Consider the following 115,343-nt stretch of genomic DNA (forward strand, 5'->3'; position numbering starts at 1 on the left):
ATCAAGATGCAAAAAGTTTAGACGCTGCGGAAGCCTACAACCCTGATGGTTTGGTTCAGCGCGCCGTTCGTTTGTTGAAAGAACACGTTCCGCAAATGGGCGTGATCACTGATGTAGCCTTAGACCCTTATACTACTCACGGGCAAGACGGCATTATCGATGAAACCGGCTATGTAATGAATGATGAGACGACAGAGGTGCTGATCAAACAAGCGCTTTCTCATGCTGAAGCGGGTGCCGATGTGGTTGCACCATCAGACATGATGGACGGTCGTATTGGCAAAATCCGTGAAGCGCTAGAAGAAGCGGGTCACATTCATACTCAAATCATGGCTTACTCAGCAAAATACGCATCTTGTTATTATGGCCCGTTCCGTGATGCAGTCGGCTCTGCGAGCAATCTGAAAGGTGGTAACAAGAAGAACTACCAGATGGACCCTGCGAACAGCGATGAAGCGATTCATGAAGTGGCGATGGATGTGAATGAAGGCGCGGATATGGTGATGGTAAAACCGGGTATGCCATATCTGGATGTGGTTCGCCGTGTTAAGACGGAACTGCAAGTTCCAACCTTCGCTTACCAAGTTTCTGGCGAATACGCGATGCACAAAGCTGCGATTCTCAACGGCTGGTTGTCAGAGAAAGAGACAGTGATGGAATCTCTACTGTGCTTCAAACGCGCGGGCGCGGATGGCATTTTGACTTACTTTGCTAAAGATGTGGCACAGTGGCTGGCTGAAGAAAATGCTCAAGCGGCTCAGTTTCTAAAGTAAACCCCCTAAAATAAACCAGAAAACGAACAAGTCACTAAAGGCTGGCCATTGACCAGCCTTTTCTTTTTGAACTCAATTTAGGAAACAATAATGAAGATACGTGAAGGCAGTTTGTCTGAAGTTGTAACCGTGGTGACTGAAATTGATGAGTTCATTGTTAAAGAAAAAGAACAAAGCTTAGCTCAGCGATTAGAAGGTAAGCGCCATTTGATTCTGGTTGCGGAGCAACAAGGCCAAATATTAGGTTTCAAAATCGGTTATGAGCTCGATTCAGATACTTTCTACAGTTGGTTTGGTGGTGTTTCGCCTAAAGCTCGCAATTTGGGGTTGGCACAAAAGCTATTAGATGTGCAGGAATCTTGGGTTATTGAACAAGGATATCAACAGCTTAAAGTTAAATCACGCAATCAGTTTCCCGCTATGCTCAGACTGCTGTTAAGGAATAACTACCTGATTGAGAACTTTGAGACGTATGAACCGTTATCGGAAAGCCGTATTCACTTTGTGAAGCAGTTAAAAAATAAATGAGATTTTTTCTCATTTAGTGTTGACAGTTAAATGAGAATCATTATTATTAACTTTGTCTTAGGGAATGAGTGAATTTCATAAGGATGTGAGTGACTTGCTTTTTAAACTTGTTTAATTGCAAAGAATGAACAGCTGAATGAACGAACCTATTCTTTTTGACACGACATTGCTCACATTGCTTCCAGTGTAATTTTAAGCTTTTCGGTAGTGCTGAACGTTTTATTTCAGGCTGACCTTATATTGCTAGGCGACATCAAACGATGTCGCTTTTTTTATGCCACTTATCCACCGCACCTCTCTGGCGAGGCTACGCTCTTATATTTTTCTGTTTGGTACGGGATGTATAGTGACAAGTTTTTATTTTCAGTGATTAACCAGATTTCTCACCGTCAGAAAAATCCTCTTTTGTAAGAATTCTGTGTCAGAGTATGAAATTTCATCATTCATTTTGGATCCAGATCTCAAGGTGACTAAAAGGACACCGAGTGTCTTTTCCACAATTGATGATCGGTCGATGATCGTATTTTAAAACTTAGATCTTTTATTTTTATTTTAAAAAACAATGAATTAAATAATGTTTCGTTGCTGTTTTTTACACTTTAATAACCAGTGGATAAAATCTATGAACAGAGTTATCCACAGAACTGTTTGTGTGTTGGTGAGTAATTAGACGAAAGCGTGAACTTGAGTCTGCAAGGTAACATAGAATCCTGAACACAGTCGTGGCATCCTAGTCGCCAATTGTTTCTCATTGGACTAGCAACACTATGGCTCGCATTCCTGATAATCCGTTAATTTTGATCGACGGTTCTTCTTATTTATATCGCGCATTCCACGCTTATCCAGGCACCATGAGTAATGGGGATATTCCAACTAACGCTGTTTACGGTGTAGTGAATATGGTCCGTTCTATGATGCGCCAATTTGCTTCGGATCGTATTGCCGTTATTTTTGATGCCAAAGGCAAAACGTTCCGTGATGACATGTTTCCAGAATATAAGGCTCATCGTCCACCAATGCCGGATGATCTGCGTTGTCAGATTGAGCCGCTACACAACATTATTCGCGCAATGGGTTTGCCACTGCTTTCTATTGAAGGTGTGGAAGCGGACGATGTGATCGGTACCTTGGCTTCTCAGGCGTCACAAGCGGGCATGCCGGTACTTATCAGTACGGGTGATAAAGATATGGCCCAGTTGGTGGACGATAACGTCACTCTTATCAATACTATGACCAATGTGGTTATGGATAGAGAAGGCGTGATTGAAAAGTTTGGTATTCCGCCTGAGCTGATTATCGATTATCTCGCGTTAATGGGTGATAAGGTCGACAACATTCCGGGTGTACCGGGTGTGGGTGATAAAACCGCAACGGCGCTGCTACAGGGTATTGGTGGTCTCGATGTGCTCTATGAGAACCTAGATAAGATTGCTGACTTAGGTTTCCGTGGTTCTAAAACCATGGCGAAGAAACTCGAAGATAATCGTGACAACGCGTACATGTCTTACAAGTTGGCAACCATTAAGCTCGATGTTGAGCTAGAAAACACTCCTGAATCTCTGCACAAACAAACGCCGGATCGTGATGCTCTGATTGAGCTTTACGGAAAAATGGCATTCAAATCTTGGTTATCTGAACTGCTAGAGGGCGGTACCGGTGTTGTTGAAGCTGTTGAGAAGAGTGGCGATAGCGCATCCACAGCGTCTGCTGCGAGTGTCGCACTTCAAGCTGATACCTCTGCAGTGAAAATTGACCGCAGTCAGTATCAAACCATTCTCGATCAAGAAACGTTTAAAGCGTGGTTGGAGAAACTACAATCAGCAGAGCTGTTTGCATTTGATACTGAAACGGACAGTTTAGACTACATGGTCGCTAACTTAGTCGGCGTGTCGTTTGCTGTGGCAGAAGGCGAGGCTGCATATGTTCCGGTTGCTCATGACTATCTTGATGCACCAGAGCAGCTCAGTCGTGAATGGGTACTTGAGCAGCTAAAACCGATTTTAGAAGATGAGTCAAAACATAAAGTTGGCCAGAACCTTAAATACGATGCGAGCGTACTTGCTCGTTATGGTATTGAGATGCGCGGCATTGCGCACGACACTATGCTGGCCTCTTACGTCTACAACAGTGTGGGCGGTAAGCACGATATGGACAGCTTGGCGCTGCGCTTTATGCAGCACAGCTGCATTTCGTTTGAGCAAGTTGCGGGCAAAGGTAAAAACCAGCTGACTTTCAACCAAATCGATTTAGAGCAAGCGGCGCCATACGCAGCAGAAGATGCGGATGTGACTCTTTGTCTCCACAATCGCTTGTGGCCGTTAATTGAGCAAGATGAAAAACTGCTTTCTATCTACCGTGATATTGAAATGCCACTTGTTCCTGTGATTTCGCGTATTGAGCGTACGGGGGTGTTGATTAATGACATGCTGCTTGGTACTCAATCACAAGAAATTGCTCTGCGTCTTGATGAGCTAGAGAAGAAAGCGTTTGAAATTGCTGGGCAAGAGTTCAACTTAAGCTCGCCAAAACAGCTGCAAACCATTCTGTTCGATCAGATGAAGCTTCCGGTTGTGAAGAAAACGCCTTCAGGCACACCATCAACCAACGAGGAAGTGCTGCAAGAGTTGGCATTGGATTACCCGCTACCGGCTGTGATCTTGGAATATCGAGGTTTGGCGAAGCTGAAATCGACTTACACCGACAAGCTTCCTAAGATGATTAACCCAACAACTGGGCGCGTACATACTTCTTATCATCAAGCGGTAACGGCAACAGGTCGTTTATCTTCAACCGATCCAAACTTACAGAACATTCCAATTCGTAACGAGGAAGGTCGCCGTATTCGCCAAGCGTTTATTGCTCCGCATGGCTGGAAAATTATGGCTGTCGACTACTCGCAGATCGAACTGCGCATTATGGCGCACCTGTCAGGTGACAAAGCACTGTTGGAAGCGTTCCAGCAAGGTAAAGATATCCATGCGGCAACGGCTGCTGAGATCTTGGGCGTCAGTATTGATCAGGTTAGCAGTGAACAGCGTCGCCGAGCGAAAGCGGTTAACTTCGGCTTGATCTACGGTATGAGTGCATTTGGTCTGGCTAAACAACTGGGCATTCCACGTGGTGAAGCACAAACCTATATGGACAGATACTTCGAACGCTACCCTGGCGTGATGCAGTATATGGAAGATACACGTAGTGCGGCTTCTGAGCTGGGCTATGTTGAAACCATCTTTGGTCGTCGTCTTCACTTACCGGAAATCAAGTCTCGCAACGGTATGCGTCGCAAAGCTGCGGAACGTGCAGCGATCAACGCGCCAATGCAAGGAACCGCTGCGGACATCATCAAGAAAGCGATGTTGTTAGTTGATGAATGGATTCGCGAAGAGGGTGATGGTCGTGTGAAGCTACTCATGCAAGTACACGATGAATTGGTGTTTGAGGTTAAAGAGTCAGCTTTATTCGAAATTGAAAGTAAAGTACGAGATTTAATGGAATCTGCCGCTTCCCTTAAAGTGCCACTGGTTGCCGAAGTCGGGCATGGTGACAACTGGGATCAGGCACACTAATCACACAGAACCGCTTAAAAAACGAGATAAACATGAGCCAGCGCACAATTGCTGGCTTTATTTTTACCTATAAAAAAATAAACGCATTTCAAATGGTTATGTAGCTTAATAAAAACTTAATGAAAAAAAATTACAAAAGTGGTTTTCATTTCTGACCAATTGTTGTACATTAACTTTCGTAGGGTACAGAGGTAAGATGTTCTATCTTTCAGACCTTTTGTTTCACGTTATTGGATTAGGCTGATTCAGCCGCCCCAGTCTCCTTTTGACTGGGGCGTTTTTTCTTGTGCGCTACAAAACTTTTCCTATAGGTAAATTGCCTTTCTTTAGCCAAAAATCTTCTGAGCTTTTCTTCTTTTACTACCGATCTCTACACAGTGTTTTCGTGAATTCTAAAGTCAGTTTCGTAATTTTATATCAGCACAATTGATGACTCTTTTTAGAGTAATGATTCTATAAGTGGTTTTGTAACCATCTGATATTTAATAAAAATAAAGTGAAGCTAATATGGGAGGGATTTTTCGTGATCAAGCCATATTGTTTTTACAAGGCGTTTGGGGAATGCTAAACCGCATAACAATAACGATTAGCTTTTATTCTCTCCATTCCCCCACTTAGGTGGGGATTTTTGTATCTGCCACTTTTAAATAGCAAAAAGCCCCGCCAGTTGGTAGGGCTCTGTTTCTGAGAAGGTAAAATCTTTCTATTTATTCTTCTTTAGCTTGTTCTTCTTCAGCATCTTGCTGTTGGTCTTCAAGTACTTCTTCAACCAATTGCTCAGCAAGTGCCGGTGCAAACCAAGCATCAAGCTTAGCGCGCAGAATATCAACGCCAATACCGCTCAATGAAGAGAAGCCGTCAACACTTACGTCGCCACCAAATTCTTTCGCATCATTACGGATTTTCAGAATCTGCGCTTTACGAGCACCGCTCTTTAGCTTGTCCGCTTTAGTTAGTAGTACCTGAACAGGGATACCACACTCAACCGCCCATACAATAAGTTGTTGGTCGAGATCTTTCATCGGGTGACGAATATCCATCAAAACAACCAAACCTTTCAGGCATTGGCGTTTTTGTAAGTACTCACCTAACGATTGTTGCCACTTCTTCTTCATTTCTAGTGGAACTTGAGCAAAACCATAGCCCGGTAAGTCAACAATGTGGCAACCTTCGGTCACTTTAAACAAGTTAATTAACTGAGTTCGTCCTGGGGTTTTACTGGTTTTTGCTAGGCTCTTCTGATTGGTTAATCGATTGAGAGAACTAGATTTGCCAGCATTTGAGCGTCCTGCAAACGCAATTTCGATACCTTCGTCAACTGGAAGATGGCGAATGTCTGGTGCACTGGTAATGAAATGCGTGTTTTGATAATGAATTTTTACGCTCACTGTTAACTCCATCTCGACTTTGTGTAGTCGATTGATTACTTTTTTGTGAAATTGTGTAAAATAACCGTGCTCGGCATAAGGTCGCCAATTGTACCACAGTGGTACTGGAAGCTTGATTATTATAAATGGAATGTCATGAATAAATTAGCGCTAATATTGAGTCTTTTAGCCAGCTGCTCCGTATGGGCCCAAGGCAGCATAGAAGCTGGCAAAGCAAAATCCGAAACGTGTGTTGCCTGTCACGGTGCTGATGGCAACAGTCTAATTACAACTTACCCTAAACTTGCTGGCCAACACGCTAAGTATATTGAGAAGCAGCTAAAAGATCTCAAACTTGGTGCGACGAGTGCTGGTAAACAAGGCCGTTACGACCCTGTAATGAGTGCTATGGCGATGCCACTTAGCGAAGAAGACATGTCTGACTTGGCCGCTTACTTCTCTTCACTCCCTATCTCTTCTAACTCTACACCTGAAGATGTCGTAAGCACGGGTAAAGCACTATATACAGCGGGTGACGCATCTCGTGGTCTAACAGCATGTATCGCATGTCATGGTCCACGTGGTAATGGTACAGAACTTTCAGGGTTCCCTAAAATTTCTGGTCAGCATGCTGATTATGTTAAAGCTCAGCTGATGAAATTCCGCGATGATTCTCGTGGTAATGACATGAACGCTATGATGCGTGATGTTGCTAAGAAGTTAACTGATGCTGACATCGAAATTTTGTCTAAATATGTTGGTGGTCTGCACTAACGAAGCCTAGCCAAGTTCGAGCAATGTTGTAAACAACCCTGAAGTCCGCTTCGGGGTTGTTGCGTTTTAGGGCCAAACTTTCTTCTCTAATCATGGTTCCATAAAGGCTCATTATCAGAAATGGCTGATGACCTTGTGAGACATTTGCCATGCTGACTGCTTATCTTATTGTTAACTTATTCTTAACTGATTGATTTGTATGGTTCTTGATTGAGGTTGATAAAATTGGCTTAAAAATTAGAGCTAGATCCATTGTTTAAATGCTTTATCGGCGTAAAGTTCTCGTGTCGGCAAGATGCTGACAGAGGAACTCAGACCATGAAGGTCTCCAAGGAGCAGGTAGGGATAGCTTGCATTCCGGAAAGGGACAGACAATAAGTAGGATGCTTATTGGGATAAGGATGGTCACCTCGTCTAAAGGTAAGACAGTGTAAAGGATCGAGCAAAGGACCGCTTTGCTACAGGAAGTAACATTTGCTATAAAAAGTAGCGACATATGCTATATAAAGGTAGCAATCAGAAGGAAGGCCAAAATTCATCAGGATGATGACAAAACACACTTTTTGGCAGGGAAAGCACTAAAAACAAATGGAATATTGGTGTACCGAATCGGTACGACCCACTTTTTGTCACATACGTGACGACTTAGAAAGCGATAGTTAACTCTATCGCTTTTTTTATTTTTAACTAAATTGTTGAAAAAATGTTCGTCTACTCTCCACTCTGGCGTCAGTTTCTGGTATGTTTCGCATCCCCCGTTAAAGGATGCCGAAATGCACAACTGCCCTCTATGTCACAGTGATAAAACCGCTGCGTATTTTGAAGATAAATATCGAGAGTATCTTCAATGTCAGACATGTCAGTTGGTATTTGTAAACCCGCAGCACCGTCTAAGTGCTGAGCGTGAAAAAGCGTTTTATGACTTACATGAAAATGATCCAAACGACGCAGGCTATCGTCGCTTTTTATCTCGTGTATGTGATCCTATGCTTGAAAGACTGGCTCCAGATTCGAAAGGGTTAGATTTTGGCTGTGGTCCCGGACCAACACTCTCTTTGATGCTAGAAGAAGCGGGTCACGACGTGGCTTTGTACGATATCTTCTTTCATCCAAATGAACAGGCGCTACGGACAGAATACGATTTTATGACTGCTACAGAGGTGATTGAACATTTACATCACCCAGATACTGTGTGGCAGCAATGGTTGAATTTGGTTAAACCCGGAGGCTGGATTGGTCTAATGACCAAAATGGTAAAAGACAGAGATGCTTTTGCTAGTTGGCACTACAAGAATGACCTCACACATGTGATCTTCTTTAGTCGCGCCACATTCCAGTTTTTGGCTGAGCGAGATAAGCTCGAACTTGAATTTATAGGCAACGATGTAATTTTGCTGAGGAAACCCCAGTAATGTCTAGAGAAAAGAAAACTAAAACCGGTATTAACGGCGATCTCATTTTCGCACGTAAACACAACCGTAAGAGCGACGAAGTGGAAGGTCGTGAACGGAAGAAAGTGAAGAAACACAAAGGATTGAAAAGCGGTAATCGCCACTCTGAAGGTAAGCAACAATCTGAAAGAGCGGCAGCGCAAGCTCGTGACCCTCGTTTAGGTAGTAAGAAAAAGATTCCTTTGATTGTTGATACTAAGAAACCAACAAAACAAGAGCGTCGTATTTCGGCTGAGAAAGAGCTGGAAATGCTAGAGAATGATGCTCAGCTAAACGTATTGTTGGACCGTATCGACAATGGCGAGAAGCTGGGTGCTGGTCTGCAAAAATACGTGGATGAGAAATTAGACCGTATTGAAATGTTGATGAAGCAGTTGGGCATCTACGAAGAAGAGCTTGATGTTGAAGACGATCAAGACGAAGAAGATCAACTTTCTGCTAGTAAACAACCAGCGCCGAAAGCGACTAAACGTCAGCCAAAATCAGATGATGATTACCTGTCTGATTTCGAAAACCTCGATCTAAACGATTATAAAGGCTAAGGATTTTCAATGAACGTAACCCTATTAGCAATAGTTGGCGCTGCGATCATTGTTGGTCTGGCATCTTATGCTGGCTACCTTCTGCTGCAACTGAAAAAGCAAAAAGTGTTGCAGCAGCAACATCAGTCTCTGGCTATTGAAAAGCGCAATGCAAACATTTTCGAAAGTGTAAACGTGTTGTGCATGGCAGGTATTCAGGGACAATGTGACCTTTCTGAGATCAGTATTCGCGTTTACTGCATCATGGATTATGTGCAAGGCGAAGACCGCGTTGATTTTGAAGCTGAATACCCTGCGATTTCTGAGCTGTATCATATTGTCAAAGATATGCCTCGTGGTGAAGCTCGTCAGGGATTAGCGAAGCAAGAACGCATGAAACAAAATCTCACTCGTCAGAAGGCTGAAGGCCGCTTGAATGACGCCATCATTGAAGAACTGAACGCGTTGAAAAAACGTGTTCAGCCACTGAGTAATCAAATCGCTATTCAAATGGTGTGATAAATCGTTCATCTGCTAGTAAGTGATCGCGCTAGCAGATTCGAACATTTTGTCGCTAAATTTAATTTTGCTGCCCGCCGCTTTTCATGTCGTGTGGCAAAATACATCTATTGATACTAGGTCAAAAGACCCTAAATAACGGAAAGAGTCACTATGTCGTCGCAAGTCGTACCGAGCCAGCAGATCGTTTGGGATCAGGCTGTTTTAGACAAGTACAACTACTCTGGGCCTCGCTACACGTCTTATCCTACTGCAGTAGAGTTTCATGAAGCTTTTACTATCGCAGATTATGATAGGGCATGTGCACAATACCCAGAGCGACCGCTGTCACTTTACGTTCATATCCCATTTTGTCACAAGCTTTGCTACTACTGTGGCTGTAACAAAGTAATTACTCGTCATTCGCACAAAGCGGATGAGTATCTGGATATTCTGACTCACGAAATTCAGCAACGCGCTTCATTGCTGCAAGGGCGTCGTGTTACTCAGTTGCACTTTGGTGGCGGTACTCCGACTTTCTTGAACAATAAACAAATTACACGCCTGATGACGTTGCTGCGTAGCGAATTCTTCTTTGACGATGATGCGGAAATCAGCATTGAAGTCGATCCGCGTGAAATTGAACTGAGTGTTCTTGATCACTTGAGAAGCGAAGGTTTTAACCGTGTGAGTATCGGTGTTCAAGATTTCAATAAAGAAGTTCAAGCTCTCGTTAACCGTGAGCAAGACGAAGAGTTCATTGTGCAGCTTGTGGAACGCGCTAAGCAGTTAGGTTTCCGTTCTACCAATCTAGATTTGATTTACGGCTTGCCTAAGCAAACGTTAGAGACGTTTAGTCAAACTCTCGAAAAAGTTCTGGAGATGAAACCGGGCCGTTTATCGGTGTTTAACTATGCACACATGCCACAGCTATTTGCTGCTCAGCGTAAAATCAAAGATGCCGATTTGCCGTCAGCTGATGAAAAGATGGCAATTTTGCAGCACTCGATTTCAACCTTAACTGATGCTGGTTACCAATTCATCGGTATGGACCATTTCGCATTGCCGGATGATGAACTGGCGATTGCCCAGCGTAATGGTGTTTTGCATCGTAACTTCCAGGGTTATACCACTCAAGGTGAATGTGATTTGGTTGGTTTTGGTGTGTCTGCTATCTCAATGATTGGCGACGCGTACGCGCAGAACCAAAAAGAGCTGAAAAAGTACTACGAGCAAGTGAATGAGATGCGCCATGCCTTATGGAAAGGTGTGAGTTTAGATAGTGATGACTTGCTACGTCGTGAAGTGATTAAGCAGCTTATTTGTAACTTTAAGCTGGATAAGCGAACTATTGAGCAGCAGTTTGGCGTTCGATTCCACCAATACTTTAAGCATGATTTAGCGTTGCTTCAGACCTTCATTGATGATCAACTGGTTGTGGTGGATGACCAGTATATTGAAGTTACTCTTCGTGGTCGTTTGCTGATTCGTAATATCTGTATGTGTTTTGACAAGTATCTGCGTCAACGTGCTCGTCAGCAGCAATTCTCACGCGTGATTTAACGTATAGATAAATCGACGGACAGAGAACAAAATAAAAGCCAGCTTAGTTGCTGGCTTTTGGCTTTCTGGAACACGTTTTAGTTTGTTTCTAACAGGCTTAGCGCCTTACGAGTAACATCGTGAGCAGCATGAGTCATGTTCTGATGTTGCAAAGCATCAGCTAAATAAGCGTAATCGGAAACACTAGAGCGGAGCGATAAGGCTTTTTCAAGATGTCCCTGTGCCAGCTTCCATTCCTGTTCGCGGAAATAGAGTTGTCCGAGAGCACTGTGTGCTTCTGCGTTGCTGTCGTTTTTCTTCACTGCATCTTTCAGCATGACAATTGCAGGATAGCGGTCACTAATATTGAGTTCAGGGATCAAAGCATAAAGTTCAGGCGTTGCCTGCTTCTTCAGATTCTCTTTGATTAAGGTGAAAGCTTCATTGTCAGCTTTGCGTTTGATCAGTTGTTGAATCAAGGCATTAACTAATGCTGGTTCTGCTTTTAGTTTTCGCGCTAAACCGTTCCAGTGTGCAAGCAGGCCTTCTGTACCTTTTTGGCTAGCAATCGATTCTAGAGCGCCGCACTGAGCCGTTAATGTGAGTTTTTCTGCTTCTTGTTCTGTTAGGCGTTTCGCTTTCACTAGTTTAGGCAGAAGTTCGAGCAGAGGAGCCCACTCTTTTTGCTGCAAGTAAGCTTGCTTTAACAAGTTCAAGATGATGGTGTTATTAGGATGCTGACGCTGCAAAGTTGTCAGTGTTTGCGTTGCTTTGTCGTAATCACCATCGCTGATTTGTTGCTTCGCTCTGGTTAGCTCAACGGCTAAGGTCGCATTTTCTTGTTTTGCAGCCATCTCTAGGTAGCGGTCGCGTTTTTCACGGTCACCCATGCCATTTGCGGCTTCGGAAGCCACAAGATAGCAGAGCAGAGGCATATCGTGGTGGCTTGCCCAACGTGTTACTTTTTTCTCTGCCTGCTTCCAGTCACCTTCGAGTAACTTGATGATACCTTGGTTGGTATAACGACGAGAGCGGCGCTGTTTACGGATACTGAACCAATTCCAGGTTGTGAAGCTCATGTAGAAGAATTTCTTCACAATAAACTCAAGCGCGAACAGCGCAGCCAAAGCGCCGATAACAAAGATAACCAGAGTTGTAACGCTCATCTCAATGGTTTTATTAGCTATTGAGATGAGAACATAACCTTGCTGCCCAGCGTATTGAGTGCCTACGAACAGCCCCGCACCAAGGACAACGAAAAGAAAGATTAAACGAATCATTCTTTGTCCTCCTTAATCACCGAAGTCACTTCGCGTCGTAAGCGCTCACTAATCACATCAGACAACTGTTTTTGCGTTTCCAGTTTTACTGGGTAATCAACCTGAACCTTTTGTTCAGCCAGTTTAGCCAGTGTAGATTGGAAGGTTTGTACTGTGTTGTCATTTTGATTAAAGAATGACGTTGACCACTCTTGAGCTGTTTTTAGCGAGGTGGTGTAGATCTCTTGCTGTTCAACATAAACAGACTTAATTGCGGTTTCCAGCTTCGCCTTCACGTTTTCTTTCAGGTAGAAATGTTGCTCAGGAGAGAGTAATGGAATCACATTGCCATCACGGGTGCGGAAAGTGATGAAGTTTTCTGCGAAGTCCTTCAGTGAGGTCATCAAGTTGTCTTGCCAGTTATTGATGTCATCTGAGACGACTTGTTGTGTCTCTTGGGGTGCGTCAGGCAAGATCGCGTTTGCCAGAGGTAAGGTATCGACTTGTTGTTGCAGGCTAATCAGACGAAGAACCAGACCATCACGGTCAATCAGAGGAACGGATTTTAGTTTGGTAATGTCATTCGCCATTGCTTTACGCAGTGGAGTTAAACTTGGGTCATTCAGTGAAGCAATACGCTGATCGGCACTTTCCATCAACTGGGTTGCACTTTCTACATCGTGTTCAAGGAACAGCTTGCGTCCGGCCAGTTTCACTAAGTAGTCGGCTTCTGCTAGTAGCCAGTCATTAGGGCGACGGCCTTTGACGTCAGCCATGGCTAGCTGCAAGCTTTGGATACTTTTTTGCTGCTGTTCAAGCACGGTTTCTGCGCGATGAGTAATTTCAGTCGCTTTGGCTGCTGCTTGTTGGGTCACTTCTGCAAGCTGAGAATCAACGGCGCTGCGAGTTTGATTTAACTCGGAACGCAGTGCTGCAATTTGTGCTTCGTACTGCGTTTGTTGTTGCTGCATCTGAATTGCAAGACCACCGCCTAGCAGCGCGGCAAGAACAATGGCAACGGTTGCCAGTTTTGTTCCTTTCTTGCTTTGCTTGTCTAACTTATTCATTTGCTCAGCATTGGATTTTACGTTGTCTTTTTCTGGCTTAGGCTCTGTTGGTTTGATCTCCGGAGAAGCTTCTTGAGTTGGTGCGGTTTCCGCTTTTGATTGTGCTTCTTTTGAGTCCGTATTTGACGAAGTAGAGTCTGACGAAATTGAGTCAGACGAAGTCTCAGTTGGAGCAGCAGTAGAAAGTGTTTCTTGGTTTTTTTCCGGTTCTGATTGCGGATTATCTTTTTTACTTGTCATTGCTGAGAGTCCTGTTTGTTATGGCTGGAGAGCGGCCACTAAATCTTGGTTCGCTGCACTGCGAGTAACAACGATGTGTTCAAATCCCATTGTTCTTGCATCATTGGCGATACGTTCGCTTGGTACCAATAGCTTCAACTGATGAGCCCACGACGCTATTGCAGGGTTATCTAGTTGAGACATAAAAAAAGCCAGTTGATGACCGCTGGTAATAATTAGGGTATCAACGTTTTGCTGTTGCCATTGCTTGCAATAAGCACTGGCGTCAAAAGGCAAATCTTTACGTTGATACACTTCTTTGTAGGCCACCAAAGCGCCTCGTTCACTCAGTGTTTCATGTATCAGTTCACGTCCGCCGTTTCCGCGCAAAATAATAATTTTCTGCCCAGAGACTGATTGTAGTTCTGCCAGTTCAAGCAGGTGCTCACTATCACTGACGTGAGGGTAGTTTACTGATTGTCCGGTGACTTTGCTTAAAAGGTGTGCTGTTTTTTGACCAACGGCAAGGTATCTTGTTGATGTTGCCCAATTTGATTGCTGTTGTCTCAAATGTTGGTCACTAAAATCAACAGCGTGCTGACTGACCGCAATGATGGTATCACATTGCTTTATATCGGGAAGAAGGTGAGGCAGGTCGGTACCTGCCTCGATAGTCATTAGAGGATGGTGTAGGGCGGTGAGACCCACATTTTCGAGTTGTTGGCACAACTCTATGCCTTGCGCCTCGGGACGCGTTACCAATACCGCCATCAGTTACTTAGCCACCATCTATTATTCTGCTGTCAGAGTTTATTCGTGTTCAGCGTAAAGCTTAGTGAGGATCTCTTTGGCACCTTGATCGAGAAGTTGGTGAGCAAGTTCGATACCTAAACTTTCGGCATCTTGGCGAGCGCCTCGGATTTCACCGCGAACAATGGTTGTGCCATCCGGCTCACCGACTAAAGCGCGCAGCCAAAGTTCATCACCCTCAAGAAGAGCATAGCTGCCGATAGGTACCTGACAGCCACCTTCCAATGTCAGGTTCATTGCGCGCTCACACTTCACACGGTCAGCTGTATCAAGGTGGTTAAGCGGTGCCAGCAGTTTTAGCAGACGCTCATCATTCAGACGACATTCAATACCAACTGCACCTTGTCCAACCGCTGGAAGTGATTGTTCTGGTTCAATGAAGCTACGAATTCTCTCTTCTAACTCAAGGCGTTTTAAACCTGCGGCTGCAAGAATGATCGCATCGTATTCACCAGCATCTAATTTACCTAAGCGCGTTCCGACGTTGCCACGAAGCTCTTTGATGATTAAATCTGGGCGAGCTTCTTTTAGCTGGCATTGACGACGTAAGCTACAAGTACCAACCACCGCACCTTGTGGTAATTCATCGATAGAAGCGTAAGTGTTTGACACAAAAGCGTCGCGAGGGTCTTCTCGTTCGCAAATAGTCACTAAGCCAAGGCCTTCAGGAAACTCGACAGGCACATCTTTCATTGAATGCACCGCTAAATCTGCGCGATCTTCCAACATGGCAACTTCCAATTCTTTTACGAATAGACCTTTGCCGCCTACTTTTGCTAGTGGTGTGTCTAGAATGATGTCGCCTTTCGTTACCATGGTTACCAATTCAACTTCGAGACCCGGATGGGCAGCTTGTAGAGCATCTTTTACATAGTGAGCCTGCCATAAAGCCAGTGGGCTTTGACGAGTCGCGATTCGAATAGGTGTTGTCTGTGTCATGGTAATCCTGATAAAAATATAAGTTTGAAGGCAATTGACCTAGAAGATTTACAGGTTCCTAGTCTACCACTGGAAAAAATAAAGTTTCACTACTAGTTCTTTGTCTTGTGCTTGTGGTGTTTTATTACGAAAAAAGGAGGAGTAAGTGTGACGAGTGACACTCTATATTGACGGTTCTATTATTTACTTACGGTGGATAGTTACAACGCTTATTTGACGGGCTTTCAAGCCATCTTATTCAATAATACTTTAGTGTGACATAGTACCAAGAACGCTTTACCAGTGCTGATTAAAGTGTTAAATTGATCACGTTTTAATGGCGCTTTAGTGTGAAATGCAACCAAAGTGCGCATTTTTGTTTCAACCAAGGACCATACCTTGCAGGCTTACACACATACGTTAATCCAGAGATTAGACAAGTTAAACCGGCAACGCATTCAGCGTGCGCTGGCTCTTATGGATTTGCAAAGTCAGCGAGTATTCCACCTGATCCCCGCTTTATTTCACTACAATCATCCGCTTATTCCAGGTTATTTCAGTAACGAAGTTCCATATGGCATTCAATGTTTTGAACTTAATGATGTTCAGCAACAGTTTGTTAGTGACGCGGAATTAACGCTAAACCAACCTTTGAAAACAACAGAACACCCAGAAATTTTGGGTCTGTATACCATGGGCAGTACATCGTCTATTGGTCAAAGCACGTCTAGTGATTTGGATATTTGGGTATGTGTTAGCTCTTTGATGGGTTGTGAAGCGCGTGAACGTTTAACCAATAAGTGTTTATTGATCACGGATTGGGCTAAGAGCCAAGGTGTAGAAGCAAACTTCTTCTTGATGGATGAGCAACGATTCCGCTCTAAACAATCAGACGCGATGACGGGCGAAAACTGTGGCTCGTCACAACACATGCTGTTACTGGATGAGTTTTATCGCTCGGCAGTACGTTTAGCTGGTAAGCGTCTTTTGTGGCAAATTGTGCCGCCAGAGATGGAAGAGTGCTACGACGAATATGTCACTCAGCTGTGTTCAAAATCCTATATCGACTGCTCAGAATGGATCGACTTCGGTCAGCTTAACCATATCCCTGCAGAAGAGTACTTTGGTGCGAACTTATGGCAGCTGTATAAGAGTATCGACTCACCGTACAAATCGGTAATGAAGGCGATACTGCTAGAGGCATATTCGTGGGAGTACCCACAAACTCAGTTATTGAGTGTCGACAGCAAGCGTCGTTTCTTTGCTCATGATCCTGACCTCTATAGTATGGACTCATACTATCTGATGCTGGAAAAAGTGACGCGTTATCTGGAGCGTATCGGTGACGATACTCGCTTAGACTTGGTGCGCCGCTGTTTCTATCTCAAAACTCATGAAAAGCTGTCTCGTGAGCCGGGTGTCGGTTCTGTTGAGTGGCGTCGTGAGGCTCTTGGTGAATTGACTCAACAATGGGGATGGTCTCGCTCTGTGATTGAAGAGCTGGATAACCGCCGCCATTGGAAGGTTGAGCAAGTGAAAGTGGTTCACCACTCACTACTTGACGCATTGATGCTTAGCTATCGTAACCTGATTCAGTTTGCGCGCCGTAATGACATTACATCGGCAATTAGCCCACAAGATATTTCGATTCTGGCGCGTAAGTTATACGCGGCTTTTGAAGTTCTGCCGGGCAAAGTTACCTTGCTAAACCCACAGATTTCTCCTGACCTGCATGAGCCAGACTTAACCTTCATCGAGGTGAGTAAAGGCCGAACTAACAAAGCAGGCTGGTATCTTTATAAGCAACCAATCGAAGCGCACCGCATCATTGGTCAGCCTTACCTAGAGCACAACGAATACCTCAGTAAGCTCGTCGCTTGGTCATTCTTTAACGGCATGATCACCGAATCGACGCGTTTGCACTCTGTGGTTCGCGGCGCTCATCTGGATATTGATAAGTTCTACCAGATGGTGAGTGATTTGCGGAATACCTTCTCGCTGCGTAAACGTCGCCCAACGATGCAAGCATTGGCGAGCCCGTGTGAAATTAGCCAGTTGGCGATGTTCATCAACTTTGAAAATGACCCTACTGCGGATTTAAGCGGTAAGTCTTTGAAAGTTGACTTGAAGAACGCGGATATTTTCAGCTTTGGTGCAGAACAGAAATGTTTAGTCGGCAGTGTCGATCTGGTGTACCGAAATTCATGGCAAGAAGTGCGTACCCTACACTTTAAGGGTGAAACCGCTATGATGGATGCCCTGAAAACGGTACTCGGTAAAATGCACCAAGACGCTTTGCCACCAGAATCGGTGGATGTGTTCTGCTACAGCAAGAACTTACGTGGCGTGATGCGTAATCTGGTCTATCAGCTACTGGCTGAATGTATCGATTTACGTTTGAAACCAGTTGAGCAAGAGAAGCGTCGTCGCTTCAAAGCGTTGCGTATTGGCGACCAGATGTACGGTCTGTTCTTTGAACGTCGAGGTGTGTCGGTACAAAAACTTGAGAACTCGGTGGATTTCTACCGCAGCATTTCATCCAACAAGCTGAAAGGCTCACCGTTGTTGATGCTTGACCGTGATGAAGATTATCAACTGCCTGATGTGGTTGATGGATTTGCCAGCGAAGGTTTGGTGCAGTTCTTTTTTGAAGATACAGAGAAGGGCTTCAATATTTACGTATTAGATGAAAACAACCGCGTAGAAGTTTATCACCAATTTAACGGTGAGAAAGATGAGATGATCGCCAGCGTGAACTCATTCTACACATCAGTTCGTGATGATAATGAACTGGCTTCTCAGCTGATCAACTTCAATTTGCCTCAGTATTACCAGATTGTTCATCCAGTAGAAGGCGAAACATACGTTGTGCCTTATCGTAACGATTCATCGCTTTATTCCCGACCATCGAAAGCGGTCAACGGGTAACGGTTGTCATCGTCAGATGAACATAATCCGAATCAAAGTAAAAAAGAGCACCTAGGTGCTCTTTTTTCTCATTGCCCTTTGAAGAGGGAACATTTCACGCAAGGCGTTGGGTTTTATTCCCAGTCAATCTCTTCGCCAGCGTGTTTTTCACACTCTTGCTTAACCATGCTGATAAGCTCAACACCCGTTTTAGAGCAGATCCATTGTTCGTCTTGCCACTGGAAGTGGAAACCGCCTGATTTAGACGCCAACCAGATCTCTTTCATCGGCTCTTGGCGGTTGATTATGATTTGGCTGCGGTCGTCAAACTCTAACGTCATCACGTTACCAGTCGTTTCATAATCGATATCGGCACCCGAATCATCAATGGCTTGTTCGATGATTTGCATCTGGCTATCGACCAGTTGATGAAATTCAGTCTCGTTCATCCTATCTGTCCTATTGCTTTTCCTGATTGTGGTGCGATTATAGGGGGCATTGAATCAATAATCACGATATGCAAAATGAAAAAGTCCATTACAGCACTATTTCTTTTGTCTGCACTTGCATTAGCAGGGTGTGGGCAAACAGGGCCACTCTATATGCCAGACGACGCTCAAAACAGTGAGCAGAGCGAATAACGCTCTAATAAATAACGAATGAAAAAATAAGGGAAAGAATTTTGGATTACTTCAATTATCAGGATGATGGCCAGCTTTGGGCGGAAAACGTCGCTTTAACGCAACTTGCAGAGCAGTTTGGCACTCCTTTATACGTGTATTCTCGCGCAACATTAGAACGTCACTGGCATGCGTTTGATAAATCTGTGGCAGATCATCCGCACCTTGTTTGTTATGCGGTAAAAGCAAACTCAAACATCGGCGTATTAAATACATTAGCTCGTTTGGGTTCTGGCTTTGATATCGTTTCGGGCGGTGAGCTTGAACGTGTTATCGCTGCTGGTGGTGATCCGGCTAAAGTCGTGTTCTCGGGTGTGGGTAAAACCGAAGCTGAGATGAAACGCGCTTTGGAGCTGAAGATTAAATGCTTCAACGTAGAGTCAGAGCCAGAGCTAGAGCGCTTGAACAAAGTGGCGGGTGAGCTTGGTGTGAAAGCGCCGATTTCACTGCGTATTAACCCTGATGTGGATGCCAAAACTCACCCTTACATTTCGACAGGTTTACGCGATAACAAATTTGGTATCGCTTTTGACCGCGCACCACACGCTTACCGTCTGGCTCAAAGCTTAGAGAATCTAGCGGTATGCGGTATTGACTGTCACATCGGTTCTCAGCTTACTGCGATTGAACCTTTCATTGATGCAACGGATCGCCTGCTAGCGTTGATCGATGAATTAACCGCTTCTGGCATTAAGATTAAGCACCTTGATGTGGGTGGTGGCTTAGGTGTTATCTATCGCGATGAACTACCTCCGCAGCCTTCTGACTATGCGAAAGCACTGCTTGCTCGTTTGCAGAACCATCAAGACCTTGAGCTGATCTTTGAGCCAGGACGTGCGATTGCGGCTAACGCGGGTGTGTTGTTAACCAAAGTCGAATTCTTGAAACACACTGAGCACAAGAACTTCGCCATTATTGATGCCGCAATGAACGATTTGATTCGTCCTGCGCTTTACCAAGCTTGGCAAGACATCATTCCGTTGGTTCCTCGTGAAGGTGAGCCTACGACTTATGACTTGGTTGGTCCTGTCTGTGAAACTGGCGACTTCCTAGGTAAAGACCGTTCTTTGGTATTGGAAGCGGGTGATTTTCTGGCAGTGCGTTCTGCGGGTGCTTATGGTTTTACTATGTCATCAAACTACAACACTCGTGCCCGAGCGGCGGAAGTGATGGTTGATGGCGATAAGGTTCACCTTGTGCGTAAGCGTGAAGAATTAAGTAGCCTATGGGCTCTAGAAAATATTTTGCCGGAGTAAAGTGACCTATTATGCACTTCCACTTTTCTAAAATGCATGGTTTGGGTAATGACTTCATGGTTGTGGATTGCATTACTCAGAACACCTATTTTTCTCCAGACTTGATCCGCCGTTTGGCGGATCGTCATACTGGTGTGGGGTTTGACCAACTGTTAGTGGTTGAAGCTCCTTATGATCCGGAAACGGATTTTCACTACCGCATTTTTAATGCTGATGGCAGTGAAGTAGAACAGTGTGGGAACGGTGCCCGTTGCTTCGCTCGCTTTGTGCGCATGAAAGGTTTAACCAATAAGTACAGCATTAGCGTCAGCACCAAAAAGGGCAAGATGATCCTCAATGTTGGTGAAGGCGACGATATCACTGTAAATATGGGTGTACCTGAGTTCGAACCAAGCAAAATTCCTTTCCGCGCCAAGCAGATGGAAAAAACTTACATCATGCGCGTTGAAGACCAAACACTGTTTTGTGGTGCGGTCAGCATGGGTAACCCACATGTGGTTACCGTTGTTGATGATATTGACACAGCGGCGGTGGAAACATTGGGTCCATTACTGGAGTCTCATGAGCGTTTCCCTGAGCGAGTCAATGCCGGTTTCATGCAAGTGGTTAGCCGTGATGAAGTGAAACTTCGTGTTTATGAGCGTGGCGCAGGCGAAACTCAAGCGTGCGGAAGTGGCGCGTGTGCGGCAGTCGCTGTGGGTATTCTGCAAGGTTTGCTGGATGATGAAGTCGTTGTTCATCTACCTGGCGGCCGTTTGGAAATCGAGTGGAAAGGCCTAGGCTATCCGTTATACATGACAGGTCCTGCGACTCACGTCTATGACGGACAGGTTTCCTGCTAATCTCATTATCCCTTGTAGCTGCCTTAACGAAGCTACTGAGTAAAGGGATGCATTGTTGTTAAGGAATACATCGTTTTGTCACAACTGGAAGCAGATGCTCTGACAGCAGAAGTGGTTGCTGAGTATCTAAAAGACAACCCAGACTTTTTTAAGCACCGCCCAGAGTTGGTGGACCGCTTATCTTTACCGAGCCAGCAGTCTGGCTCGGTTTCTTTAGTTCACGTTCAAATGGCTCGTCAGCGTCAGCGAATTGAAGATTTAGAAGAAGAAATTACTTCTTTGATGTCTTTAGCAGCGAGCAATGACCGTACTTTTCATGAATTCATGGATCTGCAAGAGCAGATATTAAAATGTGAGTGCGTTGCCGATGTCTGTGCCATGATTGAAGAGAAGGCGCGCACATTGAAGCTGATTGGTTATGTGCGTTTGCTGAACAATCAAGATACCAAGTACAGCTTATCTAAAGAGCAGTGGAGCCGTTTTTCGACCAATCATTTTAATGGCAAAAGCGCTTATCTTGGCCGATTGAGAAAGGCTGACCGCCACTTACTTTTTGGCGAGCAGCTGTTTGGTGAGCAGGTCTTTAGCGGAAAACGGGTGGGTGAAGAACGATATGCGCCGGAAATGGGCTCTTACGTAATTCTGCCGTTAGTTAAACGTAATCCGCTAGGGATATTGGCGTTTGCCAGTGAAGACGGCGGTCATTTTCAACCGTCTATGGATACCCTGTTCTTGCGCCATCTCGCTTTGGTCGTTTCTCATTTAATCGAAACCTTACCTTGGCAGCAGGAGTCCCATGAGCGAATCAACACCTCTGTTGTCAACTAACTTTGCTGAGCCTCTAGAGCGCTTTTACGAGTACTTACGCAGTGAGAAAGGGCTAAGTCTTTATACCCAGCGAAACTATAAGCAGCAATTAGAGAGCATGGGTTTGTATCTCATGTCTGTAGGCGTCGACGGTTGGATAAATGTCGATGCCGGTTGGGTTCGCCAGCTTGCCAGTAAAGGTATGCGTTCGGGAATGAAAGAGAGCAGCATTGCCACTCGTCTTTCTTCACTGCGTAGCTTCTTTGATTTTCTGATATTACGTGGCGAAATGAATGCAAATCCAGCTAAAGGGGTGTCTGCGCCAAGGAAAAAACGTCCTTTGCCAAAGAACCTAGATGTCGATGAAATGGCGCAATTGCTTGAGGTGAACGACGATGACCCTCTGTCGATTCGTGATCGCGCCATTATGGAGCTGATGTATGGTTCTGGCTTGCGTTTGGCTGAGCTGGTTTCGATTAATGTCAAAGACGTTAACTTCAGCGCTGGCGAAATTCGTGTTGTTGGTAAAGGCAATAAAGAACGCGTCGCCCCTTTTTCTGGAATGGCGAAAGAGTGGTTGAATAACTGGTTGAAAATTCGTGGACAACTAGCAAACGCAGATGAAGACGGGTTGTTTGTCTCTAAGCTGGGTAGCCGAATCTCTCACAGAAGTGTGCAAAAGCGTATGGCAGAGTGGGGACAAAAACAAGCCGTGCCTAGTCATATTAGCCCTCATAAGCTGCGTCACTCGTTTGCCACGCACGTGCTTGAATCAAGCAATAATCTTAGAGCTGTGCAAGAGTTGCTGGGGCATGAAAATATCTCAACGACCCAAATCTACACTCACTTGGATTTTCAACACTTAGCTCACGTTTACGATCAAGCCCATCCAAGGGCTCATAAGCGCAAGCAAAACAAAGATAAGGAGTGAGTGATGCAAATTTATCGCAGTCTTTCACCCATTCAGGCAATGACATTTGATTTGGATGACACTCTCTATGACAACCGTCCAGTCATTCATCATGTTGAAGAGCAAGTGGCTCTTTGGTTGTTTCAGCATCACCCAGTGACAGCGAGCAAACCATTAGCATGGTGGAAAGCATTAAAAGCCAAATTAGCTAAGGATGATCCTTGGCTGCCGCATGATGTGAGCTTGTGGCGTTTTGAGCAAATTCGTCAAGGTTTGATGCTGTTGGGTTATTCGGAAACTGATGCGCGTATCGCGGCTACCGATGCGATGTTGGAAGTGCATCGGTTGCGAAACTTAGTGGATGTGCCAGATGATACACACAGAGTCCTTGCCGAACTTGCTGCCAGAATTCCGTTGGTGGCGATTACTAATGGCAACGTTGACCCAGAGAAAATCGGCTTAGCCCAGTATTTCCAACTGATACTAAGAGCCGGCCCTGACGGACATGCAAAACCGTATCCGGATATGTTTTTACGTGCGCAGGAATTTTTAGACTTGCCAGCACAATCCATCTTACATGTCGGCGATCATCCAGTAAAAGATGTGATGGGGGCTAAGAAGCACGGTTTTCAAGCGTGTTGGTATAATGATCGAGGTCTCACATTACTTGCAACACGTAAGGCTAAAATCCTTCCAGATCTCGAAATTAGTCAAATAGAGCAATTATCACAACTCATAAGGTGACATATCTATGCGCTCATGCGGTATAATTATTAACATTAATAACAAAAGATTCATAACGCATTGATATGAACCTTCCACCTTTAGTCGGGCAAACCAACGTTCATGTTCACGTCATCGCTACTAATCACTGCTGAGCAATCTTTAAAGAGTGTTATTGATGAAAATGCTGTTAGCAATGATGGCATAACACTTATTCAGTTATTTTCAAATCAGCCAGCGAGTGAAGTTGTTGAAATTGCTAACCAGCTTATGAGTGTATATCCAAACGCTCATATTATTGGTTTGAGCTCATCATATGTGATTCACCAAGGTTCGATTCATCAAAATGCCACTTTGCTTGTTTTTACTCAGTTTCAGAATGTGGCACTGAGTTCGACCGTAGTGAACTATACCGAGCAGTTGCTTGTGGACTGCAGTAAGCTTGCGCAAAGACTCAAGCTAAAGGCTGATACCAAAGCGATCATTTGTTTCACTGACCGAATGGAGTTCACTCAACGAGAGAGAATTACCCAGTTCAGCCAGTTTTCAACCGTGCCTATTTTTGGTGGTGCGTCTTGCCCAACAGAAAATGGACGTTGGGTGCTGCTCGGTAATAAGTGTTATGAAAACTCGTTGGTTGCTGTTGCACTTCACGGTGAATCTCTGCATATCACGGGTGATAGTTATACCGAATGGAACCCAATTGGACGGCCGTTTAGGGTAACTCAATCCTCAAAGCGGAACTTGCAGTGTTTAGATGGTGAACCCGTCCATACGATTTATGACCGTTATTTGGGAGATTCTAAATCTGTTCCAGCCGAGTTGCTGCAACATTTTCCACTGATTAAAGGTGACAGTAAACAGCAAGATGTTTACGTGCCGTTAAGCCTGACTGAAGATGGCATACTACTTAATCGTGAATTGCAAATCGGCGATGAAGTCCGATTTTGCTTCGACCATCCTTCATTGACTCTTGGTCAGGTTCAGCTTGGAGCTGAACGTTTACAGAAGTTTCAGCCAGACCAAATTTTTGTCTATAACTGTTTGTCTCGCCTACAATTTATGGAAGAAAACACAGAGTTGCTTCCACTGCAACGAATAGCTAATTCTTACGGGACTTATTGTGCGGGTGAACTGATTCGTACTGGTGAACATCAGCAAGTACTGCATCACAGCATGACTTATCTGGCGTTACGGGAAGGAGAATCTGAGAGTATCGAAGACAACTCTTCAGAAGGAGCCCAAGACCACAATGTTATTGCTCCGTTATTTTGCTTAATACGTAATGCTCTGGCTGATGTCGACAGAATGAATCAGAACCTTGAGCAGAAGATTCAAATTCAGGCTTCAATGCTTACCGCTAGTTATCGTGTCGATAGGCGAACTGGTTTACCTAATCGAGAAGCGCTACGTGAACGTTTGACATTAATGGGCAAGGACGATCATTTAATCGCATTAAAATTAACCAACTTCAGCCGTATTAATGAAAAATATGGTTACCTAGTGGGTGATCAACTGCTACAAGATCTGAGCGACCATTTTCAGCAATACATGAATCAAATGTTGACGGGTCGCAGTACATTATACGCTATTGGTGTCGGTGAGTGGGCGAGTGTGTTTCGCAGTGATTATGGTAGCGAATATATCCACCAGCAATTTTCGTTGTTTGTTGAGCAGCTAGAAAATTTCAACTTTGAACCTTATGGCTTGCCCGAGGTGGATTACCTATCTGTCTCTCTCTCTGCTGGCTTTGTAAGTCGAAGAGATTTCCCTGATGCAAGCAAAGATGACTTATTACTGCGTGCTATTGAAGCGCGCCGCTTTGCGCAAAATCAGAACCGACATTTTTATTGTGCCAGTGATTTACGTTCTCGTGATCAGGTTAGGCAGGAGCAATTAAGCTGGCTTTCCTGTGTAAGTCGAGCTGTGCTTGGCAATAATGTGCAGGTTTTCGCTCAGCCGATTGTGAAAGCGAATACCCATGAACTCTCTTCTTACGAATGTCTGGTTCGTATCGAAGATGACGGTGAAATCATACTACCGGGGCGCTTCCTTCCTATTGTGGAAGGGACACATCTATACTCGCGCTTAAGTCGTCAGATGATATCTCATACTTTTGAGCTCATGCATTCTCGCAGCGAGTCATTTTCTATCAACTTGTCACCACAAGATTTTATGAGTGATAAAACGCTTCGCCATTTAGAAGACGCAATTCAGAAACTGGCTGACCCAACCCGTGTCGGGTTGGAAGTGTTAGAAACAGAGCAAATCAAAGATTACGGGCATATGATTGAAGTGTGTAATCATTTCCGTTCTCTGGGAGCTTCTATCATTGTCGATGACTTTGGATGCGGCTATTCCAATATTGATGAGATTGTGAAGTTAGAGCCTCAGATTATTAAGCTCGACGGTAGCCTAATTCGCAATATCGATAAAGACGTCAAGCAACGCAAAATTGCCCAGCAGCTTGTCAGGCTATGTCAGGTACTGGATGCAAAAACGGTTGCCGAATTCGTCCACAATGAAGAGATTTGCCGCATCAGTGAGGATATGGGCATTGATTACCTGCAAGGCTTCTATCTAGGTCAGCCAAGCCGTCTAACCTAGTTTTCTTGCCTTATAAGCAGACATTACTTACAAGCAGATATTAATAAACATGTCCGCTTTTATCCGCCTGATAAACCTTACTGAAATGGGCTAGGAAATTGTTGAGTTTTTCTGCATCACTAAGGTTTCCGCTTAATGCAAGAATCTCGCTGGCAACCTCTAGTGTGCATAGGTGTCCGTCGCTTTGATTACGCCTCAACTGATAGTTTGATAACTGACTTGGTGTAAGGTGAACTCTTGGAACATCATCCAGCCATGGGCTTTTGCGTTCCATTTTCTTCGCTTCCTGCCAGGTTCCGTCAAGAACAATAAAATGCGCATTCTTACCGTGTTGTTTGGCGGTTTCTAACGCCACATCTAAAGGAATGCTCTCTTCACTGGGGTACACCAGAAAAGAGAGATATTCACTGTTGTTGATTCTTGCAACAAGCAATGCGTTTTTTTCCACTCGGCTCCATTTGAACTCTCGGCATAAAGGCAGAGCTTCAAGCAACCATTTCCCTGTGTTGGTTTTCCGCAGATACTCATTTTCATGCATCAGAAGCGACAACGGCATGTCGCTGTCCAACATCGGGATGTTTTGGCAAACGCACTGCAAACGCAATCCGCATTTGGGGCACGCACAGTTTGAATCTTGAGACACTGAATCTAACGACATACTTTGAATTACTCGGTTGTGTCTTTGGCAGAAAACAGAACTAAGCCGCCGTTCGCAATTGGATAGACGATGTTGCCCACACGTTCTTTCTCGGCAATAAGCTGTTTATCTTGCTTGGTAAAAATTCGCTCAGATACCAAGTATTGCTGCTGATGGTGAGTCATCACCACTTGTACTTGTGTTTGATTCAGTTGTTGCCAATAGCCTTTTTCAACGATAGCGGGATCGCCATTGCTATAAGTGTATTCAGTGGTTGCTGTGTGGTCGTTGCTCAGCGTGAGGGTGACACTAAAGTCGGTGTTTTGCGTCGAGCTGGCGAAGTACTCTCCTGTCCACGATTGTGTCGGATCACTGTTGCCTAAGGTCGCACAGCCTTTGTAGCTGCGATCGGCTAATGTGAGGTTTGAAGACCAACCGTACAAACTGTCGCTCATGCCATCAGAACAGGTTTGACGTACAAGAGTAAGTTCACCTCCCTTAAACTGGTAATGACGTGTGGCTGGTAAAATCTCACTGCCTTTTAACGTGGTGATCTGTGGTTCTTCACCCATCGGTTGGAAAGTTAATTTGTCTTTACCCAGCTTAATGTTCCAGTTTGGTTCAGTACCGAACGCGGTAGTTGGAGAACTTGGTCGTTGGCAGCGCTTAGGGTTTTCTGCACTGATGATATTGATGTTCTCTACCACAAATTTCGCACTGTAGTCGCCTTTGTAGCTGGTTTTGCTCGGTGGTGTTAAATGACCAATCAGTTCACCGTACATCGCCTGATAAGGTGAATGAGAAAGCTTCATGGTTTGCTGCACTAAAGAGGCCGGCATATCGATCAGGAATTGCTGGTTGCTGCCACAAGGTGTGAACGTTCGTGTGTCACTGCCAACCACAACTTCTCCGCGCACGATGAAAGTCTGAGGCTTGATGCTGGAAGGCTGATCTAAACTGGCTTTTACGTTATCTGGCATAGACTCCGGCGCAGATGATGTTGAACAAGCTTGTAAAAGACAAGCCGTTAGAATGGCAATAGGGGCAATCAGCACCTTCATGGAGCTTTTCCTCATGGCAAAAACGAACGGATTTCATTATGGCATATCGATTGTTGAAAGCCGAACCACGGGTAAAAAAACAGGCAGCGTGTGCTGCCTGATTAAAGAGTAGGGGGACTCTTTAAAAAACGGTTTGTACTCTTTCAGGATGGCCTGTCAGTTAAAACAGGTTCTCGTGAAGGTAATGCGCGACAGCATCATCCGCATGGCTACCAATTACTTCGATTTCTGGCAGAGCTTTGATGACTTTCTCATGAGCGGTACCCATCACCAGACCTTTTCCAGCCATTGATAGCATCTCTACATCGTTCATGCCGTCGCCAAATGCGATGCAGTTATCCAGCGTCAGATTGAGAGATTCAGCCACCGCTTTAAGCGCATCACCTTTAGACACGCCAGCGCCCATCACTTCCAAGCAATAAGGAGTAGAGAAGGCTACGTTCACTTGACCTGCGAATTTTTCGTTAATCAGCTTTTCATAAACAACCAGCATTTCATGGTCATGATCTTCATTGGTGAAGAAGACTTTTGCGATACCGTCATTAGGAGCGTTATTGATATCAAACAGCTGATAATGGAAGCCAGATTCGTTGTGATAAGCGTGTAAAGCTTCATCTTCACGGCTCATTAACCAAGAATCGTTGCGGTAGATATGAGTAATAATTCGCTTATCTTCTTTGACTAAATCAATGATCGCTTGTACTAAATTCTGAGGTACGTTTTTACTGTACATCTCTGTATCGTTTTGGTCGTGAACGCGAGCACCGTTAGAGGTAATCATATAAGCTGGGATACCTGCGATTTCGCGAATACCCGCGACATCAACATGGTGACGTCCTGTTGCAAAAATAAAAGTGAAGCCTTTTGCATGCAGCTCTTTTAGCGTTTTCTTCGAGAAAGCACTGAGCTTGTGATCCGGCGCCAATAGGGTGCCATCCAGATCAGAAGCCACGATTTTGATTGGGTTTTCGTTACTTACTACGCTCATGTCGCTCTCTTAACTACGTTAGATATGATATTAATTGCCGTTCATTGGGCTTAAGTGTATGCCAAAAAAAGTCGAAAAAAGAGGGAAAACCTTTTTATCCGTCATTTCCCTATTTGTTCTCAGACAAGATTGCTGCTTACAGCCAACTTAATTAGCGGTTTTTTCTGCGTTGGTGAAATGCTTCAGTACCGCGTCCAATGCCTCATTACGGAATTCATCTTTCTCAAAAAGAATTTCGTGTTTTGCATCAAGAATCATCAACAGTTCGCTGTTCGGGTTGGTCTTGGCCAATCGGGCGATAAACTTTATCTGTGCGGCATTACTGACGATGGTATCTTTGCCACCTTGCAGCACTAATGTCGGAATGGTGATCTGTCTTGTGAGCTGTATGCACTGCTTAGTTGCCATTAAGCTTTGCCATACCCAGCGAGTGCTTGGCCCTCCCAGTTTCAGTTCAGGCTTCTGCTCATATAATTCACGGAACCAGCGATAGCGGACTTCACACTGAGTCAGAGGGTTATCCTCAAAAGGTTTTGGATAGTAGTCTGTATAACCGGGTGCATAGGTTGGCTTGCTGGCCGTTGCGGTTAACACCTGAGTCAGGGTGATGGCTATTGGACGAATCTGCCATGGAACGTTAATACCGAACATCGGAGCACTAAAAGCGACGGCATCAAAAGGATGCTGCGGATGTGTTTGTAGATATCGTGCGCTCACTGCGCCGCCCATCGAGTGAGCAAGCAAAAAACGCTGTTGATAATGGTTGAGGTTAAAGTGCTCAACCAGTTGGTTCATATCTGTAAGATAATGCTCAAATTCATCCACATATCCCATTTGCTTGTTGTCAATTAAACGAGCAGATAAGCCTTGGCCGCGATGGTCAAAAGAATAAATGTCATAGCCTTGCTGGAAGAGGTCGAAAAACAGTTCTTGGTATTTCCAGCAAGATTCAATTCTGCCATTTACAACTACAATCGCTTTGGTGTGCTCTTGGGAAGTGAGTTTGCACCAGTAAAGTGGCTTTTTATCAAATGATTGCAGAAACCCTTCTTGTCGCTGTTCCCACAATGCTTTGATTTCATTTTCGATGCGTTGGGTAAAATTTGACTCTTGCGTATAAGAGTGACAGGTTGTATTTTCTTGGCTCATAATTTACGTGCTAGAAAGCCCGTTATCGCTAAAATTGAATGTTAAGAATAAGGGAGTTAGGCGGAAATGCAATTGATCTGCCTACTTGCTTTTAGACCGATTGGTGTTATTTTTATTGTCCTTGTGGAGAGTAAAGTTTAAGCAGTTGAAATGAGTTGCTGACTGATCGCATAGAGTTGAATTGATTGAGCAGTTTACTTCTATAGTTATGAGTATTATTGCAATACTGAGCACTCAATAGCGCTTAACTTAACTGTATTCGTTGAAGGTAATATGTACACCACTTATGTAGCACGACAGCCGATATTGAATTCGAAACGACATACTCTAGGGTATGAGTTGTTGTTTCGTGACGGCGAGCAAAATAGTTTCCCTCAGCATGTGGATGCTGATCGTGCTACTTATCGTCTGATTGTTGAAAACTTCCTTTCAATTGGGACCAATCCTGCCATTGATAACTCTCGTTGCTTTATCAACTTCCCCTATAACAGCCTGATACGTAGGTTACCACTGACTCTTCCTAAGCAAAAAATAGTGATTGAAGTGCTGGAAACCTGCCGTCCAACAGATGAACTTCTGGAAGCGATTATTGAATTGCATAACGAAGGTTATTTGCTCGCACTGGATGACTTTGTCTATTCACCCGAGTGGGAACGATTTCTGCCCTATGTGCACATTATAAAGCTCGATATCATGGCGATGGGGATTGATGCTGCTTGCTCGATGGTGAAAAAGCAGCTCGCCCGAGGTAGCAGAAAACGCTATCTAGCGGAAAGAGTAGAGACGGAAGAGGAATTCCGCGCAGCCAGAGACGCGGGCTTTCGGTTATACCAAGGCTATTTTTTCAGTAAGCCGGAAATCACTAAACAACGTTATGTAAGCCCCAAACATATTGTGGCTATGCAGCTTTTCCAAGAAGTGTGTAAACCGCATGTTGACTTCGTCCGTGTGGAACAGCTGGTGGCTAAAGATGTCGCGCTTTCTTATAAGCTACTCTGTTTTGTCAACAGCATAACGGAACGCATTGAGGTACCCATTTCTTCGTTTCGTCAGGCCTTGGTTTATCTTGGGCAGGACAGATTGAAAATCTTCGTATCGCTGGCGGTTGCTTCTTATATTTCCAATCATAAGCCCAAAGAGCTGTATAACTTGTCGTTGCAGCGAGCGCAGTTCTGTCAACTCACCGCCACCCGCCGCAAGTATAACGAACACAAAGATCAAGCTTTTCTAATCGGCTTATTTTCGGTGCTGGATGCGATGTTAGATATCTCTCTTGACGTTATTGTTGAACAATTGCCACTGACCGAGTCCGTTAAAGAAGCGTTGAATAAGCGATTAGGACCATTTGGAGAGTTGCTAAATCTCGAAGAATGCTTTGAAAAAGCAGACTGGCAAGGTGTGCAGAACTACTGCGAGTTACTCGGTCTTCCATACGAAGATGTGGCACGAGACCTCAACGAAGCACAGCGCTGGAGCCAAGAGACAAGCAATTTAATATAAGCCACGTCGTTTAATGTTTCTCTCTTTTGAGTGCTTACTCTACTTCTAATTGGTTTCACGATTAGATGAATTTTTGATGACAGTAACAGCACGCGCATTGACGCGTGCTTTTTTATATCTAATATATTCACATATCCGTATATATGAGAGATGGCTATGTTACCTCATCAGTTTTTTAAACTTCTTGCAGATGAAACTCGAATGAGATGTTTACTGCTAATCGCAAGAGAACAAAGGTTGTGCGTGTGTGAATTAACGCATGCGCTTGATGAAAGCCAGCCTAAAATTTCTCGTCATCTTGCCCAACTGCGTCAGTCGGGTGTCTTGATTGACGAACGTCAAGGGCAGTGGGTGTACTACAAGGTTTCTGATCAGTTACCAGGGTGGCTGAACAAGATTATCGATGGTCTGAAGCATTCAAACTGTCTACAGCAGCAATACAGTGTCGATACGCAGCGTTTGAGAGATATGACGGACAGACCGTCTTGCTGCTAACGAATTGTTCCATACGCGCTTCTTATTAAAAGAACCGCTTGCTGCAAAAGCTTTTCAATTTCAAATATTAGGGAAACGAAGAATGACAATTAAAGTGGGTATTAACGGCTTTGGTCGTATTGGTCGATTAGCGATGCGTGCTGCGTACGATTGGCCTGAGTTGGAGTTTGTGCAAATTAACGATGTGGCTGGTGATGCCGCCACACTGGCGCATCTGTTGGAATTCGATTCTATTCAAGGTCGCTGGCACCATGAAGTTGCCGCTGAAGGCAATGAAATCGTCATCGCTGGCAAGCGTATCAAAACGACTCAGGAGCGGGATATCGCTGCGATTGACTGGTCTGGTTGTGATGTAGTGATTGAATCAACAGGTGTTCACCGTAAGACTTCATTCCTCAACAAGTATCTTGAGCAGGGTGTAAAACGTGTCGTTGTCTCGGCACCTGTGAAAGAAGACGGTATCGCGAATATTGTTGTGGGTGTCAATGACCACATTTTTGACCCAGCACAGCATCGTATTGTGACTGCGGCTTCTTGTACCACAAACTGTATTGCACCAGTGGTAAAAGTGATTCATGAGAAATTAGGTATCGAGCAATCTTCTTTCACCACCATTCACGATTTAACCAATACTCAAACCATCCTTGATGCGCCACATAAAGATCTACGTCGTGCACGCGCATGTGGCATGAGTTTGATTCCAACCACAACAGGCAGTGCAACCGCTATCGTGGAAATTTTCCCTGAACTGGCTGGCAAAATTAACGGTCATGCAGTACGTGTTCCACTAGCTAACGCTTCGCTGACGGACATCATTTTCGACGTGAAACGTGATACCACGGCGGAAGAAGTGAATGCTCTGCTAAAAGAAGCCTCTGAAGGTGAGTTAAAAGGCATTCTAGGCTTTGAAGAGAAGCCGTTAGTGTCTATCGACTATCGTGGTGACCAGCGTTCAACCATCGTTGATGCTCTATCAACGATGGTTATCGGGACGCGCATGGTGAAAATCTATGCTTGGTATGACAATGAAATGGGCTACGCAACCCGCACAGCTGAGCTCGTTCGTAAAGTAGGGGAGGCACAATAATGGTTAATTCATCAAACGTTCACCCTACTTGGGAACTCACTGTTGACTCATCAGCATTAGTATTGATGCCTTGTCCGGGCACCAAAGATCTGGGTTTAACGGAAAGTATTCAGCAGCTAAAAGAAAGCGGTGTGAAGGCGATTGTCACTGCTATTACCCGTGAAGAGATGAATGAAAAGCACGTTGAAGAGCTGGGCGCAATCGCGCAAGCCAACGGTATCTCTTGGATTCACCTGCCGATTGAAGACGACGCTGTGCCAGATGAGAGATTTGCTGAGCATTGGCCAACCGTAAGTCCACAGCTTCGTAATCTGCTCAAAAAAGGCGATAAGGTTGCGCTGCATTGTATGGGTGGTTCTGGCCGAACAGGATTATTAGCGGCGCATTTGTTGCTGGATATGAACTGGGAACTGGAAACCATTATTTCTCAAGTTCAAGCACTACGTCCGGGTGCGTTCACCAAGCCCGAGCAACGTGAATATATTGAAAACGTAGCGGCAGTGATCAGCTAATTAAGCTTTGGGATCATTATGATCCCAAAGCTCTCTTTGGATCAGTATTATGTTGAAAGTGATTTCAAATTTGGATTCATCGATCCGCCAATACATGTTAGTGACGTTCAACTACTGGAACTTTACTCTCACGGATGGCGCATTGAGGATGCTGGTGGTGTTGTATTTCCATCAGTTGGGCTATGGAACTTTAGCCATAGCTTCTTTGTTCTTGTTTTATGAGTTCTTTGGCGTTGTGACCAATCTGATTGGTGGCTGGTTAGGTGCTAGGCTCGGTCTGAACAGAACGATGAATATTGGCCTAGCGATGCAAATCATTGCGCTGGTTATGCTGGCTGTTCCTCCTGCTTGGTTGACGATTCCATGGGTAATGGCTGCTCAGGCGATGTCTGGTATCGCAAAAGACCTCAACAAAATGAGCGCGAAAAGTGCGATTAAGACTCTGGTGCCTGATGAGCAACAGGGGGCTCTGTATCGTTGGATTGCAGTATTAACCGGGTCAAAAAATGCGTTAAAAGGGCTAGGCTTTTTCCTTGGCGGCTTGTTGTTAACAGCGGTTGGCTTTAAAGGAGCTGTATTGCTGATGGCTGCGGTTTTGACACTCGTGTTGATTGGTAGTTTGTCAGGGCTTAAACAGGAGCTGGGTAAAGCGAAGAACAAACCCAAGTTCTCTGAGATTTTTTCTAAGTCTCCGGCGGTGAATATTCTTTCTGCGGCTCGAATGTTTCTTTTTGGTGCCCGTGACGTTTGGTTTGTGGTTGCTCTGCCGGTCTATTTGGGAACGGTGTTCGAGTGGGATCACCTTTGGGTGGGCGGTTTCCTAGCCTTGTGGGTGATTGGTTACGGTATTGTACAAAGCCAAGCACCAAGAATGACAGGAAAGGCGCAGGGGCGAGTCCCTGATGGGCATGCTGCGTTTCGTTGGGCGTTAGGGTTAAGTATCGTAACGGCGGCTGTGGCGTTGGGTATCAGCCAAAACTGGCATCCCCAATGGGTGATCGTGATTGGTTTAATGCTGTTTGGTGCTGTATTTGCGGTGAACTCATCCCTTCACTCTTATTTAATTGTCAGCTACGCGAAAGGTGATGGTGTCTCTCTTGATGTCGGCTTCTACTACATGGCTAATGCGATGGGACGACTGATTGGAACCATATTGTCTGGTTATCTCTTTCAGGTGAGTGGTTTAGCCGCCTGTTTATGGGTGTCATTAGCGTTCTTGGTTCTGACTACCATTATCTCTTTACGACTGCCGAGACTCGCTAATTAGTATTTCAGCATGCTTTCGGTCGACCATCTCACTGCAAAAGCCCTCAATCGAGGGCTTTTATATGTCTGTTTTTTGTTATTCAGAGTGTGATATTCAACAAGAGTGCTATTCAATAAATGTAATGTTGACTAACGTTTACCACTGACTGACGTATTATTTTAATTGTGCTTTATAGTTGTAAATGAAAAATGGTTTCGAGTGCAGATTGACTAGAGAGAATCGTTGAATGACAAAACGAGTAATATTTTTTGATTTAATGCGCTGTGTGGCTGCGGTGGCGGTAATTGCGATTCATGTCCTAGCCCCTTATCGGGAGCTGCAAAACTCAATTCCTTATAGTGAATGGCTGACGGCCGTTACGGTTAATGGCATGACTCGCTGGGCTGTGCCCGTATTTATTTTGATCTCTGGTGCCTTGATGCTGAGTGATACGCGTCCTTTTGATTTTGGCTATTACGTAAAAAGACGTCTCGGTAAGGTACTTATTCCTTTTATTGCTTGGTCTGTCTTCTATGCCTACCTTTCTGGCTGGAGTTCTGCTGGCTTCGATTCTGCGTTAGCTGTGGAAGTGCTGCAAAATAGCCCTCACCATGAGACGTATTACCATCTGGGCTTTTTCTACTATTTCATCCCGCTTTATTTCGTTATTCCTCTACTGCAATGGTTGATGAAACGAACGGATGACACGGCTTGGTATGTCTACCTTGGTATGTGGTTAATCACTACCACGTTATTTTTATTCCATATTGATGGCCCTTGGAGCTACGAGATTTGGCTCTATACAGGCTACTTACCGCTTGGATATCTGCTTTATAAGAAGCTGCCGATTAATCCATTAACGGTGGGTTTAGCGGTTGTTTTCGGTGGTGTTTCTTTCTACTTTACGGTGAGTTCGGTAGTTGAGCTCAGTCTCGCAAATGGTGAGTACAGTGTCGGTCGCTGGTTCTCATACAAAACGCTTAATGTAGTGGTGGCGGCTAGTATGGTTTTCGTGTTGTGCCGTGCTGTTGGAGAATCATTATCAGAAGGTGCGAAGAAAGTAGTAAGCGTAATCAGCCAGCATAGTTTGGGAATTTATCTGCTTCATCCAATTTTCCTTTGGCCAATGAAAGCGTTTGGTTGGTATCAGGGCCATCCTGCATGGGTAATACCATTATGGATAATCATTAGCGGCTCAGGTGCGCTGGCGGTGAGTTGGTTATTGTCACAGTCGTCAAAGACTCGTTGGTTGCTGCCTTAGTGAAGACTACTTAGCTTACTGGATAGCGATGATTCTTCGTTAACGTAGTAGTGAAAAGTGAATGAACTGAGTTCCTCTATAGGTGAGTATGCCTTTGTCACCAGGATTTAGAGCGTGAAAATAGTGCGCCCCCACTTGGAACTCTCGTTTGGGACCTAAACGTCCCTTTTGCACGTAGAGCCAAAATTCTTGGTCATCTTCTCCGATGAAAGGATTTTCTACAGCAATGAACTGCTTATCTAGAATGGTGACTTGCGCTTGTTTCTCTGGTGCGTTTTCACCTTGCATATGGCGTCGGTAGAAGCGAGAAAAAAGTAAGAGCGCCACTACAAGCAGCATGATGAGTGTTGCAAGTAAAGTAATCTGCATAGTGACTCCTAAAGCAAAATGATGGTTTCATTTTACGTATTAGTTTGATTTTTCGTGTTACGTAACGTTATAAAAGGGATATAGCGCGTTGATTGGTCTTATTTTTTCGGCGCACTTCACACTTTGTTGCTTGGCTTTGCCAATACTTAAAGTGAGATACGTATAAATAGAAAAACCCATCAGCGGAAGTCGAAGAATCAGTATATTGATGGCAATTTAAAAGGAGAACTTCGATGTCGGACATAGAACAAGTTGTTCTTCGTACTCGAAAGTTAGAAAGATTGTTGCGCGAGCAGTACCATGCACGAGGCAAAGGACTGCATCAGTTGATCAGCAGTTGTGAAGAGCGGTTACCCCATGATGTCATCGCGAAACTGCGTTTTATAGCGACAATTCGCAACAAGGTGGTGCATGAGGATCGCTATAAGCTTGAGGACCGCAGAGCGTTTTTATCTGTGTGTAAAGAGTGTGAAAAAGAACTCACACCTCGCAGCAATCGCTTTGTATGGGGAATTGTAATTTCATTAGTCATGTTCATGACTGTTACGGCTCTTGTTTTCTACTACATACACTGGGAAGAATTGAGCAAACACATTCAGTAGCAGCAAAACGTTTAAACAATTTGAAAATAAAAAAGGACGCAATAGCGTCCTTTTTTATTTTGATAACATTGGGTTAGTACATCATTGGCAGTGTCATCAAGCCAACGATAACTGCGATCATTACCAAACCTTGTTTTTGAGATGAAGAAATCATAACACTGCTCCTTTTCTGCCTATTCACCTGTGGGATTAGATTAACACTGTTTTAATGACTTGATCAACTAATTCTTTATAAATGGCTCAAAATAGTAACTTTAACTGGTTCTATCTGCCCATTTTTGGTGATGTTTATGTGTGTTTTTGGTGCGTTCATTTAATCGCCCTTGTGGCTTTATATTGTTCAATTTTACTTTAATGTCATGAAAAATAAGTATTTAAATGTGTTTTAATAGTGTTCTATTTCAATTTTTTGATTGTGGTGTAGGTTTGGCTTGCTTTGGTGTCATTAACTTTAATTTATTGTTGTTTGTCCTTAATATTTTTTCATTGTTGATATTAGTTCTCATTAATGATCTTGCCCACAAGAGATTTCGTTCATTACTGGCTGCTAATTTTGATTTTTGTCATTAGATTGTTTGTGTTTTGTTTTTTGATGGTCATTTGTTGGTAAGTTTTTGTAATTTATGCTTTTATTATTTTTGTTTTTTTTATTTTTTGCAAAAAGCAAACGTTTGGCTTTTGATTTTGTTGTTATTGGTGTTGTATGGGTGTGACTAGCCTTTGTTATTGGTTTAACTTTAGTGTTTAATGCATTTTAAGTGATATGTTGAGACGTTTTTATTAGGTAGCTGAGGAATAGTGAAGACAATGAATCATAATCAAGATCCAATTTTTGTCTTTCATTTCTGGACATCCGATCTAACCTCTCTACACTGGCGGCAGATTGTTAATGAGGTATAGGCATGTTGGGCTGGATTGCGGCTGTAATATCTGGATTTATCAGCATATCTGCGTTTGAGAGCAATAAAACGAAGCTGGCTGTGGTGTTCAATTCACTGTGTCTAGGTCTGCTATCGTTGATGCTGTTGTTGTCGATAATAGGTAATCAGCAAAATGGTTGGTCGGTAGCATCCTTATGGGTTCTTGCCGGTTTGGCCGTTTCTGTGATTGCAGATGTTTATCGAATTCAGCATAAGCAGGCTAAAGCTTGTTTTAGCGCTTTTCTCGTTGTACAGCTCTTTTATAGCAAAGCGTTTTGGATACAGCTGACCGGGCCGATGATCTGGTGGTTACCCGCTCTGCTTATCGCAGCAAGCATAGTTGCGTTTTTCCTTTTGCTACCTCAAATCGATACTCTTATTTTTCCTGTAACCATCATGGGAATGACTTTGCTACAGATGACATGGGCATCAGGCGAGGTTTGGATCAACACCCCAACACATGCTGCTTTGTTCGGTTTTATTGGTAGCTTAAGCTTTATTGTTTCGGCAATTATTCTTGCTATCCATGATTATCGACAGCCTCTACGTTATGGCAAAGCCTTAATCGGTGGGAGTTATCTACTCGCTCAAGCGCTAATCGTTGCCTCCGTTGTCATTTAAGGCTGTTTTAAATCAACGTCACGATCGAATAACAACGATAAGCTAAGACTCCTTTTGTTCCAATTCTCGATAGGGAGTCAAAGTGGAAAAACACATTCATGCTCATAAAATTTTGAATCAGTTGAAGGTGCAGCCTATGACTGAAGAGCAACTGCGTCTGTTTATTGCTGCTGAATTTGGTCCCCAAGTGCTTTTCCGTACCTGCAAACTTTCCGGTATGGATACCGATACTGTGCTTGAGTTCTTTCAAGCCAAGCAGAAAGTAATCATTAAAGATGGTGTATGGCACTTAAATCTGGCAGAGATTTGTCAGCATTAATTTGTGCCTATAGTGCTGGTCGTGTCTATTAGTTGTGCTTGATTTTTTCGTGCTTCAGGCTGCGATTGTTCTTAATCGTAAAATCTGAAGTACGTTGATATACTGCGCCATTATGCTTATTGACACTGAGACACTATGGACATCTTATCTGCCGCAACATTGTTATTTCTCATCATGGATCCATTGGGCAATTTGCCTATTTTCTTATCGATCCTGAAACACATTGATGCCAAACGCAGACGTGTTGTTCTGATTCGGGAAATGTTGTTCGCTCTCGCGATTTTGATGCTGTTCTTGTTCGCTGGTCAGTCAATTATGGACTTCCTGCACGTTCAGCCTGAAACGTTGAGTATTTCTGGCGGCATTATTCTTTTCATCATCGCGATTAAGATGATTTTCCCTAGTGCAGGCAGTATTACGGGGTTAGCTGCAGGCGAAGAACCTTTTATTGTGCCTTTAGCTATTCCTTTAATTGCAGGGCCAACCGTGATCGCGACTCTGCTGTTACTCTCTAGTCAAAACCCGACGCAGTTGTTAGAGCTGTCAGCAGCAGTGATGATTGCCTGGACGGGAACCTCCGTCATTCTGATGTTTAATGGATTTTTCCATAAAATTCTGGGAGAGCGTGGTTTGAAAGCGGTTGAGAGGTTGATGGGTTTGTTGCTGGTGATGATTTCTACGCAGATGTTCCTCGACGGTATCAAAAGCTACGTTGGCTTCCAAAATTGATCTAACTTAATAGTCAAAAAAATCAGAAAGATAATCGGTGATGAAAAGTACGGTCTATCGGCTTCTTTAGCTATTCCAGGTTTAGCTATGGGCTGTATTTTCAGTTTCAGGTTTTCTTTTCTGTTTGATGTATTGGCGTGGGCTTAAGGCGAATTTCTTCTTAAAGCATTTGGAAAAATAGTTGCTATCGCTAAAACCGGATTGCTCAGCTACTTGTTGAATAGGCATAGGATTATCATTAGTCAGTAAGGCATGTGCGTACTTTAGCTGCATCTCTCTTAAATACAGATTCGGTGAAGTGTTGAGAAACTGCTTGAACAGCCTTTCGAGTTGTCGCTGGCTAATAAATGCGGCTTGGGCAATATCGCGACTATGTATATTGCTGTCGGTAAATTTTTGTTCAATAAATATCAGCGCTCTGCCTAAAGCCATTGTGGTTTGTGGCAGTTCTTGCTTCTGTTGTTGGTACATTCGCGCTAAGGTAACCGCCAGTTGCTGCATTAAACTGGTCAACATCGTTTCAAAACCGTTCTCAGCTTGGTCATATTCTTGCCCTATGGTCTGAATCAAGTGTTCAACGATAGAAAACTGTTCGCCGTTTAAGGTGAGCTGTGAGCGGTACTTACTGGTTTGACGCGCAATCGGCTCAACTTTGAACATCGCTTGATAACCAGAGAGCCTTCTTAATGACGGTGTCTCAAAAAATGGGGCATCGGCTTCAAACATCAAGTTAATGATTCTTAGCTTATCGACATCCTGAAAAGCGTGTTCAATATCCCCGTTTATTACGAATATATCTCCGGGATTGAGTGGGTAAATGTGCGACGAAACTAAGTGGTTGCCTTTGCCACTGATCACTAAAAACAGTTCAGAGTAATCATGACGGTGTAAGCCAAAATCATGGTAGTGATGGCAATCCAGATAAGCAAACTTCAGGTGTGGGTAACGCTGATGACGTTTTAAGTGATAAGTGGTCTCCATGTCGTTATTTTCCTTTTATTGGTCGCGTTTTTGGTAGAAGTTGCCTGTTGCCTATCATAGACTTAAGCGCCAAAAAATATCAAACCCATACTTGCATATCCCGTTCGGGCAAAAATATAGAATTAACCACTCTTTTATCTAGCCAGTGATGACACCCTGTCAGCCCACTCTGGGACAGCGTTACTATCCCTTTTAAGGTCAAAATAATGCCCAAAAATGAAAAATTTCATCAACGTATGTCTATTGTTGCTTTAACGTGGCCAATATTGGTGGAAATTTTGCTAAGGACTGCACTCGGTACCAGTGATGTATTTATGCTTTCTGGTTATTCAGATAAAGCGGTTTCAGCCGTTGGGGTTATCACTCAGCTAACATTTTTCCTTATCATTGTTTCTACATTTGTCAGCAGTGGCACCGGTATTCTTATTGCTCAATACAATGGAGCGGAACGAACCCAGGATGCGACTAATGTAGGCATTGCGAGTATTGCGCTCTCCGTGGTCGTAGGTTTGTTGCTCAGCGTCGTTGCAGTTCTGGGTGCGGTGCATTTTATTTCTTTTTATGGTCTCGAACCTCAAGTCGAACTTTATGCCCAAGAATATCTCGTCATCAGTGGGGCAATGACGTTTAACGTGACGATTGGTATTGTTTTTACCACTATTCTGCGCAGTTATGGCTATTCTCGCTCACCTATGGTGGTGAACATGGTTAGTGGCTTGTTGAATGTGGTTGGTAACTATATTGCGCTTTATCAGCCGTTTGGGTTGCCTGTTTATGGGGTTGAAGGCGTGGCGATAGCGACGGTTGTGAGTCAGGTTGTTGGAACGGTAACTCTTGGCTTTATATTGAAATACAGTCCTATTTCATTGCCGATGGGTTCATTAAAGAACGTTCCTGCTGGGGTATACAAAAAAATTCTTAAAATAGGCGGAATGAATGCTGGTGAAGTGTTGTCCTATAACATGGCACAGATTGCAATTGTCTACTTTGTTGTGCAAATGGGAACTGCTTCGCTTGCTGCTTTTACCTATGCTCAAAATATCGCGCGTTTCTCGTTTGCCTTCGCTTTAGCTATAGGTCAAGCAACCCAGATTCAGACGGGTTACTACATAGGTAAAGGCTGGATAGAGAGTATTCTTAAGCGGGTGCAGATCTATTTCTTGGTGAGTTTTGTTGTCTCTATTTCTGCGGCCAGTGCTATTTATTTGCTTCGAGATTCGATATTGCCTCTGTTTACTCATCAACCGGAGATCTTGTATCTCACAGGGACATTAGTGATGGGGTCGATCATTCTTGAAGCAGGACGTGTGTTTAACCTTGTTTTTATCTCTGCTTTGAAAGGGGCGGGGGACGTTCGTTTCCCTGTACAAATAGGCATACTGTGTATGTGGGGTGTTGGCGTGTGTTTCTCTTATCTTTTAGGTATTCATTGGGGCTTTGGGGTCATTGGTGCTTGGATGGCGATAGCTTTAGATGAATGGGTGCGTGGCATCATTATGTTGGTGAGATGGCGTTCATCATCTTGGGTTAGGTTCAAACTTCTGTAACATAAAGCTGTTTTTATATACCGATGAGAGACAATTGCCCGTGAAATTTTTCATGATATTGAAAGTTTTCATGGGCGGTTTGCTTTTTAACCATTATTTGTCCAAAGTTTTCGTGACAAAATTCGCTAAATCTCATGAAATGAAAGCGATTTCATTGTTGGTAAATTAGGAAGTTCATTCTTAACTAATTGAATTCAATTTAATATCCCTATCTAAAACTCTTCACGCTTGTTTCATGTTAATTATTTCGATACACGGGTGTGAAGTCGGCAAATATTTTCAATCCTTTCATTACTTATTATTTTCCTGAATTAGAACAAACCTAAATTTAATAGGGAAATAACATGAAGAACTTTAAAGTTTTACCAATAACTTTTGCTGTGGCATCTATTTTATCCTCTGCCTCTGTGTTCGCGGCAGATACCGATATTTCAGCTTTAGAAAAGCGTATTCAAGAGCTGGAATCTAAGGTTGTTGAAATTGATTATGTAAATGATCAACAACAAGCTGTATTGACGCCAGATACAAAAGTGCCTCAAGGAATTGTCTTCTCTGGCTATGCTCGCTACGGCGCACATTATTCAGATAGCGATAACCGTTATGTCCTCGTTGGTAGCTCAGGTAAGTCTCTGGGTCGTCTTGGCAACGAAGCTAACGGCGGTGAGTTCCAGTTTGGCAAAATATTCCAAGCAGACAACGGCGCTAAGTGGGACCTAGTTTTGATGATTGATGAGTGGTCTCATCGTGACTGGATTCCTGCTGGTGGTTCTGCTGGCGGTGTAAGTTTGAAAAAAATGTACGCAGGTGTAACCAACATATTTGAAAGCCAACCTGAGTTGTATATGTGGGCAGGTCGTGATTTCCACGGTCGTCTACAACAAGGTTTGAACGATTACTTCGTATTCACTCACGATGGTCAGGGTGCGGGTTTCAACAACTTAAATCTTGGTGGCGCTAAGCTAGATATGGGCTTTGTCGGTAAAGTCGACTCTTCTGCTGGCAGCTTAAACAATGATACTGGTGTTTACGCGATTACTTCGAAACTGCACAGCATCAATGCGGGTATCGGTAATCTAGACCTATACGCAAACTACGGTTTCGCTTCAGACCAAGCCGGCGCAGACAAAACCAATGAAGATTCATGGCAAGTCGGTGCAGTATTAGGCCTTGGCAGCTCAAACAAACTGGTTACGAAGTACACTGATGGTGCGGATGATTCTGCATTTGACTTAAAAGGCGATGACTTTAACGTTCTGTATACCAGCTTAGAAGGTAACTACAAAGTATCTGATCAGTTCATTATCGATTATCTCGTTTCATACAAAAATCTATCAGGTAAAGATGTTGTAAATGATGCGGGTGATAATCTTGAGAGAAACGAATACGCTGGTATCGTTCGTCCTCAATACCAATGGGATGAAGTGCATTCAACTTGGCTAGAAGCGGGTTATGCAATGGAAGATCATGACAGTGGTAAAGAAGTGAATGGCTGGAAAGTAACACTATCTCAAAACGTTTCACTTGGTGGCCTACCTTGGAGCCGTCCAATGCTTCGCTTCTACACAACTGTGGGTGATGTTGAAACGACTGAAGCTGGTTCTTCTACTTCAACAAATGTCGATACAGTTGCAGTAGGTGCAATGTTCGAAGCATGGTGGTAATCCACTCATAGTTTACTGTCTATCTATGTTTTAGCCCCAAAGGCAGATTATTGGGGCTTGGTTTACCAACCAATTTAACTCCAAACTTTGGGCACCTATGTGCCCATTTTTTATCTTGCAAACAACAGCATGTAGTGGGTGGTTTATGCCCTTTCAATCGTTAGTTTCTCGTCTCTATCTTGGTTGTGTGTGTGTCATTGCAATTATGATCGGGTCTGCATGGCTTTCTGTCAGCAGTAACCAGAGCGTTACAGCCAAGATGGAATCCATTACGCAAGATGCTACGCCGCTGATGCTCCGTTCAGCGCAGCTTACCATCGACTTTCTTAACATTAACCGCAGCTTAACGCCGTACTTATCGGCACAATATCTGGATGAACTGCCGCCCTTTGTTGAGTCAATCCAAACCAATATCGAGACTTATAATACTCAGCTTCGTTGGTTTGTTGCTCAAACACAACAACGACCAGACTTGCATGATTACGTAGAGCCAATCACAGTGCAGGGAGAGCAGGTATTAATAGTTTTGAATGCTGTTATTGACGCACATGCCAGTTACTTAGATCAGTTAGACCAGAGCTATCTGTTGCAGTCCCAGTTCCAATCACTCGTTACTCAGCTGGGTAATGCGCTTCAACGTGCGCGCAGCAGCGCAGATTCGGCAGAGGCGCTAAAAGCCCTGGATGGACTTACTAGCCAAGTTGGTTTGTTGAACAACGAAGCTAACGAAGTGTTCAAACTGCAGGATATGACGGAGCTTCGCTCAGTAGCTCGTCGTCTGAACAATCGCAAGCGGTATCTTGAAGAGAGTGTACAACTGCTGCTCAAAGATCACTCAAAGCTCTATTCTTCGCTTGAAACACCACTATCCGTACTTAAACAACTCACTTTCCAACCAACAGGTGCAGTAAAGATGCATGTTGATGTGGTTGAACAAGCTGAGAATCTCGCAGAATTACGTTCCCAACTGGAACAAAAAATTGATGCTCAGTTGGCGAATGTCGACAACCTTTCTAGTTATGCAAACCAAATCGCCAACCAACTTTATGATGAAGCAAGACAAGCGTCGAGCGAGACTCGTTCGCTGTTTATTGCTATCTCGCTGGCCTCCATTTTGATTACCACATGTCTGGTGCTGAGTTTTACCAATATGGTGCGTAAAGCGACCGGACTTTTGCTTAATGCTTTGAATCGAATCGCGGCAAAAGATTTGACTCAGGAAGTGGAGTATTCGGCAAGTAATGAGTTTGGACAAGTGGCAGAGAAGGTCAATCTAGTCGTTCGTCACCTATCGCTGATTATTGAACGTATACGTCAATCGAGTGCCCAGCTCAACAGCACATCCCTGACGAATCAGGGCATCAGTACCGAGCTCAATAGCGCTATCTATGAGCAAACCTCGCAGACGGTATCAGTGGCTTCCGCGATGGAAGAAATTGAATGTTCAGTGACGGATATTGCCCAATCGACGGAACACTCACTTACTTTAGTGACAGAAGCCGTGGAACACTCCAATAAAGCGCAGATAGATATGACTGAGAATGTGGCTATGTTGGAGCGACTTTCTCAAGAGCTAAATCAAGTGACTGCAACGAATCAAGCTCTGGAACAAGAGAGCATCAGCATTGAATCTATCTTGGATACCATTTCTGGTATCTCAGAACAGACCAATTTGCTCGCGTTAAACGCTGCAATTGAAGCGGCTCGCGCGGGTGAATATGGGCGAGGATTTTCTGTGGTTGCTGATGAGGTCAGGATTCTTGCGGCTCAAACTACGCATAGTGCGAAGGAAATTCAAAATAAAATTGAGCGTTTGCAGCGTCAAACGGATATTGCTGGCAAACAGATTTCCAACTGCCTCTCTGGCATGACGCAAAGTATGCAGCAAGCCAAGCAGGTTAATGGTCGTTTTGTGAAGTTGCATGAACTGCTTAATCAAGTGTCTCATCGCAGTCAGCAAATCGCTTCAGCGACTATTGTTCATCAATCTGTTGCCAGTGAAGTGACGAAAAATGTCAGTCATATTCATTCGTTATCCGAGCAAAATTTGCAGCGTTCAACTCAAGTGGCAGAGCATGGTGAAAAATTAGAACGTTTGGCTGAAATTCAATTTGAATTGACGGAAAGTTTTATTTTGCAAGCGGAAGAAAGAAATAAATAAGTTGTATAAATAAGTATTAAATATTGGTGTTTTAAATGCTTTTGGTTTTTTACCAAGAATATTTTTAATTACCGATGAATTTGGGGAAATATTGGTTTCATGAAACTGTTTCATGAGCGGTCGGGAAATTGTAAGAACTCTCTACTTTTATGAAAGCTCTATTTTTTCCAAAAAATTAGTGTGACCATACTCACTCATTATTCACACTATCTGCGGAATACTAGCCTTGTAAGCGTTTTCAACAGAAGTAGTATTGAGGTATCGGTGGCAACAATTAAACACGTCTCTGAGCATGCGGGGGTATCTCAGGCGACAGTATCCAGAGTCATAAATGGTACTAGTCGTGTGAGTCACGATAAAAAGTTAAAAGTCGAAAAGGCGATTAAAGAGCTGGGCTACCGTCCTAACTCCATCGCACAGGCTTTAGCATCGAGTCGTACTGGCAGTGTGGGAATTGTTGTTCCGGAACTTGGTGGGCCTTTTTATTCGGGCATTCTTCATTGCTTGGAAGAGAACCTACGTCGCTTTGGCTACCATGCCATCGTGACCGCGGGTTCAAATACTGAACAGGGACAACGCGAGTCTGTGGAGTTTCTGCTGGGGCGCAGAGTCGATGCTTTGATTCTTCATGTTCAGCACCTGAGTGATGATTACTTAATTTCTTTGGAAGAGCAGGGCATTCCAGTGGTTTTGGTGAACCGCTTTATTCCAGAGATGTACCGAAGCTGTATTGATATTGATAACGAGCTGGGGGGAAAACTCGCTACCGAATATCTGTTACAGAAAGGCCATACCGAGATCGCTTGTATTACCGGTCCTTTAGACAAATCTGATGCTCGAGGACGTTTACAAGGCTATCGAAGAGCCTTGGAAGATGCAGGGTTGGAGTATGACGAAGCGCTGGTTTCTGAAGCAGGTTTTACTGAAGAAACCGGTGTTATCGCGATGAAAAAATTGCTGAAGAGAGATTGTCGGTTCACCGCGATTTTTGCGTCAAATGATCATATGGCGTTTGGAGCATTTGAGGTGCTACGGGAAGCCGGTTATTCGATTCCTGATGATGTTTCACTAGTGGGGTTTGATGACAATATTTTTGCTCGTTATCTCACACCTTCTTTAACCACGATTAATTTTCCGATTGAGCAGATGAGCATTGAGGCAGTACAGCTCACTTTGCAAAAGCTTAACAAGAATAAACAAGATGTGAATTTCAAACTCAACCCTGCGTTAGTAGTGCGAGATTCAGTCAAGGATATAACGAGTACCCTATAACTACATTAAGGATAAAGCATGAAATTTAAGACCTTAGCACTTTCGAGTGCGATTGCGCTGGGACTTGCTACAACGGCAACCGCAGCTGATAGCCAGATCCGTTTTGATGGTTTCCCTGATTTTGATAGCAGCTTGAAAGTTCTGCTACCTGACTTCGAGAAAGAAACGGGCATTAAAGTTGATTACCTGATGAACAACCATGGTGACCACCACACTAAGTTAACGACTAACCTTGCAACCGGTTCAGGCGCTGGTGATGTGATTGTTGTGGATGTAGAGAAAATCGGTCCGTTTGTAGCGTCTGGTGGCTTAGTTAACTTGTCTGAAAAATACGGTGCTGATAAATATGCTGATAGTTTTGCTCCTTATGCTTGGGCACAAGGTAAAGGCGCTGATGGTTCAGTTTATGGTATGCCTGTCGATCTTGGTCCAGGTGTTATGTACTACCGTACCGATATCTTTAAAAACGCGGGTATTGACGTTAATGCAGCGATCAAAGACTGGGACTCTTACATTGATGCCGGCGAAAAATTAAAAGCAAAAAACATTCAGTTGATTGCGTCAGCAGCAGACGTAGCGCAAGCCATTATCTTTACCACCGTACCTGAAGGCGAAGGTCTATATTTCGACAAAGAAGGTAACCCAGTGGTCACTTCTGAGCGCTTTGTACACGCATTTGAAGTTGCGAAAAAAATTCGTGACAAAGGCTTAGATGGCCAAATTCTAGCTTGGTCAAACGAGTGGTATGAAGGTTTCCGTAACGGTACGTTTGCAACTCAGCTATCTGGTGCTTGGCTACTTGGCCACTTAAACAACTGGATTGCTCCGGGAACTGCGGGCAAATGGGGTGTATCTCATCTACCTGATGGTATCTACGGTAGCTGGGGTGGCTCTTTCCTTTCTATCCCTACTCAATCAACCAAACAAGATGAAGCGTGGAAGTTGATTGAATACATGACAACTCGTCGTGATGTACAGCTTAAACACTTTGAAACTATTGCAGCTTTCCCTGCAAACGTAACGACTTACGATGACCCTCTGTTTGAACAAGAAATGCCTTTCTTAGGTGGTCAGAAAGCTCGTTTGTTGTTTGCTGAAGTAGCGAAAAACATCAAGCCAGTTGCACCAGCGAAAGGTGACCACGTGGCGCGTTCTATCGTTCTAGAAAATGCACTGATGGAAGTGTTGGACGAAGGCAAAGATATCAAGACTGCACTTGAAGAAGCAGAGCGCTTGATTAAACGTCGCACGCGCAATATGTAAGCCAGAGTTGTTTTAATTTTGGGAGGCGTTACTTACGCCTCCCTAGGTAAGAGGTTGTTACTATGAACCAATCTACAGGTAACTCAGTGAAAACATCAGGCGGAGAAAGCCTTTTTTCTCGCCTGAATTTGAAAGCGCTTACACCGTATTCGTTTCTGTTGCCGTTTTTAGTTATTTTTTCTGTATTTGGAATTTTTCCGTTACTTTTTTCTGTGTTTTTGTCGTTTCATTCATGGAACCCAGTGGAAGGGTTGGGAGCGATGAAATATGTGGGAGTTGAAAACTACCAAATTGCTCTGACTGACCCTTGGCTATGGCGTTCTCTACAAAATACTTTCTGGTTAGCGATCACATCAGGCGTAGCTCAGCATTTAATTGCCATTCCAGTTGCATACATTCTTGTGTCAATGGGGGATAAAATCCGTCATTGGTTAACATCAGCTTATTTTCTTCCGTATATCACTTCTACGGTTGCAGCATCACTGATCTTCTTCAACATGTATTCGCCAAATTCCGGCATCATCAACCAAACCTTGATCGCACTGGCTGACAGTTCCCTGTTTGGCTGGGCTTTTGCTTGGGTTAACGATTTCCAGCCAATTCGCTGGTTGGATGATGCAACTTTGATTAAGCCATCTATCGCCATCATGGTGTTCTGGAAGTACACAGGTTTCAACATCGTACTGTACACCACAGGCTTAATGACGATTCCGAAAGACATTCTTGAAGCAGCACGTATGGACGGTGCCAACGCACTTCGTCGCTTCTGGAACATTTCACTACCTATGATTCGCCCGTTTGTTTTCTTCGCTGTCACGATGACCATCATCGGTAACCTGCAGTTGTTTGAAGAACCGTTCGTATTGACGCGCGGAGGCGGTGGTACTGGTCAGGCTGGTCTTACTATCTCTATGTACTTGTACAAGGTGGGTTGGGAATGGCTTGAAATGGGTACGGCGTCAGCTATTTCTTGGTTGCTGTTTGCTCTGATTGCCGCTTGTACCATGGTTCAATTCTTCTTCTTCGGTAAAAAAGGTTTGGGGGAGCAATAACATGACGACTCAATCTGTTACATCAAACTCGTCGTTATGGGCTTCGATTAAGCCTAGCGACAGAGTGATTGAAAGTTTCATCAAGATCTTGATGTTTGTGCTGGCAATTGTGCTGATTGTGTCAGCCATTGTGACTGTTTTCCCATTTATTTGGTCCGCTCTGCTTTCGACACGCGACCGTTCGGAGATCTTTGGCACGGGAATCAGTTTTGCCATTGGTGACAGCCTAGCTATCAACTACGCCAAACTGCAACAAATCATGCCGTTTTGGCAGGCGATGTTTAACTCTATCTACGTTGCGTTTCTAGGCACAACCATCTCACTGCTGTTCTGTAGTATGGGCGGCTATGCGTTTGCGGTGTTTAAGTTCCGTGGCAAAAACATCCTGTTTGGCATGCTGGTTGGCTCGATGATGATTCCACCAGTGTTAAGCCTGATCCCGTATTTCATGATTGTGAAATTCCTAGGCTTGTTGGATAACCATGTGGCGGTATGGCTTCCGTTTACTACCACTCCATTTGGTATTTTCCTGATGCGTCAGCACGTGGTTGCTTCGATTCCAAAAGAGCTTCTTGAAGCGGCGAAGCTGGATGGTGCGGGCGAGTTTAGAACGTATTGGAGTGTGGTATTACCGTTGATGAAACCAGCACTTGCTACTCTGGCTATCGTTCAATTCGTCTTCTTCTGGAACATGTTTATGCAACCTCTAGTGGTACTAAACTCACCAGAAAACTACGTGATTACGCAAGCACTACGAAGTGTACAAGGTATTCCTAATACTCCTTGGGGAGCAGTAATGTTGGGCACCACTATCTCGATTCTTCCTCTGGTTGTGACTTATCTATTTGCGTCTAAACAGATGATTAGTGGCTTAACTTCCGGTGCAGTAAAAGGTTAAAAAAATGACAATAAATAAATATCAACTGCCGAAAGATTCGGCACTACTTACTCAAGATTTTGTTTTCGGTGTCGCGACGTCTTCTTATCAGATTGAAGGTGGTGTTAATGAAGGCGGTCGTACGTCTTCTATCTGGGATACTTTTTGCAAGGTGCCTGGCAAAGTAGATAAAGGTGACAACGGGGATGTTGCTTGTGACCACTACCACTTGTGGAAGCAAGATATCGAAATGATTGCAGACCTAGGTGTGGATGCGTACCGTTTATCGATTGCATGGCCAAGAATCTTGCCTCAAGACGGCGTGGTTAATCCTGAAGGTCTTAAGTTCTATGAGCAGATCATCGATGAGTGTCATGCACGCGGTTTGAAAGTTTATGTGACGCTTTACCATTGGGATCTTCCACAATATTTGGAAGACAAAGGTGGTTGGCTGAACCGTGAAACTGCGTACAAATTTGCTGAGTATGCGGACGTAGTCAGTGCGCACTTTGGTAACAAGATCGATGTTTACACCACACTTAACGAACCATTTGTTGCCGCTTTCTTAGGCTACCGTTGGGGTGAACATGCACCTGGTATTCAAGGTGATAAAGAAGGTTACCTCGCGTCTCATCACCTGATGTTAGGCCATGGTTTAGCCATGCCAGTACTAAGAAAGAATGCTCCTGAGTCTAAGCACGGCATTGTATTTAATGCTAGCCCGAGCTATCCGGAGAGCGAAAAAGATCAAGCGGCGGCTGACTATTGTGAAGCCGAGAACTTCCATTGGTTTATTGACCCTGTACTCAAGGGGCAATATCCGAGCGCGGTGGTTGAAAAACAAAAAGCCAATATGCCAATGATCTTAGCGGGCGACTTGGAAATAATGTCGGCACCAGTGGATTACATTGGTATCAACTATTACAGCCGAAGTGTTGCTCGTTTCAATGAGCATAATGAGATTGAAACAATCAAACCAGAAGGTGCTGAATATACTCACATCGGTTGGGAAATCTATCCACAAGGTCTAACTGATCTTCTAGTCAGGCTTGATCAGCGTTACGACAATGTACCGCCTTTATATGTTACGGAAAATGGTGCGGCTGGTAACGATTCAATTATTGATGGTGTCGTCAATGATGAACAACGTGTTCGTTATTTCCAAACGCACCTAGAAGCGGTTGATAACGCTATCCGTGCTGGTGTTCGTGTCGATGGCTATTTTGCTTGGAGTTTAATGGACAACTTCGAATGGGCATTTGGCTATGAACAGCGTTTCGGCATCGTCCATGTTGACTATGCAACCCAGAAAAGAACATTGAAGCAGAGCGCTATTGCGTACCGCAATATGCTTCTAGAGCGCGCCGAGGAGAACAAGTAATGGCTAAAGTTGAATTTCGTAAAATTAAAAAGTCTTTTGGAAATGTGGACGTTGTTAAGCACTTTGATTTCACAGTAAATGATGGCGAATTCGTGGTTTTCCTTGGTCCTTCTGGCTGTGGTAAATCAACTACGCTACGTATGCTTGCGGGACTTGAAGACATCTCTTCTGGCGAAATCTATGTTGACGATAAGTTGATGAACAAGATTGACGCTAAAGATCGCGATTTGGCGATGGTGTTCCAAAGCTACGCTTTGTACCCACATATGACTGTGTATGAAAACATTGCCTTTGCTCTCAAGCTTAAAGGAATGAATAAAGCTGACATCGACGTGGAAGTTCGCAAAGCAGCCAAAATGCTGGAGCTAGAAGCGCTGCTGGACCGTAAACCGAAAGAGCTTTCTGGTGGTCAGCGTCAACGTGTTGCGATGGGTCGCGCGATGGTGCGTACACCGAAAGTGTTCTTATTTGATGAACCGCTATCTAACCTTGATGCCAAGCTACGTGGTGTGATGCGTGAAGAGATCAAACAGCTGCACCGTGAGCTGAAAACAACCACTATCTATGTAACTCATGACCAGATTGAAGCGATGACATTGGCAGATCGCATCGTAATTCTAAAAGACGGTTATGTGGCACAGGTTGGTACGCCAACGGAAGTGTTTAAACGTCCTGCAAACAAGTTTGTTGCACAGTTCATCGGTAACCCGTCAATGAACATGTTAGATGCGAAATTGATTAGTGAGCAGAATGAATACTTTATTCTTTTGGGTGATGTGAAAATTCCACTCCCTGAGCGTTTTAAAGCGCATGCTTCTAAGAATCTTGCTCTGCACTTTGGCATTCGACCAACCGATATCCACTTGCGTCCAGAGCAAGTCGATCATGACCGTGTGCTGCCGATTCCAGTCACTATCAAAGACAAAGAGCTGCTTGGTGCGAGCATCCTGCTGAGAACAGAAGTGAGCGGTCAACCTTTGACTGTAGAAACACAGGCCGCAGAAGTGGAGAGCAAAGAACAGACACTTTACGTTGACCTGGATGCTATTCACTTGTTTGACGCACTGAGTGAAAAATCACTGGCTCACTAGTAACCAGTCTCAATATAAGACCCAAGAATCAATTTAATAGTTAGCTCCCACACGTATGGGAGCTAAGGATAGTGATATGAAATTCGGATATTTTGACGATAACAATAAAGAATATATCGCCACCACTCCTTGTACACCGATTAAGTGGTGTAACTATGTAGGTACACTGGAGTTTGGTGGTCTGGTTGACAGTAACGGTGGTGTTGTTTTGTGTAAAGGTGACCCTGCGCTGAACCGCATCACCAAATACATTACCCAACTGCCTAACTCAGACTTTAAAGGCTCTACTGTCTATCTGAAAGTGACTAACCGTGAAGGTAAAGTTGAAGTATTTTCACCTTTTTACACGCCAACATTAAAGCCGTTGGAAAAGTTCGAAAACCACACCGGTCTTTCGTACACAAAAATCATTTCAGAAGGCTATGGCGTTCGATGTGAAGTCACTCTGTTTGTGCCTAAAGATGCTCCTGTGTTACTTGAAGACATCAAAGTTACTAACATAAGTGATGAAGAGCTGCATGTAGATGTTGTGCCTGTGTTTGAATTCACCCATTTTGACGCGTTAAAACAACTGGTTAACGCAGACTGGGTACCTCAAACCATGACTTTGAAAGCGCATCAACAAGCATCTGGACATACGGTTCTAGAGCAGTATGCCTTTATGAAACGCGACTACGCGGTAAACCTGATGACGGCAGATCGCCCAGCGACTTCATTTGATGGTGATCGCCAGAAGTTCCTCGGTAATATGGGTTATGGCAGCTGGGCTGCGCCTGAAAAACTGTTTACTGCTGAACTGGGTAATAGTGAATGTCTGCGTGGTGACAACATTGGCGCATTAAACTTGCGTTTAGGTTGGTTAGCACCACAGCAGAACGAACGTACCGTTGTACAGCTAACGCAAATGCCGAGCCTAGCACAAGCTGAACCTATGCTTGCGAAGTATCGTGATCATCAAGAAGTGGATAAGGCGTTTGACGCTCTGGCTACTCATTGGGACAACTATCTTGCGGCAGTTCAGGTTGAAACGCCTGATCCAGCAATGAACTCAATGCTGAATATTCACAACCCACGTCAGTGTCATACAACGAAAAACTGGTCACGCTATTTGTCTTTGTATCAGCTTGGCTACGGTGCTCGTGGGATTGGTTTCAGAGACTCTTCACAAGACACTCTGGGCGTTATCACTCATATGCCTGAAGAAGCGCGCGAGTTTATCGAGCGTCTGCTTTCGGTGCAAAACGTTGATGGTTCAGCGATGCACCAGTTCTTCCCATCTACGATGGAAGCGAACGCAGGTGACTCTCGTGAAGAAGAAGATCGCCCTGATTACTATGGCGATGACCACTTGTGGATTGTTTATGCAGTAACGCAGTACGTCAAAGAAACAGGTAATGCAGAGTTTCTCGATAAGCTAATCCCGTTCTATCAAAAAGATAAGCAAGGCAAACCGCTAGAATCGGCGAGCGTGTGGGAACACTTATGTCGCGCGATTGAATTCACTCGTGGTAATACGGGTCAACATGGCTTGCCACTGCTTGGTTTTGCCGACTGGAACGATACAGTGAACTTGCCAACGGGTGCTGAGTCTCTAATGGTTGCCAGCATGTACGGTAAAGCGTTACTCGATATGCTCGATCTGTGCCGCTTGCGTGGTGAAGATGACCGTGCCGCGCAATATCAGGCACAGTATGAGCAGATGAAAGCTATCGTTAACCAATGTGGCTGGGATGGTGAGTGGTTTGTTCGTTACTTTGACGAGCAGGGACAACCTGTCGGTTCTCATACCAACGCGCAGGGCCAAATCTATACCAATGGTCAAAGCTGGCCAGTGATTGCAGGGTTTGCTGAGCAAGAACGCGCGACTCAGGCGCTTAACTCGGTATACACCAAACTCAATACGGCAAACGGCATTAAGCTTTCAACCCCTGGCTACAATGGCTTTAACCCGAACCTTGGTGGTGTTTCAACTTATCCACCGGGTGCGAAAGAAAATGGCGGTATTTTCCTCCACTCCAACCCTTGGGTGATGATTGCTGAAGCGAAAATGGGTAACGGTGATCGTGCTTACGAGTACTACCGCCAAATTAACCCAGCATCAAAGAATGATGTGATTGATATCTTTGAATCTGAACCTTACTGCTACCCGCAAAACATCCTTGGTGATGAGCATCCGCAGTTTGGTCTTGGCCGAAACGCTTGGTTATCGGGCACATCGTCTTGGACTTATGTTGCCGGAACGCAATGGATTTTGGGCGTGCGTCCTGACGTTGATGGCTTAATTGTTGATCCTTGTATTCCAGTTGATTGGAAAGAGTTTCGCGTTAAACGCCAGTTCCGTGGTGCGACCTACCATATTCACGTAACCAACCCAGACAAGGTAAGTAAAGGTGTGGCGGAGTTACGCGTGAATGGTGAAGTCCTAGCTGGGAACAAAGTGCCAGTGTTTACTGAAGGTGAACATCAAGTAGAGGTAAGACTCGGCTAGTGAATGAGGGGAGCATTGCGCTCCCCACTTTTTGAACTCGCCAATAGAACTAGACAAATATGGCTTGGCATTGCCACTCAAATTGAACGGTTTCCTCTGGAGCCAGCTCCAGTAGACCAATGTGATTATTGAATGCATCAGCAGGGCAAGTCATTGGCTCAATCGCAATACTAGGCTCCGAAGGAGGCGTGTAGAGTTGCACGAACGAGTAGCCCTTGCCTTGGTTGAACTGCAAAGAAGCGCTCTTGTCATCACGTATCAATGCAAGAGTTTGCTCTGATGAGTCACTGAACTGGTAGCAGTTATTGAGGTTAACGTCTTCTAACGAAGTTGGGGTAGAGAAGACGTTGCTAGAGAGATATTGCCCGGTAGGTAAATCGTCTTGGTGTTCGATCTCGGTATGAGCCGCCATAGTGAGTTGACAATGTTTGAGGTCACAGCCGAGAGAAAAGTAGGGGTGCCATGCATCTCCAAATGGGAAATGTTCGGTGCCTAAGTTGGTAATGGTCGTATTGCAGCTTAAGGTTCCTTGAAAATCAATCCGATAACGGACATCAAGGCTAAATGCGAAGGGATACCCATCCGCCAATTTAGTGGTTTCATAGCGAAATGTGGCTTCGGCGTATTCACTATTGGCTTCATGCGCGACCAGTTTAAAAGGTTGGTTATAGAGCAAACCGTGTACTGCATGCTCAGACCATGGAAAGTTGGCTGCCAGTGTGTAATCACGTTGTCTATAGCGGTATTGGCCTGCTTTTAGGCGATTTGGAAAGGGGAAGAGCTTTGCGCTACGCGAAAAGAAAGGATGAGATTGAATTAAATCATGACTGTCTTGGTATCCCACAATAAATGAAAATGGACTGTGGTTAACTCGATATTGATTAATGATAGCACCGAAGTCTTGAATAATATCGACTTGAATTCCAAGTTCAGAGTTTAATATGGTTGTGGAATTGAGTTCCCCAAAATTGTTTTTAATTAATTTAAACATAAATATTCTCCTTTTTTTAGATATTAAAGGATGAGTTTAAATATTCAATATTGGATTTGAAATTATGATAAATAAAATTCCATATACATCGTATTCAGGTCAAGCGGGTGCATTATGTAGTAAAGGGAATGCCGTTGAGTTTTTGCAACCTTGGTATACCCCGATCTCAACAACTCCTGCTAATACAGGGATGGCTGTGGGTGGTGTAGGGTCGACATTTACCTTAACCCCGCAAGGTAACACCCCAAACTTTAGCTTTATTCCAGGCATATTTGTTGATTGTGAGCATGAAAGCATTCACTTTAATGATTTTTATTTTTCTGTGATGGATGAACACTCTCTGGATAATTTGGATATACCAAATGTCGGTGAGTTTTTGCTGTTCTTAAAATATTATCCTGCGAATTTTTCTTTTGATATTTCTCATGCGAATAATAAAGGTTCTATTCTTTCTGGAATAAAGGATTGTTTGCGTTCAGGCTTGTTCTATCTAAATAATAAATCCAACTTTGAACGTTGGCAGATTGAATTTTCAGATAAAACCCAACAAGCGATCACCAACGATCCATCTAGCCTTGAAACTCAGTTGCTTGTTGTGATCGATTTCTTCAATGGTTTATTGGTAAACAACTCGGCACGAGCTCTGTCGCTGACGGCTAATAATGGTTCAAGCGTTGAATCTATTGACCCAAGCAACATAGAGTACCGCGCTCTTTATCCGATCGCAGAGTTTGAATATCAAGGGCTTGAGTCTGTTGCGCTAACGCGTCAGGTCATTTCACCTATTGTGAAAAACGACCAAATGCTTTGTAGCTTGCCGATGCACTGGAACCACTTCGAGATGAGTAACCGTAGTGACAAAACTCAGCTTGTCACCTTGGTTCAACCATTGCGCAATTTGATCGGCTCAACGTATAAAAAAGCACGTGAAGGTGTTCAAGATTCTTGTTGTCACTTAGTTCAAAATGCCATTAGCCAACAACATCAGCCAGTAACTATCTCTGGTGCTGGATTTGAGTTCCATGGCGTGAGTATGACATCGAACTCACCTTATGATGGCGATATCTCTGGTGAGGTTTTGTATGGCGTGCATACCCAATTTGAAGGGGTAACGGCTGAGCAAGTAACGGTGTCCGTCAAACCTCAGGTCTACTGCAGCAAAGCGGATCAACAAGTTGAGCGAGCATTAAAAACAGGCCGCACCAATGCGCATTTTGATCGTGGTATCTATAGTGGCCGAGAGCCATTAAGTGCTTTGGTCTGTGTGCAAGTGACTCTTAAACCTGGTGAGACGATTGCACTTCGATTTGCTCAAGTGATGGATCACAGCAAAATCCTATTGGATGGTTGGGAAAGTGAAAAAGCTTATGCCCGTTATTTTGAAGCTCAATCGCGAGCGCAATCTATTCTCAACCAGACTTTACCGAGACTGAGCGAGATCGAGCAAAACATTATCAGTCAACAGCGCGAGTTCCTTGATAATGCCAGCCAAACCTTTGTTGATAATGACAGTGCGCTTCGTTTCGCTACCATGGCGATGAACAGCTTGTCCTTCTTAGCGGAATCTACGGTATGGGATAAGGAAAATGTACTTCTGGTAAAAGAGTGTGTTGATTACCCATTTTTTAACTCACTAGATGTGTATTTCTACGGTTCATTTTCTCTGCTCTATCTACTTCCAGAGCTTGATGGCTGCGTAATGAAACATTTCGCAAAAGCCATCTTGAACAGCGACGAAAAGCTGAGACGCTACTGGGAATATGAAGATAAGCCTTATGCAGAACTGGTCGACGAGAAATATCAGGGCAGCAGAGCAGAACGTGGGGCAGTCATTCACGATCTGGGCAGTCCTTTTGATATTGAGCCAGATGCTTACAGCTGGCATAACGTCAAAGAGTGGAAAGACTTAGCGCCTAAATTCATTCTGATGGTGTATCGCCATTGGCAAAAAACGGGCGACCGCGAAGTGGTGGAAAGTTGCTGGTCATCCGTGAAAGAGAGTATCGATTATCTGACCAATCTTATTGAAGATGGAGACACTCTGCCGTTGACCCGCGGTACTGATGATACCTTTGATAATCTTGCTTCGCATGGTGTTTCAATTTACTGTGGTAGCTTATGGATAGCAGGGTTACGTGCCGCGAGTGAACTGGCTTTGTTAGTCGGTGAGAAAGAGTTGGCTCAGGGTTATACGCAACGTTCTAAGGATGCTCTTGAAACATTAGAGCGCGGACTTTGGGACGAGCAAAAAGGCTACTACCACTTCTTCATCACACCAGTACAGGCTAAGCATTTAACTGGAAACGGGTTCGAATCACTTGAAAAATTTGGCTTAACGCTGACGGGTAATACCGTACATGATGCTAGCTTGGTCAACGCTTATTTAGATGCTTACGAAGTAGACAGTAGTATCAGCAAGCGCGACCAACGTTTGGCAAAGAAACAACGACTGATCGAGCTAGCGCCGCAAGCATTCAGTGCTGAGTTTGCCAAGTTGGAAGCGGATTCCGACAACAGTTTTGGTGACGCACTATTGGCGGACAGCTATCTGAAACTGGTCGATTTACCGGGCTTGTTTGATTCTTCACGCATTGAACGCACTCTGGATTTTATCTATCAAACCAACTTTATTACCAACAGTCCTAAATTGGGTGTTGCGAATATGACGCTGGCAGATGGTAGACCTCACGATGCGTTTCAGGCGCAAGATGTTTGGATTGGTGTTCAGTTTAGTGTTGCCACTGCACTGCGTCTTGCGGGTAAGCAAGCCCAAGCAGAACGTTTGATGGATGCGGTTTATCAGGCACTTTACAGCATGGCAAAAATTCCTTTCGCTGCTCCGGAAGGGTTTAACTGCTCTGTTACTGTAAGCGACAACGACATTGCACAACGCTTTGACTTAACGTCAGAGGTGGCGAGTGAGTTGTTACTGCACTTACAGAAGGTTGGTCACTTGTTTGATGATGGTCGGGTGAATCCAGAGCTGACGCAGGACATTGAGGCGTTTGCGTTGAGTTTGTCCAACTTACCTTCAAACGTCGACTATCGTGAACTCCACACTTGGTTGTTGAGTACCGGTTTGAAATACACAGCCGGACGCTATTTCCGTCCTGGAATGATCTACGCCTATCTCTATAAATAGAGTCATTGGGTGGTTCAACGGTTGAATGTGTGGGATTGAGTGTAAAAGCCAATCCCACTTTATACTTCATATGCGTATAAAAATAGAACGAGGGGGTAAGTCTTATGACCAACAAGAAGAAAAAAGCTCCAACTGTTTATGATGTAGCAAAATTGGCTGGCGTATCACCCAGCACCGTTTCACGCTTTTTGAACCGGACTACCTATGTTGCGGAAGAGAAGAGTCATAAGATCGAACAAGCTATTACCACCCTTGGTTACAAGCCAAACTTCCAGATGCAGCAGGATAAAAGTCGTCGCTCTATGACGATTGGTGTCCTAGTTCAGCACCCTGACAGTCCATACACCAGTAGTATCCTCAATGATATGGAACGAGTTCTGTTGGCACAGGGCTATTCTTTAGTACTGGCGACCGGACATTGGCAGAATAAGCTGGAGATGCATGCGCTTGAATATTTAATGAAATGTGCTGTTGACGGTATGATCATCGTTAATGGTAGCCTAAGCGAACAAATGATTTTGAAAACGGCGGAATCAGTCCCTGTGGTAGCTGTGGGCTATAACATCGAGGGAGAAAATATCCGTTCACTCAATTTGGACAACGTGATGGGTGGCTATATTGCAACTTTGCACTTGTTGCAACTCGGTCATATGAACATCGCTCATATTAAAGGGCTAGAGAGTCAACCAGACTCAAGAGCACGTCTTAAAGGCTATAAAAAAGCTTTGCTTGAAGCCAATATCAAGCCTAACCCTAAGCTGATTAAGCAGGGCGATTTTAGATCTGAAACCGGCTATCAAATGACGGTGGAATTAATCGAATCAAAAGTTCACTTCTCAGCACTGTTTGCAGCCAATGACCAAACGGCTTATGGCGCGATCAAAGCGCTGACTGACCATGGTTATAAAGTACCAGAAGATGTCTCGGTGGTTGGCTTTGATGATTTACCCGTTTCACAATATTTCACACCGGCATTGACCACCTTGCGCCAGCCAATAGAAGAAATTGGTGCCTTATGTGCGAGATCTATGCTGAATTTGCTTTCCGGAGAGCGACACGAGGTCAGGTTACCTCCGATTGATCTTATCGTTCGTCAGTCTACCAAGTCGATTTATCGATGAGCTTTTCTTGAAACAGATTCATAAACTCTGAGGCAAGTGTTAGTAGTATCACGAAGGGAAAAATAGACATTTTTAGAGCGTTTTTTTTGTGCACCGACATCAAATTTTTAGATATGAAATCGCTTACATTCACCGTGTTGTAATTCATATGTCTAGGAGTAAATATGCACAAATTCAAACTCTCATTGGCAACCATACTAATGCTTTCATCCGGTTCGGTTTTAGCAAACGAACAGATAATTAACGGTAAATTTGACGGTAGTATGGATGGCTGGTGGAATGCTGGTGCAGACGTAAAAATCAATAATGGCGAAGCGTGCGTCGAAATTAGGAATCCGGGTGAAAACTCGTGGAATGTGATTTTAGGCCAAGGCGGTATTGGTTTAGCCAATAACGCAGACTATCAGGTTTCATTTGATGCGTACGCGACTGTCGACACTCAAATGAAAGCGCTGATCCAGCATGAAGGGCCTCCTTACACGCATTACTTTATTGATGAAACAAAGGTCTCGACTCAGAAGAAGAGCTATAAGTTTAACTTCAATCATGATGTTGAAAGTGATGCGAAGACAGAATTCCAGTTCCAAATGGGGGCACAGAAAGTTGGCACCATATGCGTCAGCAACGTATCGATTCTTGGCGAACGATATATTGAAGAGATAAAGACCAGTTCTGTTCGCGCTAACCAAGTCGGTTACCTGCCTCAAGCCGACAAGTTTGTCTTTGTCACCAATGAATCTAATGAGCCATTAAAGTGGGTGTTAACAAACAGCAACAATATCAACATTGATATGGGCAGAACCAAAGTCTTTGGTTTGAATAAAGCTTCCGGTGAATTCATTCACCAAATTGACCTATCGAACTACAAATCAGAGTTGAGTGGTTTGAAAGTTAAAGTCGACGAAGACGAGAGCTTCCCATTTAGCATCAACAAAGATACCTATAGCCAGTTGAAGTATGATGCGTTGTCATATTTCTACCAAAACCGCAGTGGTATTGATATCGATAAAGCCTTGGTACAGCGTGACGATTTAGCGCGCCCGGGCGGTCATATGAGCGATGTGGTTACCTGTTTTGATAAGACGGACAGCTGGGGCAATAAATGGCCTGGTTGTGATTTTACAGTCGATGTCACTGGCGGTTGGTATGACGCAGGTGACCATGGTAAGTACACAGTGAACAGTGGTATCTCAACCTGGACTCTATTGAACCTGTTTGAAAGAGGTAAATGGTTAGATAGCGCACCTATTCCTTTTGCTGAAGGGAAGGTGAAAATTCCTGAAGCTGGAAATGGCGTGAATCCTTTATTGTCTGAAGCTCGTTGGAATATCGAGTTTATGTTGGCGATGCAGATCCAAAGTGACAAGCCTGTTGCGGTTCCTGTCGGTGACCAGTCTGAAGACAAAACACTCAAACTGACTAAGATTGACGCAAAAGGTATGGCTTTCCATAAAGTAGCTGATGAAGCTTGGACTGGTATGCCATTACCACCTCATATGGACACCCAGAAGCGATATGTGGGTCACCCAACGACGGCTGCAACGTTGAACTTGTCAGCGATTGGTGCTCAATGTGCGCGAATTTGGAAAGAGATTGATCCTAAGTTTTCGAAAAGCTGCTTGAATGCGGCGCAAGAGGCTTGGGAAGCGGCGAGCAAGAATCCTAATATTCTTGCCTATGATAACTTCACAGGATCAGGTCCTTATGATGATAAAGAGCTTTCAGACGAGTTCTACTGGGCTGCTAGTGAACTTTATATCACCACAGGTAACAGCAAGTACCTTAAAGCACTGAAAGCTTCTCCTCATTATCTAGAGACACCAAAAGGCAACATTGAAGCTGATGGTGAAATGTTCTGGGGGTACACCGCGCCTTTAGCAACGATAAGTTTGGCGGTTGTTCCTAATGGACTAGGTGAAGAGCAGATTAAAGTAGCAAGAAACAACCTAATCGCAACCTCTGATAACTTTGTAGGGCAGATTGAAAACGAGGGTTACCACATTCCTTACACGGTAGAAGAGTACCCATGGGGATCGAACTCAAGCTTTGTAAACCGAGCTATCTTCTTAATTTATGCGAATGATTTCACTGGCGATATTAAGTATGTGAAAGCGGCTGCAAATGCGATGGATTACTTACTTGGCGCTAACCCAATGAACCTCTCTTACATCACTGGTTACGGCACCAATGCGGCTAAGAGCCCACATCACCGTTTTTGGGCACATGCTGCGGATGAAAACTCACCAGCTCCAGCGCCTGGTGCGCTAGTGGGTGGACCAAACTCAGTGAGTTTCAGCGATCCTGTTGCTGCGCCATTGAAAGGGTTATGTGTGGGTCAAACCTGCTATAGAGACAGTATCAATGCGTGGTCGTTTAATGAGATCACGATTAACTGGAATGCGCCTTTAGTTTGGGTTGCTTCTGCTTTGGATGAAGGAAAGCTAAATTAATTCGTTTGTCTTATGAGTCTGTTGGTCATCTCAAAATTGCCTTCAACGTTCAAATTGAGGTGGCCAATATTTTTACTTTCAATCAAGTAAAGAGTCGTAAAACAGATTGAAACAATGAATTATGCTTTGTTTTGAACTAATAAAAAGCCCTTATAAATAAGGGCTTTGTGCATTCTGGAATTTGGAACTAGTGTTATTCGATATTCTGGATCTGTTCACGCATTTGTTCGATAAGCACTTTAAGTTCTACACCTGAAGCGGTGATGTCAGTGCTGATTGACTTGGATGCTAATGTGTTTGATTCACGGTTGAATTCTTGCATCATGAAGTCCAGCTTACGGCCACAAGCGCCGCCTTTTTTCATTACATTGCGTGCTTCTTTGACGTGAGAATCTAGGCGGTCCAGCTCTTCAGCAACATCGGATTTTTGTGCTAGAAGAATCAGCTCTTGTTCTACTCGCGTTGGATCTAACTCAACTTTTGCTTCTTCAAACTTGTTGAACAGACGCTCACGTTGCCATTGCAGAATTTCAGGCATACGTGCGCGAACTTTCACTACTTCTTCGCTGATCGCAACCAAACGCTGCTCAATCAACTCTTTCATGTTTTCGCCTTCACGACCGCGAGCATCAATAAACTCTTTAACTGCTTCATCGAACGCTTCTAGAAGTGTTTGGTTGATGGCATCCATATCTTGCTCAGGCGTTTCCATCACCCCCGGCCATTGCATCACTTGGAATGGGTTGATACGAGTCAGTTCACCAGTCATGTGCATAACCTGAGCTGCAGCTTTAATCACTTGGTTTGCTAGTGCTTCATTGATTTTAAGTTCACTTTGCGCAGCAGGGTTTGCTTCAAAGCGTAGGTTACACTCGACTTTACCGCGCGCTAAACGCTGACGAAAGCGCTCACGAAGCACAGGCTCTAGGCTACGAAATTGTTCAGGTAAGCGGAAGTAAGTTTCTAGGTAACGCTGGTTTACCGAACGAATTTCCCATACTGCGCTACCCCAATCGCCTTTGACTTCTTTGCGTGCATACGCCGTCATACTGTAAATCATCAGTGAATCCTTGATTAATCTTCTGCAATTTAATTAGCGCTAATAGTAGCATACAAACACATGGGATAGGTGAGCGCTAATCTCGTTGTTGAAGATTCACTCCTAGGAACTGAATCGGAATTCCTATATAATCCTCGCCCAATAAATTTCGGTTACCGGCTGAGTTTTTACGGACTTAGTTTTACTAACACAGCTTTGTTTCCACAACACAGGTAAATACCTTATGCGTCCAGACAATCGTGCTGCAGATCAAGTTCGTCCAATTAAAATCACTCGTCAGTACACGGCATATGCAGAAGGCTCTGTGTTAGTTGAATTCGGCAACACCAAAGTGCTTTGTAATGCCAGCGTTGAAGAAGGTGTGCCACGTTGGTTGAAAGGTCAAGGTAAAGGCTGGGTGACGGCGGAATATGGCATGCTACCTCGTGCAACACACTCGCGTACTCGTCGTGAAGCGGCAAGTGGCAAACAGGGTGGCCGCACCATGGAAATTCAACGTCTTATTGCGCGTAGCTTACGTGCAGTTGTGGATTTAGAAGCTATGCCAGAAGTGATGATCACAGTCGACTGTGATGTTATTCAAGCTGATGGTGGTACACGTACCGCTTCTATTACTGGCGCTAGCGTTGCATTGGCGGATGCGTTTGCAAAGCTGGTTGCTGATGGCCGCTTGAAAAAGAACCCAATGAAAGGCCACGTAGCCGCAGTGTCTGTAGGCATTCTTGGCGAAGAGGTGCTTTGTGACCTTGAGTATGTTGAGGACTCAGCAGCCGACACAGACATGAACGTTGTCATGACAGAAGAAGGCAAGATGATCGAGATTCAAGGTACTGCTGAAGGCGAACCGTTTAGCCACGAGCAACTGCTGGATTTACTTGCTGTTGCCAAGAAAGGCATTGCCGATATCGTCCAGGTTCAGAAATTGGCTCTGGCAGAATGATGTTTTTATAGCTCCCAATTGGGGGCTATTTTTTTAAGTAACGTTTTTTAGTAACTACGGAAGAGAAGAGAAAAATGAAAGCATACCAGCGTGAATTTATAGAGTTTGCACTAGAGAAACAGGTGCTAAAATTTGGTGAGTTTACTTTGAAATCAGGCCGTAAGAGCCCTTATTTTTTTAATGCTGGTCTGTTTAACACTGGTCGTGATTTAGCTCGCCTAGGTCGTTTCTACGCCGCTGCGCTTGTGGACTCAGGTATTGATTACGATGTGTTGTTTGGCCCTGCTTATAAAGGCATTCCAATCGCAACAACAACCGCTGTAGCTCTGGCTGATCACCATGATGTGGACACGCCTTACTGTTTCAACCGTAAAGAAGCGAAAGACCACGGTGAAGGCGGTAACTTAGTCGGTAGCGCACTGGAAGGTCGTATTATGCTGGTGGACGACGTTATCACCGCTGGTACTGCGATTCGTGAATCAATGGAAATCATTAAAGCGAACGGTGCTGATTTAGCGGGTGTATTGGTTGCGATTGACCGACAAGAGAAAGGTAAAGGTGAGCTTTCTGCTATTCAAGAAGTTGAGCGCGATTTTGGCTGTGCTGTGGTTTCAATCGTCAGCCTGACTGATCTTGTGACTTACCTTGAAGAGAAAGGCACGAACAACGAACATCTTGATGCAGTAAAAGCGTACCGTGCTGAGTATGGTATTAACGCTTAATTGATAAAGCGTTATGGATATGAAAAAGCCCCTAACGGGGCTTTTTTAGTTTTGAGTCGGTGGTAACGGTTTTTCTTGGTCACCATCATGTGAGTTGTCATAAATCTCAATGCCATCACGGCGAGTTTTGAGAAGTGACAACTGCCACATATATTGCTCTGGATGAGGACGAACTAAGTCTTCAATCGCTTGGTTCATTGCGCGCGCATCTGCTTCTTCATCACCGGTTGGGAAGTTTTCTAACGCAGGTAAAATATGCACTTCGTATTTTTGAGTTTTGTCATTGTACGCTGGTAAGACCGGAACGACTTTCGCTTTAGATAAGCGAGCCATTTTACCAAATCCTTTTAAGGTCGCTTTTTCTGTACCAAAGAATGGAACGAAGACGGAGTTAGTTGCGCCAAAATCTTCATCCGGTAACCAGTAACCTAAATAGCCATCTTTGATAGAGCGAACAAAAGGTTTAACCCCTGCGTCACGAGCGAAGATACGGCCACCATACTGCATACGCTGAACGTGCATTAGCCAGTCGCCGATTGGGTTACGCTGAGGCTTCATGATAGTTGTTACTTTGTAGCCTTTCGCAGCCAGCATTACCGCTGGGTAATCTACGGCCCAAGCATGCGGTGCAAGGATAATCACCTTTTCACCAGCATCAAGAAGTGGCAATAGGTTTTCTTCGCCAATCATCACACCGCGGTTTTGGTTATGTTTGGTTGAGCGAGCCAAAAACTCAGAATAACCCAACATGTACTGGGCCGCTTTGACAAACGTTTCTTCTAAGATTTCTTGACGTTCTTGCTCGGATTTCTCAGGGAAGCAGTAAGCTAGGTTAACGCGAGCACGACGAACCACTCGACCATTTTTCTTAATCGCCAATAGAGAAAGCTTACGCGCTAATCCATCACGTAATGAAACAGGCATAAAAGCGAATAGTGCAGCGAAAGCGATACCTATCCATGTTCCCCAATGTTTCGGGTGAAGAAAAGACCACTGAAAAGTCGGGTTATGTAAGTATTTATTGATGCTGTTATCGTTGTCGCTCACAAGCAGAACCTTTTATTTACTGGTATCGGGCATTGGTTTGTGTTTCATCTGGCAGTGATTTAAACCGCTTATGAAGCCACATCCACTGTTCTGGGGCGCGAAGTATAATCTCTTCAACAAATTTATTCATGTAGGCTGCCGCAGCTTTTTCATCGTGTTGAGGGTAATTGCCCTCAATGGATTGATCCGCAATAAGCTCGTATTTACCTTGTGAGTTTCTAAAACCTGACACTGGTACAATCGCACATTTGCTGCTGTAAGCCAGAATGCTGGTACCCGTTGTCGTACATGCTTCTTCTACGGCAAAGAATGGAACGAACACTGATTTGTTATGACCATAGTCTTGGTCTGGCAAATAGAACAAACGCTCTCCGTGGCGCAGTACACGAATCATTAGCTTGAGATCGGTACGATAAACGAGTCGGTTGCCATTGCGTGTTCGGCCACGGTACTGAATAAATTCATACGCAGGATTACTGTGTGGACGATAGACACCGTAGCCACTAAGGCCAATAACCGCAAAGGCGCGAGCTGTGATTTCTAAATTCAAAGCGTGCACGCCACATATTAAAACACCTTTACCGTTTTCGGCATGTTTGCGTACAACCGCAACGTCTTTCTCTTCCAAAATACGCTTAAAACGCCAAGTTGGCCAAAACCAAGTAATACCGGTTTCCATCAGAGCCATGCCCGTGTTTTTAAAGTTTTCGAGTACCATTTTATCGATATGTTCTTCTGACATATCGGGAAAAGCGAGCTCTAAGTTTCTTTTAGCAATAAAGACCCGTTTTTTACCAAAGCGCATGCCAAAGGCCCCGATTGCATGGCCAAGCTTTAGCAACATGCGGTAGGGCAATAGGTTGACGATTAGGGCGAGTAAACCAAAACCGAACCACACCCCCCAATATTTGGGATGCAACAGGGATAGGGAGAACTCAGGTTTGCCGGGTCTTGTTTTGCTCATTATCTTTACTTAATTTGTGCGCTGAGTAATGCCCAGTATTCTTCAAAGTTTTCGGTTGGTTGGTATTTAAAGTCTGAACGAACAAAGCGGTTCAAACTTCCTTCAACTTGGCCGAGTAACTGGGCGGCTAGTGTTTTTTCATCAACTGGGAATGATTTTCCTTCACGAATTTTACGCTCTCGTAGTATTTGGCGCAAAGAAGTTTCAATTCGTTCAAACAGTTGGTTAATTCTGTCACGCAGACGTTCATTCTCAAACATTAGAGCATGTCCTGAGAGAATTCTTGTCAAGCCAGGGTTACGTTCTGAGAACGCTAAAATAAGTTGCATCACTAATCGAATGCGATTGAGAGTGTCTTTCTCTTCATCAACAATGCGGTTAATACGTGACATTAACGATTCTTCAATAAACTCGATGAGGCCTTCGAACATACGCGCCTTGCTTGGGAAGTGGCGATACAAGGCAGCCTCAGAAACGCCAACTTGGGCGGCGAGTTTTGCAGTCGTGATGCGTGATGCACCTTCGTTTGACTCTAGCATTTCAGCAAGAGCTTGGAGAATTTCTTCGCGGCGATTAGTTTTTTTATTGCCGGCCATAACCCGTATCTTCCTTCTGGTTATCACTGCTAATCACGAGGCAATGGTTGCGTGGAATAGACGCCATTACTTCGTAAGTTCGAGACTATTTAAAGAGGAAGTAGGTGGCATTACCACCTACGATTTGCGTTTAATTGTCCGTTTTATTGATGAAGCTGTTTATCAGTAACATTAAAGCTCTTGCCAGTTCAGCTTTGTTTGCCAACGGCAGTGCTTGCTCACCTTGCGGCCAATATACGGTTAATGCGTTGTCATCACTATTAAAACCTTGTCCTTCGACAGAGACATCATTAGCACAGATCATATCGAGGTTTTTACTGGTTAACTTACCGCGTGCGTATTGTTCGACGTTTTGCGTTTCAGCAGCAAATCCGACGGTGAAAGGACGGTTTTCTGTTAAAGCTGCGACGGAAGCGACGATGTCAGGGTTTTTAACCATAGTGATGGTAAGGGTGTCGTTATCACCTGTTTTCTTAATTTTTTGTTCAGCGACTTGTTCTGGGCGGTAATCTGCCACAGCCGCACAAGCAATAAATACATCATGTTCTGTCGCGGCTTGCATGACAGCATCATGCATATCCAGCGCGCTCTCAACATTAATACGTTTTACTTGTTCTGGCGTAGCCAAACTTACAGGGCCAGAGACTAAAGTCACGTGCGCGCCCATTCTTGCTGCTGCGTCAGCAATTGCAAACCCCATTTTGCCAGAACTGTGATTGGTCACGTAACGAACAGGGTCAAGTGCTTCACGAGTTGGACCTGCGGTGATCAGTATGCGTTTCCCATCTAACGGTTTTTCACTAGATAGGGATTTTTGACCAAAGAATGCTTCACAGTGATGAACCAAATCCATCGGCTCTAACATGCGGCCTTTACCCACATCACCACATGCTTGTTGACCAGAAGCCGGACCCCAAATCATTGCGCCACGACGAGCAAGGGTCACTAGGTTTTCCTGAGTTGCCGGATTGCCGTACATCTGCTGATTCATTGCTGGAGAAACTGCAACTGGTGCGTCAGTCGCTAGCACTAAAGTAGTGAGCAAATCGTTACCCATACCTGCTGCCATTCGTGCAATAAGATCAGCGGTTGCTGGTGCAAGCAGCACTAAGTCTGCCCATTTGGCCAGCTCAATGTGGCTCATTGATGCTTCTGCACTCGGGTCAAGCAAGCTGTAAGAAACGGGATTGCCGGAGACGGCTTGCATGGTAAGTGGTGTAATGAACTCACGCGCAGCATCAGTCATTACTATTTGAACTTGTGCGCCACGCTCAATCAAACGTCGCGTTAATTCTGCGCATTTGTAGGCGGCGATGCCCCCACTGATGCCAAGCAGAATTTTTTTTCCTGCCAAAGTTTGCATTCTGGATTCCTCAAAAAATCTGCGAGTTATGTTAGCACAACTCCCAGAATATGTATGAGCTGTGTCAACTTAACAATCCACACAGGCGGAATATATGAGATTTTGCTTACACATCGGTGAGATTTTCTTTAAGAAAAGACGCCTCCGGAAGATAATGTTTTATGTATCAATAAAACCAATATAAAAAATTAGACGCTGGAGCACTTATGTTTCGTTCGATGAGAAGTCGTACCAAGTTGTTATTGCTAACTGTTGTTCCGTTAGTTGTGATAACCAGTGTTAGCTCTATGGTGTATTACTGGATAGGGATGAACAGTTTGCAACAAGAGCTGACTCAATATCGTGAGCAGTTAGTTAACAACCGTAAGCAAGAGCTAAAAGCCTACCTGATGATGGGTGTGACGGCGGTTAAGTCTCTTTACGAAGAAGACAGCAGCGCTGAAAACAAAGCGTTGGCAAAGGAAATCTTAAAATCGATGCGCTTTGAAAGTGATGGTTACTTTTTTGCGTACGATTCAAAAGGTGTGAATACCCTTCACGCAATGAACGCATCCCTGGAAGGTAAAAACCTTTACGGATTAAAGGATGAGAATGGCGTCCCTGTTATTGCTGGTTTAATTGATGCGGCTAAAACGGGTGATGGGTTCTTATACTTCTCTTGGCAAAAACCTTCTATTAAGGCTCAAGCACCAAAGTTAGGTTATGCAGAATATTTACCGAAGTGGGATTGGGTATTAGGTACAGGTATTTACATCGATGATATCGATACTCAGCTTGCCGAATATCAAACGCAGCGTTTGGCTGTTTTGCATGATCAAACCTATTCAGCTGTCGGTTTGTCTTTCCTAGGCTTGTTAATTACCAGCTTGATTGTGAGCTTGCTTGTGGCTCGTGGTGTAGCACCGTTGCAGCATATTGTCGGCTCTCTAAAAGATGTGGCTGCGGGTGGCGGTGATTTAACAGCTCGTTTGAAAGTGGAAAGTCACGACGAAGTGGGTGAAGTTGCAAAAGCATTTAATGATTTCATGGACAAGCTTCATCCGATGATCGCCGATATTCGACGTTCTGCCGATGATGTAAGCAGTGCAGCTATGGAACTGGATAAGCAAACTTCTAAATCCAGCCAGCAGATGAATGAGCACTGTTTAGAAACCGATAAAGTAGTTACTGCGGTAACTGAGATGAGTGCGACCTCTCGTGAGGTGGCGAACAACACCAACGCAACGGCACAAGCTATTGAATCTGCCAATCAGCAAATTATCGAAGCTCAAAAAGAAGTGAACCTCGCGATTGAAGGCATTGGCGCTTTGGTCAATGAAGTTGACCTGACTTCTGATGCTATCCAAGAGTTAAGCCAACAAACCAGTAAGATTACTCAGGTTCTTAAAGTGATAGGTGATATCGCCGACCAAACTAACTTGTTAGCGCTGAATGCTGCGATAGAAGCGGCGCGAGCGGGTGAGCAAGGGCGTGGCTTTGCGGTGGTTGCTGATGAAGTGCGTTCTCTTGCGAGCAGAACACAAAACAGTACAAAAGAAATTGGCGACATGATTGAAGCGTTACATCAAGGTGTTAATAAAGCAGTCACGAGCATGAATGTTAGCCAAGAGCGTGGAGAGAAGACTGCGTTAGAGTCGGTTCAAATAAAAGAAACGCTCTCGGGTATCTCTAATGCCGTTTCTGTGATTCAAGACATGAGTACCCAAACGGCTTCTGCTGCTGAGCAGCAAAGCGCTGTGTCTGAAGAAATTAACCAGAATCTGGTTACCATTCAGCACATTGTGAATGACCTGAGTGAAAACCTGAAATACTCGGAATCGATCAGCCACCGCTTAACACATTCTGGAGACAAAGTAGGAAGCTTGGTTGGACACTTTAAGGTTTAACCAACACTCTCGCTTCAAGCAATATTGAACTCAGTCTAAAAATCCCCAAAGTCAGTTGCGGTTTTGGGGATTTTTCAGTTCTGTATGCCAAACATACAGGAGTTGATATGAAGCGAAAATTTCTTCCTAGTGAATCCATGCCTCGTGAAAAATTGTTATCGCGTGGCCCTCAATCCCTCTCCGATGCCGAACTGCTCGCTATATTACTTCGTACAGGTACCCAAGGGATGAATGTGCTGGAGCTGGCTGATTTCCTGTTAAGGGAGTTTGGTTCGTTACGATCTCTGTTTTCCTCATCCAAAGATCACTTTTGTCAGCATAAAGGGTTAGGTAAAGCCAAATATGTGCAGATGCAGGCATCATTAGAAATTACCCAGCGGTATTTGGCTGAAACCTTAAAGCGCGGAGAAGCTTTAACCAGCCCACAGCAGACACAGTTGTATCTTTCAAGTGTGTTGCGTGACAGGCAGCGTGAGGCTTTCTATATTCTTTTTCTCGATAATCAGCATCGGGTTATTCAAGATGAAATCTTATTTGAAGGCACTATCGATGCAGCCAGTGTCTACCCAAGAGAAGTGGTAAAACGCGCGCTTCACCACAATGCAGCGGCGCTCATCTTGGCACACAATCACCCTTCAGGCGTGGCTGAACCCAGCCAGTCAGATAGAAGGATCACCAGTCGTATCACTGACGCTTTAGCTTTAGTGGATATACGAGTCTTGGATCACTTTGTTGTTGGAGACGGAGAAATCGTTTCTTTTGCTGAGCGAGGGTGGATGTAAACATTGATCGCTTCATTCTCAATTTTTATGAGCCAACCCAAGCAGCAAATTAGAACTACACCTTGCCTAGTTTTGTATTTTCTAAGGAAAGAACGCGTCTAAAATGCAATGTTTAAACCTATCATTATGTTAAAAAACAACGCTTAAAAGAGATTTGTTGATGATTTCGCCTGAATGCGTAAAAAATGCTTAGCTTTCTGTCGTTTTCTGGTATGATTCGCACACATTTTTTGACACTAATTCAGCTCGCCAGAGAAAAAAGATCAGCGAATCCTGCAAAAAGGATCTGTTCGGGTCTTGAGCAATGGGTATCAAGTTAGTATAATGCGCGACCTTTGATAGCCTTGCGTGGATTTTCCATAGCGGTTTTTACCTCAGTTCTTTTTGAACATTAAGGGGTTCAGCCAGCAAGGTTGATATCGAGCTGAAACGATTTGGAGAAGACATTCATGTCCCGAGTATGCCAAGTAACTGGTAAGCGTCCAGTAACGGGTAACAACCGTTCACACGCACGAAATGCTACTAAGCGTCGTTTTCTGCCGAACCTACAAACTCATCGTTTCTGGGTAGAGAGCGAAAAACGTTTTGTTAAACTACGTCTAACTGCTAAAGGCATGCGTATTATCGACAAGAAAGGCATCGATGCTGTTCTTGTTGACATCCGTGCACGTGGCGAAAACGTTTAAGAGGAATTAAGCAATGGCTAAAGGCATTCGTGAGAAAATTCGTCTAGTATCATCTGCTGGTACTGGTCACTTCTACACTACTGACAAAAACAAGCGTAACATGCCAGGCAAATTCGAGATCAAAAAGTTTGATCCAGTAGTTCGCCAACACGTTATGTACAAAGAAGCGAAAATCAAGTAATTGATTGCCTCTTTAAGTAGTAAGAAAACCCAGCCTATAAGGTTGGGTTTTTTCTTTTCTGCGCTATCCCTTTTTGCAAACTTCCACTTGGAAGGTTCACTGTTCTGAAAGTCCTCTCTAGGATCTGCATTTTCTTCCTGTTAATCTACAGCCACGCTTTTACTAAGGGTCTCCTCATTCATTAAGGATAGCTTCATGCGTGTTGCTCCTAGTCGCCGTCGTCGGTGGAACAATATTCTCATTCTGGCTGTGGTGTTATTCATCGGGGTATTAAATCTCCCTGTGGTGATAAAAACCTATTTTATGGAACCGCCTGCGCCAGCTTATCCAACATTGCTCAATAGCGAGTGGCAGCTGCAAGCGATACATTTTCCTCAGCTATCTTTAGAAAAAAACCAAGGACGTTGGAGAGCGACGCCACCAAGCAGCATCGCACCTGAAATATTGGTAGAGCGATGGAACGACTTGGTTGGTACTGAAGTCGATGATGAAACGTATCAGTCGTTTCTGCCTATTCTGCGTAATCCACAAACGGTAGAGGTGTGGTACAGCGATCGCGAAGAACCGCAAAGGATCACTTTTTATCAGACACCGCGTTTTTGGCTGTTCAAAAACTGGCAAGATAAGTGGATAGCCATTTCGGTTGAACAAGGTTACTTGTTGCCTGAGAACGAATAATCAAAAGAATGAGACAGGAAGTGTTATGCCAGAACTCCCAGAAGTAGAAGTCAGTCGTATGGGCATCTCGCCTCATCTTGTGGGGCAGAAAGTGCAGTCATTAGTCTTTCGTACGCCGAAATTGCGTTGGGATATCCCTGCCGAACTAAAGCAGATGGAAGGACAGACAATTCGTTCCATTTCCAGACGAGCGAAGTATTTGCTGATTGAAACCGATATCGGCGCGGCTATCGTTCACCTTGGAATGTCGGGCTCCTTACGTGTATTAGATGGCTTCATTACCGCAGGTAAGCACGATCACGTTGATCTCACTTTGAGTAATGGCAAAGTATTACGCTACAACGATCCACGACGTTTTGGTGCATGGTTGTGGTGCCCTGTGGGGGAATCGCACGCAGTGTTAGGAAATATTGGTCCAGAGCCACTAACGGATGAGTTTGATGCGCAATACATGGCTGAAAAGGCGAAGAACAAGCGCGTTGCGGTGAAGCAGTTCATTATGGACAACAAAGTCGTTGTGGGCGTAGGAAACATCTATGCCAGCGAATCGCTTTTTAGTTCTCGAATTCATCCACAACGCCCAGCCTGCTCTTTATCTTTGGACGAGTGGAAAACGCTGGTGGCAGAAATCAAAGCGGTGCTTACCGGTGCGATAGCCCAAGGTGGTACGACGCTAAAAGATTTTGCTCAGGCGGATGGTAAACCGGGCTATTTTGCACAAGAGCTGCAAGTGTATGGAAAAGCAAAACAAGTATGTCCAAGTTGTGGGGAGCCGATTAGCGATCTAAAAATTGGGCAGAGAAATACGTTTTTCTGCCCAATTTGCCAACATTAATAAAGAGTTAGGATTAGACTTTTTTCTTGGTATGCAGGGCGATCGCGACAACTTCCGGCACGAACTGGTCAACATTACCGCCATGGATCGCCACTTCGCGAACAATGGTCGAAGAGATGAATGCGTGCTCTTCGGCTGGGGTGAGGAATACGCTCTCTAAGCCGGGCATCAAGCGTCGATACATATTGGTTAAACCAAATTCATATTCGAAATCGACTGTGGTGCGTAAGCCTCGAATCAGTACATTGGCTTCTTCCTGCTTGGCGAAATCAACTAATAGTCCTGAAAAGCCTTTCGCGGTGACATTATCAAGATGTTTGGTTACTTCTCGGGCGAATGCCACTCGTTCATCTAAAGTAAACATGGTCTGTTTACTAGGGCTTGCCGCCACCGCAATAATGACTTCATCAAACATGCTCGCCGCACGTTCAATTAAATCTAAATGACCGTTGGTAATTGGGTCGAAGGTGCCCGGATAAAGCACACGAGAAATACGTTTTTGACTCACAATCTATTGCTCTTTAGTGAACGGAATGTCCGTCATACTAACAAAAAGGCTTTGAAGTCGGTATGATTGAACCAGTTAATTTGAGTATAAACAGAACAGAATGAAAAAGTTACTTGTTATTCGCAACGATAAAATTGGCGACTTCATGCTGGCGTGGCCAAGCTTTGCGATGTTAAAAGCGTCTATGCCTGATTGTCACATAACAGCGTTGGTACCTAAGTACACCGCAGCTTTGGCTGAGTTGTGTCCTTGGATTGATGCTGTGATGATTGACCCGACGGAGAAGTCAGATAAAGGTGCTCAGAAAGCGTTAATCGAAGAGATTAAAGCGCGAAACTTCGATGCATCAATTAACTTGTTTTCCACTACCTACAATGCGTTGTTAGTGTGGAAGGCTGGGATTCGTTACCGTCTTGCACCTGCGACAAAACTGGCTCAAATCTTCTATAACAAACGCATCAAGCAGAAACGATCTCAATCGGCCAAGCCGGAGTACGAGTACAACTTGGATTTAATCAGAGCATTTTTGCGTGATACAGGTATGACAATCGTTGAACCTGCCGCACCTTATTTGTCGTTTAGCGACGCAGAATTGAAGGCTCAGCGAAACAAACTCTCAGAACAACTTATTCTTGATGCCAATAAGCCTTGGATATTCGTTCATGCCGGAAGCGGTGGCTCGGCAAACAATCTAACCTTGGAACAGTACGCGAATTTAATTCAGGGTTTGGAAGGTGAGCATGAAGTTGTGTTAACAGCAGGCCCAGGTGAAGAAGCCAAAGCAGCAGAACTAAAAGCCATTATTGAACAGCTTGGCGGTAAAGCGGCTCTGTATGATAAAAACGATGGTCTGGTGGATTTCACTCGATCTATAGCTTGTGCTCAGCTTTTTATTGCGGGCTCAACAGGACCACTGCATATTGCTGCAACATTAGATGTACCTACGGTTGGTTTTTTCCCAGCTAAGCGTTCAGCCACACCGCTGCGTTGGCGTCCTCTGAATTCAGAAGGTCGACATATCGCATTTTGTCCGCCTCAAGCTGAAGACAAGCGGAGCCAAGAAAACATGACCCGAATTGATATTGCTACGGTTGTCGGGCAAGTGAATCCGTGGGCGAATAATTTCCTCTGATAGACAAAAAAGCCTGAGATTGTCTCAGGCTTTTTCATTTATTTCTTATAGTTACTGTCGTTGTTTCGAGCCCATAAGTCGGCATATTTGACGAATGTTGAGTGAGCGGACAGCAATGAAATCAGAAAACCTTGTTTGCCATCTAAAAAACCACGTTTAAGCACATACATTTTCAGGAAGCAGCCAATGGCGTGAATAATCCCTTGTGAGAGGGAGGCTTTCTTACCGCGAGCTTGGCGTTGATCGGCCCATGCTCTGGCATAACCTGCCGACTTTACCAAGTAATGATTTAGGTTTTGATAAGAGTAGTGGAGGATATCTCCATCTAACTCTGCTATCTGACAGCCTTGTGGAATGATTACTGACTCATGAACAAGGTTATCATTGTAATGGGTCAACTTGTTTGGATAGAGACGTACATGACGGTAGTACCAGCCAGAATGCTTGAGAAAACGACCAAATACCCAAGTGAGCTCGTTCAAGTTATAAACGGTGTTTTGTGGTGGGTTTTCCAACATGGTAAGGATGTTTTCACGTAAGGTGTCATCAATACGTTCATCGGCATCAACCGCTAAAACCCAATCACTGCTGGCATAGCTTTGTGCCAATTGCTTCTGTTTACCAAATCCTGGCCACTGGGCATTCACATAGAAGTGCTCTGTATACTCACGGGCTATCGCTTCTGTATTGTCGGTACTGCCAGAGTCGACGATGATTATCTCATCGACCCAACGTAAGCTCTCTAGGCAGTCGCGTAAACTGTCTTGCTCATTTTTAGTGATGATGACGGCGGCTATCGTCGCTCGGTTCTGACTGGCTTGATTCATAATAATGACTCTTTTTCACAGACCAAGTCGAACATGGATGTGACCTGGTCAGAAATAATTTTATTCATGGCGTGTTTGTCTTTAACTCGCGAGCGCCAACTCAGTTGTTGGGCGGATTTCCCAGTTTGCTCTTCGATCGCCTGTTCCCATATACTGACAACATAATCGAGATATTGATACGGACCGGTTCGCTGAGGATTATGGTGTGCATACAAGCCAATCACTGGTGTGTTCATCGCATTGGCCATATGGGCAGGACCGGTATCTGGAGCGATGACTAAATCACACTTATCTAATAGGGCTAGCATTTGCATCAATGAGCTTTTACCTACAAGGTTGGTCACTCCATCTTGGTATAGGGTTAGGATGCTTTCTGCTAAGTCTGTCTCAACCTTTGCAGGGCTGCCTGCCAAGATAACGTTCCAACTTTTGCTTCTTACATGCTGGATAAGCTGGCTATAGCCTTCAGCATGCCAGTTTTTATATGACTTGCTCGCTCCCGGTACCAGTACAAGATTGCGCTTGCTGGTGCTTAAGTAACTTTGCGCCCATGAACCATCTTGTTGTGAGTAGTTTAAGTGCCATTTAGGCGTAATATCCTCAACACCAATCTCGTGAGCAAAAGCCATTAATCCTTCAAGGACATGAGGTTTATTTGGTGATGGCACTTTTACGTTAGTAAACAGGGTTTGAAAATCTTGGCTGCGTTTAGCATCAAAGCCCAGCTTGTATCGGGCTTTGATGCCTAATGTAGCAATACTTGCTCTAAAAGCGTATTGCATGTGTAGCAAAGCATCAAATTGACGGCCTTTGAGTATGGACCAAAGTTGTTGGTATGCCCGCCAACCTTTCTTCTTATCAAAAACAATCAGTTCAACTCCATCGATACTCTCAAGCAACTTAGCCTCTAGTGCTCCAGTTATCCAAGTTATTTGGGTAGTTGGCCACTGATGTTGGATCGCCTGCACTGTAGCGATGGTATTACACACATCGCCAATTGCAGAAAGGCGCAATATGCATAGAGATTGTGGAGCTGTATCAAAAAGGGCCATGGCATCGAATAACTCTTTGTTAGTGATATCGAATTATGCAGAGCTAACGAATAAATGTAAAATAGAACCGATTTCAGCTAATTTTAGGTCGCGTTGCTAAATACAATGAAGAGTGTTACCGAGAACAACCATGCATTTTGGTATGATGAACAACTGCTGAAAGAGCCAGTAGAAAAAGCTTTTGATGCCGAGTATTGGCAGAATACCGGCAAAGTTATTGGCAGTGCGACAGGGCGAGGGACTACTTGGTTCGTTCAAACAGAGACTGTGGCCGCAGCACTACGCCATTATCGTCGTGGTGGCTTGTTTGGTAAGTTGGTGGCAGATAGTTACTGGTTTAGTGGCTGGGAAAAGACTCGCAGTTATCAGGAATTTCAGCTTTTACAGCAACTGAGAGAGTCAGGTGTTAATGTACCAAGGCCAATAGCCGCATGTGCGATTCGAACGGGTTTTACTTACCAAGCCGACTTGCTTAGTGAAAAAGTCGCTAACGCACGTGATTTAGTTTCTATTTTGCAAAAAACACCACTTAGCACGCAGATGTACCAAAAAATTGGCCTAGAAATCAGGAAAATGCATGACGCACAAGTCAATCACACTGACCTCAACATTCACAACATCTTGATTGATGAACAACAACAGGTTTGGATCATCGATTTTGATAAGTGTTACCAGCAATCCTGCGATAATTGGAAGCAAGGAAACCTAGAAAGATTGAAGCGATCTTTTATTAAGGAAGTGGGTAAGCGTCAGATATATTGGCAATTAGCCGATTTTGGGGCAATTGAAAGTGCATATAGAGACGATAAGTGTTAGTTTCTTTTTACATCAATCTTAGTAATTATATTTAAGCTATAGAGTAACGTATGCCCTATTTTTGGAATGATGATGGCGTTTATATTAGTAAAAAAGCGCAAAAGTATTTAAATGAGTTTCACCCTAATGATGTAAATAGGGTAACAGTTATCCGCCAAGCAGCTTTGGGCGACATGATTGTCACTCGCCCCTTTATGATAGAGGTTAGGAAGTTCTTTCCAAATGCTCATATTACATTAAGTACAACATCAGACTCTCTGCTTGGTGCACCTGTAGATTTGGCTGATAGTGTTCATATTGTCCCTGGTAAAGATAGACGCAAAGAAAGTTTAGTGAGTCGTTTTAAAGAAATGGCATCTCTTCCACCACAGGACATAATCTTTGATCTAGTATGTACGAACCGCTCTAGCTATGTAACTTTATTGACTCAGGCAAAATTAAAAGTCAGCTATCCCCATAGAGATCATCAGGCAAGACTACTTTACGATGTGACTTTAAAACGAAGTTCTTTCTCCTGCGAAGCAGAAATCATGCTGCAAATGTTAATGTTCTTTGGTCATCGCCCTTCCTTGCCTTTAGAATTCGGTTTACCAGATAACCGTCAAATTAGAGATACAGAAAGTCCATATGTAGCATTTTTTACTGGCTCAGCTGCTCCGAGTAAATGCTATCCAATGGAACAATACAAAGAGGTTATTAGACGATTAGCCACACGTTACCCTCATTTAAAATTTGTACTGCTTGAAGGCGTGAAACCTGAAGAATCACATGACTCTTGGAATGGCGTATTTGAAAGTCACTCAAATGTAACTTACCAACAGAGGATGCCCATCGATGATGTGGTTGAGTTCCTTGCTAAAGCAACATTGGTCATATCTAACGATACCGGAATTCGAAATGCGGCTATCGCTACTCATACTCCAACGCTTGGATTATTTATTGGTACCGTACCATTTCGTTATCTTCCCTCGTATGAGTCACATTATATAGTGTATAACCCAGATAAAAGTATCGCTTCGGTAGAGCAGGTAGAAGCAGAAGCGATACGAGCCATAGATGAAACTTTGCAGCTTCGAGAGGGATAAATGTTTAAGTATCTAAACTTAAAGAAAAAGCAGTTGAGGAGACAGTACTATGAAAAACGTGTCCGTCGAAAAGCTGCTTACATCAAAGGTAGGATCTGGTGTAATAAAAAGGTCAAAGTTAGTGAAAACACTTATTTAGGGGACAACGTGTGCTTTGATGGGGCTCAACTTGGTGGCGAAGGGAAGATTACCATAGGTGATAATTTCCACGCAGCGACCGGTTTGACTATTGTTTCATCTTGGCATGATTACGAAGGGAAAAAGCTTCCATTCGATGAAGGCTGGATTTCAAAAGATGTAACTATTGGTGACAATGTTTGGATTGGTGAAGACGTTTTAATTTTAGGTGGCGCTGAAATTGGCGATGGAGTGGTTATTCAAGCAAGAAGTGTGGTCACTGGAAAAATCCCTGCTTTAGCAATCGCTGGGGGGCATCCTGCGAGAGTATTTTCTTATCGAGATGAAGAGCATTACAAGAAGTTAGCTGACGCGAAAGAATGGCACAGCTACTCTTGGAATAATTACATGACTTAATTAAAGAGTTTAACCATGTCTAAAACGCCTATTGAATTCGTATTTCTAACTTTTGGTGAAAGAACTCATTACCATAGCCAGCTGATTTATTCGATGATAAGTCTAGTTGCCCATTCTCCACTAGAACGCCCTTATCATTTTACGATTGTGACTGATAAGCCTGAATTTTATCAATGGCTTGATGGTGACTTATTTACGGTTGTTCAAGTTGAGGAAAGTACTTTAACAGAGTGGCGTGGCCCATTTGACTTCTTTTGGCGGATAAAGATCGAAGCTATCTTGTCTGTAGCGAAGAAAAATAGCGAGCATCACTGTGTTTACTTTGATACGGATACTATAGCTTACGCCGACCTTAGTCTTTTATACGATGCACTCGATAATGGTGTAAACCATATGCATGTAAAAGAGTTTGAGTTTGAATCCACGAAAGGTCGAACGGGTAAAAAAATGAAAACTCATGGTTTAGGAAAAACTTATGGGGATTTCACGTTAACCAATCAAAGTGCGATGTGGAATGCGGGAGTAGTCGCTATTTCTGCTAAAAATAATCCGGTTCAAACACTTTATAGTGCACTTACTGCTTGTGATGCAATGTGTGATGATGGTATGGAACGTAAGTTGATAGAACAGTTCTCTCTCTCGCTAGCGTTGCAAACTAATAAAATATCAAATGCAGAAGATTGCATTAGGCACTATTGGGGGAACAAGCCTCAATGGGATAACTTAATTACAGAGTTCTTTACGCGTGTATTTTTGAAAGGCGTGTCTTTTGATGATGCGGTAAAAATGTTCAAGCTTCAGTCTCATGATCTTCGTGATGTCGTAAAAGAAACGAAGCTTGAAAAATATAAGAACAGTGTTACTAAGAGATATAATAAGTTAGCTGGTAAGCTATAGACTCTCAAACTGCTTTAACGCGTTCTCTGGTAAGAACTTTTCATACTGAGAACGCTCTATTTTGGGCTGATGCACACTTAGCTTTCTTAGGCAGTCAGAAAACCCCTTAGTATCTCCTAATTTAACTAAGTACTCTTCTAGCCCTGCATATCCAAGAATTTCACTGGGGCCTGATGGACAGTCCATAGCTGAGATCGCGGTACCTAACATCAGAGCTTCTACTAACACTAGAGGTGCTCCTTCATTTTTAGATGTCAGAAGAAGAGCTTTGGCATGCTTTATATAAGGGTACGGATTTTTCTGAAATCCTAGAAAGTGTACTTGGTTTGATATACCTAATTCATCAGCCAATTGCTTTAGACCGCTTTCTTCGGAACCTTTGCCTAACAATAGTAAATCATCAGAACAACCACTTTGGGCGAAAGCTTCCAATAGCTCCTTGTGTCCTTTTCGTTCCTCTAAAGCAGCAACACATACAAAATAGTCTTTAGTATGAGGAAAAGTAAGCTCTTCAGCTTTATAGTGAATGCCATCATAATCTATAGGGTTCCAAAACACTTGGCTTGTTGCGGGTGTTATACCTAAATCAAGTAAGCTTTTTTCAACACCTTTCGACACGGAAATAATGTTTCTATCCGTATATCGTTCATGAAGTTTCTTGAGGTGTTTCTGTTTAGTCCGCTCATAATTTGCATGTAGCCAAAAATACTGATTAGGATGATTAACTAAAGATGTAACGTTTTCGCTAGAGCAACAAATTAAAGTGTCAATTTTTAGTCTGTCTAACTTACGTTGAACTTGCTTTGCTTGGTAGATGCGAACGAATTTTGTACGGATTGCTTTAGTAAAAGGTGTAATAACATTGAGGACTTCAAGTTCGATATTTTGTGGTACTTCATGCTCAATTTTGTCGCGAAGTAACCATACTTTTACTTGATGACCTCTAGATGCTAGACCGCTAGCTACTGTAAGCAGTACCTTTTCTGCACCGCCACCATATAAATCGTCGATGATAAAAAGGAAGTTCTTCATAGATTTATTTGACCTCGAAGAAGGTTAACAGCTTTCGCAGTTGAACCTTGATTTGATTTAAATACGTTGTTGGCGTTGCGACCAATCGTTGCTCTATTTGGTTCATCTGCTAAAAGATTATGGATGTAGTTTAATATATCATCGGCGTTATTAGCGATGAACAGGCCATTGTGTTCAGCAAGGTTCTCGGTGATTTCTTTAAAATTAAAATAGCTTGGACCAGTGATTGTAGGGATGCTGAGTGCGGCGGGCTCTAGGACGTTATGGCCTCCAACTGCCTCTCCTAGTAAGCTCCCCCCCATAAAGCAGATGTCTGACATAGCAAGATACATCTGCATTTCTCCCATTGAGTCACCAACTAAAACATTCACTTTCTCAGTGTTGGATGACTTGCAGATTTGGCTACGTCTTACAGAGCTGAATCCATATCCTAAAGCCATTTTATAGACATCGTTGAAGCGTTCTGGATGACGAGGAACAATTATCATTAAGAGATCTGGATAGCTAGTGAGTAGAGAGTGGTGAATTTTTAATAAAATTTCGTCCTCCCCTTCATGTGTACTTGACGCAATCCAACAATACTTATTGCAATGAAGTATTTTTTTTAGACGAATAGCCTCTCTGATTTGTGTTTGTGACACTTTGAAATCGTATTTTATAGACCCCGTTGTGTGTAGTGAATTGGGGTTAACTCCAAGTTTAGAAAAACGTTGTTTATCTTGTTTGTTTTGACAAAGAACAAGCGAAACGCCTGACATTAGCTTGCTAAATATCGTGCGAAACTTTGCGTAGTTCTTATAGGATTTTTCGGATAAACGGGCATTCAAAACAGCTACACCTACTTCCATTTTGCGAGCAGTAACTAGAGTGTTTGGCCAAAGCTCGGTTTCCATAATGACTAAAAAGGCAGGGTTGTGGTGCTTGATGAACTTTCTTACGGCCCATGTAAAGTCAAATGGCATGTATTGATGAATTACATCGATACCAAGGTTTGCCACTCTTTCAGCTCCGGTTGTGGTTGTCGTAGTGATGATAATAGGTGTGTCAGGATATGAAAGTCTAAGCTCTCTTATTACTTGCGATGCAGCAATAACCTCTCCAACAGAAACTGTGTGGATCCAAATAGAAGGTTTGTCGCTTTTAGCTACACTTGGTATCCCTAAATACTCTTTCCATCGCGTACCAATATAAGGCTTGTTACTCTGCTTCCTTGTTAGAGCTATAAGAGCTAATGGTGCGATTAGGTACAGAGCGAGAGAATATAAAACGAGTGTTGCTCTAATCATGGTCTTTTTTTACAAGATCTCTGGTATCCATATGTACCCATTTACCACGTGGTTTGTCTAAGTACTGGAAATATTCGTTGGTAAAGGTACCCTGAATACACACATATTTACGGTCTCTTGCATTAATTGTCTTACCTTCGAGCACTTTATTAAGAACCGTAGGGCCAGTTGAGTGGTAAACACCCATCTCTGGGTCATAGTTTTCAACATTGTGCACAATAAGATCTAAGCACTCTTTTAGATAGCCATTACCTGATTGTGAAGCGATAAAGTAGTTGGTTATCTCTGTATTATTGCTAACACGGATATATAGAGAATCTTCATTATTGATAAGCGTATCTAGGTTCCATACCAAGGTCGCGTCTATGTCCATGTAGATACCACCTTCTTTGTATAGAACAAATAAGCGCCAAAGATCCGCCTGGGCGGCTCCATCAGTTAAACGGCAATATGTTCTATACCACTTTTCGGGCGCATTCTCTCTCAGATACTCTTCGCGTGCCTCTGTGCTCACGTAATGATAGTCATAGCTAAGGCTACACATTCGATTAAATAAGTAGTTTAGATAAACTGGCAAAGCACATTTATTCGAGTAGTTTGTTTGCCAAATTACTCGAGGAACTTGCGAGGTTGAAGAAGGCTTTACTTTTGCAGCAGAGTATTCTGGAATAGCAAACCGCTTATTTTTAAAGACAAAATGGAATGGATAAGACAGGATCTTAATGATATTACCAGTAAGTCGAATCAGTCGGTTGCTTACAACCAGTCCAAAATTATTCATATCAACCTAACGCATCTAGTTTTTTAATTACTTGTTCAGGATACAGCTTAGTCAAACATTCTAAATGGCCTAACGGGCATTCACGTTTGAAACATGGGCGGCACGAAATATTGGTGTTTAGTATATCCAATTTTTTAGTTAAAGGTGGCGTATAACTTGGGGAGCTTGAACCATAAATGGCAATAACGTGAGCTCCTACAGATGCTGAAACATGCATAAGTCCGGAATCATTGGTAATCACTGCCTTACACAATGCAAGTAAGTCTACGGCTTCGACTAGAGATGTTTCTCCTGCAAGGTCAAAACAAAACTCCTGAAGAGGTGATGACAATGTATTGCGTATCGATTGAGTTACCTCTCGGTCTTTTGCCGAACCGAATGTCCACACTTGACCTCCATTTTCGATTATGTATTTTGCTGTTTCGGCATAGTATTTATCGGGCCAGCGTTTGGCTGGACCAAACTCTGCGCCGGGGCAAAGACCAAATATTGGGCGAGTGGAATCTAATCCAAGTCTATTCATCACATTGTTTTGGCTTGCAGCATCAATAGAAAGTTCAGGTATTGGACAGTTCTCAAACTTGACAAAAGATTCCATCAATTGCTTATCAAATGCCAACGCGACATAGCGTTCCACCATAAACTGAAACACTTTCTTGTCTGGACGAAGGTCATTAAGTAGTCCATAACGAAACTCACCTTTCCAGCCTGTTCGATTTGGTATCTTAGCAAATAAAGGTATAAGGGCTGACTTTGCTGAGTTTGGTAATACATATGCGTGTGTGTACGCCTCCGAACGTAAAGACTTACCAAGCTTATATCTACTTTTGAGATCAAATGTACCGTGGCCTAACGGCATATCGATCGTTTTGTCGACTTCCGGCATCCGAGATAAAATAGGTCTGCACCAGGCAGGAGCTAATACATGCAGTTCCGAATCTGGGTAGTGCTGCTTTAATGTTTTATAGAGGCTTTGAGACATCACCATGTCTCCCACCCAAGAAGGGCCTATGACGAGTATTTTCATACAGTTTTTTGTGGTTACCGGGAATCGTATACTAACACATTGGTCAATGGTTGACATATCACATGATAAAGATGTTTAACATCGACATAAAGTATGGTTAAATCTCGCCTCTTTTGCTGATATCTTCAAAAAAGTAGTAGAGCCTACCGTGATAAAAATGATACTCCCATCAAAGTTTAAACAAAACTTGGAAGCCGTATTTTTGTTGAGCCCGTTCTTTTGGGCTTGGGGTATTGTGTTTAATTTTCCTGACACAAAACATGTTTTGTCTAGGCTTCTGGCGGTAATATCATTATACAGTTTGTTTTTTTATAGACATGAACTAAAAGATAAGCTTAATAATATAACATTTAGATTGTTTATTGGTTTTTGTTTTTCTGTTGCTATTTTTTATTCTTTTCTCCACTTTTTTAACTCGGGACATTTTGATTTCGCGAGAGTTGTCTGGTCTGTATCTTTTTATTTTCTTTTTATCCCTAGGTCTGTCTTTACAAAAAAAAACTTTCTAAATCTAATTGCTATTTCTTCCGTGATTATTTGTTCGGTTGCCTGGTATCAATTTTTTAGTATGCATATATCTAGAGTTGGCTTTATCGTTAATTCTGGGCCTTATGCTTATGTCATCGGAATGACATTCATCGTTACTTTTGGTATTGCATGTGATGGGCTTGGTAGAAATAAATATCGCCAAGGTTTGATTTTTTTAGTGTTAAGTGTGTCACTTTTATCAGTAATCATATTATCACAAACCAGAACATCCTGGTTAGCATTATCCGTCGTTGTGTTAGTCCAATTAGCAAATATTGTTTTCCGAAAAAATTGGCGAGCCTTAATTATTATACTACCAACAATATTATTATTTTTTATTTCAATTAAAAGTTTCGAAGTGGTTGAAGATCGTATTAATTCTGCGCATGCAGAATATAATAAATTAATAGCCGAAAACTATAATTCGTCTTTTGGCGCTCGTGTTGATATGTGGCGCAATGGTTGGGAAATATTTAAATTATCGCCATATATCGGTGTAAATGCTTCAGCGGAGAGAAGTGCTATTCAGGCTTCACATAAAAATGGAACAATGGAGCGTGCTGCGTTTTCAATTCTAAATCAAGAGCGGCCTAGCTACCATAATGTATTTATTCAGTCTTTGGTAAAAGGTGGGTTGTTAGCTTTTGTATTTGCAGTAATTTGGTGTTTATTATTTTCTTTGGGGTTACGGTCACAACAGGTGTTTATAAAACGCACATGCCTTTCATTGATTGTGTATACTTTGGTGTCTACACAACTAGAGTCACAGTTTACGATTTATAGTGCGACGACTTATTTCTATCTGCTTTTAGTCGGTTTTTTTATGATGTTAGTGATAAACGAAAACCCGAAAGACTCCGGGTTTCGAAATTAAAATATTAGAAGTTTTTTTCGAACCCACTCTTAAATGACTGGGATGAATAATATTTCTGATGTATTTCTTTGATTTCTTTACTCGTGGTCCAGTTATCATCCATTATTATTTTGTCAAATTGTAATGACAAGTCCATATCTAGATGTAAATAATTAACAGAGCCTTTCTCAAGATTTTTACTGCCACCCACGTATGTCGTTATAACGCGTTTTCCCATTGAAAGCGCTTCGAGAATAATAAGGTCAAAGTAGGCAACATTGTTTGGAACTAGCACATAATCAACAGCGTTGATGAGTTCCAGAGCGTCAGAACGCCATCCGAGATTGATATAATTACCGCTTTCAGGTAAAGGTAAGTCACCTTGTCCAGCCGATATAAAAGTAATATTTTCTATCTTACTGCCTTCTACGATGATTTTGAAATTATCAAAACCCTTATCCCAAATGAATCTGCCGAAATAACCTACAACGCTATTTTCAGGATCCACGTTCATATTAGCTAGAATGTGTTCACGAGATGGAAAATTCGTTGTTTCGATAGCTTTGATGCCAGTTGGTACCTCTTTGACATCTTTGCTGTCAAGTAAAGACCTTAGTTTAGGTTTGTCTAGGTAGTAGTTGTCGACAGCATGAATATTAGGAACAACAATACCATCGACTTTTTTTAAACACCTAGCTTCTATTTTACTTAATAGATAAATTCTTAATTTTTTAATAAAATTGTTGTTAGTATCACTCGCTAACTCTACATGTGGTGGTACTGGGCTATGCATCATTAAGTAGTACTTGTTGTTATTTTTTAAGTTATCTTTATGATTTAAAAATAACAAAGCCTCTCCCACACCATGGAATATAATGGTAGAGTTATCAATATCATTCAACGTTGATAATGGTTTGCCTTTGTAGATTTTCTTAAAGTCACTGAAGGCACGTCTTATATCTTTAAAAACATTGTTTCTTGGCGTGTTCGAGGTCGATGTCTTTGCTCTACTCTCAATCTTTTCTTCATATCTTACTTCTACTTTTTGTGACTTATTACAAGCGATTTCAAGGTTGTAGAGATAACCGGCAGGCCCTCCACCAGGGCGAATTAGTTTGCTGTAGTGGACAACTTTGTTCATATTTTTACTTAATTAATAGGGTTTGTAAAAAAAGCAGGAATCGACTGGTTACTTGTTAACATGGACAGTGATTGGTCGGCACAATCCAGAGCTTCTCTGATGGTAACATCCATATCTAGGTATCTGAATGTCCCAAGACGACCTATAAACGTTACTTTGCTTTGTGCTTCTGCTAAGTTGATATACTGTTGGAGCTTACCAATTTCCTCACCACCACTAAACCTAACCGGGTAGTATGGGATGTCATTTTCTTCACAAGTTCGACTGTATTCTTTATATATAACACTGTCGTCGTGTTTCTCCCATGGTGCAAAGTATTTATGTTCTGTAATACGAGTATACGGAACATCCTCATCTCCATAATTCATAACAGCACATCCTTGATAGTCACCCTGGTGTGTTTCTTTATGAAAGTCCAAGGTGCGGTAGTTTAGGCGTCCAAATCTATAGTTAAAATAGTGATCTATGGGCCCTGAGTAATAAATGTGCTCATACTTTGATTCCATGTCTGAACTAAAAGCTTTGTTTAATTGTATCTTGATATTTTTATGATTTAGAATCTGAGAAACTATATAGGTATACCCATTGCCAGGCATACCCTGAAACTTATGGCTGAAGTAATTATCGTCATAGTTAAACCTGATAGGTAAACGTTTTAAAATACTGGCTGGTAATTGTGTAGGAGAGCATCCCCACTGTTTACGTGTATAGCCCTCAAAAAACGCTTGGTAGAGTTCTTTGCCCAGAAATTTCAATGCCTGCTCTTCGAAGTTTTTAGGTTTTTCGATCGATGTGTCTGATAAGCTTTGTACGAAATTTTGAGCTTGCAGAGGATTAAATGTTTTATTAAACATTTGGTTGATTGTATGCAAGTTTACAGGCAAGGAGAATACCTGACCCCGGCTGGTCGTTTTGACCCTATTCACATAAGGTATAAAAGTATCCCATTGATTCACATAGTCCCAGACTTCTTGGTCATCAGTGTGAAATATATGGGGACCATAAGTGTGAACCATTATTCCGGTATCAATATCTCTCTCTGTATAGCAGTTACCTGCGATATGATCTCGAGAGTCAATGATATCAACCTGGTGACCTGCCTCTGCAAATTTTCTTGCGATCACAGCGCATGAAAAGCCAGCACCAACAAAAAGAAATTTCATTCCTATTCCCTATAATTTTTTTATTAAATCTGGATGCTTTCTAAACAAGTAGCCACCTTGTATTTTTCGCCAAAGACCAAATGCGCTGGTTTTAGGAAAAATAGCAATACGACGTATTTGGTATAAATCTTGATGAAAAGCAAGAGGACCACTATTAGTCGCAACCGCAAAATCAAAGCCTAGTTCGCGAGCGATTATTTTTGAGTTATCGTCGAGGTCACCATATGGATAAGCAAATGATGTGAGTTTTTTACCAATAGTTGTCTCTAACTCGATCTTGTTTTGTTCGATTTCAAGCTTTTGCTCTTCGTATGGCAGCTTACTTAAAAATGGATGGGTGAGTGTATGCCCTCCAATCTCTATATAGCCAGAATCAGACATGGCTTTAATCTGTTCATTATTCATTAGCGGAAATGGCTTATCTGGATTCTCGCTGGCTTCAACATCCCAACGATTATAAGTTTCTCCTGTGATTACATAGACAACCGCTTTAAAGCCATACTTTTTAAGAAGAGGAAGCATAAGCTCATAGTTATCAACAAAGCCATCATCAACGGTCAGTATAAAGTAACGTTTACCAGAATTTAATCTCTCAATCGTGCCTTTGGTAGATAAGTCTTCAAACGTAAGGCTTTCAAAGCCCATTCGTTTAAGAAGCTTTAGGTGTTTTTCAAATAGATCAATGTCTATGTATGGGCCTCGTGTGCCTTTTTTAGATTCATTGTCGATAAAGCGGTGATACATTAAGACGGGCATCTCTTTTTGCTGTTTACTGATGACCACATCTTGATAAATCGTTTCTATATGAGAGACGATATTGTTGAGATCGTAGTTATTTCGAATCGTTTCTGTTACCGACGGTGCACATGAAGAATTACTGAGTCCTTTTGCAACTTCTTGAGCGATAGAGTCAAAATCGATATCGAGAATGTTAGAGCCTATATCTCCAAAGTTAGTCGCCATAGCTCGGGCGAGATTCTGTTCATCGACAATACCTATTGATATAGCCTCGCCAATCGCGAGTGTCGGGCGGCCACAAAGTAAAGATTCCATGGCTACACGGCCTGCACCAATCACCAGATCTGACTGCTGCAGTACTTGAGCAACATCGTTGGTATAACCTGGAAATGATACCTTGTTTACGAACTTCTCAAATCTTGCTTCCATTGCTGAACCGGTCAGGACTCGAACATCATATTGTTCGAGATCGAGGCATTCATCTAACAAGCGGTAACATAAATCACCTTTAGGGCCGGTTAAGCGACCGACAATAGTGATGATAGGCTTCGCGTTGTTAGGAGGCTTGGCAGGAGAAAAAGCTTGGGTTTCGATACCATTGCGACTGACGGTTAACTGAGAAGCGGGTACATCCAGTTCTTCAATCAGTTGTCTCTCGATCGCTTCACAGACCGGTAACGCTTTGTCACCCATCGCATGAAATTTCTTACGAGAAGCGTGCACTGGCTGCCTACCATGAACAGTGGTGACCATTGGTGTGCCGGTAATTTTACAGGCCACATGGCAGCTCCAGCTGGATGCGCGTGAGTGCGCATGTACCAGTTGAATATGGTGCTTTTTGATTAGATAGACAAGATAAGCAACGTGCCAGAATCTGCGTGGGATACTGCGCTTATTGAAGCGAAGTTTAAAATATTGACCAGCGAAAGGTTTAGTCAGAGTGTCTGACACATAGTGGACTTTATGGCCGCGTTTGGTTAGCAGGTTGCCGACAGTTGTTGCATACACTTCCGCTCCAGTTACTTCTAGCTGCGACAGTGCCATTAAAATATTCATCAGTTAACCCACTATACTTTTGTAAACGCTGTATTCTAATCTGCAAATATCCAGAGTTCAAAGCAGGAACACTGGATATTTGCAGTCGTGGTATTACTTATTAATAATCGACATATACTCTGCAACGCCTTCTGACACTGTTTTGAACTGGTGGTCGCAGCCTGCTGCGCGCAGTTTAGTCAGGTCTGCCTGAGTATATTCTTGATATGCGCCTTTTAAGTGTTCAGGAAATGGAATTGTTTCCACTGAGCCTTGACCGTGGTGTTTGATCACCGCTTTGGCTACTTCGTCAAACGACTCCGCGTTACCTGTTCCAAGATTGAAAATGCCTGATTTACCGTGCTGCATAAACCAAAGGTTGACAGCTGCAACATCACCTACATAAACAAAATCACGTTTAAAATGCTCACTACCAGCAAACAGTTTAGGGTTCTCTCCAGCGTTCATTTGATTATTTAAATGAAATGCAACAGATGCCATTGAGCCTTTGTGTTGCTCGCGGGGCCCATAAACATTGAAGTAGCGGAAACCAGTGACTTGGGAAAGTTTTTCACCGTGCTCTTCCGCGTCTTGCCAAATACGGCGAACGTAATTATCAAACTGCTGTTTTGAGTAACCATATACGTTTAATGCGCCTTCGTATTCTTTCTCTTCGATGAAGGTATCTGTTTCACCATAAGTTGCCGCTGATGAAGCGTACAAGAATGGAATCTGACGATCTAAACAGTAGTGTAATAGCTCTTTAGAATACTCATAGTTGTTGAGCATCATATACTTTCCATCCCACTCTGTAGTAGCAGAACACGCCCCCTCATGGAAGATTGCTTCAATGGGACCAAAGTCATCGCCTGCCATGATTTGAGTTAAGAAATCATCACGATCCATGTAATCTGCGATATCAAGGTCTACTAGATTTTGAAACTTCTTACCGTTCTTTAGGTTATCGACAACCAAGATGTCGTTAATACCTTGTTCGTTAAGTGCTTTGATGATGTTGCTGCCAATCATGCCAGCGCCGCCAGTTACGATGATCATATATAAATCCTCAATACAAATTAGCTTGATGGGTCATTAACCCAAAATTAACCCGAGTATATCACGCTTGAGTTTAACGTCACTTTTAAAGTGTTTGCCAATATTCAGCGCTGATTGAGAAAGTTCAACTTCGCGTCATACCTGAGTATTCATTCCTCCGTCATCCCGGAAAATACGCAGCATTTATCCGAGATCTCGCTATTGTGGATGTAGTGAGAATTCAGCTTCCTGCCTTCGCAGGACGGAAATGCGCTTGTGATCTCTCGTAATAAGTCGTCGCTTACTCTTAGTTCTCCCCCTCAGTTGAGGGGGAGTTAGAGGGAGTGAACCGACGAAGATTATTGATCATTGCAATATTTATTAAGTACCGTGGAAGCAACCCCTCCCAGCCTCCTCTTAGAAAGGGGAGGAGCAAAGACTTGTTTTCTACTTACTAAGAACGCCACCGGTTAAATACAGCCCCACCGCGGCTAGCACCGGATAACCGAGCGCGTCGTTGATCATCACACTGAGAGCTTGCCATTCTAACCCGTGCACACAACCGAGAATGACACTGACATGCAAGGTGACATAATGAATGGTAGACAACAACACAATATAACGTTGCACCTGTTTAAACGGTTCATAAGCCTTAAGTAGGTTGATTTTGTATTGTGATTTTTCTTCATCAGTAAAAACATAGCGTCTCTTGTTTTGGTCAGGGTATCTAAGCTTTTTTCCATGATGTTTGGCTACCAAATATTCGTCCAAATAGACTCATGATTTACTCCTTCTCGGCAATATGATGAGCCAACGAGTCACCATTGTTGATTTTTATCACAGGGCAAGCCTTTGTTGAGTTCCACTGTGAGTGTGCGGATCAATAGTGTATTTCTGTTGTAACTGGCTTATTAGTGCAAACAGTGCCTTACGCTGGGCGAGAGTGAAATTGTCTTGTGCTTGCATTTCGCTATCACAACCACCAACTAAGCAGATCCCAAGGTTGTCCTGATTGTGTCCTAGAGCATGGGCTCCTTGTAGATGCTGCTCGCGACCTAATTCAATGTCACCATCACGGCGAATCACATAGTGATAGCCAATTTCCTGCCAGCCGCGTTGCAAATGCCACTGCCGAATCTCATCTCTCCCTATATCCATCTACGGTGGCGTGGCACTGCAATGTGCGGTTATCCATTTCGGTTTAAGGTTGGTGGTCATAAGTTCACGTCCCCTAGTTACAACTAAAGAATACATATTGCTCTTGGTTCTCCCCCCTTATCCGTGTTGGAGGACTCTAATTCCTCCAACATCCCAACAAACGCCTCATACTGTTGTTCCAGCTCTCCACTCAACTGGTGCACTTTATTGATGCCCATTTTTAGCCATTCTTCGTCTTGGCTTTTAAAACCATACACCTGTAGCGCTTGCTCAGTCTTTAATAAATCATGCTGTTTGATGCAGAAATACAAGCAAGTGATCGCAATGGCGGTAACTTGATGGTTCGGTAGCGACATAGTTGGTGAGTAACAATGTTAACAAAGTAAACAGATTTGACTGTGCTAGGGGAATACACTGCGATAAAACGCTGAATCGTCATACACATAGACCTATCTCCAATTCGATAAGGAAGTGAATGTAGCTTTTGAGTTAGTGACAAACTCGTGGTTAGGTTAGAGGCAGGATGTGAAACAGGGTGTAACAGCCGTTATGAATATCCAATTAGTGCGTTGTTTTTCGAACGGCAACACATTGTTATGTTTGATATTTACCAGCGTTAGAACACTTGTTATCTATGACTCTCTAATGTCGATATTGAAAGCAATTTTCCCAAACTGAGAAAATACCTAGTTTCATGTTCGTTGCTTAGGTAGAAGCTGAACCTTCGATAAGGAGCTTCTATGTGTCAACAGTTAATCTTGTCATTTATGGCGGTGAAAACCTGTTCCCCAATCAGCAAACTCATTTTGTTAAAACTTGCTGACAACGCAGACAGCCACGGTGTCTGTTTCCCTTCCTGTGATTATCTTGCCCAATACTGTGAAATATCGCTTCGTACGGGAAAAGTCACCTCAAAACGCTGGAACAAAATGGCTTTATTAAGCGTATTCAACGCTTCGATGAAAAGGGGCGTCAGAGAAGCAATTTGTATAAACTGCGAATGCCAAATCATAGCCATGTTGAACAAGGCAACAGCTATACGCAGGAGGGGGAAGAGATTTTACTCTCTGAGGGGGATCGAACTGCATCCATAACCGATGAATCAGAAAAAGATCTTCAAGAGGGAGGCAATTCACAACAAGTGGCGATTCATCTGCCATCTCGTGAAGGCGAGTGGCCAGTGTATGATGAGTTTTATCAGCTGATGCAACAGAGCTATTCCAATATCAACGTGTTTGAGCAACTCAGTGCGATGTGAGCCAACGATAAACGTAAATCTGTTGATCAGTTGGGGCATTTTGTCAATAATTGGCACAGACGTAGAACAGACGCCGACCAAAACCGGAAACAGTATTTGCAACAACGTTCCGCCTCGTTCACTGCACCAAGAATGGCCGACCAAGTGATAGAACAATATTGCCAAAGTGGACACAAGCACCCGATTGAAAATTACATCAATAAAATGCTTCAGCAACATAATGAGAGGTGAACAACGAATGGGGCATTACTCCTTCAGCAGGAAAAACAACGATTGCATAAACGCATATGTCAGGTTACTGGGCGAGAAAGAGAATTGATAGATCTATTGTTGAGTAACTATCCTAAACCCAGCGAAATTGAGGATATTTGTCAGCAACTGAACATCAGTCAAAACAATTTGCTGTACAGTCCATTGCGTAACGCTCGTATATTTATTGATATAGAAACGCTCTATTAGTCTCATAACAAGCGGCAACTGACATAGTTGGCCATAGGCAAGCAAATGGTCGCCTCGATACGCTGTCAATGTTTACTAGACTGCTGTTGTGACAGTGTTGAGTGATTTTTTGTTATTTAGGGGAAGTCGGAGCTGCCTCTAAGCCACAAGTCCATGCTCCTCTCCTTCATAGGGGGAGATACTGTCTTGCGCCTACCCTTTTCAAGGGGAGGCTGGGTGGGGTTGCTTCCAACTCAGCTTATGGCTTACGTGGTATTCACTCTCAGCTAACTTCCCCGTCACATTTTGCAGGGCTATTCTTATGATGTTATGTCGCAACCACGACCAGTTTGTTGTAAACTCAGCACACTAAAAAATGCGATGTGCAATAGCATTTGAAAATAATATTGACGCTTTTGGGGGGAGATACCCAAGGGCGGTAGCGTACCTAAAATATATTATAGGATTCGGATAAAGATGATTACACCTGAACGCATAACGCACTTAAAACAATTAGAAGCTGAGTCGATCCACATTATGCGTGAAGTGGCAGCCGAATTTGATAACCCAGTCATGCTCTATTCTGTGGGTAAAGATTCATCGGTGATGCTGCATCTGGCTAAAAAAGCGTTTGCGCCGGGTGTGCCTCCATTTCCTTTGATGCATGTGGATACCACATGGAAATTCAAAGAGATGATTGAATTTCGTGACTACATGGCGAAAAAACTCGGTATGAAGTTAATTGTTCATCAAAATCCTGAAGGTTTAGCGATGAATATTAATCCGTTTGTTCACGGTAGCTCAAAACATACCGACATCATGAAAACCGAAGGGTTAAAGCAGGCGTTAGACAAATACAGTTTCGATGCTGCTTTTGGTGGTGCTCGTCGCGATGAAGAGAAGTCGCGAGCTAAAGAGCGTGTGTATTCATTCCGTGATGAACACCATCGCTGGGATCCTAAAAATCAACGTCCAGAGTTGTGGAACATCTACAATGGTAAAGTGAACAAAGGGGAAAGTATTCGAGTTTTCCCGCTTTCGAATTGGACTGAGCTGGATATCTGGCAATACATCTATCTGGAAGGAATTGAAATTCCTTCACTATACTTATCGAAGCTACGCCCAGTCGTTGAGCGTGATGGTATACTTATCATGGTGGATGATGAGCGTATGGAACTGAGAGAAGGCGAAGAAGTTCAGCACAAAATGGTTCGCTTCCGTACTCTGGGATGTTACCCATTAACTGGAGCTGTGGAATCCGAAGCCACAACTTTGCCTGAAATCATTCAGGAGATGCTGCTGACAACCACTTCAGAACGTCAAGGCCGTGCGATTGACCATGACTCTTCCGGTTCCATGGAGAAGAAAAAACGCGAAGGCTATTTCTAAAAATTGTCTTTGAGTTGTTGCGATGTTAATTACCGCTCTGATCATTGTCTCTTTATTAGCAGCGTTGATATTCACTCATATTAAGCCGACAGCGCTGTTTACGCTCGCTGTTATTGGGCTCTATATCAGTGGAGAATTATTGCAAACGGATATTATTAAGAATATCACTAATAAATCTGTACTCGTGTTAATTATGCTGATGATTGCTTCATTGGCACTTGAACGTTCAGCTATTTTACCATGGTTATCCAGTAAAGTTTTTCTACCTAGCTATAGAGCAACAATTTTTCGATTGGGTCTAAGTACTACGCTAAGCTCTGCGTTTTTAAATAATACCGCTGTTGTCGCAACCTTGATGGCTGCTGTACAGCGAAATCAAGAGCATTCCTCTTCTCGTTTATTATTGCCGCTTTCTTATTTTGCCATCTTAGGTGGCACTTTAACCTTGATTGGTACATCGACCAACTTAGTGGTTAATGCGTTACTAGCGAATTACCAAATACCGAGTTTAGATTTTCTGGCTTTTACGCCTGTTGGCTTGGTACTGCTAGTGTTTGTTGGTTTGAGTATTGCAATTAGTGCCCGAAACTTAAAAACATCGAATACCACTCAGTTGGAATTTGAGCAGTACTTTATTGATGCTGAAGTTCAAGCCGAGAGTAAGTTGATAGGTCGCAATATCAGACAAAATGGGTTACGTGCTCTCGATGGACTGTTTTTGGCTGAAATCGTACGTAATAACCAACTTATTTCTCCTGTAACGCCAGAAACTATTATTCTTGCGCAGGATAAACTGGTTTTTACTGGTGATGTTAAACAGATAGGCCAGTTGCAAAAACTTGATGGAGTAGAAGTTTTTGCTGATAGTAGCCAGCTATTAGCAAGCAACTTGACCGAAGTGATTGTCAGCCCTGAATCGGTACTGATTAATCGTACTCTAAAGAGTACCGACTTTCGCTCTCGTTTTGATGCAGCAGTGGTTGCGATTAGCCGTGAAGGACAGCGTCTCTCTGGCAAATTAGGTGAGCAGAAGATCCAAGCTGGAGATAAGTTAGTGCTTGCTGTAGGCAGTGATTTTAGTAAGCGACAAAATTTAAGTCGCAATTTTTTCTTTATCTCTGGTAAGCAGATCCAACAACCTTTTAGTTTGCTACAGAATATTTTGGTAGTCGGTGGCTTTATTATCACAGTCCCGCTTTCTGTTGTAACGTCATTATCACTGCTTGAAACATTGGCTGGTTATATTGCGGTGCTGGCATTCAGTGGCCTACTTGATAGCACAACAATCCGTCGCCGATTCCCATTTGAATTGTGGTTGATTTTAGTCTGTGCCCTATCCATTGCTCAGGCCTTTACTGGATCTGGGCTGGCAGAATTGATTGCAACTCATATTTTTAACTTACTAGGTAGTGATGTATCACCTTATTTGGCATTGAGTGTGATATTTATTGCTACAGTGGTATTAACCGAAGTGATCACTAACACTGCTGCTGTGGCGATTATGCTACCTATAGGGCTCACTTTAGCTCAGGCATATTCAGTAAATGTGATGCCCTTTGTGATGGGGGTTGCCTATGCTGCCAGTGCCTGTTTTGTCAGCCCTTATGGTTATCAAACCAATTTGATGGTGATGAATGCTGGAGGCTATCAGTTTAGCGACTTTATTAAAACCGGCTGGAAAGTATCGTTAACTTATATCCTCACCGCTTTAATTGCGATTCCGATATTTTTTCCATTTTGATGACGCTAAATGTTCCCGTTCTCTGTGACTCAGGAAAATCCTCACTATGCCGTCATTCGAGAAATATGTATCATTCCTGTCATTCTGGAAAATATGAAATATTTATCCATAATCTAAGTTCCGTGTGCGTTGTTGTTAGATTCCAGCCTGCGCTGGAATGACAGGAAAATTGCTGGAATGACAGGAAAATTGCTGGAATGGCGGTAGGGAAAATGAAATAACGAAAATTGCGAATAACGGCAAATAATAATGACATACATAAAAAAACAACATGACTCGGTCAGCGATGACATCGTTTGGCACAACACAACGGTAACACATCAAGACCGTGTTGAGCTCAAGCAACAACAGCCTGTGGTGCTGTGGTTTACTGGGCTTAGTGGTTCGGGTAAATCAACGGTTGCCAACGCAGTGGAAAGCAAATTGTTAAGTCTTGGCAAACATAGCTATTTGTTAGATGGTGATAACGTTCGCCATGGCTTAAATAAAGATTTAGGTTTTAGCGATGCCGATCGAATAGAAAATATTCGTCGTATTGGTGAAGTGGCTAAGCTGTTTGTGGATTCAGGTGCGATTGTACTTACGGCCTTTATTTCTCCTTTTATTTCTGACAGACAACAAGCACGTGAGCTGCTGGAAGAAAAGCAGTTTCTCGAAGTGTTTATCGATACGCCGCTGGAAATTTGTGAGCAACGTGATCCTAAAGGATTGTATAAAAAGGCCAGAAAGGGTGAAATCAAAAACTTCACTGGGATTGATTCTGAATATGAAGCGCCGGTGAATCCGGAGATTCATATAGCAACTGCCAAAAAATCCATTGAAGAATGTGCGGAACTGGTCGTTAAACAATTAGCTGAACTTGGGTATATATAAATGCATTACGATGTTTTTAATGGTGATGCAGATGGCATTATCGCGTTACTTCAGTTACGCCTGCATGAGCCTAAAGTAACTAAGCTGATCACTGGGGTTAAACGAGATATTAAGTTATTGAGTAAGATTGTTTCCGAAGATGATGTAACTTCGGTGACTGCGCTTGATATTTCGATGGAAAAAAACAGCCAGGCATTAGAGAAACTGTTAGAACGAAATATTCCAGTGTTCTATTGTGACCATCACCGTTCAGGTGATATCCCACAATCGTCACATTTAACCGCACATATCGATCTGGATGCGGAAATCTGTACCAGCTTATTATTGAATAACCTTCTTAAAGGTAAATATGCTTACTGGGCAATAGCTGCAGCGTACGGGGATAACCTTTATAAACCAGCAGAAAAAATGGCGCAGGAGCGGGATTTATCGGAACAAGCGACGGCTTATTTAAAAGAGTTGGGCACATTAATTAACTACAATGGTTATGGCTCTGATTTATCAGATTTGCATATACCGCCTGCGGACTTGTATAAACAGTTGATGAAATTTGGCAACCCTTTTGAGTTATTGGATAGTCAGGATTCTCCCTTCTTTATTTTAAAACAGGGATACGAACTCGATTATGCGAAGGTTAATGCGATACAGCCTTGCGCCAGTGATGATGTTTGTGAGGTGTATGAGCTGCCATCAGAGCGCTGGGCGCGTCGAATTAGTGGTGTTTATGGCAATGAGCTGGCTAACAATAGCCCTGATAAAGCCCATGCGGTATTAACCTTAAATCCAAACGGTGAAGATTATACGGTAAGCGTTCGTGCTCCATTGAATAATCGTACCGGTGCAGATGAACTCTGTAACCAGTTTGCTACGGGCGGTGGCCGTAAAGCGGCGGCTGGGATTAACCAATTGCCTGTGGCTGATAAAGACAAATTTATCAGTGCATTGCATTCGTTTTATAAATAAAAGTTTTTAAAGAATAGGTAGAAGAAACTATGTCTCACTCTTCAGAGTTGATTGCTCAAGATATTGAAGCTTATTTAAAAGTTCATGAAAACAAAGATCTACTGCGGTTTTTAACTTGCGGTAACGTGGACGATGGTAAATCTACCTTGATTGGTCGTTTATTATTTGATTCCAAATTGATTTACGAAGATCAAATGGCCGCGATAGAAAAAGATTCGCAAAAATTCAACACTACAGACGAAGCATTTGATTTAGCCCTATTAGTTGATGGTTTGCAATCTGAGCGTGAACAGGGCATCACTATCGACGTTGCCTACCGTTATTTTTCTACAGATAAGCGTAAATTTATCATTGCCGATACTCCGGGGCATGAGCAGTACACACGTAATATGGCAACTGGTGCATCTACGTGTGACCTTGCGATTGTAATGGTGGATGCTCGCCGTGGTATTCAGACTCAAACCCGTCGTCACAGCTACATTTGTTCACTGCTGGGCATTAAGCACATTATTGTCGCCATCAACAAAATGGACCTAATGGATTATAGCCAAGAGGTATACCAGCAAATCAAAGCAGATTACCGTGAAATGGCAAAAAGCTTTGATATTGATGATATCCGCTTTGTTCCAATTTCTGCACTGAAAGGCGATAACGTAGTTACGCCAAGTGAGAAGATGGATTGGTACCCAGGCGCTACGCTAATGAAGTTGCTAGAAACGGTTAAAATTGGCAAAGACAAAGATTTAGAGCACATGCGTTTCCCAGTGCAGTATGTGAATCGCCCTAACTTAAATTTCCGTGGTTTCTGCGGCACTCTTGCTTCCGGTATTGTGCAAGTAGGTGACTACATTACAGCACTACCATCGGGTAAAACATCGAAAGTGAAAACCATTTTCACTTTCGATGGAGAGTTGACGACAGCCCAACCAGGACAAGCGATTACCATCTCATTAGAAGATGAAATTGATGTTTCTCGTGGTGATATGTTAGTGCACAGTGGCCATGAAGCCTCTGTGACTAATAAGTGTGAAGCTCATGTAGTATGGATGGGTGAAACACCTCTCTTTACTCATAAAGAGTACGTTTTTAAATTTGCTACTAAGAGCTGCACAGGCAAAATTTCTGAAATCAAGCATAAAGTGGATGTGAATACATTAGAAAAACATGCCGAAAATGCAGAAAGCTTAGAGCTTAATGAAATCGCTCTCGCTACCATTAAATTGACTGACAAAGTTGTGATAGATGAGTACCATAAGTTGCCACAAACTGGTGCATTTATTGTGATTGACCGTATAAGTAATGTGACTGTTGGAGCGGGCATGGTTTCACTTGTGAATGGTGGCAAGACAGAGTCGGTAACTCCTCGTAAATATACGCAAGCAGAAAAAGAATTGAATGTATATGTTCGTAAGAATTTTCCTGAATGGGGTTGTATATCTGTAGATTAAGTGACTCTATAGATATATTAAATTATCACTAGGTTCCAAGCTAGTGATTGAAGCATTATTATACTTTAAGAATGGTATAAACAAATTATTTGGGTTATTATTAATGGCAATAATTAATTTTATTAAAAGAAAATTTAATAAAACTTCAGATTTTAACAAAAGTTTTGGCAAATTGCTGTCAACAAGTGTAATTCTAGGTTTATTTAGTGCCATATGCATTCCGATCATTGCATCCATATATAATCCTGAGCATATAGGAAAATTCCAGTTATACCTAAGTATAGTTCTTGTTTTTTCTAGTGTATCTTCTTTTAAATACGAAATGGCTCAGGTTCTTCCAAAAAGAAAGTATCAATCAAGAACTGTATTTCAGCTCTCTCTTTGTGTTTTATTCTTTAGTACTACTATCTATAGTTTGGTTTTTTATTTCTTCTCATCTAATTTATTAGCTTATTTTAATGCCTATGAACTAGAAAATTATATTTCGGTTGTTCCTGTGGGAATATTTATATCAGGACTTTACCAGCTTACACAAATGTATATTGTTTCAACTGGTGATTTTAGTAAAGTATCCATAAATAGATCTGTTCAAGCTATATCTAATAATGGGTTTTCTATTGGATTAGGTGGTTTTTATCCATCATTTTCATCTTTAATTATATGTAATATTGGTTCTTTCATATTACCCTCTTGTCTTTCCTTAATACATATTAATAGGCACTTTAAGTTAAATGAATATAATTTATCTTTAATGTCGCGTTATGCTAAGAAATATAAGAAATTCCCAATGGTTAATACTCCTAATGTATTTCTCAATACATTATCAATGAATTTGCCAGTTTTTATTTTATCTAAACATTATTCTTTTGAGTTAGTTGGTGTATATGTAATTGCAAACAAAATTTTAGACATGCCTATTACTTTGATTTCAGGATCTCTAAATCAAGTTTATACTAAGTTTGCTGCTGATGAATATAATAAATCTCCAGAAAAACTAAAACTAAGATATATTAATACAGTTAAAAAACTATTTTTCATAGCGACTTCAATTGTGATGTTGGTTTTTATAGGTACTGAATTTGTATTACCATACATTATAACAAGTAATAGTCAGTGGAGTGATCTAAGCATTATTTTGTTAATAATGGTTTTTCCTAAAGTTAGTCAGCTTATAAATAATCCTTTAAGTACTACATTTATGATAATAAATAAGCAAGAGGTTGCAACTATTATTATAGTTCTTTTCATGCTGCTGAGATATTTTTCATTAACATTAGATTTTGACTTTCGTAATACATTAATCTTATACGCTATATCGACAACAGTATACTATTTAACATTCAATTTTATTCAATATAGGTTAATTAAGTGAGTTTGAACGTAATTGAAAAAGTAGTGCTTAGATTACTTTGGCCAACATACATGAAAACTAATGGACATGTTCATTCGTTCCGTCTATTTGTAAAGCACTTTTTTATACAAAGAGTCTTTATGATAAATTCACATGTCCCTTGGCCTGTTCATCCTACCAGCCAGATAAAAGCAGTACAGAAGATTGTAAGAGGAAGTCGTACTCCCGGTTTAGGGCTTAACTGCTATATTGATGCACGTAATGGTATTATTCTGGGAGATAATGTCCTTATTGGTCCTAAAGTATCTATTATTTCAATGAACCATGATATTAGTGATTTTGAAAATTATGTTATAGGTAAACCAATTATCATTGGAAATGATTGCTGGCTTGGGGCAGGGTGCATTATTTTACCTGAAGTTATACTTGGACCGAAAACCATTGTTGGTGCAGGTACAGTCGTTACAAAGAGCTTCCCAGAAGGTGAGCAGTTATTAGTTGGAAACCCTGCTAGGATTGTAAAAAAAATATGATTATGGCTATTGTTAAGAAATTAAAATTAGTGTTGTTTAGGTTACTGAATAATTATTTTTTCTCACTATTTGAAAATGAAAGGATTGGTGATGATTATACTGAACCAAATCTAGTTTTTATTATTGGAGCTCCTAGAACTGGTAGTACTTATCTAAGTCAGTTAATTACTTACTCAATAGGGGTAGGGTATTTTAGTAATTTACATGATCGTTTCTATCAGGCTCCTTATCTAGCTGAGAAAATTATTAATTTTTTTGGTATTAAAGCTAAAAATACAAATTTTTCCTCAAAGTATGGTTATATTGAAGGAGCACTTTCTGAATCTGAAGGTGGTCTTTTTTGGAGAAGATTCTTTCCTAAAGATAAAGAGCATATAATCCTAGATGATTATATGCAAGGACAATTGAAGTATTCGATTAATCGATTATTTAAAGAAAGTCATAAAAAAACTCTCTTGTTTAAAAATAATTTTAATGGGTTTAGATTAAGGTCACTGTCTAAATGCTTCCCAAATGCTAAGTATGTATTTATTAAAAGAAATACATTGGATACAGCTATTTCTCTTCTTGAAGCTAGAGAAAGAATCAATGGTGACGAGTCAGTCTGGTGGTCAATGAGACCTAAAAATATGATAGGTATTGAGTCTCTAGAGCCATATCAACAAGTTGTAGAACAAGTAGAGCGTATTAATGAGCAGATTCAAGATGACATAAATGATTTATGCCTAGATGCTATAACGATAGATTACGAAGATATTGTTACTGACCCTAAAAAAATTATTAATAAATTATCTCATTTTATTAATGAAAGTATTCTTACTGAGCCAAAAAATAATTCCGTAAAAATAAAATTAAAGGGAAGTGATATTCTTAGAAAAAAAATACAGGACTATATCGATGAACGTATCTGATACCGTAGAAGAATTTTGGACACAACAAGATATCGAGTCAGTAAAAGAGATTAGAGAAATAGAGGCTATTAACCAACTTTCTTATTATTTTTCTATATCTTCAGATAGAATTAATCTTCTAAATAGTGCACGATGTGGAATAGAGAAAATATTAGCTGACCTTAAAAAAGACACGAAGAATAAAGTATTGTTATGCGACTTTAATTGTCCAGTCGTAAGAGATTCTGTCATCAATGTTGGTTGTCAGCCGATATATTATGATTTACCTAAAGAGAATTTTTTTTTAAGAAAAGATATCTTTAAAGGTTTGGCTCTAGATAGTTTGTTGGCGGTTATTGTGCCTCATTTTTTTGGCCATAAATGTAATTTTGATGATATTTTATATTTGTGTGAAAAACATGATATTATCATTATCGAGGATTCAGCGCATTATTTCCCTGATCGTTGTGATAGTTCTTATAAAAGTGACTTTACAGTTTTTAGTTTTAACTATGATAAGCCAATCTCGTTGATGGGGGGAGGACTATTACTTGATCATAAATCAAGAATTTCCAGTAAAAACAATCGTGAGTTAGTTGATTTTGAAATAGGTAAGAAAAATTTTAATAATAAGATAAGTTCACTTAGAACAAGGCGAAGATTAATTACCTATATGAAATCACCTTTTATTTTTAAGGCTTTAGGTAAAATCACAAAGGCTAAAACTAAGTCTCTTTATGATCAAGATGGTTTTTCAAATTATCAGCTTTCTTTATTGGTTTCTTTGTTAGATAAATATCAGGAAGTTATAAAAACTCGCAGAAAAAACTATGATTATCTTGTGGATGATTTTACTAATCTATATTTTGAAGATGTGGGATTTCCAATTAAGATTCGGTTTGTTTCTGATGATTCTACGCATTTGAAACGTATTACCAAAAAATTATTAATAAAAAATGTCAGAGTCGGTAACTTTAACTGGTCATCGACATTGACAAAACTTGGAATAAATCGCTTATCGGAGCATTTTGCAAAGAATGGGATCGATATTCCTATTCATCAAAACCTTTCTAAGGAACAACTCTCAGTTATTCGAGGCTTATTAAATGAGAGAAAATAAAGAAAAATACCGGTCACTGTGCAGTCGTGAGCTTTCAATACCATTATTTAGTCAAGCATGGTGGTTGGATGCTGTCTGTGGAGTTCAGGGGTGGGATGTGTGCTTGGTTGAAAAGGGGGGGCATGTTGTTGCTTCTTTACCTTACACAATAAAGTCCAAATATACTTTTACTTCCGTTGGGCAGCCTTCTTTGACTCAGACTCTTGGTCCTTGGATAAAGGGTAATAATAATGAGAAATACTCTAAAACTCTTGCTAACCAGAAAGATTATATTCAGGAATTGTTTAGGCAACTGCCTCAGCATGATTACTATATGCAAAATTGGTCACATCAGATTTCGAACTGGCTACCAGTTTTTTGGTTAGGCTATCAACAGACAACAAAATACACATATAGAATCGAGGACCTGTCCGACATAAACGAAGTGTATGCGGGTTTTCAGAGTAATGTACGAACTGATATTAAAAAAGCAACGCATAAATACAGTTTACAAGTAGTTGACGATGCTCCTATTGAGGAGTTTATTGCTTTAAATTGTCTTACTTTCGAACGCCAATCAATGAAAATGCCTTATACAGAGAATTATGTTAAACAAATAGTGTCTAGTGCTTCTAAACGAGGTCAAGTTAAGTGGTTTATAGCTCGAGATCTGGAAGGTAAAAATCATGCTGGTGTACTTTTAGTTTGGGATCAATATAGTGCCTACTACCTTCTTGGGGGCGGAGACCCAAAACTGCGTAACAGCGGTGCAACTAGTTTATGTATGTGGGAGGCAATCAGGTTTTCGTCAACCGTTACCAAAAGCTTCGACTTTGAAGGCTCAATGATTGAATCTGTTGAGAGATTCTGCAGAGCATTTGGGGCTAGACAATATCCGTATTTCTCTATTTTTAAAATCAACTCTAAATTATTGAAATTTGCTAAGTTTTTAAAAGAAGTTGTCTGATGATAGTTTGTACTCTTCCTCCGCAATGTTTCAACGAAGCCAGTTATATCGTTAATTTTCTGTTTAAAAGGCTGTTGGGTTATCAGCCAGTTATTAACATGACTGATTATGAGAATTCTGAGATTACCTTTACGTTAAATAGAAAAACACTAAAGATTTCAAATGACTTTTTTAGATTTTCAGAGATCCATTGGTTAACAAAACGTCCTCCAATAGAATTTTCTGAATATAAGGGAGATGGTTTAACTGGTCTGCGTACCCGTACTTTACCTGTAATCTTTGGAAGCCCTAAGATTACTGAAACAAGCAATGAGGTTCATTGTCAGATCGATATTTGTGGCACGGTTTTCTATATGTTATCCCGATATGAGGAAGCTCTACCTGAGGTTGAACTAGATTTACACGGAAGATTTGCATCAACGTCATCTATCGCTCATAAATATGGTTTTCTTGAGCGACCAATAGTAGATGAATATATAGAATTATTTTTTGTCATGATACATAGGCTTTGGCCGGATGTTAAAAAAGTGGAAACTCACCCAAGAACTTTTGTTACATGCGATTTAGATTGGCCATTTGATCCAGTACAGCGTTCTTTTCAGAAAACGTTAAAGTCGATGGCGTCGGAGCTTATCCGTCAACATTCGCCAAAGCTTGCTTTAGTACGACTGAAAAACTTCTTGGGTTATAATTTGGGATTTAACACAATAGACAGTGTGAGAAATAACATTGATTGGATTATGGATGTTAATGAGCAACAGGGCAATAAAGTTGCTTTCTATTTCATCACTGAATATACACATTATCTAGACAGTGATTTTGACTTTGACTCTTGTGAAATAAGAAGTTTGTTACGAACTATTTCGAAGCGTGGTCATGAAATCGGTATACATCCGGGTTTCGATTGTTATCGTAACCCTGAGTTATTCAAACGTTCAGTTGATACTTTGCGCAGAGTAATAACAGAGGAAGGTATCATGCAACCAAATATAGGATGTAGGATGCATTTTTTGAGATGGGATGCAAAAGTTACTCCTAAGTTGTGTGAGGACAATGGATTGGTTTACGATACAACACTATCTTTTGCTGACGCTTCTGGTTTTAGGTGTGGAACATGTCATGCTTTTCCAATGTATGATCTAATTAACCGGATGCCTTTGAATGTGATTCAGCGCCCTTTAATCAACATGGAATGCACCATCCTAGATACTAGATATGAGGGGTTAGGGTACAGTCAAGGAGCTCTGGATCGGTTTGATGAGTTTAAGCAAAAAGTGATTTATCACAATGGTGAGTATGTTTTGCTTTGGCACAATACACATTTTTCTCATAGTGCTGATAAAGCATTTTATGAGTCTTTAATTCAGTGACATATATGAAATCAGAAAAAATTAGAATTGCGGTAATCGGTTGCGGAAGAATCTCAAAAAATCATTTCGGCTCAATCGAACAATTATCTTCAGAATATGAGTTGGTAGCAGTATGTGATATTGATGATAAAGTTTTATCGGCGCATAGTGAACAATACGGAGTACCGGGTTACTCAACAATAGACGAACTATTATTAAGTGAAAAACTTGACTTGGTTACTCTTTGTACGCCAAGTGGTATGCATGCGTCCCAGACGATTAAATTTGCTCAAGCCGGAGTTAATGTTATTACTGAAAAGCCTATGGCCACTAAGTGGGAAGATGGTCTTGCAATGGTAAAAGCGTGCGACGAAGCGGGTGTTAAATTATTCGTCGTAAAGCAGAATAGACGAAACTCAACTTTACAGCTCGTAAAGCGTGCGGTAGAGGAACGACGTTTTGGTAAAATTCATATGGTACACATGAACGTATTCTGGACTCGACCACAAGCGTATTACGATAGAGCAAGATGGTCGGGTACATGGGATATGGATGGTGGTGCTTTCATGAATCAGGCAACACATTATGTTGATTTGCTTCATTGGTTGATTGGTCCAGTGGAGAAATTGCACGCTATGACTTCAACTCATCGTGATATTGAGGTTGAAGATACAGGTGTAGTGAACCTTCGTTGGAGGAATGGTGCATTAGGCTCCATGGCCGTAACTATGTGTACTTACCCCCAAAACCTAGAAGGCTCGATTACGATACTAGGTGAGAAAGGCACGGTTCGTATTGGTGGTGTTGCTGTAAATGATATCCAAGAGTGGTCATTTGAAGAAGAAAAAGATTATGATGCAGAAATAGATCAAGCTAACTATCAGACATCATCGGTTTATGGCTTTGGACATCCTCCGTATTTTCAGAATGTCGCTGACGTTTTAAGAGGCAAAGCGGAGCCGGAAACGGATGGTCGTGAGGGGCTTAAATCTTTAGAGTTGCTGATCGGTATATATCGCTCCGCACGCGATTGCAAAGAAATTGGTTTACCCATAAATCTATAAGTCTTGGAATTAGAATGAATATTGAAAATATCAAAATAGGCATCGTTGGTCTAGGTTATGTTGGTTTGCCTTTGGCGGTAGAATTTGGGAAAAAATACCCTACAATTGGTCTTGATATTAATTTTGAACGTGTGGAAGAGCTTAAAAATGGTAAGGATTCAACGCTAGAGTGTACAGCTGAAGAGTTGAAAGCGGCTACTTACTTAAGTTACTCAAGTAAATTGGTGGATATGAAAGATTGTAATTTCTATATAGTTACTGTTCCAACCCCAATTACCGAAGAGAATACCCCTGATTTAACTCCTTTACTTAAGGCTTCTGAAACTATAGCAAATGTGATTTCAAAAGGAGATATTGTTGTATTTGAATCGACTGTTTATCCAGGAGCTACTGAAGAGGTTTGTATCCCAGTTATCGAGAAATTATCTGGTTTGGTTTTTAATCTAGATTTCTTTGCTGGATATAGTCCTGAGCGTATCAACCCTGGTGATAAAGTCAATCGGCTAACGACAATCATAAAAATAACATCAGGTTCAACAAGTGAGGTTGCAGAGTTTGTCGACAACGTCTATTCCTCCATCGTTGATGCTGGTACCCACAAAGCATCCTCAATTCGAGTTGCTGAAGCAGCTAAAGTCATTGAAAATACACAACGTGATTTAAATATAGCGATTATTAATGAATTTGCGAAGATTTTTAACAAGTTGGACATTGATACAGAGGAAGTTCTTAAAGCTGCTGGTACGAAATGGAATTTTTTGCCGTTTAAGCCTGGACTCGTTGGTGGTCATTGTATAAGTGTTGACCCATATTATCTCACCTATAAAGCGCTTGAGGTCGGTTATCGTCCCGAAGTCATACTTGCTGGGCGAAGGATTAATGATGGCATGGGAGAGTACGTTGCGACGCAATTGGTTAAAAAACTCGCGAGTAAAAAAATTCATATTGATGAAGCTAAAGTGCTTATCATGGGGTTTACCTTTAAAGGTGATTGTCCTGATGTCAGAAATACAAAAATCATAGACATTGTTAAAGAGCTGAAAGAGTTCAATATGTCCGTTGATGTCTATGATAGCTGGGCGTCAAAAAACGAAGTGAATGAAAAATATGGTGTTGAGCTTATCAATGAACTAAAAGTAGGCATCTATGATGCAATAGTATTGGCCGTAGATCATAGTGAAACTAAAAATATGGGCAAAGAGTTTTTACGTTCATTGGGTAAAGAAAAACACGTTTTGTATGACGTGAAGCATGTCCTTAGCGTTGGTGACTCGGATATTCGCCTCTAGTTCAGATGATTTACTCCCCTTGTTGATTTTTTAGGGTTTTAACATGAATTACTTTAAGCATGAAACTGCGATCGTTGATGATGGTGCGGTCATTGGTGATAATTGCCGAATTTGGCATTGGACTCATGTCTGTTCTGGTGCCAAAGTTGGTGAAGCCGTGTCATTAGGGCAAAATGTATTTGTCGGTAATAAGGTTACTATTGGTGATAAATGCAAGATCCAAAATAACGTTTCTGTCTATGATAATGTTTATTTAGAAGAAGGCGTATTTTGTGGTCCGAGTATGGTATTTACCAATGTCTATAACCCTCGATCGTTGATTGAGCGTAAAGCCCAATATAAAGACACGGTAGTAAAGAAAGGAGTAACATTAGGAGCAAATTGCACTATAGTGTGTGGGAACACTATTGGTGAGTATGCTTTCATTGGTGCTGGCTCTGTTATAACTCGAGATGTAAAACCATTTGCATTGATGGTTGGTGTTCCTAGCCGGCAAATCGGTTGGATGAGTGTTTATGGCGAACAACTTGATTTACCTCTAGAAGGATATGCAACGGTAAAATGTAAACATACGGGTGCAGTATATAAACTAGAAGGTAATAACTTAAAATTGCTTCAAGAGTAATAAAAATGCAGTTTATAGATTTAGAAAAACAGTATAAACACTTGAAAGATAAAATCGATGCTCGTATTAAAAATGTGCTTGATCACGGTCACTATATTATGGGGCCAGAGGTTGGTGAACTTGAAAAGAAACTAGCTGACTACTTAGGAGTGAATCACGCTATCACATGCGCAAATGGCACAGATGCGCTTAGCTTAGCAATGATGGTCCTTGACATAAAGGAAGGGGACGCAATTTTCTGCCCAACGTTTACTTTTTTTGCAAGTGCAGAGACCATCGCTTTTGCAAAGGCTACTCCTGTCTTTGTTGATTCAGATGAAACGACTTTCAATATTTGCCCACAAGATCTTGAGCGGCAAATTAAAAAGGTTATTCAGGAGGGAAAACTAAACCCTAAAGCTATTGTAAGCGTAGACCTTTTTGGTTTGCCTGCCGATTATAAGAAGATTGAAGCAATAGCAAAAAAATTTGAACTAAAATTGATTGAAGATGCAGCGCAAGGGTTTGGTGGATCGATTAATGGAAGAATGGCGGGGTCGTTTGGAGATATAGCGACCACCAGCTTTTTTCCTGCGAAGCCTTTAGGTTGCTATGGTGACGGTGGTGCTGTATTTACGAATAATGATGAATATGCACAACGTTTGCGTTCTTTGAGAGTGCATGGAAAAGGCAATGATAAGTACGACAATGTTTATATAGGGATGAATAGCCGTTTGGATACTATTCAAGCTGCAATATTGCTTGAAAAATTAGCAGAGTTTCCTACAGAACTGGAGAGTAGAAATCTATTGGCTGAGCGATATCACAGGCAATTTATAGGTACTACTGTGCTGGCTCCATCTGTGCCGAAAGGTTACACGAGCTCTTGGGCACAATATACAATTCGTACTGATAAGCGCGATGAGTTTGCGAAAGATTATGCACTCAAAGGAATTCCGACTATGATTTATTATCGTACTTGTATGCATAGGCAGAAGGCTTTTGAATATCTTGGATATAAGGAAGGTGACTTTCCTGTTGCAGAAAGACTGTCACAAGAAGTTATAAGTATCCCAATGCATGGGTATATGGAAACTTTTAGTTAGAACCTTTATTGCTAATAACAGTCATACTAGACTCATTATATAAGTAGGGGTATTTACGTGTCTAAGAGATCGTTTTTAGGGATGCACAACGATAGTAGATATTTAGTTTTTGTATGTTGCTCAATTATTATTTGACTAATTTGGTTTTCTAGGATTTTATGAAAATTCGTATTGATAAGAGCATATTATATACGATGCTATATATTTTAATAGCAGCCAAGGTAATAGTGTTTTTTTATATAATAAATTTTACAGAATTTGGACTAACTAAAGATGCAGTGTATTATGACGAATTAGCTAAGGGGGACCCAAGGCTAACAACGGCTGTAAATTATTGGCCGATAGTTTTAAACTTCTTTTATAATTTGGGGCTATATAGTCGAGAAAGCTTTAAGTGCGTAAATTTATTTATCGCTACTTTTATAATTCCGCTTCAGGTATGTTTGATATATCGTGACTGGTGTCCTGAAAAAAACATCGATAAAGAAAAGACATATTTATTAATTTTCATTATAATAAATCTTTACGCTCAGCTATTTTTAAACTCCCTTGATATTGTTAGGGAGTTGCCAATGTTATTACTATTTTTAGTTAATGTTCATATTTTCCTGAAAGCGACTAAAACCCGTATGGTTATTTCTACGATTTATATGTTTTTTTATTTTCTTTTGTCTTGGCATATGTATGAATGGAGGGAGTATTTAGGGTTTACCTTATTTGTGACACCTCTAGTATATATGTTTGTAAAGAAAATTAAATTGAAGCTTTTAACTTTAGCAATACTGTACATCATTGCATTAACTTTATTTTATAAGTTGGGTTTTTTTGAGCCTATATTGGTATATCGCGGTGAAGATGGTTTTGAGTCAGGGAGAGCGTCTTTAGGGATCGGTTTAATAGACAGATCGGCGATAGAGTTTGTTATTTTATATATTTATAGTACTACTATACAGTTATTGGGTTTTTACTTTTCAAATTATGAAGGAGTATTCTTGTTTTTATTAGAGTCATTACCTTTTTTGGTCGTTACTCATTATATAGCAAAAAACATTAGGTATTTGGATGATTTTGGTTACTTCTTATTAACTTTTTTCTTTGTGTATCTTACCTTTTGGTCATTAGGTACAGATAATATTGGGACTGGGATGAGGCTAAGAATATTTAATTACCTTTCGATTTTTTTGATATATTTTTTAATAAGATATTATAAGGCTAGGAGAAGGCTTTAGTTAGTCGGTTTTTAATGAAAGTACTGCATATATCATTCGTTGGTGAGTTGTCTCGAGGGCTTAAGAGCCAGTTACAATATGAAAGTCAAGCAGCGGAAGCTGTGGGGTGTGATTGGGAATCACTTGTTTACCACCGTGGTAAGATAGAATCGAGTGTAGAAAGGGCTCTTCCTTTATGGGCTCGTGGATTTTTCTTGAGAAGGCTGTTCGCGTGGGTGTATCTCATGAAACACCATAAAAATTACGATGTAGTTATGCAGAGATATATGGTATTAGATGTTTTCGCACTCTTCTTTTCTCGGTTTGTAAGTAACCGTATTACTGTCCATCATTCTAAGGAGATTGAAGAATTAGAGTTGATCCGTACAGGATATAAAGGTAGGTTAGCAAGTTTAATTGAAAGCGTTGTGGGGCGTCGGGCACTTAAGAGAAACTTAGGTCTGATCGGTGTAACGGAAGAGATATTTCATTATGAAAATAAAAGGGGAGGAGGAGGTTTTCCTAAGTTGATATATGCCAATGGTATTTATCAGCAACAGCGAGAGGTTTTAATTGATAAAAGGGATAAAAGTGTAGTCAATATTGCTTTTGCTAGTAGTGAGTTTAAGCCTTGGCAAGGGCTAGAAATTTTATTTGAGAAAGCAAAATCTTATACCGGTAATAGTATTTTTGTACATATAATGGGAAAACTTAATCCTAATCAGATCGAAAAAATTAATCAACTAAATAATAATGAATCTTGTAGAGTGAACCTCGTTTCTCATGGCTACTTAAAAAAAGATGAACTGATTAAAGTGTTGCAGTTATGTGATATTGGTATCGATTGTTTATTGATCGCTGATAAAGGACTAACAGAGGCTTGTACGTTTAAATCCCGTGAGTATTTATTTATGGGCTTGCCTGTATATGCTGGTCATAATGATAGGGCATTTCCTGAAAATTTTCCTTATTTTCTACGTTCAGAATTCGATTTTGATACCGTCTATGACTTTGCAATGTCCAATAAGGACACTTCAAGGGATATCGTTGTGGCTGAGGCTAAGCCATTTATTGATAAGTCAGTCTTACTAAAAAAATTAACTCAAGATATTAAAGCGGAACTATTATAATGAAATATCTTTTTGTATGCAGTCGTTTAGATACTATGTATGTAAAGAGAGAGCGACTTTTTAAGTTATTGCTTGAGGCCGGGAATGAAGTATCACTATTATCTATGGAAAGACATGATGAAACAGAAAATGAATTAAAAGGCCTGGGTGTTAAATATTATCCAATTAATGGTATTAGAAACAAGATTTCGATTATTTCTGATTTTAAATTAATTAGAAATATTTATTTATTGCTCAAAAAAATCAATCCGGATGTAGTGGTTACTTATACGATTAAACCAAATGTTTATACAGGATTAGTCGCCAGATTACTCCCTACGAGAACTAAGTTTATTCCCGTTGTTACTGGATTAGGATTCGCTTTTCAGCAATCTAGCCTTGTTCGTAAGGCGTTTAGCCAATTTATTATACAGTTACACCGTTATTCGTTTTCAAATGCTCATCTTGTCATCTTACAGAATGAGAGTAACAAAGCTTTATTTAGTCAGACAAAGATAGCTCGTAAGAGTAAAATGTTAGTCGTTGCTGGAGATGGTGTTGAAATTCCTGATGTTACGGCAAAGAAGTTTGATAAAGGTGCGAGATTTATTTGTGTCGCTAGGTTACTTGGTGAGAAAGGTCTCAGAGAGCTTAATCGAGCCGTCAAGGTCGTCAAGACTGATTTTCCTGATTTTAGTGTTGAGCTCTATGGAGGTCTGGAAACTTCTCCAGATGCAATAACTCAATTGGAGGTAGAGAGTTGGAAGAAAGACGGTACTTTAGTTTGGAAAGGTTATTGTGATTCTGTTGGAGAGTTGCTCAGAGAGGCGGATATCTTTATTTTACCTTCTTACCATGAAGGAATGTGTACATCAATTAGCGAAGCAATTTCTTATGGTCTCCCTATTATTGGAACTAATATTGCCGGAATTAGGGAAATGGTTGACGGAAATGGTATCCTGGTCGAACCTAAAAATAGTGACGATTTGGCTGAAGGAATCAGGTTTATGCTGTCAATAAATAGATCAAAGCTGTCAGAGATGAGTGGTAAAAGTCTAGATATAGCAAGGTCTTCCTTTGACAGAAAAAAATTGATGCAAGAAATGTATAAGGCGATAACTAGATGAGCAATGTAATTATTGTGGGAGCTCCTAGGTCGGGAACCAACATGCTTCGGGATATGTTGATCAAACTTGATGGTGTCGAGACTTGGCCATGTGATGAAATTAATTATATCTGGAGGCATGGAAATATATCTTATCCATCGGATTGTTTTACCCCTGAAATGGCAACACCT

The 115,343-nt window shown here is 42.4% G+C and carries 107 protein-coding genes (2 of these 107 cut by a window edge); 75 read left to right on the plus strand and 32 right to left on the minus strand.

Features of this window, described 5'->3' with window-relative positions:
* The 4 genes from hemB to ACRQQK_RS17915 form a co-directional block, all read left to right on the plus strand.
* On the plus strand, positions 1–773 hold the 3' portion of the coding sequence (hemB, locus tag ACRQQK_RS17900) for a porphobilinogen synthase (RefSeq protein WP_042487945.1). It extends 265 nt beyond the left edge of the window; the window shows 773 of its 1,038 coding nt (coding positions 266–1,038); its start codon lies beyond the left edge, outside the window; its stop codon occupies positions 771–773.
* Positions 774–863: 90 nt separating this feature from the next.
* Positions 864–1,301, plus strand: coding sequence for a GNAT family N-acetyltransferase (locus tag ACRQQK_RS17905; RefSeq protein WP_457513662.1), 438 nt, complete (start codon positions 864–866; stop codon positions 1,299–1,301).
* 767 nt (positions 1,302–2,068) lie between these two features.
* Positions 2,069–4,867: a DNA polymerase I gene (gene polA / locus ACRQQK_RS17910; protein WP_457513664.1), complete on the plus strand. Its 2,799-nt coding sequence runs from the start codon at positions 2,069–2,071 to the stop codon at positions 4,865–4,867.
* A 196-nt stretch (positions 4,868–5,063) separates the two neighbouring features.
* Positions 5,064–5,111: a hypothetical protein gene (locus ACRQQK_RS17915; protein ID WP_438356636.1), complete on the plus strand. Its 48-nt coding sequence runs from the start codon at positions 5,064–5,066 to the stop codon at positions 5,109–5,111.
* A gap of 463 nt (positions 5,112–5,574) precedes the next feature.
* Here the strand turns inward: ACRQQK_RS17915 and yihA are convergent, their stop codons facing one another.
* Positions 5,575–6,255 carry a ribosome biogenesis GTP-binding protein YihA/YsxC gene (gene yihA, locus ACRQQK_RS17920; protein WP_457513666.1) on the minus strand — a complete coding sequence of 227 codons (681 nt, stop codon included), beginning with the start codon at positions 6,253–6,255 and terminating at the stop codon, positions 5,575–5,577.
* 135 nt (positions 6,256–6,390) lie between these two features.
* Here yihA and ACRQQK_RS17925 point away from each other — a divergent pair, with 135 nt between their 5' ends.
* The 5 genes from ACRQQK_RS17925 to hemN all read left to right on the plus strand — a co-directional run bounded on the left by ACRQQK_RS17925 (position 6,391) and on the right by hemN (position 11,041).
* On the plus strand, positions 6,391–7,008 hold the full coding sequence (locus tag ACRQQK_RS17925) for a c-type cytochrome (RefSeq protein WP_457513668.1): 618 nt from the start codon (positions 6,391–6,393) through the stop codon (positions 7,006–7,008).
* 773 nt (positions 7,009–7,781) lie between these two features.
* Positions 7,782–8,420 carry a class I SAM-dependent methyltransferase gene (locus tag ACRQQK_RS17930; RefSeq protein WP_457513670.1) on the plus strand — a complete coding sequence of 213 codons (639 nt, stop codon included), beginning with the start codon at positions 7,782–7,784 and terminating at the stop codon, positions 8,418–8,420.
* The gene (yihI, locus tag ACRQQK_RS17935) at positions 8,420–9,001 is read left to right on the plus strand and encodes a Der GTPase-activating protein YihI (RefSeq protein ID WP_457513672.1); all 582 of its coding nucleotides are present in this window, start codon (positions 8,420–8,422) and stop codon (positions 8,999–9,001) included. Before ACRQQK_RS17930 ends, yihI begins: the two co-directional genes overlap by 1 nt.
* Positions 9,002–9,010: 9 nt before the next feature.
* Positions 9,011–9,499 (plus strand): DUF2489 domain-containing protein, encoded by a 489-nt coding sequence (locus tag ACRQQK_RS17940; RefSeq protein WP_457513674.1) that lies wholly within the window; start codon positions 9,011–9,013, stop codon positions 9,497–9,499.
* 153 nt (positions 9,500–9,652) lie between these two features.
* Positions 9,653–11,041: an oxygen-independent coproporphyrinogen III oxidase gene (gene hemN / locus ACRQQK_RS17945; RefSeq protein ID WP_457513676.1), complete on the plus strand. Its 1,389-nt coding sequence runs from the start codon at positions 9,653–9,655 to the stop codon at positions 11,039–11,041.
* Between the two features lie 77 nt (positions 11,042–11,118).
* On the opposite strand, the gene ACRQQK_RS17950 is transcribed toward hemN, so the two are convergent.
* Genes ACRQQK_RS17950 through hemC form a run of 4 tightly spaced genes read right to left on the minus strand, consistent with a single transcriptional unit; the run spans position 11,119 to position 15,314 of the window.
* On the minus strand, positions 11,119–12,300 hold the full coding sequence (locus tag ACRQQK_RS17950) for a heme biosynthesis HemY N-terminal domain-containing protein (RefSeq protein WP_457513678.1): 1,182 nt from the start codon (positions 12,298–12,300) through the stop codon (positions 11,119–11,121).
* Positions 12,297–13,586, minus strand: coding sequence for a uroporphyrinogen-III C-methyltransferase (locus ACRQQK_RS17955; RefSeq protein WP_457513680.1), 1,290 nt, complete (start codon positions 13,584–13,586; stop codon positions 12,297–12,299). The genes ACRQQK_RS17950 and ACRQQK_RS17955 overlap by 4 nt, the downstream gene beginning before the upstream one ends.
* An 18-nt stretch (positions 13,587–13,604) precedes the next feature.
* The gene (locus tag ACRQQK_RS17960) at positions 13,605–14,336 is read right to left on the minus strand and encodes a uroporphyrinogen-III synthase (RefSeq protein WP_457513682.1); all 732 of its coding nucleotides are present in this window, start codon (positions 14,334–14,336) and stop codon (positions 13,605–13,607) included.
* Between the two features lie 39 nt (positions 14,337–14,375).
* The gene (gene hemC, locus ACRQQK_RS17965) at positions 14,376–15,314 is read right to left on the minus strand and encodes a hydroxymethylbilane synthase (protein ID WP_457513684.1); all 939 of its coding nucleotides are present in this window, start codon (positions 15,312–15,314) and stop codon (positions 14,376–14,378) included.
* A gap of 378 nt (positions 15,315–15,692) precedes the next feature.
* Between hemC and ACRQQK_RS17970 the strand changes: the two genes are divergently transcribed.
* Complete coding sequence (locus ACRQQK_RS17970; RefSeq protein WP_457513686.1) at positions 15,693–18,221, plus strand: class I adenylate cyclase; 2,529 nt, start codon at positions 15,693–15,695, stop codon at positions 18,219–18,221.
* Positions 18,222–18,334: 113 nt separating this feature from the next.
* Here the strand turns inward: ACRQQK_RS17970 and cyaY are convergent, their stop codons facing one another.
* Positions 18,335–18,649: an iron donor protein CyaY gene (gene cyaY, locus ACRQQK_RS17975; RefSeq protein WP_042487987.1), complete on the minus strand. Its 315-nt coding sequence runs from the start codon at positions 18,647–18,649 to the stop codon at positions 18,335–18,337.
* Between the two features lie 75 nt (positions 18,650–18,724).
* On the opposite strand from cyaY, the gene lptM reads away from it, so the two are divergent.
* From lptM to ACRQQK_RS18010, 7 genes are all read left to right on the plus strand, one after another.
* The gene (gene lptM / locus ACRQQK_RS17980; protein WP_457513688.1) at positions 18,725–18,841 is read left to right on the plus strand and encodes an LPS translocon maturation chaperone LptM; all 117 of its coding nucleotides are present in this window, start codon (positions 18,725–18,727) and stop codon (positions 18,839–18,841) included.
* 41 nt (positions 18,842–18,882) lie between these two features.
* On the plus strand, positions 18,883–20,136 hold the full coding sequence (lysA, locus tag ACRQQK_RS17985; protein WP_457513690.1) for a diaminopimelate decarboxylase: 1,254 nt from the start codon (positions 18,883–18,885) through the stop codon (positions 20,134–20,136).
* A gap of 11 nt (positions 20,137–20,147) precedes the next feature.
* On the plus strand, positions 20,148–20,978 hold the full coding sequence (dapF, locus tag ACRQQK_RS17990) for a diaminopimelate epimerase (RefSeq protein WP_457513692.1): 831 nt from the start codon (positions 20,148–20,150) through the stop codon (positions 20,976–20,978).
* A 75-nt stretch (positions 20,979–21,053) separates the two neighbouring features.
* On the plus strand, positions 21,054–21,806 hold the full coding sequence (locus tag ACRQQK_RS17995) for a DUF484 family protein (RefSeq protein ID WP_457513694.1): 753 nt from the start codon (positions 21,054–21,056) through the stop codon (positions 21,804–21,806).
* Entirely contained in the window at positions 21,775–22,716 is a 942-nt protein-coding gene (xerC, locus tag ACRQQK_RS18000) for a tyrosine recombinase XerC (RefSeq protein ID WP_457513696.1), read from the plus strand. The genes ACRQQK_RS17995 and xerC overlap by 32 nt, the downstream gene beginning before the upstream one ends.
* A gap of 3 nt (positions 22,717–22,719) precedes the next feature.
* Positions 22,720–23,439 (plus strand): 5-amino-6-(5-phospho-D-ribitylamino)uracil phosphatase YigB, encoded by a 720-nt coding sequence (gene yigB, locus ACRQQK_RS18005; RefSeq protein ID WP_457513698.1) that lies wholly within the window; start codon positions 22,720–22,722, stop codon positions 23,437–23,439.
* Between the two features lie 102 nt (positions 23,440–23,541).
* The gene (locus ACRQQK_RS18010; RefSeq protein WP_457513700.1) at positions 23,542–26,025 is read left to right on the plus strand and encodes a bifunctional diguanylate cyclase/phosphodiesterase; all 2,484 of its coding nucleotides are present in this window, start codon (positions 23,542–23,544) and stop codon (positions 26,023–26,025) included.
* Positions 26,026–26,065: 40 nt separating this feature from the next.
* On the opposite strand, the gene ACRQQK_RS18015 is transcribed toward ACRQQK_RS18010, so the two are convergent.
* From ACRQQK_RS18015 to ACRQQK_RS18030, 4 genes are all read right to left on the minus strand, one after another.
* Entirely contained in the window at positions 26,066–26,683 is a 618-nt protein-coding gene (locus tag ACRQQK_RS18015; RefSeq protein WP_457513702.1) for a tRNA-uridine aminocarboxypropyltransferase, read from the minus strand.
* An 8-nt stretch (positions 26,684–26,691) separates the two neighbouring features.
* The gene (locus tag ACRQQK_RS18020) at positions 26,692–27,723 is read right to left on the minus strand and encodes a COG3650 family protein (protein WP_457513704.1); all 1,032 of its coding nucleotides are present in this window, start codon (positions 27,721–27,723) and stop codon (positions 26,692–26,694) included.
* A 160-nt stretch (positions 27,724–27,883) separates the two neighbouring features.
* Positions 27,884–28,711, minus strand: coding sequence for a Cof-type HAD-IIB family hydrolase (locus tag ACRQQK_RS18025; protein WP_457513706.1), 828 nt, complete (start codon positions 28,709–28,711; stop codon positions 27,884–27,886).
* A gap of 147 nt (positions 28,712–28,858) precedes the next feature.
* Complete coding sequence (locus ACRQQK_RS18030; RefSeq protein WP_457513707.1) at positions 28,859–29,860, minus strand: alpha/beta fold hydrolase; 1,002 nt, start codon at positions 29,858–29,860, stop codon at positions 28,859–28,861.
* Positions 29,861–30,133: 273 nt separating this feature from the next.
* Here ACRQQK_RS18030 and ACRQQK_RS18035 point away from each other — a divergent pair, with 273 nt between their 5' ends.
* The 6 genes from ACRQQK_RS18035 to ACRQQK_RS18060 all read left to right on the plus strand — a co-directional run bounded on the left by ACRQQK_RS18035 (position 30,134) and on the right by ACRQQK_RS18060 (position 35,961).
* Positions 30,134–31,360, plus strand: coding sequence for an EAL and HDOD domain-containing protein (locus ACRQQK_RS18035; protein WP_457513708.1), 1,227 nt, complete (start codon positions 30,134–30,136; stop codon positions 31,358–31,360).
* Positions 31,361–31,516: 156 nt separating this feature from the next.
* The gene (locus ACRQQK_RS18040) at positions 31,517–31,855 is read left to right on the plus strand and encodes a metalloregulator ArsR/SmtB family transcription factor (protein WP_102941522.1); all 339 of its coding nucleotides are present in this window, start codon (positions 31,517–31,519) and stop codon (positions 31,853–31,855) included.
* 82 nt (positions 31,856–31,937) lie between these two features.
* Positions 31,938–32,942 carry an ArsJ-associated glyceraldehyde-3-phosphate dehydrogenase gene (locus ACRQQK_RS18045; protein ID WP_457513711.1) on the plus strand — a complete coding sequence of 335 codons (1,005 nt, stop codon included), beginning with the start codon at positions 31,938–31,940 and terminating at the stop codon, positions 32,940–32,942.
* The gene (locus ACRQQK_RS18050) at positions 32,942–33,454 is read left to right on the plus strand and encodes a cyclin-dependent kinase inhibitor 3 family protein (RefSeq protein ID WP_457513713.1); all 513 of its coding nucleotides are present in this window, start codon (positions 32,942–32,944) and stop codon (positions 33,452–33,454) included. Before ACRQQK_RS18045 ends, ACRQQK_RS18050 begins: the two co-directional genes overlap by 1 nt.
* Before the next feature lie 49 nt (positions 33,455–33,503).
* Positions 33,504–34,721, plus strand: a complete 1,218-nt coding sequence (arsJ, locus tag ACRQQK_RS18055) for an organoarsenical effux MFS transporter ArsJ (protein WP_457513714.1) — start codon at positions 33,504–33,506, stop codon at positions 34,719–34,721.
* Positions 34,722–34,947: 226 nt separating this feature from the next.
* Positions 34,948–35,961, plus strand: a complete 1,014-nt coding sequence (locus ACRQQK_RS18060; RefSeq protein WP_457513716.1) for an acyltransferase — start codon at positions 34,948–34,950, stop codon at positions 35,959–35,961.
* Between the two features lie 39 nt (positions 35,962–36,000).
* Here the strand turns inward: ACRQQK_RS18060 and ACRQQK_RS18065 are convergent, their stop codons facing one another.
* Entirely contained in the window at positions 36,001–36,330 is a 330-nt protein-coding gene (locus ACRQQK_RS18065) for a DUF2500 domain-containing protein (RefSeq protein WP_457513717.1), read from the minus strand.
* Positions 36,331–36,563: 233 nt separating this feature from the next.
* Between ACRQQK_RS18065 and ACRQQK_RS18070 the strand changes: the two genes are divergently transcribed.
* The 4 genes from ACRQQK_RS18070 to ACRQQK_RS18085 all read left to right on the plus strand — a co-directional run bounded on the left by ACRQQK_RS18070 (position 36,564) and on the right by ACRQQK_RS18085 (position 39,521).
* On the plus strand, positions 36,564–36,932 hold the full coding sequence (locus ACRQQK_RS18070) for a DUF4145 domain-containing protein (RefSeq protein ID WP_457513718.1): 369 nt from the start codon (positions 36,564–36,566) through the stop codon (positions 36,930–36,932).
* An 896-nt stretch (positions 36,933–37,828) separates the two neighbouring features.
* On the plus strand, positions 37,829–38,473 hold the full coding sequence (locus tag ACRQQK_RS18075; RefSeq protein ID WP_457513890.1) for a lysoplasmalogenase: 645 nt from the start codon (positions 37,829–37,831) through the stop codon (positions 38,471–38,473).
* A gap of 82 nt (positions 38,474–38,555) precedes the next feature.
* Positions 38,556–38,792: a YecH family metal-binding protein gene (locus ACRQQK_RS18080; RefSeq protein ID WP_457513720.1), complete on the plus strand. Its 237-nt coding sequence runs from the start codon at positions 38,556–38,558 to the stop codon at positions 38,790–38,792.
* 135 nt (positions 38,793–38,927) lie between these two features.
* Entirely contained in the window at positions 38,928–39,521 is a 594-nt protein-coding gene (locus ACRQQK_RS18085; protein ID WP_457513722.1) for a YhgN family NAAT transporter, read from the plus strand.
* A gap of 81 nt (positions 39,522–39,602) precedes the next feature.
* Here the strand turns inward: ACRQQK_RS18085 and ACRQQK_RS18090 are convergent, their stop codons facing one another.
* On the minus strand, positions 39,603–40,502 hold the full coding sequence (locus ACRQQK_RS18090) for a helix-turn-helix domain-containing protein (RefSeq protein ID WP_457513723.1): 900 nt from the start codon (positions 40,500–40,502) through the stop codon (positions 39,603–39,605).
* Between the two features lie 206 nt (positions 40,503–40,708).
* On the opposite strand from ACRQQK_RS18090, the gene ACRQQK_RS18095 reads away from it, so the two are divergent.
* The 10 genes from ACRQQK_RS18095 (at position 40,709) to ACRQQK_RS18140 (ending at position 55,295) form a co-directional block, all read left to right on the plus strand.
* Positions 40,709–42,049, plus strand: coding sequence for an MATE family efflux transporter (locus tag ACRQQK_RS18095; protein ID WP_457513725.1), 1,341 nt, complete (start codon positions 40,709–40,711; stop codon positions 42,047–42,049).
* A 344-nt stretch (positions 42,050–42,393) separates the two neighbouring features.
* On the plus strand, positions 42,394–43,710 hold the full coding sequence (locus tag ACRQQK_RS18100; protein ID WP_457513727.1) for a carbohydrate porin: 1,317 nt from the start codon (positions 42,394–42,396) through the stop codon (positions 43,708–43,710).
* Positions 43,711–43,855: 145 nt separating this feature from the next.
* A complete protein-coding gene (locus ACRQQK_RS18105) occupies positions 43,856–45,871 on the plus strand; it encodes a methyl-accepting chemotaxis protein (protein WP_457513728.1) in 2,016 nt (671 codons plus the stop codon).
* 264 nt (positions 45,872–46,135) lie between these two features.
* A complete protein-coding gene (locus ACRQQK_RS18110) occupies positions 46,136–47,143 on the plus strand; it encodes a LacI family DNA-binding transcriptional regulator (protein WP_457513729.1) in 1,008 nt (335 codons plus the stop codon).
* An 18-nt stretch (positions 47,144–47,161) separates the two neighbouring features.
* Positions 47,162–48,406 carry an extracellular solute-binding protein gene (locus ACRQQK_RS18115; RefSeq protein WP_457513731.1) on the plus strand — a complete coding sequence of 415 codons (1,245 nt, stop codon included), beginning with the start codon at positions 47,162–47,164 and terminating at the stop codon, positions 48,404–48,406.
* Between the two features lie 62 nt (positions 48,407–48,468).
* Positions 48,469–49,458, plus strand: coding sequence for a carbohydrate ABC transporter permease (locus ACRQQK_RS18120; protein ID WP_457513733.1), 990 nt, complete (start codon positions 48,469–48,471; stop codon positions 49,456–49,458).
* Position 49,459: 1 nt separating this feature from the next.
* The gene (locus ACRQQK_RS18125) at positions 49,460–50,356 is read left to right on the plus strand and encodes a carbohydrate ABC transporter permease (RefSeq protein ID WP_102962984.1); all 897 of its coding nucleotides are present in this window, start codon (positions 49,460–49,462) and stop codon (positions 50,354–50,356) included.
* Positions 50,357–50,366: 10 nt separating this feature from the next.
* Positions 50,367–51,716 carry a GH1 family beta-glucosidase gene (locus tag ACRQQK_RS18130; protein ID WP_457513892.1) on the plus strand — a complete coding sequence of 450 codons (1,350 nt, stop codon included), beginning with the start codon at positions 50,367–50,369 and terminating at the stop codon, positions 51,714–51,716.
* Positions 51,716–52,807, plus strand: coding sequence for an ABC transporter ATP-binding protein (locus ACRQQK_RS18135; RefSeq protein WP_102941534.1), 1,092 nt, complete (start codon positions 51,716–51,718; stop codon positions 52,805–52,807). The genes ACRQQK_RS18130 and ACRQQK_RS18135 overlap by 1 nt, the downstream gene beginning before the upstream one ends.
* A gap of 76 nt (positions 52,808–52,883) precedes the next feature.
* A complete protein-coding gene (locus tag ACRQQK_RS18140; RefSeq protein ID WP_457513735.1) occupies positions 52,884–55,295 on the plus strand; it encodes a GH36-type glycosyl hydrolase domain-containing protein in 2,412 nt (803 codons plus the stop codon).
* Between the two features lie 49 nt (positions 55,296–55,344).
* On the opposite strand, the gene ACRQQK_RS18145 is transcribed toward ACRQQK_RS18140, so the two are convergent.
* The gene (locus ACRQQK_RS18145; protein WP_457513736.1) at positions 55,345–56,286 is read right to left on the minus strand and encodes an aldose epimerase family protein; all 942 of its coding nucleotides are present in this window, start codon (positions 56,284–56,286) and stop codon (positions 55,345–55,347) included.
* Positions 56,287–56,350: 64 nt separating this feature from the next.
* On the opposite strand from ACRQQK_RS18145, the gene ACRQQK_RS18150 reads away from it, so the two are divergent.
* The 3 genes from ACRQQK_RS18150 (at position 56,351) to ACRQQK_RS18160 (ending at position 62,999) form a co-directional block, all read left to right on the plus strand.
* The gene (locus tag ACRQQK_RS18150) at positions 56,351–59,428 is read left to right on the plus strand and encodes a GH116 family glycosyl hydrolase (protein ID WP_457513738.1); all 3,078 of its coding nucleotides are present in this window, start codon (positions 56,351–56,353) and stop codon (positions 59,426–59,428) included.
* Positions 59,429–59,532: 104 nt separating this feature from the next.
* Entirely contained in the window at positions 59,533–60,549 is a 1,017-nt protein-coding gene (locus ACRQQK_RS18155) for a LacI family DNA-binding transcriptional regulator (RefSeq protein WP_457513739.1), read from the plus strand.
* Between the two features lie 164 nt (positions 60,550–60,713).
* The gene (locus ACRQQK_RS18160) at positions 60,714–62,999 is read left to right on the plus strand and encodes a glycoside hydrolase family 9 protein (RefSeq protein ID WP_457513741.1); all 2,286 of its coding nucleotides are present in this window, start codon (positions 60,714–60,716) and stop codon (positions 62,997–62,999) included.
* Between the two features lie 193 nt (positions 63,000–63,192).
* Here the strand turns inward: ACRQQK_RS18160 and ACRQQK_RS18165 are convergent, their stop codons facing one another.
* Positions 63,193–64,059: a YicC/YloC family endoribonuclease gene (locus ACRQQK_RS18165; protein WP_457513743.1), complete on the minus strand. Its 867-nt coding sequence runs from the start codon at positions 64,057–64,059 to the stop codon at positions 63,193–63,195.
* A 223-nt stretch (positions 64,060–64,282) separates the two neighbouring features.
* On the opposite strand from ACRQQK_RS18165, the gene rph reads away from it, so the two are divergent.
* Together rph and pyrE are read left to right on the plus strand one after the other, a co-directional pair.
* The gene (gene rph, locus ACRQQK_RS18170) at positions 64,283–64,999 is read left to right on the plus strand and encodes a ribonuclease PH (protein WP_102954617.1); all 717 of its coding nucleotides are present in this window, start codon (positions 64,283–64,285) and stop codon (positions 64,997–64,999) included.
* A 74-nt stretch (positions 65,000–65,073) separates the two neighbouring features.
* Positions 65,074–65,721 carry an orotate phosphoribosyltransferase gene (gene pyrE, locus ACRQQK_RS18175; protein ID WP_102962978.1) on the plus strand — a complete coding sequence of 216 codons (648 nt, stop codon included), beginning with the start codon at positions 65,074–65,076 and terminating at the stop codon, positions 65,719–65,721.
* A gap of 45 nt (positions 65,722–65,766) precedes the next feature.
* Here the strand turns inward: pyrE and lpxM are convergent, their stop codons facing one another.
* The 4 genes from lpxM to coaBC form a co-directional block, all read right to left on the minus strand.
* Positions 65,767–66,768 (minus strand): lauroyl-Kdo(2)-lipid IV(A) myristoyltransferase, encoded by a 1,002-nt coding sequence (gene lpxM / locus ACRQQK_RS18180; RefSeq protein WP_457513744.1) that lies wholly within the window; start codon positions 66,766–66,768, stop codon positions 65,767–65,769.
* 16 nt (positions 66,769–66,784) lie between these two features.
* Positions 66,785–67,732 carry an LpxL/LpxP family Kdo(2)-lipid IV(A) lauroyl/palmitoleoyl acyltransferase gene (gene lpxL / locus ACRQQK_RS18185; RefSeq protein ID WP_457513746.1) on the minus strand — a complete coding sequence of 316 codons (948 nt, stop codon included), beginning with the start codon at positions 67,730–67,732 and terminating at the stop codon, positions 66,785–66,787.
* A 5-nt stretch (positions 67,733–67,737) separates the two neighbouring features.
* Positions 67,738–68,328, minus strand: coding sequence for a nucleoid occlusion factor SlmA (gene slmA / locus ACRQQK_RS18190; RefSeq protein ID WP_042488100.1), 591 nt, complete (start codon positions 68,326–68,328; stop codon positions 67,738–67,740).
* A 130-nt stretch (positions 68,329–68,458) separates the two neighbouring features.
* A complete protein-coding gene (gene coaBC, locus ACRQQK_RS18195) occupies positions 68,459–69,691 on the minus strand; it encodes a bifunctional phosphopantothenoylcysteine decarboxylase/phosphopantothenate--cysteine ligase CoaBC (protein WP_457513748.1) in 1,233 nt (410 codons plus the stop codon).
* Positions 69,692–69,897: 206 nt separating this feature from the next.
* On the opposite strand from coaBC, the gene ACRQQK_RS18200 reads away from it, so the two are divergent.
* The 6 genes from ACRQQK_RS18200 (at position 69,898) to mutM (ending at position 74,739) form a co-directional block, all read left to right on the plus strand.
* A complete protein-coding gene (locus ACRQQK_RS18200; RefSeq protein WP_457513749.1) occupies positions 69,898–71,577 on the plus strand; it encodes a methyl-accepting chemotaxis protein in 1,680 nt (559 codons plus the stop codon).
* A gap of 107 nt (positions 71,578–71,684) precedes the next feature.
* Positions 71,685–72,359 carry a RadC family protein gene (gene radC / locus ACRQQK_RS18205; protein WP_457513751.1) on the plus strand — a complete coding sequence of 225 codons (675 nt, stop codon included), beginning with the start codon at positions 71,685–71,687 and terminating at the stop codon, positions 72,357–72,359.
* Positions 72,360–72,808: 449 nt separating this feature from the next.
* The gene (gene rpmB, locus ACRQQK_RS18210) at positions 72,809–73,045 is read left to right on the plus strand and encodes a 50S ribosomal protein L28 (RefSeq protein WP_004728407.1); all 237 of its coding nucleotides are present in this window, start codon (positions 72,809–72,811) and stop codon (positions 73,043–73,045) included.
* A gap of 13 nt (positions 73,046–73,058) precedes the next feature.
* Positions 73,059–73,226 (plus strand): 50S ribosomal protein L33, encoded by a 168-nt coding sequence (gene rpmG, locus ACRQQK_RS18215; protein WP_002535344.1) that lies wholly within the window; start codon positions 73,059–73,061, stop codon positions 73,224–73,226.
* A 195-nt stretch (positions 73,227–73,421) separates the two neighbouring features.
* On the plus strand, positions 73,422–73,904 hold the full coding sequence (locus ACRQQK_RS18220) for a hypothetical protein (protein WP_457513772.1): 483 nt from the start codon (positions 73,422–73,424) through the stop codon (positions 73,902–73,904).
* Positions 73,905–73,929: 25 nt separating this feature from the next.
* On the plus strand, positions 73,930–74,739 hold the full coding sequence (gene mutM, locus ACRQQK_RS18225; RefSeq protein ID WP_457513773.1) for a bifunctional DNA-formamidopyrimidine glycosylase/DNA-(apurinic or apyrimidinic site) lyase: 810 nt from the start codon (positions 73,930–73,932) through the stop codon (positions 74,737–74,739).
* A gap of 13 nt (positions 74,740–74,752) precedes the next feature.
* Here the strand turns inward: mutM and coaD are convergent, their stop codons facing one another.
* Positions 74,753–75,247 carry a pantetheine-phosphate adenylyltransferase gene (gene coaD / locus ACRQQK_RS18230; RefSeq protein ID WP_102962972.1) on the minus strand — a complete coding sequence of 165 codons (495 nt, stop codon included), beginning with the start codon at positions 75,245–75,247 and terminating at the stop codon, positions 74,753–74,755.
* Positions 75,248–75,347: 100 nt separating this feature from the next.
* Here coaD and ACRQQK_RS18235 point away from each other — a divergent pair, with 100 nt between their 5' ends.
* Positions 75,348–76,379 (plus strand): glycosyltransferase family 9 protein, encoded by a 1,032-nt coding sequence (locus tag ACRQQK_RS18235; RefSeq protein WP_457513775.1) that lies wholly within the window; start codon positions 75,348–75,350, stop codon positions 76,377–76,379.
* A gap of 38 nt (positions 76,380–76,417) precedes the next feature.
* Here ACRQQK_RS18235 and ACRQQK_RS18240 read toward each other — a convergent pair whose 3' ends face one another.
* Complete coding sequence (locus ACRQQK_RS18240) at positions 76,418–77,206, minus strand: glycosyltransferase family 2 protein (protein WP_457513777.1); 789 nt, start codon at positions 77,204–77,206, stop codon at positions 76,418–76,420.
* Positions 77,203–78,258 carry a glycosyltransferase family 9 protein gene (locus ACRQQK_RS18245; protein ID WP_457513778.1) on the minus strand — a complete coding sequence of 352 codons (1,056 nt, stop codon included), beginning with the start codon at positions 78,256–78,258 and terminating at the stop codon, positions 77,203–77,205. The genes ACRQQK_RS18240 and ACRQQK_RS18245 overlap by 4 nt, the downstream gene beginning before the upstream one ends.
* 105 nt (positions 78,259–78,363) lie before the next feature.
* Between ACRQQK_RS18245 and ACRQQK_RS18250 the strand changes: the two genes are divergently transcribed.
* From ACRQQK_RS18250 to ACRQQK_RS18265, 4 genes are read left to right on the plus strand one after another with little or no spacing between them, the layout of a single operon-like run.
* Positions 78,364–79,074 (plus strand): 3-deoxy-D-manno-octulosonic acid kinase, encoded by a 711-nt coding sequence (locus tag ACRQQK_RS18250; protein ID WP_457513780.1) that lies wholly within the window; start codon positions 78,364–78,366, stop codon positions 79,072–79,074.
* Between the two features lie 50 nt (positions 79,075–79,124).
* Positions 79,125–80,159 (plus strand): glycosyltransferase family 9 protein, encoded by a 1,035-nt coding sequence (locus ACRQQK_RS18255; protein ID WP_457513782.1) that lies wholly within the window; start codon positions 79,125–79,127, stop codon positions 80,157–80,159.
* Positions 80,160–80,693 carry an acyltransferase gene (locus tag ACRQQK_RS18260; protein WP_457513784.1) on the plus strand — a complete coding sequence of 178 codons (534 nt, stop codon included), beginning with the start codon at positions 80,160–80,162 and terminating at the stop codon, positions 80,691–80,693.
* A 15-nt stretch (positions 80,694–80,708) separates the two neighbouring features.
* The gene (locus ACRQQK_RS18265) at positions 80,709–81,590 is read left to right on the plus strand and encodes a hypothetical protein (RefSeq protein WP_457513785.1); all 882 of its coding nucleotides are present in this window, start codon (positions 80,709–80,711) and stop codon (positions 81,588–81,590) included.
* Here ACRQQK_RS18265 and ACRQQK_RS18270 read toward each other — a convergent pair.
* Genes ACRQQK_RS18270 through waaF form a run of 4 tightly spaced genes read right to left on the minus strand, consistent with a single transcriptional unit; the run spans position 81,585 to position 85,716 of the window.
* Positions 81,585–82,622: a glycosyltransferase gene (locus ACRQQK_RS18270; protein ID WP_457513787.1), complete on the minus strand. Its 1,038-nt coding sequence runs from the start codon at positions 82,620–82,622 to the stop codon at positions 81,585–81,587. The two genes, ACRQQK_RS18265 and ACRQQK_RS18270, sit on opposite strands and share 6 nt — an antisense overlap.
* Entirely contained in the window at positions 82,619–83,908 is a 1,290-nt protein-coding gene (waaA, locus tag ACRQQK_RS18275) for a lipid IV(A) 3-deoxy-D-manno-octulosonic acid transferase (RefSeq protein ID WP_457513789.1), read from the minus strand. Before waaA ends, ACRQQK_RS18270 begins: the two co-directional genes overlap by 4 nt.
* Positions 83,901–84,689, minus strand: a complete 789-nt coding sequence (locus ACRQQK_RS18280; protein WP_457513791.1) for a glycosyltransferase family 32 protein — start codon at positions 84,687–84,689, stop codon at positions 83,901–83,903. Before ACRQQK_RS18280 ends, waaA begins: the two co-directional genes overlap by 8 nt.
* A 1-nt stretch (position 84,690) precedes the next feature.
* Positions 84,691–85,716, minus strand: coding sequence for a lipopolysaccharide heptosyltransferase II (gene waaF, locus ACRQQK_RS18285; protein WP_457513792.1), 1,026 nt, complete (start codon positions 85,714–85,716; stop codon positions 84,691–84,693).
* Between the two features lie 157 nt (positions 85,717–85,873).
* Here waaF and ACRQQK_RS18290 point away from each other — a divergent pair, with 157 nt between their 5' ends.
* Entirely contained in the window at positions 85,874–87,118 is a 1,245-nt protein-coding gene (locus tag ACRQQK_RS18290) for an O-antigen ligase family protein (protein ID WP_457513894.1), read from the plus strand.
* A 4-nt stretch (positions 87,119–87,122) separates the two neighbouring features.
* Here ACRQQK_RS18290 and ACRQQK_RS18295 read toward each other — a convergent pair whose 3' ends face one another.
* The 7 genes from ACRQQK_RS18295 to ACRQQK_RS18325 all read right to left on the minus strand — a co-directional run bounded on the left by ACRQQK_RS18295 (position 87,123) and on the right by ACRQQK_RS18325 (position 93,723).
* Complete coding sequence (locus ACRQQK_RS18295; protein ID WP_457513794.1) at positions 87,123–88,238, minus strand: glycosyltransferase; 1,116 nt, start codon at positions 88,236–88,238, stop codon at positions 87,123–87,125.
* A gap of 8 nt (positions 88,239–88,246) precedes the next feature.
* On the minus strand, positions 88,247–89,401 hold the full coding sequence (glf, locus tag ACRQQK_RS18300) for a UDP-galactopyranose mutase (RefSeq protein WP_457513795.1): 1,155 nt from the start codon (positions 89,399–89,401) through the stop codon (positions 88,247–88,249).
* A gap of 9 nt (positions 89,402–89,410) precedes the next feature.
* A complete protein-coding gene (locus ACRQQK_RS18305) occupies positions 89,411–91,195 on the minus strand; it encodes a polysaccharide deacetylase family protein (protein WP_457513796.1) in 1,785 nt (594 codons plus the stop codon).
* Between the two features lie 93 nt (positions 91,196–91,288).
* Positions 91,289–92,230: an ADP-glyceromanno-heptose 6-epimerase gene (gene rfaD, locus ACRQQK_RS18310; protein ID WP_457513798.1), complete on the minus strand. Its 942-nt coding sequence runs from the start codon at positions 92,228–92,230 to the stop codon at positions 91,289–91,291.
* A 426-nt stretch (positions 92,231–92,656) separates the two neighbouring features.
* On the minus strand, positions 92,657–92,980 hold the full coding sequence (locus ACRQQK_RS18315; RefSeq protein ID WP_457513799.1) for a hypothetical protein: 324 nt from the start codon (positions 92,978–92,980) through the stop codon (positions 92,657–92,659).
* A 66-nt stretch (positions 92,981–93,046) separates the two neighbouring features.
* Entirely contained in the window at positions 93,047–93,367 is a 321-nt protein-coding gene (locus ACRQQK_RS18320; protein WP_457513801.1) for an N-acetylmuramoyl-L-alanine amidase, read from the minus strand.
* Positions 93,368–93,450: 83 nt separating this feature from the next.
* On the minus strand, positions 93,451–93,723 hold the full coding sequence (locus ACRQQK_RS18325) for a hypothetical protein (RefSeq protein WP_457513802.1): 273 nt from the start codon (positions 93,721–93,723) through the stop codon (positions 93,451–93,453).
* Between the two features lie 411 nt (positions 93,724–94,134).
* Between ACRQQK_RS18325 and ACRQQK_RS18330 the strand changes: the two genes are divergently transcribed.
* From ACRQQK_RS18330 to ACRQQK_RS18430, 21 genes are all read left to right on the plus strand, one after another.
* On the plus strand, positions 94,135–94,461 hold the full coding sequence (locus ACRQQK_RS18330; RefSeq protein ID WP_457513896.1) for a helix-turn-helix domain-containing protein: 327 nt from the start codon (positions 94,135–94,137) through the stop codon (positions 94,459–94,461).
* Positions 94,353–94,625 carry a hypothetical protein gene (locus tag ACRQQK_RS18335; protein WP_457513898.1) on the plus strand — a complete coding sequence of 91 codons (273 nt, stop codon included), beginning with the start codon at positions 94,353–94,355 and terminating at the stop codon, positions 94,623–94,625. The genes ACRQQK_RS18330 and ACRQQK_RS18335 overlap by 109 nt, the downstream gene beginning before the upstream one ends.
* Before the next feature lie 915 nt (positions 94,626–95,540).
* Positions 95,541–96,452 carry a sulfate adenylyltransferase subunit CysD gene (gene cysD, locus ACRQQK_RS18340; protein ID WP_457513804.1) on the plus strand — a complete coding sequence of 304 codons (912 nt, stop codon included), beginning with the start codon at positions 95,541–95,543 and terminating at the stop codon, positions 96,450–96,452.
* A gap of 22 nt (positions 96,453–96,474) precedes the next feature.
* Positions 96,475–98,193, plus strand: a complete 1,719-nt coding sequence (locus ACRQQK_RS18345; protein ID WP_457513806.1) for an SLC13 family permease — start codon at positions 96,475–96,477, stop codon at positions 98,191–98,193.
* 249 nt (positions 98,194–98,442) lie between these two features.
* The gene (cysC, locus tag ACRQQK_RS18350; protein WP_457513808.1) at positions 98,443–99,066 is read left to right on the plus strand and encodes an adenylyl-sulfate kinase; all 624 of its coding nucleotides are present in this window, start codon (positions 98,443–98,445) and stop codon (positions 99,064–99,066) included.
* Positions 99,067–100,029: a DHH family phosphoesterase gene (locus ACRQQK_RS18355; protein WP_457513810.1), complete on the plus strand. Its 963-nt coding sequence runs from the start codon at positions 99,067–99,069 to the stop codon at positions 100,027–100,029.
* Positions 100,030–100,058: 29 nt separating this feature from the next.
* Positions 100,059–101,477 carry a sulfate adenylyltransferase subunit CysN gene (gene cysN / locus ACRQQK_RS18360; protein WP_457513811.1) on the plus strand — a complete coding sequence of 473 codons (1,419 nt, stop codon included), beginning with the start codon at positions 100,059–100,061 and terminating at the stop codon, positions 101,475–101,477.
* A 43-nt stretch (positions 101,478–101,520) separates the two neighbouring features.
* On the plus strand, positions 101,521–102,849 hold the full coding sequence (locus ACRQQK_RS18365; protein WP_457513813.1) for a lipopolysaccharide biosynthesis protein: 1,329 nt from the start codon (positions 101,521–101,523) through the stop codon (positions 102,847–102,849).
* A 119-nt stretch (positions 102,850–102,968) separates the two neighbouring features.
* A complete protein-coding gene (locus ACRQQK_RS18370) occupies positions 102,969–103,361 on the plus strand; it encodes an acyltransferase (RefSeq protein ID WP_457513816.1) in 393 nt (130 codons plus the stop codon).
* A gap of 2 nt (positions 103,362–103,363) precedes the next feature.
* Positions 103,364–104,272, plus strand: coding sequence for a sulfotransferase family protein (locus ACRQQK_RS18375; protein ID WP_457513818.1), 909 nt, complete (start codon positions 103,364–103,366; stop codon positions 104,270–104,272).
* On the plus strand, positions 104,259–105,371 hold the full coding sequence (locus ACRQQK_RS18380; protein ID WP_457513820.1) for a DegT/DnrJ/EryC1/StrS family aminotransferase: 1,113 nt from the start codon (positions 104,259–104,261) through the stop codon (positions 105,369–105,371). The genes ACRQQK_RS18375 and ACRQQK_RS18380 overlap by 14 nt, the downstream gene beginning before the upstream one ends.
* Positions 105,358–106,317 (plus strand): GNAT family N-acetyltransferase, encoded by a 960-nt coding sequence (locus ACRQQK_RS18385; RefSeq protein ID WP_457513822.1) that lies wholly within the window; start codon positions 105,358–105,360, stop codon positions 106,315–106,317. Before ACRQQK_RS18380 ends, ACRQQK_RS18385 begins: the two co-directional genes overlap by 14 nt.
* A complete protein-coding gene (locus ACRQQK_RS18390; RefSeq protein WP_457513824.1) occupies positions 106,317–107,687 on the plus strand; it encodes a polysaccharide deacetylase family protein in 1,371 nt (456 codons plus the stop codon). The genes ACRQQK_RS18385 and ACRQQK_RS18390 overlap by 1 nt, the downstream gene beginning before the upstream one ends.
* Before the next feature lie 5 nt (positions 107,688–107,692).
* Positions 107,693–108,730: a Gfo/Idh/MocA family protein gene (locus ACRQQK_RS18395; protein WP_457513826.1), complete on the plus strand. Its 1,038-nt coding sequence runs from the start codon at positions 107,693–107,695 to the stop codon at positions 108,728–108,730.
* A 14-nt stretch (positions 108,731–108,744) separates the two neighbouring features.
* Complete coding sequence (gene tviB, locus ACRQQK_RS18400) at positions 108,745–110,019, plus strand: Vi polysaccharide biosynthesis UDP-N-acetylglucosamine C-6 dehydrogenase TviB (RefSeq protein ID WP_457513828.1); 1,275 nt, start codon at positions 108,745–108,747, stop codon at positions 110,017–110,019.
* A gap of 43 nt (positions 110,020–110,062) precedes the next feature.
* Positions 110,063–110,644 carry an acyltransferase gene (locus ACRQQK_RS18405; protein ID WP_457513830.1) on the plus strand — a complete coding sequence of 194 codons (582 nt, stop codon included), beginning with the start codon at positions 110,063–110,065 and terminating at the stop codon, positions 110,642–110,644.
* Between the two features lie 5 nt (positions 110,645–110,649).
* Entirely contained in the window at positions 110,650–111,729 is a 1,080-nt protein-coding gene (locus tag ACRQQK_RS18410; protein ID WP_457513832.1) for a DegT/DnrJ/EryC1/StrS family aminotransferase, read from the plus strand.
* A gap of 158 nt (positions 111,730–111,887) precedes the next feature.
* Positions 111,888–112,958, plus strand: a complete 1,071-nt coding sequence (locus ACRQQK_RS18415) for a hypothetical protein (protein ID WP_457513833.1) — start codon at positions 111,888–111,890, stop codon at positions 112,956–112,958.
* Between the two features lie 14 nt (positions 112,959–112,972).
* Entirely contained in the window at positions 112,973–114,067 is a 1,095-nt protein-coding gene (locus ACRQQK_RS18420) for a hypothetical protein (protein WP_457513835.1), read from the plus strand.
* Entirely contained in the window at positions 114,067–115,173 is a 1,107-nt protein-coding gene (locus ACRQQK_RS18425) for a glycosyltransferase family 4 protein (RefSeq protein ID WP_457513837.1), read from the plus strand. The genes ACRQQK_RS18420 and ACRQQK_RS18425 overlap by 1 nt, the downstream gene beginning before the upstream one ends.
* Positions 115,170–115,343, plus strand: the start of a protein-coding gene (locus tag ACRQQK_RS18430; protein WP_457513838.1) for a sulfotransferase family protein. Its footprint extends 702 nt past the window's final position; the window shows 174 of its 876 coding nt (coding positions 1–174); it begins with the start codon at positions 115,170–115,172; the stop codon falls past the right edge of the window. Before ACRQQK_RS18425 ends, ACRQQK_RS18430 begins: the two co-directional genes overlap by 4 nt.

Source organism: Vibrio sp. C8 (assembly GCF_054051265.1).

Excerpts from the sequence above, each read along its gene's own strand:
- ACRQQK_RS17905 (WP_457513662.1), top strand. The coding sequence starts at position 864 with ATGAAGATACGTGAAGGCAGTTTGTCTGAAGTTGTAACCGTGGTGACT.
- polA (WP_457513664.1), top strand. The coding sequence starts at position 2,069 with ATGGCTCGCATTCCTGATAATCCGTTAATTTTGATCGACGGTTCTTCT.
- ACRQQK_RS17925 (WP_457513668.1), top strand. The coding sequence starts at position 6,391 with ATGAATAAATTAGCGCTAATATTGAGTCTTTTAGCCAGCTGCTCCGTA.
- ACRQQK_RS17930 (WP_457513670.1), top strand. The coding sequence starts at position 7,782 with ATGCACAACTGCCCTCTATGTCACAGTGATAAAACCGCTGCGTATTTT.
- yihI (WP_457513672.1), top strand. The coding sequence starts at position 8,420 with ATGTCTAGAGAAAAGAAAACTAAAACCGGTATTAACGGCGATCTCATT.
- ACRQQK_RS17940 (WP_457513674.1), top strand. The coding sequence starts at position 9,011 with ATGAACGTAACCCTATTAGCAATAGTTGGCGCTGCGATCATTGTTGGT.
- hemN (WP_457513676.1), top strand. The coding sequence starts at position 9,653 with ATGTCGTCGCAAGTCGTACCGAGCCAGCAGATCGTTTGGGATCAGGCT.
- ACRQQK_RS17950 (WP_457513678.1), bottom strand. The coding sequence starts at position 12,300 with ATGATTCGTTTAATCTTTCTTTTCGTTGTCCTTGGTGCGGGGCTGTTC.
- ACRQQK_RS17955 (WP_457513680.1), bottom strand. The coding sequence starts at position 13,586 with ATGACAAGTAAAAAAGATAATCCGCAATCAGAACCGGAAAAAAACCAA.
- ACRQQK_RS17960 (WP_457513682.1), bottom strand. The coding sequence starts at position 14,336 with ATGGCGGTATTGGTAACGCGTCCCGAGGCGCAAGGCATAGAGTTGTGC.
- hemC (WP_457513684.1), bottom strand. The coding sequence starts at position 15,314 with ATGACACAGACAACACCTATTCGAATCGCGACTCGTCAAAGCCCACTG.
- cyaY (WP_042487987.1), bottom strand. The coding sequence starts at position 18,649 with ATGAACGAGACTGAATTTCATCAACTGGTCGATAGCCAGATGCAAATC.
- lptM (WP_457513688.1), top strand. The coding sequence starts at position 18,725 with ATGAAAAAGTCCATTACAGCACTATTTCTTTTGTCTGCACTTGCATTA.
- dapF (WP_457513692.1), top strand. The coding sequence starts at position 20,148 with ATGCACTTCCACTTTTCTAAAATGCATGGTTTGGGTAATGACTTCATG.
- xerC (WP_457513696.1), top strand. The coding sequence starts at position 21,775 with ATGAGCGAATCAACACCTCTGTTGTCAACTAACTTTGCTGAGCCTCTA.
- yigB (WP_457513698.1), top strand. The coding sequence starts at position 22,720 with ATGCAAATTTATCGCAGTCTTTCACCCATTCAGGCAATGACATTTGAT.
- ACRQQK_RS18010 (WP_457513700.1), top strand. The coding sequence starts at position 23,542 with ATGTTCACGTCATCGCTACTAATCACTGCTGAGCAATCTTTAAAGAGT.
- ACRQQK_RS18015 (WP_457513702.1), bottom strand. The coding sequence starts at position 26,683 with ATGTCGTTAGATTCAGTGTCTCAAGATTCAAACTGTGCGTGCCCCAAA.
- ACRQQK_RS18020 (WP_457513704.1), bottom strand. The coding sequence starts at position 27,723 with ATGAAGGTGCTGATTGCCCCTATTGCCATTCTAACGGCTTGTCTTTTA.
- ACRQQK_RS18025 (WP_457513706.1), bottom strand. The coding sequence starts at position 28,711 with ATGAGCGTAGTAAGTAACGAAAACCCAATCAAAATCGTGGCTTCTGAT.
- ACRQQK_RS18030 (WP_457513707.1), bottom strand. The coding sequence starts at position 29,860 with ATGAGCCAAGAAAATACAACCTGTCACTCTTATACGCAAGAGTCAAAT.
- ACRQQK_RS18035 (WP_457513708.1), top strand. The coding sequence starts at position 30,134 with ATGTACACCACTTATGTAGCACGACAGCCGATATTGAATTCGAAACGA.
- ACRQQK_RS18040 (WP_102941522.1), top strand. The coding sequence starts at position 31,517 with ATGTTACCTCATCAGTTTTTTAAACTTCTTGCAGATGAAACTCGAATG.
- ACRQQK_RS18045 (WP_457513711.1), top strand. The coding sequence starts at position 31,938 with ATGACAATTAAAGTGGGTATTAACGGCTTTGGTCGTATTGGTCGATTA.
- ACRQQK_RS18050 (WP_457513713.1), top strand. The coding sequence starts at position 32,942 with ATGGTTAATTCATCAAACGTTCACCCTACTTGGGAACTCACTGTTGAC.
- arsJ (WP_457513714.1), top strand. The coding sequence starts at position 33,504 with ATGTTGAAAGTGATTTCAAATTTGGATTCATCGATCCGCCAATACATG.
- ACRQQK_RS18060 (WP_457513716.1), top strand. The coding sequence starts at position 34,948 with ATGACAAAACGAGTAATATTTTTTGATTTAATGCGCTGTGTGGCTGCG.
- ACRQQK_RS18065 (WP_457513717.1), bottom strand. The coding sequence starts at position 36,330 with ATGCAGATTACTTTACTTGCAACACTCATCATGCTGCTTGTAGTGGCG.
- ACRQQK_RS18070 (WP_457513718.1), top strand. The coding sequence starts at position 36,564 with ATGTCGGACATAGAACAAGTTGTTCTTCGTACTCGAAAGTTAGAAAGA.
- ACRQQK_RS18085 (WP_457513722.1), top strand. The coding sequence starts at position 38,928 with ATGGACATCTTATCTGCCGCAACATTGTTATTTCTCATCATGGATCCA.
- ACRQQK_RS18090 (WP_457513723.1), bottom strand. The coding sequence starts at position 40,502 with ATGGAGACCACTTATCACTTAAAACGTCATCAGCGTTACCCACACCTG.
- ACRQQK_RS18095 (WP_457513725.1), top strand. The coding sequence starts at position 40,709 with ATGCCCAAAAATGAAAAATTTCATCAACGTATGTCTATTGTTGCTTTA.
- ACRQQK_RS18100 (WP_457513727.1), top strand. The coding sequence starts at position 42,394 with ATGAAGAACTTTAAAGTTTTACCAATAACTTTTGCTGTGGCATCTATT.
- ACRQQK_RS18105 (WP_457513728.1), top strand. The coding sequence starts at position 43,856 with ATGCCCTTTCAATCGTTAGTTTCTCGTCTCTATCTTGGTTGTGTGTGT.
- ACRQQK_RS18115 (WP_457513731.1), top strand. The coding sequence starts at position 47,162 with ATGAAATTTAAGACCTTAGCACTTTCGAGTGCGATTGCGCTGGGACTT.
- ACRQQK_RS18120 (WP_457513733.1), top strand. The coding sequence starts at position 48,469 with ATGAACCAATCTACAGGTAACTCAGTGAAAACATCAGGCGGAGAAAGC.
- ACRQQK_RS18125 (WP_102962984.1), top strand. The coding sequence starts at position 49,460 with ATGACGACTCAATCTGTTACATCAAACTCGTCGTTATGGGCTTCGATT.
- ACRQQK_RS18135 (WP_102941534.1), top strand. The coding sequence starts at position 51,716 with ATGGCTAAAGTTGAATTTCGTAAAATTAAAAAGTCTTTTGGAAATGTG.
- ACRQQK_RS18140 (WP_457513735.1), top strand. The coding sequence starts at position 52,884 with ATGAAATTCGGATATTTTGACGATAACAATAAAGAATATATCGCCACC.
- ACRQQK_RS18145 (WP_457513736.1), bottom strand. The coding sequence starts at position 56,286 with ATGTTTAAATTAATTAAAAACAATTTTGGGGAACTCAATTCCACAACC.
- ACRQQK_RS18150 (WP_457513738.1), top strand. The coding sequence starts at position 56,351 with ATGATAAATAAAATTCCATATACATCGTATTCAGGTCAAGCGGGTGCA.
- ACRQQK_RS18155 (WP_457513739.1), top strand. The coding sequence starts at position 59,533 with ATGACCAACAAGAAGAAAAAAGCTCCAACTGTTTATGATGTAGCAAAA.
- ACRQQK_RS18160 (WP_457513741.1), top strand. The coding sequence starts at position 60,714 with ATGCACAAATTCAAACTCTCATTGGCAACCATACTAATGCTTTCATCC.
- ACRQQK_RS18165 (WP_457513743.1), bottom strand. The coding sequence starts at position 64,059 with ATGATTTACAGTATGACGGCGTATGCACGCAAAGAAGTCAAAGGCGAT.
- rph (WP_102954617.1), top strand. The coding sequence starts at position 64,283 with ATGCGTCCAGACAATCGTGCTGCAGATCAAGTTCGTCCAATTAAAATC.
- pyrE (WP_102962978.1), top strand. The coding sequence starts at position 65,074 with ATGAAAGCATACCAGCGTGAATTTATAGAGTTTGCACTAGAGAAACAG.
- lpxL (WP_457513746.1), bottom strand. The coding sequence starts at position 67,732 with ATGAGCAAAACAAGACCCGGCAAACCTGAGTTCTCCCTATCCCTGTTG.
- slmA (WP_042488100.1), bottom strand. The coding sequence starts at position 68,328 with ATGGCCGGCAATAAAAAAACTAATCGCCGCGAAGAAATTCTCCAAGCT.
- coaBC (WP_457513748.1), bottom strand. The coding sequence starts at position 69,691 with ATGCAAACTTTGGCAGGAAAAAAAATTCTGCTTGGCATCAGTGGGGGC.
- ACRQQK_RS18200 (WP_457513749.1), top strand. The coding sequence starts at position 69,898 with ATGTTTCGTTCGATGAGAAGTCGTACCAAGTTGTTATTGCTAACTGTT.
- radC (WP_457513751.1), top strand. The coding sequence starts at position 71,685 with ATGAAGCGAAAATTTCTTCCTAGTGAATCCATGCCTCGTGAAAAATTG.
- rpmB (WP_004728407.1), top strand. The coding sequence starts at position 72,809 with ATGTCCCGAGTATGCCAAGTAACTGGTAAGCGTCCAGTAACGGGTAAC.
- rpmG (WP_002535344.1), top strand. The coding sequence starts at position 73,059 with ATGGCTAAAGGCATTCGTGAGAAAATTCGTCTAGTATCATCTGCTGGT.
- ACRQQK_RS18220 (WP_457513772.1), top strand. The coding sequence starts at position 73,422 with ATGCGTGTTGCTCCTAGTCGCCGTCGTCGGTGGAACAATATTCTCATT.
- mutM (WP_457513773.1), top strand. The coding sequence starts at position 73,930 with ATGCCAGAACTCCCAGAAGTAGAAGTCAGTCGTATGGGCATCTCGCCT.
- ACRQQK_RS18235 (WP_457513775.1), top strand. The coding sequence starts at position 75,348 with ATGAAAAAGTTACTTGTTATTCGCAACGATAAAATTGGCGACTTCATG.
- ACRQQK_RS18240 (WP_457513777.1), bottom strand. The coding sequence starts at position 77,206 with ATGAATCAAGCCAGTCAGAACCGAGCGACGATAGCCGCCGTCATCATC.
- ACRQQK_RS18245 (WP_457513778.1), bottom strand. The coding sequence starts at position 78,258 with ATGGCCCTTTTTGATACAGCTCCACAATCTCTATGCATATTGCGCCTT.
- ACRQQK_RS18250 (WP_457513780.1), top strand. The coding sequence starts at position 78,364 with ATGAAGAGTGTTACCGAGAACAACCATGCATTTTGGTATGATGAACAA.
- ACRQQK_RS18255 (WP_457513782.1), top strand. The coding sequence starts at position 79,125 with ATGCCCTATTTTTGGAATGATGATGGCGTTTATATTAGTAAAAAAGCG.
- ACRQQK_RS18260 (WP_457513784.1), top strand. The coding sequence starts at position 80,160 with ATGTTTAAGTATCTAAACTTAAAGAAAAAGCAGTTGAGGAGACAGTAC.
- ACRQQK_RS18265 (WP_457513785.1), top strand. The coding sequence starts at position 80,709 with ATGTCTAAAACGCCTATTGAATTCGTATTTCTAACTTTTGGTGAAAGA.
- ACRQQK_RS18270 (WP_457513787.1), bottom strand. The coding sequence starts at position 82,622 with ATGAAGAACTTCCTTTTTATCATCGACGATTTATATGGTGGCGGTGCA.
- waaA (WP_457513789.1), bottom strand. The coding sequence starts at position 83,908 with ATGATTAGAGCAACACTCGTTTTATATTCTCTCGCTCTGTACCTAATC.
- ACRQQK_RS18280 (WP_457513791.1), bottom strand. The coding sequence starts at position 84,689 with ATGAATAATTTTGGACTGGTTGTAAGCAACCGACTGATTCGACTTACT.
- waaF (WP_457513792.1), bottom strand. The coding sequence starts at position 85,716 with ATGAAAATACTCGTCATAGGCCCTTCTTGGGTGGGAGACATGGTGATG.
- ACRQQK_RS18290 (WP_457513894.1), top strand. The coding sequence starts at position 85,874 with ATGATACTCCCATCAAAGTTTAAACAAAACTTGGAAGCCGTATTTTTG.
- ACRQQK_RS18295 (WP_457513794.1), bottom strand. The coding sequence starts at position 88,238 with ATGAACAAAGTTGTCCACTACAGCAAACTAATTCGCCCTGGTGGAGGG.
- glf (WP_457513795.1), bottom strand. The coding sequence starts at position 89,401 with ATGAAATTTCTTTTTGTTGGTGCTGGCTTTTCATGCGCTGTGATCGCA.
- ACRQQK_RS18305 (WP_457513796.1), bottom strand. The coding sequence starts at position 91,195 with ATGAATATTTTAATGGCACTGTCGCAGCTAGAAGTAACTGGAGCGGAA.
- rfaD (WP_457513798.1), bottom strand. The coding sequence starts at position 92,230 with ATGATCATCGTAACTGGCGGCGCTGGCATGATTGGCAGCAACATCATC.
- ACRQQK_RS18320 (WP_457513801.1), bottom strand. The coding sequence starts at position 93,367 with ATGGATATAGGGAGAGATGAGATTCGGCAGTGGCATTTGCAACGCGGC.
- ACRQQK_RS18325 (WP_457513802.1), bottom strand. The coding sequence starts at position 93,723 with ATGTCGCTACCGAACCATCAAGTTACCGCCATTGCGATCACTTGCTTG.
- ACRQQK_RS18330 (WP_457513896.1), top strand. The coding sequence starts at position 94,135 with ATGGCGGTGAAAACCTGTTCCCCAATCAGCAAACTCATTTTGTTAAAA.
- cysD (WP_457513804.1), top strand. The coding sequence starts at position 95,541 with ATGATTACACCTGAACGCATAACGCACTTAAAACAATTAGAAGCTGAG.
- ACRQQK_RS18345 (WP_457513806.1), top strand. The coding sequence starts at position 96,475 with ATGTTAATTACCGCTCTGATCATTGTCTCTTTATTAGCAGCGTTGATA.
- cysC (WP_457513808.1), top strand. The coding sequence starts at position 98,443 with ATGACATACATAAAAAAACAACATGACTCGGTCAGCGATGACATCGTT.
- ACRQQK_RS18355 (WP_457513810.1), top strand. The coding sequence starts at position 99,067 with ATGCATTACGATGTTTTTAATGGTGATGCAGATGGCATTATCGCGTTA.
- cysN (WP_457513811.1), top strand. The coding sequence starts at position 100,059 with ATGTCTCACTCTTCAGAGTTGATTGCTCAAGATATTGAAGCTTATTTA.
- ACRQQK_RS18370 (WP_457513816.1), top strand. The coding sequence starts at position 102,969 with ATGATAAATTCACATGTCCCTTGGCCTGTTCATCCTACCAGCCAGATA.
- ACRQQK_RS18375 (WP_457513818.1), top strand. The coding sequence starts at position 103,364 with ATGGCTATTGTTAAGAAATTAAAATTAGTGTTGTTTAGGTTACTGAAT.
- ACRQQK_RS18380 (WP_457513820.1), top strand. The coding sequence starts at position 104,259 with ATGAACGTATCTGATACCGTAGAAGAATTTTGGACACAACAAGATATC.
- ACRQQK_RS18385 (WP_457513822.1), top strand. The coding sequence starts at position 105,358 with ATGAGAGAAAATAAAGAAAAATACCGGTCACTGTGCAGTCGTGAGCTT.
- ACRQQK_RS18390 (WP_457513824.1), top strand. The coding sequence starts at position 106,317 with ATGATAGTTTGTACTCTTCCTCCGCAATGTTTCAACGAAGCCAGTTAT.
- ACRQQK_RS18395 (WP_457513826.1), top strand. The coding sequence starts at position 107,693 with ATGAAATCAGAAAAAATTAGAATTGCGGTAATCGGTTGCGGAAGAATC.
- tviB (WP_457513828.1), top strand. The coding sequence starts at position 108,745 with ATGAATATTGAAAATATCAAAATAGGCATCGTTGGTCTAGGTTATGTT.
- ACRQQK_RS18405 (WP_457513830.1), top strand. The coding sequence starts at position 110,063 with ATGAATTACTTTAAGCATGAAACTGCGATCGTTGATGATGGTGCGGTC.
- ACRQQK_RS18410 (WP_457513832.1), top strand. The coding sequence starts at position 110,650 with ATGCAGTTTATAGATTTAGAAAAACAGTATAAACACTTGAAAGATAAA.
- ACRQQK_RS18415 (WP_457513833.1), top strand. The coding sequence starts at position 111,888 with ATGAAAATTCGTATTGATAAGAGCATATTATATACGATGCTATATATT.
- ACRQQK_RS18420 (WP_457513835.1), top strand. The coding sequence starts at position 112,973 with ATGAAAGTACTGCATATATCATTCGTTGGTGAGTTGTCTCGAGGGCTT.
- ACRQQK_RS18425 (WP_457513837.1), top strand. The coding sequence starts at position 114,067 with ATGAAATATCTTTTTGTATGCAGTCGTTTAGATACTATGTATGTAAAG.